Below are 115,343 nucleotides of genomic sequence, written 5' to 3'. Positions count from 1 at the left end.
CGATCGAACAATTTTGATTGATGATCCATGATTAACCCTCCGCCGAGCGACCCTTCTGAGGGAACAAGCCTCGGGGTTTCTTCTGAATAAATAGAATGATAAATACAAGCACCAGGATTTTAGCCAGAACGGCACCAGCCCAAGGCTCCATCACTTTGTTAGCGATACCAAGCGACATACCAGCGACGAGAGTTCCCCACAAGTTGCCGACACCACCAAACACCACGACCATAAATGAATCGATGATGTACGCCTGACCTAAATTTGGTCCCACGTTGGTGAGCTGACTAAGCGCGACACCGGCAATGCCTGCAATACCAGAACCGAGACCAAAGGTCATTGCGTCAACCCATTCCGATTTCACGCCCATTGCTCTCGCCATACTGCGGTTTTGCGAAACGGCGCGAACTTCAATGCCTAAACGGGTGTAACGTAATACTGCAAACAACAGAGCAAAGACGATCAAACAGAAGATGATGATGTAGAAACGGTTCAGGGTCAGACTTAGCAGCGGGTTAATTTCAATCACACCTTGCATCCAGTCCGGTGTTGATACCGAACGGTTCAGTGGAGAGAAAATCGTACGTACGGTCTGTTGCAAAACCAGACTGATACCAAATGTCGCTAGCAACGTTTCTAATGGTCGACCGTATAAGAAACGAATCACTCCTCGCTCTATTAATATGCCGACTGCTGCTGAAACTAAGAATGCCACAGGTATCGAAACAACGATCGACCAGCCAATGTGGTTTGGCATCAGCGTCTGGATAACGTATGTGGTGTAAGCGCCAAGCATGATCAGCTCACCATGCGCCATGTTAATGACGCCCATGACACCGAAAGTAATTGCCAGACCTATCGCAGCAAGCACCAGAACGGAACCTAAGCTCAGCCCAAAAAACAATGTTTCACCAAAATGTGCCAGACTGACGCGCTGCTCGATCAAATCGAGCGCTTTGTTCGTTGCACTGGTGAGTGCTTCATTTGGTTCTGTTGCTAAAAATTGGGTAAGTGCATTGCGCGCAGTGGGTTGATAGCTATCGCCCAGCGTTGCTATCGCAGTTTCTTGTATCGACGTATCGTCTGAGTGCTCTAACTGATAAATCGCTAGCGCCGTATCCAACACTTGTTGGACATCGGAATCTTCTTCACTAGTGCGAGCATTTTCCAGCAAAGCATAAGTGTGTTCATTCAAGTCACCCATCAACTGTGTGACCGCATTGATACGCGCACTGGGATCGGGATGACGAATATTCAGCGCTGCCAACTGGGCTTTGATCTCGCCACGAATCTGGTTATTAATGCCAATTTTCTTAACTGAGCGGCGTTTGACTAACTGTGGCTCTGCCGACTCTTGGGCAAAAAGAGGGGTGACTAAATACTGACTGCCCTTTTTCTCGAGAATTTTGACCAGTTGCTTGGACTCTTTATCAAGATAGATATCACCGCTGAATAGGAGCTCGAGAACTTGAATTGAACGCTCGTCGCCACTCTCTCCAATGTTGATAACAGCCTGGCTGATTTGATCATAGTCGCGTGTCGCAAGACGTTGTAGCTCACTCTCTAACCCTGTCGTTGAGGCTAGAGTTTGAGCAGATATAAATAGGCTAAAAAGAACAACGGTAACATGCGAAGCCGAGGAAAATATCCCATGGCAACATTGAGTTAGTCGCTGAAAAATGGATGCGTAAAACATCGTAGGCAAACCTCTGGTTAAACGAATATTCTTCTCGAGTGAACGGAAAAATAAACAAAAGACTCGAATAAGTGACAGTGCCACGTATGAGTTAAAGGCACTGTCACTAACGTTTAACGATTGAACTCTGCTATGAGAGCGTGATGGTCAACTTAGAAGTTTTGACCAGAACATTTGCCAGTTTTGGTGTTGTAGTTACCGCAAGATAACGGTTGACGCCAATCCGAGATGAGATCTTTTGAACCCGGTAGGAAATCTGACCATGCATCACCAGCCACTAATCCCGACGTTTTCCATACGGTTTCAAACTGACCATCGTCTTGGATTTCGCCGATAAGAACGGGTTTGGTGATATGATGGTTAGGCATCATTGCGGAGTAACCGCCAGTCAAATTAGGAACGGTCACGCCGACAAGCGCATCACCAACAACAGCTGGATCGGTTGTGCCTGCTTTCTTAACTGCCTCAACCCACATGTTGAAACCAATGTAATGCGCTTCCATTGGGTCGTTGGTTACGCGCTCATCGTTCTTGATAAACTTATGCCATTGTTCGATGAACTCATCATTCACGTCAGATTCCACGCTCATGAAGTAGTTCCATGCCGCCAAATGACCCACTAAAGCCGAGGTATCCATACCGGACAATTCTTCTTCACCTACAGAGAACGCCACTACTGGAATATCATCTGCAGAGATACCCTGGTTACCCAGCTCTTTGTAAAACGGTACGTTTGCGTCACCGTTGATGGTAGAAACCACTGCTGTTTTCTTACCTGTAGAACCGAATTTCTTTATATCCGAGACGTTTGACTGCCAATCCGAATGACCAAATGGTGTGTAGTTGATCATGATATCGGCTTCAGCCACGCCTTTTTCTTTTAAGTATGCTTCAAGAATTTTGTTGGTAGTGCGCGGGTAAACGTAGTCTGTTCCGGCTAAAACCCAACGCTCTACGCCTTGATCAAGTAGGTAGTCAACTGCTGGAATGGCTTGCTGGTTTGGCGCGGCACCCGTGTAGAATACGTTTTTCGACGACTCTTCACCCTCGTATTGAACTGGGTAGAACAATAGGCTATCGAGCTCTTCAAAAACAGGAAGGACAGACTTACGAGACACTGACGTCCAACAACCGAAAACCGCATCAACTTTGTCTTTGGAAATTAATTCACGTGCTTTTTCCGCAAACAAAGGCCAATCAGAAGCGGGGTCTACCACCACAGCTTCTAGTTTTTTACCCAGTAAGCCACCTTTTTTATTTTGTTCATCAATCAGCATCAACATCGTATCTTTGAGTGTTGTTTCACTGATTGCCATGGTGCCCGATAGAGAGTGAAGTACACCAACTTTAATAGTGTCTTCTGCCATTGCGTATCCACTCAGTAAAGATGCTGCCAATACCGAAGTCGCCAAGAAATTCCGTTTCATTTGTCTTCTTCCTTTCATTAATTTGTTGATAACAAATACTAATTCACGTCGCGATGGTGCTTATCCATTGGATTCGCCTGCTGACTAAATGAACGAAAATAAGTATCGGATAGAATATAAAATTTGAATATGCGCGGTTCGTGCATAAAAACTACGTATAATTACGCATAGGTAGAAAGATAAATGCGAGCTATAATTGCGCGCGTACAAAACGCACAGGAAGTGCATTTGATGGTTTGAGATACAGCATCGAGAAGGTTAAAAGTGCTGTATTCAGACAACGCTGTTAATTCTCAAGGATGAAGAGTTATCTCTATACAAAAAGTCCCAGTAAACCGACGTAAGTACAACAAGTTAGTTGGCAACGAGCTGCTCGAAGATTTCGCATTACGCTTTACCGCAAAGCGTGCACGAAAATGGTCTGCCAGCTGGATTGCCAACACCGCGCTCGGTATCGTTTCATTTCTGGTGCTTGAGGCACTAGGGGGGACGATTACACTAAATTACGGTGTAACAAATTCACTCTGGGCTATATTCGCTGTTGCTTTAGTCGTCATTTTTTCCGGTATTCCAATCTGTTATTACGCAGCAAAGCACGGTGTCGATATAGACTTACTTAGCCGCGGAGCCGGGTTTGGCTATATTGGCTCTACCATCGCCTCGCTCATATACGCCTCATTCACCTTCATCTTCTTTGCTCTCGAAGCGGCGATCATGTCAATGGCGATCGAACTGTTGTTTGATATCCCTTTGGCTATCGCTTACGTGATCAGCTCCGTCCTCGTTATTCCCCTTGTCGTACTTGGGATTACCAATATCGGGCGCTTTCAAATGTGGTCTCAACCTATTTGGCTGATGCTACAAATCATACCGTTGATCTACGTTTTTACTCATGAAGACGCCAAGATTGATGAATGGCTAAGTTACACAGGCGTAAACGATGTTAGTCCTGACTTCAACTGGCTACTTTTTGGCTCTGCTTCAGCAGTACTGCTTGCCGTTGTCGCTCAAATAGGTGAACAAGTCGATTTTCTTCGCTTCCTTCCCGCCAAAGAACGTTGCGGTAAATTAAAGTGGTGGAGCGCGATGTTGTTAGGCGGCCCCGGTTGGATGATCTTTGGCTCGATGAAGCTGGTTTTAGGCAGCTTTTTAGCCTGGTTAGCGATTAGCCATGGCGTGCTTCCTAACTTGGCGGGCGATCCCGCACACATGTATTTCACCGTGTTTAGCTATGCGTTGGACAACACCCAACTGGCGTTACTGGCCGCTGGCCTGTTCGTGATTATTTCTCAGTTAAAAATCAATGTGGCGAATGCTTACGCAGGTTCTCTCGCCTGGTCCAATTTTTTCTCTCGCCTCACCCATCATCATCCCGGCCGAGTGGTTTGGATGGTGTTCAACGTCTTGATCGCCCTACTTCTGATGGAGCTTGGCGTGTATCAGCTTATCGAACAGACCTTACAGGTCTACTCCGTGCTGGTATTGGCATGGATAGGGTCAATTGTCGCTGATTTGGTGATCAATAAACCTTTGGGGTTGAGCCCCAAAACCATCGAGTTCAAACGCTCTAAACTCTACGATATTAATCCGGTCGGTGTGGTGTCAATGTTGATAGCATCGGTCATCGGCATTACGGCGCATCTCGATTTCTACGGCGAGATAGCCAGAGCTTTTGCCTCTTACATCGCTTTCGCGTTACCGTTTTTGACAGTGCCACTCATCGCATTACTTACCAAAAGCCGTTACTACTTGGTTTGCAACGATACTCTCGCATCCAGCGCAGAAGAAGAACACCAGTGCTCAGTCTGCGAACATACTTTTGAACATGAAGATATGGCGCTATGCCCGGCGTACGGCGGTCACATCTGTTCGTTATGTTGTTCATTGGATGTACGCTGCCATGATAACTGCCGCCCTTCGGCAACGTTTAACGCACAATTAAAACACGCACTTTCACCTTATTTTTCATCGAAATGGGTTAATCGGCTCTCATCAACCATCGCTCATTTTGTCATTGTCATGCTGACGGTAAGCTTAGCGATGGGAAGCATCCTGGCTCTGGCTTATTCTCAAATCCCTCAGCTAGAGCAAATGCATATGGATTCCATCTCAAGTGGATTGATTAATGCCTTTGCCCTTTTGCTAATTCCAATTGGTATCATCAGTTGGTTGTTCGTCTTAGCTCGCACAAGCAACCGAACGGCAGTCAAAGAATTAAAGTCTCATACCGTGCTACTGACTAAAGAGGTCAGTGCGCACCACAAGACCTCTCAGGCATTGCAGCAAGCCAAGCGTTCAGCAGAAACGGCAAATAACGCCAAAAGCCGATATCTTGCGAGCCTGAGCCACGAGCTACGCACACCGCTCAATATTCTGCTTGGCTATGCGCAACTGTTGAGCTCAGACAATAAACTGGACAAACAAACGCGACAGTATGCTGAGGTTTTAAAACGTAACGGCAAACATCTGTCAGATATGATTGAAGGCTTGCTAGAGATCTCCAAAATAGAAGCCGGACGCTTAGAGCTTCATCGCGACGAATTTAGTCTCACCGCACTGCTGGAGCAGCTCGTCGATATGTTCTCAATGCAGGCGAAACGCAAAGGATTGGCGTTTGAGTTTGAAGCCTCGGGTTACTTGCCAACCTTTGTTGCAACCGACAAGCAGCGCTTACGTCAGATACTCATTAACCTGCTGGGTAACGCGATCAAATATACCGAAAAAGGCACCATTATCTTTAAAGTGAGCTATCGCAATCAGGTTGTGCATTTTACGGTGCAAGACACGGGCATTGGTTTGTCTGAGCACGATTTAGAGCTGATATTTAAACCATTCGAACGGGTTAAGAACCAAAAAACAGAAGCAATTCTTGGATCCGGGCTGGGACTAACCATCTCGAATGCATTAGCGGAGATCATGGGCGGTGAAATTTCCTGCACCAGTAAAGTCGACTACGGCAGTGCATTCGTATTAAAGCTGATGCTCCCAGAAGTGAAAGATGGACGTCCAGAACCGGAGTTATTAAGTGATGCCGTTATTGGCTACAACGGCGAACGTAAAACGATTATGGTCGTTGATGATATCGAAGATCAGCGCCAGCTTATGTCGAGCATTCTCACTCCCCTCGGCTTTAATGTTTTGTTAGCGGAAAATGCGCCACAAGCGCTTAAACTGGTGAAACTGCATCATGTCGATCTTTTTATGCTGGATATCTTCATGCCACAAGTAAATGGCTGGCAACTAGCAATCCAGCTGCGCAAGGAAGACTTCCGCCAACCAATCCTGATGTTATCCGCGAACATTCAAGAACTGGAAACCAATAACCAGCGACAACGTTACCATAATGACTATTTAACCAAGCCCGTTTCTGTACCCATGCTGCTTGCCAAGCTGAATCGTTTACTCGACATTGATTGGCTTTATGATGAAACCAACGGGCAAGCAATAAACATTGGGACTGAAAACGCGCAACCACAACACCAAACGCTGCCAAGTTTTGAGCAACTGGTTAAGCTCCGTGAATACGCCGAAATCGGCTTTATGTCCGGAGTAAGTAGTGAGCTAGAAAAGATTGAACAGGGCCTGACTGGAAATAGCGATTGGATCGAAAAGCTAAAACAACACCTGCAGGAATGTAATTTCAACAACATTATTCTGCAAATAAACGGAATGATTAATGAGCATTATAACAAGCAATAACATTACAGTGTTGGTCGTGGATGACTCACCTGAGTCTCTCAGCATGTTAAACGCCGCATTGAATCAGGCGGGACTGACAGTACTCGTCGCCCTCAACGGCGTTCAGGCTCTCACTATTGTTGAGAAAGTGCAGCCCGACGTAATATTGCTTGATGCCATCATGCCCGAGATGGATGGATTCGACACCTGTGTTCGGTTGAAAGAGCTTTTACCTTCGACGCCTATTATCTTTATGACGGGCTTAAATGGCTCGAAACATGTCATGCGTGGTTTCGAATCCGGTGGGACGGATTACATCACCAAACCTGTCGTTCCCGATGAAGTACTGGCTAGAATCAAAGTCCATAGCCAATCTGCCCGCCTGGCAAAGTCGGCCCAAGCTGCCTTAGATTATGCAGGACAATATATCTTTTGTGTCTCAAGTAACGGGAACCTGGAATGGGCGACGCCACATGCTCAGGAGTTGCTCTCCACACTGGGTGACGACTTTTCTGCCACATGGCAAAAGATCCAGCAGGATATTGCGATCTGGTTGATGCAGTCCCCTGCTGATACGCCACTCACATTAAAACAATTTTCGCCGCCATTAGAAGCCAGCTATGCGGGCGACTATAACCGTATCCATTCGCTGGTTCGTATTTCTACACCGAAACAAAACGGAACAGAAAAAGATCTTCAAGACCATTTGGGTTTAACTAAAAGAGAATCACAAGTGCTCTACTGGCTTTCATTTGGTAAGACCAACTGGGAAATCGCCCAGATTTTAGAGATGAGCCCTCGAACCGTGAACAAACACCTTGAACAGGTATATAAGAAGCTCGACGTCGATAACCGTACCTCAGCGGCAAGTGTATCAATCAGAATCTTAGAACGAGCCTAAGAAAGCTTAACAATCCTGCGCTTGAGCACTTTTACTAAGGCAGTAAAAGTGCCAACGTTATCCGGGGATTGACGGATTATTCGCTAAAACACTTCTTAATAAATTCCGCTGCAGCCATCGCCCCCTCTGGGGAAATAGTATGTTGTGTGTGATCTTCGTAACGAGCTTCCACTGTAAAACCTAAGTCCGTCAATTGCTCTTTCGCTTTCTCACTTTCTGACCATGGAATAACAGGATCACTTTTTCCGTGGACAAGAAACACGGGTGTCTCGCAATTTTTTTCATAAGGTTGAGGAGAAGATAGACGCCCAGAGAACGCGACAACCCCTGCCAGCGGATAGCGATTCCGCACTAACGCATCTAAAGACATAATCGATCCCTGCGAAAAGCCAACAAACACAATCTTGTCTCTGTCCGGCTCAATGCCTTGCTCTGAGAAAATCTGGCTAATCGTCTCATCAAAACTTTCTCTGGCTTGATAAATTCGTTGTGGGCGATTTTCAGCCGTCACTCCAATCAGGCTAAACCATTGAAATCCTTCGCCACCCTGATCAAAATGAAACGGTGCGTCAGGAGACAAAAATACGGTATCTGGCAGTACAGGCTTCCAGAAATCACCCAGCGCACTTAAATCTTTACCATTGCTTCCGACACCGTGAAGCAAAATCACCACTTGTTTCGACATAACGATTAATCCTTTATCCGGTTTTAACCCCCATACTAACCTAAGCCATTGCAATAATTAAATTGTGTTTAACACCATGGTTAACAACACAATTCGTATTTCTTAAACTTGTCGGCAGTTACTGCGCCAGGGTGACAAATACTTGAATTGCTATCTGCCCATCCACGTGCTCGACAAACGTTCGATTTATGCAACAATCTGTTGACTGAAAGTCAGTTTTATTCATATTTATCAATCATTCATACTCTTTCCTGAAATTAAAAGAATAAAAAGACAATAAATATCAACATGTACCGAAGGAGTATGAATGATATCACTGGCTGTTTTGCTGCGGTTGATCTTTCACATGCACATCAAGTTGTGGGAAAGATATTTCAACACCGTTCTCTTTAAACAGCTGATTGATCTTTTTGTTCACTAAATGCAGTGTCGGTAGCCGATCATCGATTGAATTGATATAAAACCTAAGCTCAAATTCCAAACTGCTGTCACCAAAAGTTAGAAAATAAACGCACGGCTGTGGATTACTCAGAACAAGCGGAGTCTCTTCTGCTGCCTTATACAATAAGTCCTCCACTAAATTTATATCCGATCCATACGCCACTCCAATAGGAATCACAACCCTTGTCACTGAATCAGTTAACGACCAGTTAATCAACTTATCGGTAATAAACACTTTGTTGGGGACAACAATTTCTTTATTGTCCCAATCGATGATGGTGGTTGAGCGCGTTTGAATTCTGCTGACTGTGCCAGAAAGTTCATTAATAGTGACCGTGTCCCCTATCCTTACCGGCCTTTCAAACAGCAATATCAGACCAGAAATAAAATTCGCAAAAATTTCCTGCAGACCAAACCCTAAGCCAACACCGATGGCCGCTACTAACCATTGCAAGCGCTCCCATTCGACACCTATCGTAGTAAATGCGATGACGATACCGATCATTAATATAATGTAGCGAAGTAACGTGGTAATGGTGTATCCCGTCCCCGGAGCAAGGTTCATCCTGCGTAAAACCAGTAACTCTAAAAGACCGGGAATATTGCGGATACTTACAAAGGAAATAACCAAAGTAAGCAGCGCATACATAACTGATTTCAAGGTGATATCGACCACTTCAGCCCCACTACCCGCCGACGGAGTTGCCTGCCATAACACAACATTATCCATCCAGTTGGTTAACTCTAGCTGACTCGACCATATCGTCGACAGAACGGTGACCAATAAGATCAGACTCAACCCCTTTAACAACGTCATTGACTGCTCGCTGATTACAGCCTTATCCAGTCCTTGTTCTTCAGAGTCAAAAGGTGTGGCATCTTCAGGTAAGCCCTCACTTTCGCGAGCAATTTTTTCTTCCCGCCGAGCAAGAAAACGCTGATAACTTAATTGCCTTTGCTCTAAAATCAACCAACGCTCACCCAATTGATAAACCAAAAATACGCCGATTAGCGCGAATACATTGAGTTGCTGAAGAATGAGGATCTTCCACGAACCAATGTACAAACCCAACACCGCCATGGTGATAACAACAAAGAAAGAGCCAAGGACGAAATAATAAACCACGAAGAAGCCGACCCCTGATTGAAAAAATGCAGGAAGGTGGGTATTAACATCGGCTAAATTTAATGCGCTCTTGTAAAGTACGAAAAGCAAAATAACCACGAACAAATAAAGAATACGTAGAATTTCAGCTTCATTTTCTTGAGAAACTAAACGGAAAAATTCGAACAAAACCAGAATGACAAGCAATGGAAACATGATCATTCTGATTCGGTGATGCACCGTGTGGCAAACATCCTTAGACCAGCGAAAATGCAACTCAAGCATCCCTTTCTTTCTGCTCAAATGATACAGAAAGCTCACACTCCATAGCAGGGTGAAACTCGCAATCATGATTTCATCAAACAGCACTGCTGGATGACGTGCCCAAATGAGCTCTAGAAACCAAACGCACGTGAAGAAAAATGCCGGCAGTATTGAGGCAGCGATAAATGTAATGGTTAAGACAATAATACTGTTTGAAAAACTGTCTTTTAACGGGTTACCAAACACCTTTTCTTGCCGCTGCGAGACAAGATCAAGCTTTAACCTCGACCACCAATTTAAGAAAAGCAATATCAGTGAGAGTCCGCCAAAATAGAGTAATGAGACGCGAAGTTTCGATAAATAGACATTTTGAGAAATGGAACGGAGTGGCGAGGCCACACCAAATAACTTTTTGCTGTCAAGGTTGAACATGTTTTCCCAAATCGGCGAGCTACTGTAGGTCCAAACTTGGCGTTCTTTAAGGAAGGCTCTGGCTTCTTCCAAAGCAACAGAGTAATCCCCAGACACAGCAATCAAAGTGTCAACTTGATTTGAGAGCGCCTTGTATAAAGAAATCAATTGCTGAAGTTTTTCTAAATCAACATATTGTGCTGAGCTAGCACTGACTCCACTTGGCAACCTAGCAGCCCTTTCGGCCTTAGTCATCTCGTAAAGTCGGATATTGACCTGCGAGCGATAATCTTGAAGCCGTTCAATATTGATTTGTTTAGGCAACTCTTGCAGCATTGTCCTGGTGTAAGATCCGAATGCCATCGTCTTACTCAGCCAATCCAGATTATTCTTTATTACCTCAATTTCTTCGGTAAGTGAGGCATACTCAAGGCTTATCCTTTCTAAATCAGAGGACATGTTTTCTACCTCTGATTTAACCTTATCAATCTCTAATTCAATATCATGCGAGTTGATAACGTAATTTTGGTCAAACTGGATTTCCGTCTCTATGAAACTTTTTCTGTCGAAAACTTGAGAGTCTGCCGTGTCACCTTCCCTGGTAAGAATATAGATGACAATCGACAAAAAAATCATAGCCATGAATGCAATGATGTATGAGTAGATTTCCTTTTTTCTAATCACAACCACCTCTCACCAATCGACAAGCAATTTCCTGATCAAATCTTAGTCAAATATTCAAAACTGAATTGCCTGCTATAAATCTAATCGGTGAATTCAAGGCATTATTTCAAGAGGTTATGATCTTTATCACTGCTTCGTTCAATAAATTCAGGCCTTCAGACACTCAATTTGTGTTTTATTAAGGATCCAGAAGGAAAATTATGGTTTGTAGGCGCTGCTTGTTTTCGTTACCTGACACACAATGTACTAAGGCAGATTCCTCTACCTTAGTACGCTAGGCTGATGAAGCGAGTTTTGAAGATAAGAATTAAGGATGCGTTAAAAATAATAACAACGCGCACAGATCCAGTGCTGGAGTTTAAAAACGGGGCCGATACATTTTGTATCGGCCCCGTTAAATATTTACATAGTCTGTTTAAAGAAGTGCAAACTAGAGCAAGAATGCGCCGTAGGCTAGACTTGCGCAAATCACATAAGTTGGGTGCACTTTGAATTTTTCCAGACACAGACCGGCAACGACAAATAGCAACGCAAAATGTCCCCAGCCAGCTTCGCCACCAGACATGATCAGTTTGTAGCTCAGCAATAGCATCAAGGTGAAGATGATCGGCAGTACCCATGCGCCTAACGCTTTTACTTTTGGCGAGTTACGGTATTTGTACAGTACACTCATCGCCAGCACCATGATGATAATGGTAGGTGCTACCGTCGCGAACACGGCGATACATGCGCCAATCGTTCCACCAACTTCATAACCGATGTAACCCGCCATTTTCGTCGCAATCGGACTTGGAAGCGCGTTACCTAAGGCGAGGACTTCGGCAAACTGACTGGCATTCATCCAACCATACTGGCCAACAACTTGTGCCTCGATTAGAGGAATGATTGCAGGACCACCGCCATAACCGACGATGTTAGGAATAAAAAATGCTAAGAAGATATCGATATAAAGTTGCATGCTTATCCCTTTTTATTTTCTGGTTTTAGATTTTGCTCAGCCGCACTAGGCTTTGGGTCTGGTTTCACCAATACTGCAAGTAGCACTGCCGCTACAACCAGCCCCGGATGAACACCCAATACCACAATAAACAAAACAGACAGCGCAATACCAATACCGGTTGCAATTGCACCAAGTGCTTTATATCCCTTGAGCAAGAAATCATAAGTCAGCTTGGCCATCATCCACGACACAACCGGTAAAACCCCTTGAGCCATACCCGCTACCCATGGCTTATCGCGGTACTCGTTGAGTAAACCTAAACCCGCAATCATGACGATAATCAGTGGGATAATAGTCATGAAAACTGCATTGATACAGCCTATCTTGCCACCCACTTTGTAGCCAATATAACCCGCCATTTTTGTCGCGATCGGGCCAGGAAGCGTGTTGCCGATGGCGAGCACGTTGGCAAACTCATCGTCACTCATCCATTTATAATTGTCGACCACTTCTTTATGAACCAAAGGGATCATCGTGGGGCCGCCGCCGAATCCAAACAAGCCAATGCGAAAGAATGCGCTGGCCAGGTCTCGTTGTGTCTTCATCGTTCTTTGTTACCTTGCTAATTATTTTATTGTTTCTTATAAACCGTTTGCTCTAACCACATCATACTCGAAGCAGTTACCCACTGATCTTGTGGACAGTCTATCATGGCCTCAATATCACTTAACTGGTGCTCTCTGTCATCGTATACACAAACAAATACCCGGTCACCGTCAAGCAACTGATGGTCTTCACCGTATGTTGTATAACACGGTGCGCCAATCGCAATAGTAATTTCACTGGGTTGATTCGCTTCAACGAACAAACTGTGTGTATTATGCATCGCACCATCATCGGCTTGGTGATTGATCGTCTCCACCAACCAATCCGTCAGGGACTGGTAGAAAACGTTATATTCCGTCACCGACACATCTTGACTGCACAAGTGCCATTGCCCATTGCGACTATGAAAGCCGCACAATCTGAGATGATCAAGCGGTGTCTGCTCAGAAAATGAGTCAACAGGAAGTTCTAGTTCGGCAATACCCTTACTAAAAGCCCCCCAGTTTTTCTTCTCAGCCAGCTTAGATACCGTTTTATTGCGGTATGTTGCGTCATTGATTAACGTCAGCGCAAAAGGGGTAAGAGCGGCAATCTGGCCTTGCTCTGTATAGGTAACGCTGCATTTAATCGCAACCTCAGGCTCCATCTGAACCTTGGCATCTTGCTCTTCAGGCAACACCAATTTAGATGAACTGAAAGGCATCTGCCCGAGATAAGAGTCGCTGAGCTGACGAACAAACATAGGAAACAGCGCTCGTGGGCGCTGTGCTTCCTGATGTACCTTTTTTTGTTGCTCGCTAAACGCAGAGATCTCTCCGGTCTGTGCCAGATAACCCGGAGAATTCCCTGCAATGCCGAGAACGACTGAATGAGTCAGTTCTTGTTTCGTTTCCATCCGCTTACTGCTCCTGCTGGGCAAGAATCATTTTTGTTAAACACTGCAGAGCAACCGCTACATCATCCTCTTGAACACTTTCCAGAGGATTATGGCTGATGCCTTTATCACAACGGACAAACAGCATTGCAACGTCTGTTAAGTGCACCATCGCAAGTGCATCATGCCCGGCACCACTTGGTAGAAATACTGGTTCAGATTCTGTTACTTGCTCAACAATATCACCCCACTGGCTTTGCAATGAAGCGTTACACGGCACGGCACTCGCTTGGTACAGTAGTTTATCCGAGAAGCTTACTTCACGGCGCTCAGCGATCGCGTTAAGTGACGTCAGTAGGTCGTCACAAGCACGCTCAAGATCTGACTGTTCCAGGCTTCTAACGTCTAAAGTAAAGTTCACCTCACCAGGAATAACATTCACAGATCCAGGTGCGACTTCACACTTACCGACTGTCGCTACGACATTGTTTTCGCTGCCATATTGCTCAATCGTACTGATCATTTCAGCCACAGCACACAAGGCATCCAAACGCATGTCCATTGGAACTGTACCTGCGTGACCTGCTAAGCCTTTTACCTGAAACTGGAAACGTTTCGCACCCGCGATACCTGTCACCACACCAACAGGTTGGTTCTGAGCTTCAAGTACCGGACCTTGCTCAATGTGTACTTCCAGGTAAGCCAACACGTCATCTGACGAACGGCTATCCTTGCCAACCTCTTGCGGAGATAGGCCAAATTCAACCATAGCCTGTGACATTGTCACGCCATCTTTGTCTTTCAGGGACAGCCAGTTTTGGTCAAATACACCCGCAACTGCACTCGAACCAATCAATGTACTGTTGAAACGGGTGCCCTCTTCATCGGCAAACGCGACAAGATCGACATGAAATGGCAACTCAACATTCTTGAGTTGCTCCAACGAGGAAATACCAACGAGTATCCCCAGGTTTCCGTCATATTTACCCGCATCTGCAACAGTATCGCTGTGAGAGCCGATAATTAGCGTTGGCATGGTAGGGTTGGAAGATACCTTCCTTCCCCACTGGTTCCCAACACTGTCCTGCCATGTTTCAAGCCCGGCTTGCTGCATCCATTCGCCGAGTTGATGGTGCGCCTGCTTATGCTCTGGCGATAAGTAAGTACGCTTTAATCCATCTTGCATCGAGGTAAACGTAGCCAGTTGATCGGCACGTTCCATAATGCGTTGGGCATCCAATTTGCTCATCCTTGATTCACCCTCCAATGGCGTTAAACATATTTTTCCATCGCGGCAATCACTGCTTGGCCCGGAATGATTTTGGCTTTATTGCGAATAAGGATGGCTTCCAGTGCAGCAAGCGTGGTTAATACCGCTTCTTGGCGTGCGTTGTAGCCCATGGTACCGATGCGCCAGATTTTGCCGTCCAACGGACCAAATGACGTACCAATCTCAATGCCAAAACTATTAAGTAGTTCCTGACGTACTTTGTTGCCGTCCACTTCTTTAGGAATGTAGACACCCACAACGTTGTTCATTTTGTACTTTTGGTTACCAAACAGTTCTAGGCCCATCGCTCGCAGACCGCATGCCATCGCATCACCCGCTTGTTTGTGGCGAGCAATCACGTTATCCGCGCCTTCTTCAAGGTAGACACGTGCACATTCACGCGCGGCGTAAAGCATACTGGTTGCTTCTGTGTGGTGGTTAAGACGCTCAGGACCCCAGTAATCCATGATCATCGACAAATCGAAGTAGTTAGAACGAATGATTTCTTCTTCACCAGCGGTGTGGTGATCTGCACGAATGCCTGCTTCGACGTGTTTACGACGGTTGATCAGGTCCGCACATTGATCGCTCAACGTAATTGGAGAACTACCAGAAGGACCGCCAAGACATTTTTGTAGGCCAGCCGAAACCGCATCAAGATTCCATTCGTCAACTTTAAGTTCATTACCAGCAATCGATGCAGTGGCATCACAGTAGAACAACACGCCATGACGTTTACAGATTTCACCAAACTCTGCCAGAGGCTGATTCATGGTTGTTGAAGTATCACCTTGTACCGTCGCCAGTAGTTTTGGCTGAAACTCTTTGATCGCTTTTTCAACCAGTTCCGGTGGACACACTTCACCCCATTCAACATCAATGGTTTTAACTGTTGCGCCAACACGATTCGCGATTTCACTCAACAGGTGGCCAAAACGACCAATAATTGGGATAAGTACTTTATCGCCCGGCTTAATGACTGACACAAGTACTGCTTCGATGCCTGAACGTGCCGTACCGTCAACCAGCATGGTTTGTTGGTTTTGTGTTTCGAATACACCGCGATATAGCGACTGAACTTGCGTCATGTAACCCGTCATAACCGGATCATACTGACCGATTAAAGCCTGTGAAATGGCTTGGTGCACACGTGGATAGGCATTAATTGGGCCAGGACCCATCAACAAACGTTGTGGTGGGTTCAAAGTTTCAAATAGCGTTTGAGTTGTCATTATCTCTCTCCTAAAAATATATCGCCATCGCTGCGAGGGTCACTCGTTGCGTCTGCCTGTCCTTGCTGATCTAGGGTTATAGCTCCCGCGTGTCCCATCAGCTCACTCAAGTTTTCAACCTGAGTCACTTGGTGGCCCATCTGCGTTAATGTTTGCCCGTATTCGCTGTACAAGTCTTCTTCAAGTCGTAAATTGTTTGTCGCATCACCCCAAGTTCTGCCCAGTAGCCATCGTGGCATAGACACCGCTTGTTGCAGAGACATGTTCTGGTAAATATGGCGGCTGAATAAACACGCCTGAGTTTGTGGTTGCCCTTCTCCGCCCATCGTTCCGTACACGATGCGTCGACCATCTTTAAGCTCAGCGTAAGCTGGGTTCAGTGTGTGGAACGGCTTTTTGCCAGGTACTAAAGCATTGTGATGTTCGGCATCCAGAGAAAAGCTTTTGCCTCTGACGTTCCACATAATCCCGGTTGAAGGAAGTACCACACCAGAGCCAAACTCCCAGTAAACACTCTGGATAAAACTCACCATTGTGCCATATTGGTCTGTTGCACCCATCCAGATGGTGTCACCCGGTTTTGCCTGATAAGGCCATGGCTGAGCTTCGGTTAATGAGATACGCTCTGCGCACTCTGCCACCACACTTTCATCTAAGTACTCTTGCAGTGGCTTAGTTAAATAGCGCTCATCGGTGACCACTTTGTCACGAATAATAAATGCCTGTTTCGTCGCCTCAACCAATAAGTGAACATGGTCCAGTTCCGAACTTGCTTGTGATGCTAAACGATCGTATATCGCTAAAATTAATAACGAAGCCAATCCTTGAGTCGGTGCACCCAGGTTATAAAGCTGACCTTTTGAGGTCTCAACGTTTAAAGGCGCTGAAACCCGTGCATCATGTTGGTGAAAGTCTTCAATCGATAGCGGGCTTCCCGCCTCTTGCAGTTCTTTCGCTGCCAGTTCTGCAATTTCACCTCGGTAGAAATCATCCAATCCTACCTCTGCCAATCTTTCTAGCGTCTTAGCCAGTGCCGGGTTAGCTACGGTTGCACCAAGTTTTAGCGTCTCACCGTTATCGAGAAACAAACGGCTGAATTCGGCTTCATCTTTTAAGCGCTCAAACGTTTTTACGCTCGCATCGACAAGACTTTGTGTTACTTCAATACCGTTTCGTGCCGCGTCGATAGAAGGTTGCAAAAGAGTACTTAACGGGAGTGTTCCACCATTAATTTCCAGCGCTTTTTGCCAACCAGCGATTGTGCCTGCCATGGTAATACACGCTTCACCACCTTTTTCAGGCAGTTCGGTACCCAGTGAGCGGTAGTAATCCGGATCGGTAGAGAGTGCTGCCGCGCCACACGCATCGATGGCAACTGGCGCTTCACCCGGTTTACTGATTAACCAAAAACCGTCACCGCCAATACTGTTCATATGCGGGTACTGCACTCCAATCATTGATGCAGCCGCGACCATTGCTTCAGAAGCCGTTCCGCCTTGTGCTAAGATTTGTTTTCCCACTTCAGTTGCTTTGTGATGTGGGGCGGTAAATGCGGTTTGAAACACCATTAAGACTCTCCTGTTATTAAAGTCGACGCTGTCGCAATCAGAGTGTATTCACTATTAGCAGAACCCAGTAATGACACACCACAAGGTCCATTCGTTAGACTGTTCATTGGGATATGAAGTTGAGGGAATCCACTTAAACCCGCGAGACTGGTTAGCCCCATAAGATCAGAGCGATATTCCGCTAAATCTGCGTCTGGAGTCGCGAGCTTAGGTGGTTTTCCTGGAGTGGTAGGTAATACCCATAACGTTTCCTTACCCGCCAGTTGCTCAGCTAGCCAGCTGGTAAACTTCGCTTGTTGTTCTTTCCCTTTACGATAATCTTGAGCCGAAATGGTACGCGCCCATACAACTCGTTCTTGTATTGCTGGTGCCAGCGTATGTTGCCACTCATCAAGCCACGCGCTGTGGCGAGCAATTATTTCGTAACCTTGTATGGTTCGGAATAATGCGCTTAAGTCGACAAGGTCATAGCCTGCGTCTTGCAGAGCATTGCTGTATTCAAGCTGAATATTTGCACTGTCAGCCCACTGCTTCAGTTCCTCTAGTCGTTCATTTCCCAGAGTTTTTGACAAGCTTTGATCCAAAATCAGGGTTTTCGCGACAGTTTGAGCCTGAGTTTCGGGGCCAAGACATGCATACACGTTTTCCAGCATTGATAAGTCTCGGCTGAATACACCTGCGGTATCGAAGCTTTCAGCCAGTGTGAAACTGCTTTCTAGTGACAACTGACCCAATGTTGGGCGTAAGCCGAAAAGGCCGCAGTAACTCGCTGGAACACGAACCGAACCACCAGTATCTGTTCCGATAGAAAAATCAACGTCACCTTTTGCTACCGCGACAGCGCTACCGCTTGAAGAACCACCAGGTAAACAGTCAGGCGCTAAAGGATTAACTGGCGTTCCATAGTGAACGTTAATACCATTCAGGCTGTAAGCTAGCTCATCCGTTTGAACTCGGCCTTTGCACTCTGCTCCTGCATTTAAAAGCGAGATGATGAGTGGCGAAGTACTTTCTGCTTTGCTGTGAGTTTCCAACCACTTAGGGTTTCCTGCACCAGTAACGAACCCTTCAACATCAAAGAGATCTTTAAACACAAAACTCAACCCATTCAGTGAGCCTGGCTGTAAGGCCGGAAGATAGTCTGGCCCTTGGGTACAATAAATACGTTGATCGATTTCCATTCTTCTCATTCCTTTGAAGTAAACAAGCAACCTGAGTTACTTGTTTACTTTGTCTTTAAGTTGGCGATTTAATTCAATTTAAAGCCACACGTAAAGTTCTTTATTGTTGCTTTGCTAGAGCTGCCTTTGATACCCAAAACAATTTATTTTGCATCAACTGTTTGTACACCACAGCTGAAATGAAACCACCGATAAACAACGCGTAGTTCGCTAATTCCGTGACAAAGAAGGTCGCAATAATGGCAGCAACACTTGCGATTACTAGCGCATAAACACTGTTCATGTTAACGCCGTTTTTGTACCAGTACTGACCTTGTGGTGATTCAGTGTAAAGCGATGGGACATCGATTTGTCCTTTCTTCACAATGAAGTAGTCAACGATGATGATGCCGTATAGTGGACCAATCATCGCAGCCAGAACGTCAACTGTGTAGTGAATCACTTCAGGGTTATTAAACAGGTTCCAAGGCGTCAGCAGGATTGAACCAAACGCTGCAATGAAACCACCCATTTTAAAGCTGATTTTCTGTGGTGACACATTCGAGAAGTCAAATGCTGGTGCAACAAAGTTAGCCACAATGTTGATACCAACTGTCGCGAAAATAAAGGTCAATGCACCCAGAACAGTAATCAAGCCAGAGTCAAGACGTTTAACTGTTTCAACCGGGTCAACAATCATCTCACCGAAAACTGGAATCGATGCTGATACAATCACCACACTGAACAGAGAGAACACAATAAAGTTCAGTGGCAGACCTAACAAGTTACCAAGCTTCAAGTCTTTGTAGCTTGTACAGTAACGAGAGAAGTCACTAAAGTTAAGTGTTGGGCCTGCAAAGTAACCTGCAACCAATGCTGTTGCGATGATCATTTGAATGATTGCGTCAGAACCTACCAGTGTTTCTTTACCAAGATTAAAGCTGATGTTCTCCCAGCCTGCCAGGTTGATCATGTATGCACAAAGCGCGAACATTGCAATGTAAATCGCCGGGCCAGACCAATCAATTACTTTACGAATCATGTCCATACCGAACATAAATACGATAGCTTGCAGTACCCACATCGAGCTAAAGCCAACCCAACCTAAGTAAGATAAACCCAGGAACGAGTCGTTTGCTAAACTCTCCATCGATGGGAAGAAGTACAGCAGCAAGATAATGAACGAACTTGACGCTAAGTAAGTTTGAATACCGTACCAAACGACGGCAATAATGCCTCGAATCACGGCTGGAATATTCGCACCAAACACACCAAACGACATACGAGCGACAACAGGGAACGGTACACCCGCTTTCTGTCCTGGTTTACCCATCAAGTTGGCAAATACTAATACAATTGAAATACCAGCCAGCAAGCTAATGAATACTTGGATACCATTTAGTCCAAGCGCAAATAAACTCGCGGCAAATACATAACCCCCTACACTATGCACGTCCGACATCCAAAAAGCGAAGATGCTATACCAGCCCCACTTCTGTTCCTTCTCTGGCGCCAGGTCCTCGTTGCTTAGCCTTGGGCTAACAGGTAATTCCTTTTTCATGTGTTTATCTCCGTTACTAATTGTATACAATCCCTAATACAATTAGCGTGCCAATTATGAAAAACCCTGTCACACAACGAATTAATGAAATTTGCCCTATAAAAACGCCCCTGCAGCGCACCAGATTTGAACATCGTGCATCTTTTTGGTGCTACAAGCAATGCATATATACTCAACTTACCTGTCTTTATGGTCAAGTAATTTGAATAGATAAACATTAAAGAGGCTAGAAATGGCAAACATTTAGATTAAGATTGTATACAATGATGCATGCACAGTTGTTTAGTGGTATACATATTGCTTTATTGAGTTGGATAAAAAATTTGGGTCGATTACCTATGTCAAACGATGAAAAGATTTATCAACAAATATTGAAAGCAATTGTTGAACACAAACTTGAACCCGGAGAGCGTCTTCCTGAAGACAAACTCTCAGAAGCTTTTGGTGTAAGCAGAACGGGCATTCGAAAAGTGTTGCAACGATTAGCGCTTGAACGATTTGTGGTTATTCAACCCAATAAAGGCGCACACGTGAACAGCCCTAGCAAGCAGGAAGCTGAAGAGGTACTGAATAGCCGCATTCTACTTGAGCCACTATTGATCAGTGACATTCTTCGTAACTGGGATGATAAGAAGTCTAATTATTTACGCTCCATTGTTACTCAGGAAGATAAAGCGACCCAACATGGTGATTTAGCCGAATCTATCCAGCTGACCGCTAAGTTTCACTATGAACTGGCCAAACAATCGGGTAATTCCGTATTGGCTGAGTTTGTTGAACAGCTTTGTTACCGCTCTTCACTGGTTATTGCTGCGTATGGCTCAAAACATAGCGTGAGCTGCGATTGTGGGTCTCACTCAGAACTTATCGATCTGCTCGACAACTTTCAGGATGAAAAAGCTCAGCAATGGATGGAGCATCACTTGGTGGTGATCAAATCGTCATTGGAGTTGGAATCGAAATCTAAAGAGCCGGTTAATTTTCATAAACTTTTTTGCGAAACGGACTAATACAAAATGAAAATCAATTTGATCAACCCTAATACTTGTCAGGGAATGACGGACAAAATCGCGATTAGCGCACAAACCGTTGCCTTACCTGGCACAGAAATCATCGCGTCGTCACCAGTTAACGGTCCGGAAAGCATTGAATGTGCATTTGACGAAACCCTTGCTGCTGCTGCGCTCCTTGATGTGATTCGCTCTGGCGAAGAGCAAGGTGTTGATGCACACATTATCGCCTGCTTCGGTGATCCGGCGCTTGACGCAGCACGTGAGATCGCGACTAAGCCGGTGATTGGTATTGCCGGTGCAGCGTTCCAGCTAGCGAGTTTAGTGTCTTACCGCTTTGGTGTTGTCACGACAATGAGCAGAACGTTGCCTGCCAGTGAACATCTTCTACAACGATACGGTTACCATCATTTATGCAGCGGTGTTCGAGCGACAGATATTCCGGTATTGGAACTTGAATCTCTAAGTATGGACACTTATCAGCTACTTGCTGAAGAATGCCGTAAAGCAATCAAAGAAGACGGTGCCGAAGCCATCGTACTCGGTTGTGCTGGCATGTCTGACTTAGCCAACGAGCTTGCAGAAGAACTGAATATACCTGTCGTTGATGGCGTTGCTGCAGCAGTGAAGCTTGCTGAGTCACTGCACCAACTCAACCTAGTGACATCGAAAAGTGGTCAATACGGCGCGCCTTTGGTGAAGCCAATCCACGGTATATTCAAGCACTGGTCTAAGTAATAAATAAACACAGCAGCCATCGGATGCTGAACGTGTGACGAGACAATGAGTTTGAAGTTTCTAATTTTTGCTCATCTCGTCATTCCAGCGAGCCTTGGCGAGACTAGGAATCTAATATCAGCCTGCTGCGATATTTTAAAGCTGTCCTAACATTGAGGCTCTCTTAAACTAGATTCTGAATCACGCTCCTGCGTCGCTGTTCAGAATGACGGAATGGTTTGAATATGTTGCTTTGTATTAAGCGGGCGATATTAAAAAGCCATCCCACACTTCACTAAATATTAGTAATATCAAGGTTTACTTTATGGAAGAAAATAACCCTCGCGACTATATCGGTTACGGAAGAGATAACGTTCCTCACGCCAACTGGCCAAATAACGCTAAAATTGCGGTGCAGTTTGTCCTGAACTATGAAGAAGGCGGAGAAAACTGTGTGCTCCACGGTGACGAGCATTCAGAAACATTCCTATCTGAAATCGCGGGTGCGGAAGCGTATAAAGACCGACACATGAGCATGGAGTCACTTTACGAATACGGCTCCCGTGTTGGTGTCTGGCGTATCTTAAACGAATTTAAACGTCGTGAGCTTCCACTAACTGTGTTTGGCGTTGCCACTGCACTGCAGCGTAACCCAGAAGTTACCAAAGCGATCGTTGAAGAAGGTCATGAAATTGCCTGTCACGGTCTTAAATGGCTGCACTACCAAAACACGCCAATTGACGTTGAACGTGAACACATGATTCAAGCGCTGGATATCATCGAAGAGCTGACAGGCACTCGCCCAATTGGTTGGTATACCGGACGTGACTCACCGAATACACGTGAACTTGTCGCCGAACAAGATGGTTTGCTGTACGACTCTGATTATTACGGTGATGACCTGCCTTTCTGGACACAAGTGTCAGATAAAAACAATGCAGACAGCACACGCCCACACCTTGTGGTTCCGTATACATTAGACACTAACGATATGCGTTTTTCCTCCCCTTACGGCTTTAGCCACGGTGACGAGTTTTTCGAATATCTGAAAGACCACTTCGACTGCCTGTACGAAGAAGGGGCTGAAACTCCGAAAATGATGTCGGTCGGTTTGCACTGTCGCGTGGTTGGTAAGCCTGGTCGTTTTAAAGCGTTAAAACGTTTCTTAGATTACATTCAATCTCATGACGCGGTTTGGGTAGCAACCCGTGAAGACATTGCAAGACACTGGATTGAGAACCATCCACCAGCATAAATGTTTACGCTTGGTAACGTCTAAGGGATGTAATTAGACGCAACACCTCACTCCCCCTTAAGCGACAACGCACCGAGAGCTTTAGTACCCTTCGGTGCGTTTTTCTTTATTCCGGTTTAATATTACAAATCGTCGTTTGCAACAAAACTCAGGTTGGTCACCGTCACTTCACCTTCAAGGCATCGTAACTGAAAACCTCTCACCTCCGCCGCAAAACTCAAGTCTGTGATGCAATACTCGCCATCTTGTAACAACAATTCACTTGAGCATCGGTCAATAACCGCCGTAATTTGAATGCTTTCGGTCTCTGGCATGTCCAAATTCACTTCGTGACAAAAAGCATTTTGATAGTTTTCCTCACCTTCTACGTCAATCGTTCTGTTGCTGGTAATCCGATAACCTTCCTCAAGACGCTGCAAAGTATAAACCAGGTACTCAGTCCCCAACGGCGCTAACGTAATTGCACTTCCTTTACTTAAGATCAATTCCCCACTGAGTACGCCAGCTTGATAATCTTGAGTGATGGATAAGCTATCTCCTGTACCTAGCGCTTTCTCTTGCACCGCAGTGGTGCTTTGCGGTTTAAGCCACTGTTTCGGTAAAGAAGATAACAAACGCAAGCCTGACTGGGTTTGCGATAGTTTTAAATCACGAGGAACACTCATTGCGCTTCGCCACGCTTGCGTAGGCACGTCGTTCGCATACAGCCAGTTACTCATCCATGCAATTGACGTACGACCGCCATCTGTGACATCAGACCAGGTTTGAGCAGCATAATAGTCTCTACCATAATCAAGCCAAAGAACGGTTTCTGCATCGTGGTGGTTGGTAAAGCGTTCACCATCAAATTGGCCGATAAAGTATTGCGTGCCCGAGCCACCTGCGTGACTGCAACGTTGCACACCGACGATTAATACCCAATAACAAATCTCGGAGCCTTCTAATTGGATTGGGAATAGATCCGGACACTCCCAAGGCATCTCATCATGCTTGCCTTCATTCAAACCAAAGTTGGCCGTTTTTTCCCATTGATTAAGATCTTTAGAACGATAAAAACCAACCTCCTGCCCTTCCGTCACGACCATCACCCAGTGCTGGCTTTGCTCATGCCAAATGACCTTTGGATCGCGGAAGTCTTTTAACCCCGGGTTAGGCAATATCGGATTATCGGCAAGTTTATTCCAACTAAAGCCACCATCTTTGCTGTAAGCAAGACTCTGCATTTGTTCACTGTCTCTGCCGTCATCATGAGCAATACACGCAGTGTAAAACGTCAGTACACCCGGCTGTGCTTCGTTATCAAACAGTCCACTGGTATTACGCCAATCCACTACAGCACTGCCTGAAAAACACATGCCTTTTTCATCTGGGACAAGCGCTGGTGGTAAGTGTTGCCAATTACGCAGGTCTGCACTCACTGCATGTCCCCAATGCATCGGTCCCCACTTATTCGCATAAGGATAGAACTGATAAAACAAGTGGTATTCATTATTGATGTAAACCAAGCCATTTGGATCGTTCATCCAACCAAATGGTGGCGTAAAGTGCATTGCTGGACGAAAAGTATCTTTTGCTAATTGTTGCATGTTATTTATTTCCGGGGTTTAACCTTTACTATTTAAATAAAACAGAATAACCATCCTAGTTATTCTTAAATTTATTTAAGGAATAAGTGCACGTTAAATTTATCCTTTAAATAAATTCAACGTGCAGAATAACGATCATCTTTAATATAAAAACAGGATGAGAAAATTCATTTAAATCATCTTTACGCTGCGATTTCAAAAGCTGCTTTTATTAGTTTTTGTGTATATTCCATTTGTGAATTTTCCAGCACATCAATCGTTAGGCCTTCTTCTACGACTTCTCCATGCCTCATAACCAGGACTCGATGACAAAGCGATTTCACCACTCGTAAATCATGACTAATGAATAAGTAAGAGATGCCCCGTTTTTGCTGCAGTTGCTTAAGTAACTGGACGATCTGGTTCTGAATGGTTAAATCCAGAGCCGATGTCGGCTCATCTAATAAAATCACTTTCGGATCAAGTACAAGCGCTCTTGCAATGGCGATCCTTTGACGCTGTCCACCTGAGAACTCATGTGGGTAGCGGTTGAGAATATTAGCCGGTAGCCCAGCGTCCAATAACGCTTTTTCCAATTTAAGCAGACGTTCACTTGGATCGGTGCATAAACCGTTGACAATCAACCCTTCTTCAAGAATTTGCTTTACCGATAGACGCGGGTTTAATGATGAAAACGGGTCCTGGAATACAACCTGAAGCTCTTTGCGTAGAACACGAAGTTGTTCATCGGTGATAGTATTCAGGCACTGCCCGTCATAGGTAACTTTTCCGTTAATATCCCCTGAATTGAGTAACTGAAACATCGCCATCGCGAGAGTCGTCTTGCCAGAACCACTCTCACCAACAATGCCCAATGTCTCACCGCGTTTGAGTGAAACGGAGATATCATCGACGGCTACCAGTGTTTTCTCAGGCTCACGACTAAACCAACCTTTCTTACCTAATTTAAACTCAACTCTCATCTTGTCAGCATGCAAAATGACAGGAGACGCCTGAGGAACAGGTGAAGCGACGCCTTTTGGCTCTGAGTCGATCAGCATTTTAGTATAAGGATGCTCCGCTTTGGTGAAGATATTCTCGGTTGCCCCATGCTCCACCACTTCACCACGCTTCATCACGTAGATGTAGTCTGCAAATTGGCGAACAATGGTTAAATCGTGAGTGATCAGTAATACACTCATGCCCGTTTTTTCTTGCAAGTTCTTAATTAGACGTAAGATATTGGCCTGAACCGTTACATCCAGTGCTGTCGTAGGTTCATCAGCAATAAGTAAGTCTGGGTTATTAGTCAATGCCATCGCGATCATGACCCTCTGACGCTGACCACCAGAAAGCTGATGAGGGTATTGATCGAAGCGTTCTTCCGGATGCGGAAGCTGTACCGCTTCAAAAAGCTCAATCGTTTTCTTTTTCGCTTCAGCTTTAGAGATTTTCTGGTGAATCAATATCGCTTCACTGACCTGTTCACCAAGTGTGTAAAGTGGGTTTAAAGAGGTCATTGGCTCCTGAAAGATCATCGAGATCTTATTACCTCGTAGCTTCAATAACTGGCGCTCGCTTGCAGTAGTAATATCGATATCGCGATAATTTACTTTGCTTTCCTCTCCAACTTGAGCGTGTTTAGGTAATAGCCCCATCAGTGAACGAGCTGAGACCGATTTACCGGAACCACTCTCACCCACCAGCGCGACCATTTCTCCCGCTTTAATATTGTAACTAACCCCATTCAGTGCTTGCACCAAACCATCTTCGGTTTTGAAGCTCACATTAAGGCCTGCCACTCTCGCTATGGTTTGTCTGTTAGCCGCTTGACTATCAGGTGTATTTCTATCTTGCATCATATTTCCTCAACATCAGCGGTTAATTAGAGTACGGGTCAACGGCATCACGCAGACCGTCACCAAGTGCGTTAAAACCTAATACAGCAACTAAGATGAAACCAACGGGATAAAGCAGCCATGGGTAAGAGCCTATGGTCTGGAATTGCCCGGCAGCATTGAGCAGTGAGCCCCAGCTAAACATAGGTGCTTTTACACCAACGGCTAAAAAGCTGAAGAAACTTTCGGTGAGTACGATGGTTGGCAACATAATTGTCGCAAGTACCACCACGTTACTGGTGACGTTAGGCAAGATATGACGCAGTACAATACGCATATCTTTTGCACCCACTGATTTCGCGGCGCGAATGTAGTCCAGGTTACGCATCGAGAGGGCTTGAGCTCGAACCTGACGGGCAACGAACGCCCACTGTAGTGACGACAGGATCACGATGAGCATAATAAATACGCTCAATGAATCGGCAGTTTTAGGCAACACAGCAATCAGCGCTAAATAAAGTGGAACGGCTGGAAATGCTAAAGCCAATTCCGCAATACGCTGTACAACGAAGTCAAAGCGGCCACCATAATAGCCAGACAGAATACCGACGACCGTACCGACAGAGACCACAACGAATACAACCGTAATCGCAAAGATCAAAGTAATACGACTACCGAAGAAACAACGAGCAAGCAAGTCACGTCCCAAGTTGTCTGAACCAAGTAGAAATAGTGGTGAGCCGTCTTCTAAACCTACCAAATGAGTATTGAAGCTCATCCCCAAAAACTCGTACTCCCAGCCCTGATTAAAGAAAACTAATTCAACACGGCTGTCTTTATTTTCTGTGATGACAGGTAAAAACGTAACTGGGTCAAGATCCACGACCTTCTCATAGACGAATGGACGTAAGTGAAAATTACCTTCAGAGTCGAAGAAGTGAATATTCGCCGGTGCATCATAAATATTTTCGCTAAAACGAACCGTTGGATCGTTAGACGAAAAGAACGGGGCAAAAATAGACGTCAGGCCAAGAAGAGTGAGCAGAACCAAACTCATCAATGCCATTTTATTTCGTTTGAAACGTATCCAAACTAAGCTCGAGTAACTTTGTGATTGTTTCATGAGTACTACCTACGATAAGCGAATTCTTGGATCTAAGATGGCTAGCAGTAAATCGGAGATTAAATTACCGATGATGAGCAAAGCCGCCACTAGCAACATGATGGTGCCGATAACATACGTATCCTGCTCTGCCATTGCAGAAATGATCAGAGGACCAATGGTTGGAATACCAAGCACCATCGCAGCCTCCATTTCCCCGGTAATCATGTAAGGCAATGCGACACCCTGATAAGAAATCAAACTATGTAAGGCATTCGGTACGGCGTGTTTATAAATAACTTTGCGTTCGCGTAACCCTTTTGCACGAGCCGTTTCGATATATTGCATTTTTAAAATATCAAGCAAGTTACCGCGCATTAGTCGAAGGTTGAATGCCATACCACCGAAGGCTGCAATAAAGATTACCGGCCAGATGTGAGCCAAGGTATCGAAAAACTTATTCCAGGACATCGGTTCAAATAGATATTCAGGAGAGTTCATCGCGCCTATCGAGCCAATGTCCCAAGCAAATATCATGAAATAAACGATAATAATAGCCATAACAAATCGAGGGACAGTCATCGCAATAAAGGACAATAACGTCGCCACTCTGTCCCCGATTCTGTTTTGGTTAGTCGCAGCAAATATCCCCGCAAACACACCTAATAGAGTCGCACCAATATGACACCCAAGGGCGATAAAAATCGTTCGTGGTAAACGTTCACCAACAACGTCCATAACGGGTTTGTTGTAAGCAAATGAGTAGCCAAAATCAAAGTGGAAAACGATATTTTTTAACCAGTTAGCGTACTGAGTAAGAACCGGTTCGTTTAAGCCATAACGCTCCCTGGCGGCATCCGCTAACTGCTGAGCCTGCTCCGGAGAAGCTCCGCCCATAGAAATCGCTTGGTTTTTAATTAAATCGCCGTAATCTCCATCTGGCAGTTGGATGATGACGAAAGTGATAGCACTAAGCACAAGCAGTAAACCGATAGTGCTAAGTATCCGTTTAGTAATAAATTCAATCATGTTACATCCCATATTCAGGCGGGAGATTGCTTCCCGCCTTGTCCTTATGTTACTTGTACTCAGGAACCGTGTGTGGCTGCAGTTCTTTTAGCTGCTGATCTTGTGGTACCCAAAAACGCTCACGCATTACGGCATCTTCAGCCCACTGATATGCTATTATTGGCGCATTAGGAACGTTCTTAATACGCTTATTGACGAGTAAAGCCCCCGGATAGGCGACCAAGCCAACGTGATAGACATTCTTGGTCATTTCATGGTTTAACTGGCCGATAAGATCCGCTTGTTTTGCAGCATCTCGTTCGATGAATATCTCATGCGCCAAGTTAACCATCTTCTCTTCAAATGGCTGAAGTACCTGCGGTTTATTTTCGGTGCCTCGGTGCCATATCGGACCGCTCTCCGCAATTGGTGCTAACCATTCCATACGTTGCATAGGAACGATTAATTCTTTGTCACTACGGTTTAAACGCCAGTCAAAATCACCCGAGTCACGCGATGAGTCACCCTGGACGCTATCGAGTATCCTTGGGATCAATTTGATGCCAATATCTTCCATCATGGAAACCAGGTTTTCATTGAAGACACCGTCTGCCGTGCCGTTGCCACTATTTATAACAATCTCAACGTCATCGCCGTTGTTCACCTCTTTAGGGAAGTTCACAACACCATTACCATCGGTATCAACCAGCCCTAACTCTGCTAAGTATTGCTTGGACAAGCTTGGGTTATATGGGTAATAAACAACATCATCTTCACGGTAAAACGCCGTTTCCGGATGCAAGCCACCGGCATATTCAGCCGTAAACGGACCTTTCACCAGCGCTTGACCTAAGCTCTTTCTGTCTATCGCATGAGAAATCGCTTTACGGAATTTTAGGTCTCGATTCAATTGTCGAATGGCCGCTTCTCGGTCATCGCTGACAGATAATGTCGGGTTCATGTTCATCTGAATCTGGAACGCCAGGTTACGCGGCCCAAACATGGCTCGGGTTGGTGAATTAGGCGCAGCAAGCTTGCGTAGCGTTTCAATGTATATCGGTGGGTTTTCCATATTGGAAAAATCCGCACTGCCTGACATGGTCTCTAGAGTTCGTGATTCCCAGGTAGAAAGCTTGTAACGCATTTCGTCGATATAAGGCAGTTGATTACCCGCTTCATCCACTTTCCAGTAGTAAGGGTTACGGCGCAGAACAATAATCTGATCGTCTTTGTAACTTACCGGCACCCATGGTCCCATCGTCACAGTAGGCACTTCATTAGCAGGTAACGCGTTGCTAAAATCTTCAAATGTGACGTTATCGTTATATTTCGGATGAAGTGGTTTGAGAATATGTGCAGGCCCCGGACAGAATGTCATAAAGGCCATGTTATAAAGTGCCTGATTTTGAAACGCTTTATCGAAATGCCAGCGAATGGTGTATTCGTCAACGATCTCTAGCTCAGCACCCTCACCTAACGCATTTTGCGAAGAGAAAGAAGGTACTCTTGGCTCTAAAACCGTATCTTCCCAGTAAAAGCGTACATCTTCCGAGGTAAATGGTTCTCCGTCTGACCATTTAGCTCCTTTAATCAGATGCATGGTTAACGCCTTACCATCTTCAGACCATTCCCAGCTTTGCGCCAGATTCGGAAGCACTTCTAATTCATCAGGTTTAATCTGATACATTGGACCGGTGCGAGTTAAACATTGCTGCACGACATAATTGATACCGCCCCACCCTTGAGAGTGTGCAGCCGACCAGTTCCAACCCTGTGGTCGGCCACCAATAACATGACGAAGAACGCCACCGTAAACACCAACGCCATCAGGCATAGATGCGGTTTTTAATACCATTGGGACGTCAGGTAAACGTTGTTCAACTGGCGGCAATTTTCCGGTTTTAACGTAATTATCGGTAAGCCATTGAGGCTCAGCGTAGTGGTCAAGTTTTTTGAACTCAACAATTTGCTCAGGTGAAAAATATTCAATAGATAAGCGATTTGGTATTTCCGCAGCTTTGGGAATTTTTGTCGCCCCTTCTGGCAGCGTTTCCGATAGTGCTGGAAAGCATATGCATACAATTGAGAGTCCTAATAAATGCTTCTTATAATTCATTATGCACAGTCCTTTAATATATAGATGGTAGAGTACGTGTTATTTCTTTTTTGTTTACTCAACTCAAATTATCCGACTCTTGAATAATCATCAAACCCAGTTCTGTCCTCACATCACCAATTCTTACTTTTCAAGAGTAATTAAACAAAATCCTTATACGCACGACATAGCAAACCTTACGCCTAACCAAAGCCAAGTAATTGAATCTAAACACTTGAGTTTAGCGACAGCTGCTAACCGTATTAACCTCGCTTTTTATTCTTACTTTTTCATACACACAATCATGAAAACCATACGTAGGTCACACTATCTTTTATCTGGAATAGTCAGATTTATTATCATTATTGATGAAGGTAACCTAGCCTCTTCCAGCAACTAGCTAATTGGAATGTGGTATAGAAAAATAATAGACCGATGTACACAGTTCGGTGCGGTTATATCCTGAAAATGTCTGATATCCAAAGTGGATGTTGATGCTTTAGCTAATTTATTGGAGATAGCCAGAAAGGAATAAGAAAGTTCGGTAATCAGTCCATTATAAATAAGAGCTTAATGCCTATATAAGCACCATAGTGAATAGGACAATGAGATAAAAATTCGTTGCAGTGTGACTTTAGCTTCAGATAGTGACGGCGAGGAGAACAAGCCATAGCTAATACCCTAGCAGGCATTAACTATGGCTGAAATTATTTATACCCAATCACATTTAGAAAGCATAGAACAGACGGATTCGAGCCCCGAAATCGTCATCTTCTTTGAAGTCCTCATCAGATTGTGTCTGAGTCAGCTTATTCGAAATACAGGTATAATATGAACCAAGCAGGATATTGAAATCTTGAACATCTAGTACATCATTGAATGCATAAGATGCGTAAACTGTAGAGACTTCAACATTACCATCCACCCAGCCAGAAAGCTCTTTGTTTTCGTATTCGTTGTCTGCGTAAACATAGCCAATACCGACATTATTCCAAAGCGCGTTTACGCCAGTACTAAAGTTGGTTTCATCGACTGCGTCTAGGTAAGCCACATTGACATTAACCGACCAACCATCGTTAGACCAGTTACCCGTGACGCCATAGCCAGTACGGTCAGAGATATCAACACCATTTGCCACAACAGCATTAGAAACTAAATTTGTTTCCATCGCGGCAGCAATGCGAAACTGGCCTAAATCGTAAGCGATAAGAGGACGAACTAAAAAAGAGTCTTTGCTTTTATCGATTTCATTGCCATGATACGTGCCATCAACACCATCCCTAAACAGGTTGGAGCGATCGCCCATCATAGAACCCAGTTCAACATAGAGGTTGCCAAACGTCTGGTGATACATCAATTGACCATCAGACCCACGACCACGCGCTTCTTTCAGTTGGTAAGTGTAGGCCCAGCCATCGGTGTAAAGGTCATTAGACGTATCACCCGAATATTCGAGGAATACATCCAAACCAACAGGGAACATATCTGAGCCCTCAAAACGACCGGCTTTGATCGCCCAACCATCTTTTTTGCCAAACTCAAAGTAAGCATCATCTAAAACCACATTGCCCGTACTTTCAAATAGTGGTTGTGCCTTAACACCGACAAAATAATCTTTATCTGTGTATTTTTCGCCAGCAAACTCAATCAGCACACGGCCATCCTGGTTAAATTCTTGGTCACCAGATGCGTTTGACTCACGGTCTCGGTAGTTAAAGTTTAATTCGACATTACCAGCAATTGAGAAGTTGCCTAATTCATTATCAATGATCTTAACACCAGCATTTGCTTGCAATGCAAAAGAAACACAGACAGCGCCCAGAGATAGTTTAAATGTTCTGTTCATAATTTACCTATATTTGTTTTTATTAAATCGAGGAATTTAAACAATATAAATCCCGCCCTTTCTTTAAAAAGACAATTGTTCCGTTACTGAATTAGCTTTAGTTACTGTTAATAATTTATTTCTAATAAAATAATTTATTAAACTCTACACCTAATAAAATTAATTAATAATAAATAATTAAACAGTATTTATATAGTGAAAGTTCACTATTAATTGGTTTAGATAAGGTACTCGATAGATTATAAGTTTGTTATCCTTCTCCTCAATATTATTTGATTAGGGGGAATTTACGATTTATTCACTTAGTTGCTAAGCAGTATTGGTCGTTTAAATCCATATCGCTCCATCGCCGTTTCAATTTTATTTTTATCGAAGCCATCATGAAGGCGATAGAATTTACGGTAAACAACCAAACTGGCTATCATTAATAACGTCGGTAGCCAAATCATCATGAATTCCAAACCTGCAATGGTTTCGCTACTTTGAACTTCATTAGGGATATAGCCAACGAATGACAACCCAACACCTACAATAAACCCACCGGCTGCACCTGCAAACTTAACCAACATGGTTTGTACTGAGAAGATCACACTCTCGCTTCGGTGACCTGTTTTATATTCTCCATAATCGACAACATCAGCCAACATTACGGTCTGAAGTGCATTTACAATGCCCACACCATAGGATTTAGCGGCAGCTCCCATGGCTATCAGAAGTACGCTACCAGGGACAAAGGCACGCATTAGATACAATAGAACACAAGATAATATCGCAAGACCACAAGCAATTAGCCAAAGGTTTTTACGAGGGAATAACTTTGCTATATAAGGGAAAGTAATGACACCGATAAATTCAGCAATCCCTGACACCATCATATAAGTAGAAAACAATTCAGCCTTATTCAAAGCATAAGTGAAGTAGTAGATTGCAAAGCCACCAAATATCATATTGGCAATTTGGAACGTCAATACTGAACTGATTAATACTTTGAGCTGGTCATTAGACTTTAAAATATCACCCACATCTTTTAAGTTAAATCTTTCCGTGGTTTTATCAACGGTCACACTCTCTTTAACATTTCTTGCGACTAAGAATGCACTCATAATAAACAGTACCGCAATTAATATCGCGAGGTTGGAGAAGCCTTCTCCCTGATCTCCATTACCTAACTTGCCAATGATAGTCAGACCATAAGTACCGGTTAAAAACCATGCAAGACTGGCAAACATACGTGGCCAAATGACGAGTTTCTCTCTTTCCTGACGAGAGCTCGACAGCGCAGGAATCATCGACCAATACGGAATATCCATAATCGTATAGGTCAAGCCCCACAAAATATAGGCAGCCGCTGCATAGATATAAAGCGGCGTGCCTTCAAAAGTATGCGTACGGAATAAAGCGATCAAAACGACAGCATTTAAAAGTGTACCAATGACGATCCAGGGACGAAACTTACCAAATCTTGAACGTGTGTTATCAACGACCATTCCCATCATTGGGTCAGTGACGGCATCAATGATTCTCGCCGCTAAAAAGATAGTACCGATAAAGCCTGCCGAGAGACCCGCAACATCGGTAAAGTAAAACATTAAAAAGATATAAATTGGTGCACAGGCAAAATCTTTACCTAATGCTGCAAGTCCGTAGGATGCTTTGGTTTTTATCGTTATTTGATTAGACATGTTACTACCCTGTTCTTTGTCTTCGGTATATTTGACTACCAATGACACGTCATTGATAGCCAAAACCGTTTTTAATTATTCGAAGTATCGAATCAATTTACCTTCTCAACTTTGATTAACATCGCTGTTTCCGGATCTAATAGCGGCATGCTTAAACCAACCTCTTTACACCACTCACCACTCAGTTCACAACCAGCTTCAGTCCAAGGTGGCTGGAACACGACAATGTCGTTGTAGTTGGCTGGTTTGTCTAAAACATAAATGCGGTAAGTCGCTTTATCATCCAGACCCAGTATACGCAGGTTGCCACTCAGCGAGTGCGTTGGCATATCAAGTTGAGCGACCATCACAACGGCTTCAGATTGATCTTCCGATACCACTGATAACACTTGATGTGAGCTGTCATCGGTTGGTGTTCGCCACATTTTTCCTGTGTGCAGTAGCGACCTTAATTGCTTGTGCAACGCAACATAATGAGCAAAGTTCGCTTTTTCATTGCTATCTTCTTTCACCGGATCAAGCTCTATTCCCATATGACCAAACAGTGCCGTCAATCCACGGAACTCAATGCTATGACGGCGGCGAGTACAATGACACTTATCAGAACCAATATGGCTACCCATCACCTCTGGCGGGAAGAAGTAACTCATTCCACGCTGGATCCCTTGTCTTTCTAAGGCATCATTATTATCCGAAGGCCAGAAACGGTCGGTGCGTTTCAAAATTTCGTAATCAATACGGCCACCGCCACCCGCGCAAGACTCAATACTGACATGAGGGAATTTGGCTCTTACCTTATCGACTAACTGGTAGTAACGCTCTGTTTGTTTGCGACCAGAAGCCACGCCATCATGCGCCGGCTGAACGATTTCTCGGTTCATATCCCACTTGATGTAGCGAATATTGTAGGTGCTTAAGAAATGATCCAATCGTTCATATAAGAAGTTGAATGCATCATCGTTTTGTAAATCAATAACATGTTGATGTCTGCCGGTTGGTTGATCATAACCGTCGACAGCCAGTAACCAATCAGGATGTTCGCGGAATAAATCTGAGTCTTTGTTTATCATTTCAGGCTCAAACCACAAACCAAACTCCATGCCCAACGCGTTAACGTGTTCGACAACTGGCTCGAGACCATTCGGGTATTTGCGCTCATCCAGGAACCAGTCCCCCAATGCCGCAGTATCATCGTCACGACCTCTGAACCATCCGTCATCGATGATAAAACGCTCCACTCCCATTTCTGCTGCCTGCGAAGCCATTTCCATGATGTATTCAGGATCGTGATCAAAATAGATCCCTTCCCATGTATTCAAATGCACCGGGCGTAACTTATTCTTAAAGTCTTCAGCGATGATCGAGTGCCTTACATGTGAATGGAATTGATGACTCATCTCGTTAAGCCCATTCTCGCTGTAACTCGCATACAACCATGGGGTAGAGATACTTTCCCCTTTTTCCAGCGCGACTTCTCCAGGGAAGTAAATGACTTCTGCCTGCATCATACGACGACCATCCGTTTTTACATCAGCACGTAATCGATGGTTGCCACTCCAAGCAAAATGGAATCCCCAAACATCGCCTTGTGTCTCACTGAAGTTAGACGTACCAGCGACCATTGCCGGGTAGTGTTCATGTGACGTTCTGCCGCGTCTATTCTCTTGCTGATAGCCGTTATGAAGCAGTGGCTGACGTTGTGTTTGAAATTCTCTAGCCCAACGACCGTGGAATGTCATCAGTTCATTGACTCTTACAGGTAATGGCATTGAGTTCGCAAAGCGATTAACCCAGTACTTCCCTGATTGAACGTTAGTGAGTGTGTGACGAGTCTTTACAACATCAAATTCATCTAAACAAATTTCCGTCAACAGTTGTAAGCCTGCCTGTTCGTCTTCACTTGCAAGCGTAACTTGGCCATCACTTTGTTGAATATTTTTAAGGAAGAATACTGGCGCCCAGTCCTGACCATCGCGATGCCCCTCCAATCCAGGGCTGCTGAATACGCCGCGACCAAGTTCAGGCAAAGTCGTCATTGCTACGTCTTTATCTAAGCGTCCATGTGGAACTGGACGGAGTAAAGCGGTGCGAGAGTTGTCTAAGCCGCCACTTAACTTCTTACCCCAGTGTAGAATTTCTGCAAAATCACCAACCTCAATAATAAGTTGGGACTCCGTTCCGCTTAACTCAATTAATTTTTTTTCTTTCATTACATCTTACTCGATATGTGGCAAACGATTAACTTGCAATCAAATTAAACGACTCTTCTTTTGTCATCAAATCGAAAAAAACACCCACATCACCAAACCTTACTTTTTAAGAGTCTTTATATAAAAAGCGAAACCAAAATTCATATGCAACACTCAATACAAAACCTCACAACCCTTTACACACTAACCCACAAAGCCAATCCAGATCACATTTCAAATAAACACCATCTGGTAGTCTTATCTCGAAAACTTACTTTATAGAACTCCCAAAACGTTACCTGGACAATTTTATATGCATCATTTGGAAGTATTTCAGTCTGAAAACGTCAACTATTTAGTCAACGATATGCGCTCAGCACCGCTACTTGATGTCGACACTGAGTTGAGTTTTGAGCAACGCCAACCTTTTTACATGGCTGACTACCATTGGCATCAGCAAGTCGAGATAAACGTGCTGCACAAAGGGACGCTCGAATACGGGATCAACAATGCCAGCGTGCAAATATCTGCGGGAGAGATGGCCGTGTTTTGGGCAGTGACACCGCATAGAGTAAGTAAAGTCAGTGATGATGCTCTGGTCGGGATCATTAATATTCCCTTGAGCGCTTTTCTAGGTTGGGTGCTACCACAAGAGTTTGTGCAACAAATTATGCATGGTGGGGTGATCACCGCGCACACCGATGGGATCGTCAGCCTTGCCGAAAGTAATCGTTGGCTCAACTGTTATCACAGTGAAAATAGCGTGAGAAATGGAATAGTCAGTGACGAGGTTTGTTTAATGCTGCGACGTCTCTGCTCGTTCGATTATAAAGTCGAAATGTTCAGCTTTTTGCGTAACGGCTCCTCACGCCACCCCAATGATACGGGTTACAAAAACGTGCAACTTATGCTCGATTACATTGCTAAAAACCACAACAAAGACATCAAGGTCGATGACATCGCAGCCCATGTGAAACTGCATCCGAAATACGCGATGGGACTGTTTAAAAATATGCTGAGTGTCTCGATAAAACAGTATTTAATTATTATGCGCATTAACCACGCGAAAGTGTTGCTGAGTAACACTCGAAACCCGATAAAGAATATCGCCAATGACAGCGGATTTAAGCATCCGGGCTCCTTTTTTGCCGCATTTAAAAACCACGCAGGTATCACGCCGCAACAATTCCGAGACCAAACCCAATCTGCTTAGCTCTCCTATTAGTGGTCGCTCTTTAAAGTGACCACTAATAAATATTATCGGGTTCGGTGCAGCTAAGAAAACAAATACTCAAAGGCATTTAAGCGCATGAGATAATCGCCATGCTGGAATGAGCGTTTTCAGCTAAGCGCGCGAAAAGCTAATAAAAGCTCGGAGCAAACGTATTTAAGTAACAGATCACTTTCATCATCGCAGGATAAGTCGAGGTGAAGTTTGGTCGTATTGCCCTTACCCGTGACTTCTACAAGCAGCTTTCTCTCGTCGCCTTCCAATGGAATGTTGAATAACCTCAACAGAGCTTCCGCTTGGTCAGCAGCGTTCTCAAACTCCAAATCGTGCTGATATTCAAGGAATACCTCTTCTCCTTTTACACAGCAAGTAAATCGGCCGGGTTGGAGATAGGTACCAAGCTGATATTCAAGGTCAGCCATGTGTTCTGCCACGGTAGAAAGACGATTGTTTAGTTTACTTAACATATTGTCACCTTTTCTTTCGCTCATCTCCGTACATTAAAGCTTATAAATTGGCGCTTAAGGTGGATTTTGCTCAAATCTTTAATGATTTCTTCAGCTTTAATGCAAACCCGCTCATTAGGATAGTTAAATCCACTAGTAATAAAAACCACACCAAACTATTCATCCATTGATTTGGATCAATACATCTCAAACCAAGTGATATGTGACCCAAGCGTCAGATTTTCGTCTTGCAAACCATTACACTATATGCACCCCCAACGATAACAAACCTGATAACCATGAAAAATATTATTTATGACACGCTAGTTAGCCTTGCCAGCCAAGAACCAGAACAACACGCTAAAATCCGTCAAGACTTATATGAGCAGCTCGATCTCCCTTTCGATAAGCAGCTTGTTTTGTACACATGTGCACTTGGCCCAGCAAGTTCGGGTAAGCTCGACAATCGCGAGGCGCTTAACAACACGGTAGAAAGCGTGGTTAAATTACTGGAAACGCCTGAACGCTAATTTCCTAGTATTTAACAAGGCCCGTCATCCCGCGGGCCTTTTTTGATCCCTTCCCTTTACGGCTAGAACCATTCAACAACCCACTGTATCACGCCGTTTACCTACCCAAATTAATCGAGCGAAGCCAAAGAATTTGTATCCGGTGTACAGCAATTCGATTAAACCTAGCTAAACTGAGTTTTAACAGAGAGAGAAAACTATGTTAGATAGCTGTCTTGAGTACCTGTGTGAACGTATGAATCAGTCAATAAACTCAGCTTTTGATTTGTCAGACAACTTAGTCATTGTGGCTTCCCCTTCTGATATTAATAAGCAAAGTAATGGCTCTAATGAAAATAAAGTGCTTATTTTTATTAGCGGTCTGGAAAGAGATCCCTTCTCTAAGGGAGGAAATATCGCCGCTTTCCAACCCACGTCTCGATCCGCAATACCGAACAAGCCTCTATTTTTAGCGGTTTCCGTGGTGGTTGCTGCAAACTTCTCTGCATCCAATTACACCGACGGCTTAAAAATATTGTCTCATTTACTGGCATTTTTTAATCGAAACCCGTTATTCAATCGACAGAACGCCCCCGATATGCCGGAGTTTATCGAACAAATTGCGATGGAAATGGCGACTCTCACTGAAGCCAATTTGAGCCATATGTGGAGCATGCTTGGTTCCCATTACCTGCCATCATGCGTTTATCAGGTGCGTGTTGCGATCCCAAACAGCGAAGCGGTATTGCTGCAATCTGGGCCGTTAAATTTCGTCAAATCTAACTTACAAAAACGGGAACAATAATGTCGAATTATGTCCCCTATATTGTTCTTTCGGTCAATCATGATTACTTTTCTAACAGTCGCATGAGCGTACCTATTGATGTGGTTCCGACAAACGATACTATTCAATGGCTAAAGCATAACTACATGTTTTTAAAGCCTACACTTGATGGATTATGTGTTGTTGCAGACATAGATATGCTGAAAGAGATCTCTGCACCTGACTCTCCTGCTTTATTGCAATTTAAAGTGTTCAGTAAAGACCCACTATTTCGTAATTATACCGATATTCCATTGTCCACGCCGATGTCGGTTGCACTATTCGAGATGCATTTAGGTAGTGAGTCGCCTCTTTCGGTGTCTCCCAAACAATGGTTGACCGCTGAAGATATTATCAGTGGTGATCAATACGCTGCTATTTCAGAATTTGAATTAAGTCAAAACCTTGTCGGAATAATAAACCTGACCATTAATGAAGCGTATTTTTATAATGAAAACAGACAAGTAATATTAAATTACAGCCACACTTACGCTTATTGGCAGTATTATTTTTTTACCGACAATGAGTCGAAGGAATATCAAATTATCGACTCCAACGGCGAACTCACGTTTAAAAACATTGGGATACAGCATCTCAATCATAAGCCTTGCCTAGTGTTCCGCTCCAATACCTCGCTACCCGTTGTACAACGTTCTGATTTGTCACTTCAACTCAAAGCAAACCATAAAATCATCTACCGTCGTCTAGCCTCCGCCAGCCCTGCACACATTGAAATTGAAACAATGGATAATCAACCTCAACGTCTATGTCATATTTTTTTGGCGTAGCGATAAAAACTGTTTTTAAATTGAAAACAGTGATTTACATTCCAAATAAATCTTAATGATACAAAAATCAGTTTGCACATCTAATATTAATTTAAATGCAGTGCATTTTGTTTACTACATTATTTATTAGTAACTGCCTCGCTATGACAGCAGTACTGGGTGAAGTATTACTCTGCTAATCGCGAGCATTTGGTAACCATTCAATTCTCACTTAAAGGATTTAACTATGGTTGTAATGAAAACACCGGGCGTTTACATAGTTGAGAAAAATGCCTTCCCCAATTCTGTTGTCGAGGTCGCTACTGCTGTGCCAGCGTTTATTGGCTATACAGAGAAAGCTGAAAATGGCGGAAAATCGCTGAGTAAAGTACCCTGGCGCATCACTTCGATGTCAGAGTTTCGCCAGTACTTCGGTGGCGCGCCGTTACCAACTTTTGAGATCAGTGAAGCTGGTGATGATGCGAGTGCCGCGGTCGCTTTTAGCCAACAAGGTACGGCTTATCAGATAAAGCAATCGAATACACGCTATACACTCTATCACAATATGCTGTTTTTCTTTCAAAATGGCGGTGGGCCTTGCTATATCGTATCGGTTGGAAGCTATAGTGACGACCTTGATCCAGGCGTTTTAAAAGGGGGAATTGATCCGCTGATTAAAGAGCCTGAGGCTACCATGCTCGTGATCCCTGAAAGTGTGCAACTGGCAGAAGAGGCGTGCATTAATGTCCAGCAAGCCATGCTCGGACATTGTGGTGGTAAAATGAAAAATCGAGTCGCGATACTCGATATCTGGGAAGGATTTAAAGATCGTCAGGATCCAAGTGGGGACTGTATCGAAAACTTCCGTTCCAAACTTGGTATTAATTATCTGGATTATTCCTCGGCTTACTACCCTTGGCTCAATACTTCCATCGTGCAGGACAGTGATGTTAACTTCCATAACATCAGCAACTTAGATAAGCTTTCTGAATTACTCACCAATGAAGTCAACGAGGCCTTTAAAGATCTTGATGGCCTTTCCGAAGATGAGCTCAACAGCGGCGGTAATAAACTTCGCGTTACGCGCAAACAGCAGATGCTTGATGAAATTGCTAAGCTCACGACAGATTTACCTGATCAAGAGCAGGTACTGCTTAATAAGGTGCTACAAACCATCAGCCCACTTTACCAAACCATCATGAAGGAAGTGAAGCACCAACAAAATATACTTCCTCCAGCGGCGGCAATGGCTGGTGTCTATACCATGGTCGATAATTCAAGAGGAGTATGGAAAGCACCAGCTAACGTCAGCCTAAACGCCGTTGTCTCTCCAACGGTTAATATCAGCGATGACGAACAAGAAGATCTCAACGTTACTACTCAGGGTAAATCCATTAACGCGATTCGACCATTTGTTGGTGAAGGCATCTTAGTTTGGGGTGGACGCACACTTGATGGTAACAGCCTTGACTGGCGATACATTAACGTTCGTCGAACCATGATTATGCTTGAAGAATCTATCAAACTTGCCTCAAAGGCTTATGTTTTTGAGCCGAATGTCTCCAGTACCTGGGTATCGATGGAAAGCATGATTGGTAACTTCCTATACGGCATTTGGAAACGTGGCGGTCTGGCGGGGGCATCCCCTGGCGAGGCATACAGCGTTAGCGTCGGGCTGGGTAAAACAATGACCGGCGACGATATTCTAGAAGGTATTTTGAGAATTACAGTGTTGGTAGCCATTAGTCGCCCGGCTGAATTCATTGAGATTACCTTCCAGCAAAAAATGCAAGAATCATAATTACTTAGTACTCAAAAGCGCAGAAGGCTTTTAGCCGTAGTCCTTCGTAACTTTATGAACGAATTGTAGAAAGGAGACTACCATGGCAGATGATGGTTCAGCTCAATCAGAAACCGTATGGCCGATGCCCAAATTCCATTTTGAAGTCAAATGGGATGGTGGTGCTGGTGCCGACGCAAGTATGGTCGCCGCATTCCAGGAAGTATCGGGTCTGGATACCGAAGCCCAACCAATTGAATACCGCGCAGGCAACAGCAAAGTGTTCTCGACGATCAAGATGCCGGGGCTAGTGAAAACCAGTAACGTCACTTTGAAAAAAGGCATTTTTAAGAGTGATAACAAGTTCTATGACTGGTTTAGTAAGATCCAAATGAACACTATTGCTCGAACCGCCGTCACCATCAACTTACTTGATCAAGATAGTGGTGTGGTGATGAGCTGGAAACTAAAAAATGCGTGGCCAACAAAAGTAACAGGCACCGACTTGAAATCCGACGGTAATGAGGTTGCCGTAGAAACCATAGAACTGGCACATGAAGGGTTAGAAATCACAACCTCATAGTGCAACTCATTGGCTTGGTTGTCGTGCTTGATGCGTTAACCAAGCCAGTTTGTGGCATACAAAGCGTTATTGGAGATCTGAGCTTATGGCAGATGAATGGCCCCTACCCGCGTTTTACTTCAGCGTAGTGATCGGTAACAACCAAGATGATTCTGCTTTTCAGGAAATCTCTGGTTTAGAAGCTCAAATAGATACCGAAGACTATCAGGAAGGCGGAAATAATCTGGTCTATCACCTACCTAAAGTGATCAAACACTCTAATCTGACGCTAAAGCGGGGTATCGCTGATTCCAGTTCGGCATTGGTGAAATGGTGTCAGGACACGCTTGAAGCGCAACTTTCCAAAGCAATCGTCCCAAAAACGGTCTCGGTCCGATTGCTTGATGAAAAAGGCTCTCCATGCCGGGTATGGGTGCTCTATAACGCCTACCCCGTTAAATGGCGAGTTGAAGGGTTCAACTCGACGAAAAATGACGTTGCGATTGAAGAAGTTGAGATCTGTTACAGCAGAGCAAGCCGCACAAAATAGCCGTTCAAGAGGTGACTAACGTATGCCTATAGAAATCAAACAAATGTCGATTCGTTCCAATGTCACGACTGAAGAAAAAGAATCATCGAAACAAAAAAAGGAGCACCAATGTGACGGCGCGGATAAAGGCGCAGGAGCTCTCTCCGAGGTTTCTTCTCAACACACGGCGCAATTCCAAACCATAAAATGGATGCACCGTAAACTCCAGCAAGAAAACAGAGAGCGCTAGGCATGGTCGATAAGCTAAAAATTGAGTCGATTGCAGCTTCCGGTAATACCGCAACCACCTTTAATGCCATGCTTAATCCAAATTCCATCAAGCAGGATTATGGCATTGGCTATACCGATGACCCTTGTAAACACCGACAATCTCAGGGCGATATAGCGCCGACAGTGCAGTTTCAGGGATACCAAAGTGAGAAACTCAGTTTTGAATTAATGATCGATGCCACGGGTGTGGTTGAGTATAAAAAAGGAAAGTCCGTTCAAGACCAGCTGACTCTGCTTCGGAAAGTGATCTACGACTATAACGGAAAGCAGCACGAACCGAACCCAGTAAAAATCAGTTGGGGGACGGCGCTTAGCTTTCGTGGACGCCTCACGTCCATGTCTGTCTCTTACGTACTTTTTGATTCAAGTGGTGTTCCTTTACGCGCAACCGCTACCCTAGACTTTACTCAATTTCTCACTGAGCAAGAGAAAGAAGCACTTGCCAAAAAGTCCTCCCCCGATCTGACACATCATGTCGTTTTTAAAGCGGGTGACACCTTACCGGGACTTTGCCATCAAATTTACAAAGACAGCTCCTACTATTCCAAAGTGGCGGCATACAACCAATTACCTAGCGTGCGAAATATAGCACCTGGTACCAAGCTCTATTTTCCACCTCTGAGCTAAAAGTGAGGCGACATGGCAGCATCTCCCACCGAGACCAATCGTGACATTGTCACGTTAAGCATCAAATCAAATGGCAATGTCATTGAGAGTTCAATTGGCATTATCTCGGTCAATGTTTTTTATCAGGTAAACCATATTGCCTATGCAGAGCTTGAGATCCGTGATGGAGACATCGCTGATCAAACTTTTGAAGTCAGCTCAGGAAACACATTTAAGCCAGGGTCAACGATCACTATCGATGCTGGCTACGGAACGGAAGACGAAACCATCTTCGAAGGCGTGGTGACCAATCATGCTATTCGCATCAGCGAAAACAACCAAACCACGCTCAATGTGACATGCAAAGATCAAGCGGTTGCCATGACGATAGCGAGAAAAAGCCAATGCTATTTGAAGCAAAAAGACAGCGACATCATTAATTCTCTTATTAGCAACTACTCGAGTATTACGGCTGACAGCATAGACAGTACTCCTGTCGAACATGACGAACTGGTTCAGTTTAACTGCAGTGACTGGGACTTTATGCTGACTCGCGCAGAGGCAAATGGCTTGGTGGTAGCAAACCAGCAAAACAAACTGTCGGTAAAAGAGCCCTCTGTTAGTGATTCCGCGGCACTTGTCGTTACCTACGGTACTGATCTGATCAATTTCTGCGCAGAAGTCGACGCACGTTATCAATTTAGTAGTGTAACCAGTACCGCCTGGGACCCAAGTACACAGGCAATGCTATCGCAACAATCTGCAGCGACCGAGATTAGTAATCAGGGGAATTTATCAGCCAGCGAACTGGCAAACGTGCTAGGTATTAGTGAATATCGAATGCAAACCTCAGCCAGTTACACCCAGGACAGCCTGACCAACTGGGCAAAAGGACAACGTGCGAAGTCGATGCTTGCCAAAGTACGTGGCACTGTCACGTTTCAAGGTAATGCAAAGGCGCAAATTAATAGTCTTATCGAGTTAGCAGGCGTTGGCGATCGATTCAACGGCTCTCACTATATCGGCGCGGTACATCACAGAATCGAGCAAGGTCAGTGGCTAACGACCGTTGACTTAGGGCTTGCTCCGGTATGGTCTGCAGAGCATCGTGACCTCGGTGCCCCACCCGCCTCGGGATGGCTTCCTCCCGTGGACGGTTTACAGATCGGTATAGTAACTCAGCTCAATGAAGACCCAGAAACCCAATATCGAATCAAAGTAAAAGTACCCGCATTAGGTGACACCAATAACGAGGTTTGGGCAAGGCTTTCCAGTTACTACGCGACTAACGAAAGTGGCAACTTTTTTATTCCGGAAATCGACGATGAGGTCGTGCTCGGTTACCTAAACCAAGATCCCGGCCAGCCAATCATTCTCGGCAGTTTGTACAGCAGTAAAAAATCGATGCCTTATGAACTCACCCAAGAGAACTACACCAAAGCGATAGTGACTAAAAACAAACTCAAAATAGAGTTCGACGATGACAAAAAGGTCATCACCATCACTACGCCCGGTGAAAATTCGATCACCATTAGTGACGATGAAAAGTCCATTACGCTCGCCGATCAAAACAGCAATACCGTCACTTTAGACGACAGCGGAATCACGTTGGATTCCCCTAAAGACATAACCATATCGGCGGGCGGAAACATTTCGCTGAAATCAACCGGTGATACCAGTATCGAAGCGACGGGAGACACCAACATAAAGGGAATGAACGTTTCAGCAGACGCCACCACTTCGTTAACCGCCAAAGGCTCTGCCAGTGCAGAACTGTCTGCTTCAGGGAATACAACCATTAAAGGCGCAATCGTCAATATCAATTAGCAACTGATTTAAAGAGGACATCAACATGCCACCAGCAGCAAGAATTACCGATATGCACGTATGTCCAATGGCGACGCCAGGCGTTCCTCCCGTTCCCCATGTCGGAGGTCCGGTGATTGGGCCTGGCGTACCCACGGTGTTGATCGGGAAAATACCCGCTTCGGTCGTTGGTGATTCATGCACATGTGTTGGCCCCCCATCCACCATAATAAAAGGTTCGGCGACCGTGATGATTGGCGGAAAACCAGCAGCGCGAATTGGTGACAGCACGAACCACGGTGGCAATGTTGCGATGGGTTGCTTCACAGTGATCATTGGCGGTTAGTTTTCAATGTAAAGGGACTGGACTATGGACAGAGACAATGGATTCTTGGGGACTGGTTGGGCGTTTCCTCCCACCTTTACCTCCGACAACTGCTCGGTCGAACTGTGCAGTAACGAAAAAGACATCAAACAGAGTCTTGCGATCCTCCTCTCTACCTCACCCGGCGAACGCCTGATGCACCCTGAGTTTGGGTGCCGAATTAACCGTTTTGTTTTTGCTGAACTAACAAAAACAACATTGACTGAAATGGAATACGAGATTCGGCAGTCGATATTGCTGTTTGAATCACGTATTGACCTGGATTCGTTAACGCTGACGCCCGTTCCGCTAAACGGGAAAATAATGATTGAGCTTGATTATCAGATAGTCACCACCAACACGCGAGACAACATGGTGTATCCGTTTTATCTGCAAGAAGGCACTCTGGTTAGCCCTGATCTTCTGCCTGATCTCGGTTCGGGAGATGCTTTATGACGCAACAAAACGAACGAGGTAACGTTGCACTTAGCCCTCACTTCTTTCAGCCCTACGAGCTCAGCTTCGAACAGCTCATCCTATGGGCGAAAAAGTTTGCCGAGCTTGTCCCTTATATGGATGAGAACAAGCAGGTAAAAGGGAATTGGAGTGCGATGTTTGAACAAAATGAATTGGTGGTTTGCGCTGCAATACTAAGCATGGATGAAGCTGCATTAAAACGTCAGTTCAAACAAGCACAATGTCTGGATGAAGATCAAACGCTAGAATTTATTCTTCACCTTTTTACTGTGTTAAACAGCTGGTACCGACACTTACCGAGCACACCAGAAATAAGCTATGAGTTAAAACTTCGCCTGCTCAACCGCTATCAGGCTCAACTTAATGCCCCATTACAACAACTATTTAATTGCACGCCCAAAAACCTCATCAATAAATACGAGCATCTCGACCCTTTGTGGAAACTATCTGATTCATCCCAGAGCGAAAAACAAGCGGCTCAATTAACCAACATCAAAGAGGAAGCACAACATTGTCTGTCTAAGATTCTGGTGTTAATTGAGTCCTTAAAGCAAGACTGCCGTGATACGTTCACGCAATCTCTGCATCATGGTGAACACCCTCCACAGCTTGCTCTGTTTCTCAGTTTCTTAAAACTGTTTAAGCGCGCTCAAAACAAGATCAATCAGTTTACTCACAAGCATCTTTTGTTTTATTACCAAGACGTTTTGAACCAGTATCCGCAAAGTGCAGAAGAAGCACCTGTGTTCCTCAAATTGTCTCAAGGTAAAGCGAGCAAGACGCCCGTGATCATCAACAAAGGGCAAGCCTTCACTCCCGGCAATACAGCAACGTTTGAGCCGATAGAATTTCGCACCAACTACGCCATGTCAGTGACCAATGCGGAAGTGAAAAAGGCGTTCGGTTTTACACTTCGACGTGATCCTCTGATTTCTCCAGAGAAAGAGCTCGGTTTTAATTCTGGTATTAGTCGTCAGAAAATTGAGCTAAATCCGATGCAGACAGGTGCTCAAAGTGATAATACCCAAGCGTTCAAGATGTTTGGTAGCCACCAGATTGATGATGACAGCCTTGAGAAGCATCTTGGACTGGTGATTTCAGATCCAATACTCTCTTTGGCTGAAGGTCATCGAGAGCTCACTTTACAATTTCAACTTCAAGAAGTGGGCAATGGCATTGTGTATCAAAGATTATCTCAGCTCTATATCGAACATGATCAGGAACGCTCCATAACGCAAGAATCCAGTAAGTTGAGAGATGCGTTTGAAGCCGTTGTTAATGAAATCGTTTTATTGCAAGTGCCAGTGATTGGAAGTTGGCTGTACGAAATACAAAGCAAAGCGCTTGTCGACAAAGTTAACGACGATAGGATTTTACAGTTGGCAGACAAAGAGCCGACTCAACAACTTCGCGCCGTGTATCGTGGTGTATTACTCGCGCTGCTAGAGGAAGTCGCGTCAAAACCCACCCAAGATCTCCACGCCATGGAGCAAAAAGAGCGATTTTTCCGGGTGCTTGGCCAGTTAGTGTCACGTTACGCATTAAATCACGTTGAGTGGCTATCAAACGAAGACATAAACAAGATCAAGTCACTGACTGAGCAGCTGATTGACGAGCATGTTCTCGATGAGTCGGTCAACGCGACGGTAAACTTACTGCTCGGTTATTCGCGTATTCAGACCTTTTACCAATTATTTGAAGAGATATTTGATGTCGCCATTTCCACTGAAGAAGGATGGCAGCTCGTCGATTGTGCTCAGATCATTCCGATTGAAAACGACAGCGACTTTACCATGGGGTTTGGTCTGCATATCCGGCTTGAACCGGGTTTCCCCGCGACAAAAGTGCCTACCCCAGCCATTCACAACTCGAAATGGAATTTTACTGCGCCAGCATTAAAGCTGTGTTTAAAAGCGCAGAGTAATTGCTTCCCCTACACTATCTTCCGCGATTTTGAATTCGCTCAGCTTTTGATGGAATGCCGTGTAAAAGGAGCAACACAAGTACAGCTGTTTAATCAGGATGGTCAGACCGATCCAAGCCGGCCCTTCTTGCCACTGGGAGCCCAACCCAAAGATGGCTCCTATTTGGTTGTCGCAAGCAAAGAATTCGCCATCAAGCACCTTAAACAGCTCAGTTATCACCTCGACTGGTCTGGATTACCACAGGGAAGTGATGGGTTCCGTGACCACTACAATGAGTATCCTTTCCCTTATCGAAACCATAGTTTCAAAGTGGTAACTGAAGTACTAAATAACGGGCGCTGGGATACAACAGATGATGGCCCACAAAGTTTGTTTTCACCGCAAGACGGCGCATTAGATCGCGAGAATATTTTAACGTTTGGCAATATCAGTAACAGCTATACGCCAACAACTCAAACGTGGCCCCAGACACCATACAGCCCTCAGTCAAATATTCGTAATGGTCTGTTTAAGATCACCCTGGTGACACCAATGGATGCTTTTGGGCACGATCAATATGGATTGCTTTTGAGCAAGACACTGACAGCGAATGCGAAATCGAAAAAACAGCAATCTTTGCCAAAAGCGCCATATACCCCGATGTTAAACCGTCTGTCGATTAACTACGTAGCCAGACACAAAATCGGGCTGGGTGATATGACGACGAAAACCCAGTGTCGAATGATCCACCTCCACCCATTTGGTGAAGTGGAAATCTATCCACGAAACGAAAAACACAAGTTCGCTTATCCTCGCATCCTGGCTCACTACAAAGAAGACAGTCACTTGTTTATCGGCTTAACGGCGTCAGAGCTCTCAGGCTACCTCAATCTATATTTTCTGCTTGGTGATAAAGCAAAGATGTTGACGCCTTATCCGTCTACGGAATATCAGTGGTATTACCTTGTGGGCGAACAATGGGTCGAACTTCCGGCAAAACACATCATTCATGACACAACGCACCGATTTTTGACGTCCGGCATCATCACGTTGGATATTCCGGATGCCATCAATACCGAGCACAATATTATGCCGTCGGATTTATATTGGCTTAGAGTCAGTACAAACCAAGGCATTGATCAATATCCAAAATGTTACCAAATTGCAACGCACGTCATTCAAGTGGAAGGCGGACGAAATGCAGAACCGCAAACACCACCCTTTGCGTTCTGGCAGTGTCTGAATAAGCCTGCGAATCTGGGTGCCATTACGCAACTCACTCCGATACAACAATTAAAACCAGATGAGAATTTTGATCATTGGGTCACGAGAACCAGTGAGCATCTACGACATAAAGGAAAAGCAATAACCCCATGGGACTATGAGCGCCTGGTGTTGGAACAGTTTCCTGATATCGACGCCGTAAACTGTTTCGCAGCTAAACAATTTGACTCTAACTCGCACAAACCCGGACATATTTTGCTCACGGTAATTCCGGTGCACAACGACTGCAATCACACCCCGTGTCAGCAGCGTTACATCGATTCAACCACTCTTATCGCAATACGTGATTACCTCAGTACGATTGCCCGCGCCCACACTCAAATTGATGTCCGCAACCCCGGATATGAAACGCTACAAGTTCGCTGTTCTGTAACGTTCACTGAAGGTACTCACCATGGATTAGCGTTACGTCAGTTGGAGTACGCCATCATGCAGACGCTTTGCCCCTGGAACAGCGAAGGTATGAACATGGGTTTGGGATGGCAGTTATCGCTGTCAAAATTAGCCGCATTCATCGGTAAACAAAAACAGGTGACCAGCGTCAGTGGTCTGTCAGTACTTAAAATAAGCCATCATTCAACCAGCAAGTATCACTTACAAGACAGCGCACGAACTGAAGAACCCATTGGCGCAGAACTTCCATGGTATTTACTGGTGCCATCTCAGCACCATTTCATCACCATTGCGCCCAAGCATCAGCAAGCGGCACCGGTTCCTGCCGGTGTAGGAGACCTTGTTATCGGCGAAGAGTTCATCATCAACACTCAGCCCCAATCATCACATAACGGTGAAGAGACGCCTGTTCAGCATCATAAGGGGACGGATTAACTATGCCAAAACGCAATAGAAGTACACTCAAAAACTTTTTTCAACCCGGCAATATGCCCTCTGCGGAGCATTTCGCGGACTTGATCGACTCCTGCGTCAATCAGGTTGAGGATGGATTTGAGAAACCGCCTGCAACTGGCTTGCAATTGACCGCTTTAGATCAGGAGCACTTGCTGAGTTTTTATCAGCAAAGTGATCGCAATACTGCCCTTTGGCACGTAGGTTTAGCAGCGAAGACCACCAACTTGCATTTTAAGGCTAACCCACTCGCCAATGTTACGGATTCAGATGAGGATGACGCTCCCGAAACCAATTTGACGCTCACTCCGAGTGGTAATGTCGGGATAAAAACCGAAACGCCAGAACACGAGCTCGATGTAAAAGGCACCGTTTCTTCACAAGGCCGACGCGGAACAGAAACGGTCGACGCTCTGATTCCTGCTGACGGAAAATGGCACGACATCACGGAAACATTAGAGGGTTGCCAAATGCTTGAAGTGGTCGCGGGTATCGGCATCCGACACACTGGCCGATATGCGATGCTCCACGCGATCGCCATTAATACATGCGCGCCGAATCACTGGTGGTGGCAATGGCGCAGAAAAAATCCAATAAAGGCGCAACACGCATTCTTTCGCTCTCCTGCGGACAAGTTAAAACTGAGGTGGCTGCATGAAACTGAAAAAGGCACGAAGCGACCTTATCGACTGCAAATTCGAACCAACACCAGTTATGGAGATAACCGATATATCCGCTATCACATCACGAAATTATGGGATGACGACTACATGACCAATTGCGAGATTGTTCAAGAGGATAAACAGGCCTGATTATGTCGGTGACCATATCGAAGCAAGAACATCAAAACGACCCGGATAAGTTTGAACGCTTGTTCCAGCTTGGTATTACCTATATCCAACAATTAGGTGGCAAAGTTTGGACAGACTACAACACCCACGACCCTGGCGTCACCATTCTGGAACAAGTCTGTTTTGCACTTACCGATATTATCTATCGCAGTGATTTTGCCGTATGCGATCTCTTGGCGGACGATTACGGTCGCATTGATTACCCGTATTACGGGTTGGCTCGCCCCGATGAAGTGTTATCTGCTCCGCCTCAAATACCGAGCGAGTATCAGGACTTTATTGTCAGAACAACGCCGCAACTGGAGCAAGTTTGGTTTCAAAGCTCAGAACAATACCCACACTTGGGCCTTTATCAGATTTCCGGGTTATTACAACGTTTCTTTAGACGCCAGCAACACGCTTTGCAAACCAAGGACGAGGATTCCAATCCGGAAAAAAAAGACCCTACCATACAAAGTATTCTTCAAACCTACCATCAGATAAGAGGATTAGGTGAAGACATCGAAGAAGTAAATGTTATTGGAGAAACTTGCATTCATCTGGCAGCCACTATCGAGATAAGTAATGATGGAGTCGATGCAAATCAGATAGCCGCTAACATCTATTATCAGTGCGCGCATTGGTTGAGACAAAGAACCAACGGAGACTTAAGTGAGCTTGAAGATCTGATTTTAAGCAGTGCCAGCATTCAACAAGTTAAAGGTATCAGGTTCGAAGCCGAAACACACCCAGATGAACCCATCGTGGTAATATCAGAGATTCCTGAGTACGCCAGTTTAATCATGCCAGAAGCCGATTCAGATATTCGCCTTGAGATTGTACAAAACCAGCATGTCATCGCTCTTGACGTTGCCGATGTGGTCATTCAAATTGAGCAACAATTGCAGCAGCAAACCATACAGCGTCAGCATTTAACGACCGCAATGCCACTTCCATCCGGTCATCACCGCGATCTCAGTAGCTACGACTCCATCCAAACCTTATTCCCGCGAAACTATCAATTGGCCACAAAAACCAATACTGGCTACGATCCAAAATCCCAAGCACAACGTCATCAATTGCGCAGTTACCTGTTGCTGTTTGATCAATTGATGGCCAATTTTTGTGAGGATCTGACAAAGCTGCCCGAGTTGTTTTCTACTTCATTGAGTCAACCAACCAGCTACCATGTCCACACGCTGACGCCTCAAGAATTCAACGATATCAACACCCATTACCCTGCCGACGCAAAGTCGAAACTGCAAGCGCTGCAATCCGAGTTTGATAATTTTCCGGAGCGTAAAGGTCGAATCTACGATTACCTGATCGCACTTTATGGCGAACAGTACCCCGATACGCTTCATCGTGCGTTTAACCCATATTGTAGAGAGCAAGATATTGATTGGCTGTTGCTAGAACACAAACAGCGATTTATTCGCAACATCGCAACCATTAGTAATCAGCGCGGTTTGGGTAATAACTTGCTTAACCCGAGTCACACCGGCGGATATCAACAAAGGTTATCGATTCTGCTCGGCATGAACGCCTTGAATAATGAAGATGAGGGGACAAACCTCAATATCAGTCGCTACCTTTTGAATATCGTCACTGACGAAGACTATCTAAGCAGCGATATGGGACAAAAAGCGGTTTTCGAACTTAAAGAAACCGTATTACCCAATCTCGAAACGCTACCGGAAAGCCAAGAGAAAATATCACTTTCTACTCAGCAAAAACGTCAAATTCGCGCTTCGGTCTACGCATTAGATGCTCAAACGCTACCTGAATCGCTGTTGCAATTTGGCATCGATAATCAACGCTACCGGATACTCAAACGCTCAAGAACGGGTGACTACCGACTCTTCTTTGACATAGGAACAAACGAAGAGAAACGTTGGCTATACATAGGGCGTTACAACCACAAACAAAAGCTGATACGTTTTTGCCATTGGTTGCAAGCGTGGCTGGTCGAAATCAATCAGCAGACAGAAACGCTGCACGTAGTGGAGCCAATCACACTCCGCCATCCCGAGAGCGACATTGAATCGCTGGCCAATCAGGTCTGCGTAGCTATGCCGGGATTCACCGCCCGTCACCGCAGTCCTTTGTTCCGACAACAAGTAGCACAACTGATCAGAACGAATACTCCGGCTCATCTCTGTGTTCACTTAATGTGGCTAGATTTCAATGCCTTTTCTGAGTTTGAAAATCTGTATCACGCGTGGAGAAAACAAAAAGCGTCAACCATCCAGCTATCTAGTCGCGAGCAGAATCAACACTGCGACGAGATGGCGAAGAACCTATTAACGTTCCTGCAAAAACCAGATGCCGCGCAGGAGGCGCTAATCTTATGATCAAAGCAGGCAAAATAGCGCCTAAACCTGAGACTCAAACCCACTTGTTCAAACAAGTAGAGCTTGCTATCGAGTTTGATAACGCGGTCGATGCAGAACAGTTTGAAGCGGAGGCGTATCAATGGCTAATAAACGATCTTCTGCCTTCTATGGATGAACTTCTTAACCAGATTTGCTCACCGGATATCGTTATTTGCATTGATAAAATTGAGCTCGATACTGGCGATATTGCGAGTACAAACCTACGCCCTGCCCTGCAAACGCAGATCTTAAGGCAGCTATACCAAGAGCTTTACCGAAAGACGAGCTTGGATGCTTCGGCCAAGATGCGAAAGTCGAACATTCACATGTCGCAGATCCAAGTCAGTGAAAGTATCGAGAATGGCGCTAACCAACATGAACTTGATGACTATCGCTGGCAACAAGCGTGGCATTTTATCGAAACAGGACAACTCTCCTGGCCGTTTAAATATCAACAGCAACTGTCCGAAACCGGTGTAATAGAGGCTCTGCTCAACGCTCCAGACCGCATAAACAATGCTCTCGAGTTCTCGGATAACTCTGAAACCCTCTGTTTAAGATTGGCAATGCAGCTTCCTGAACAATCATTAGCGCAACTCTTACCGCTATTAAGCCATAAAAACCGTCTCGCGGTAATGATTGCGTTACTGGAAACAGGTGGCATTCACCATGATTCAAGCCTGAAAACCCAGCTATCTCATAACTGGAACCACTATATTGATACCGCGATTTCGAACCGTAACTTGGCTGCATTGCTACCGCATTGGCATCGACTCATGGAACGATACGCATCGAGTATTCTTTTTGCGTTGAGTAAACACAGCAAAGACCCACGTTTACCCCTGCTTTTGATCCATTCACTCGACGAAAATAGACGTTTCTCTTTACTAGAACGTTTAGAGCCATTGCATTATCCATTTTTAGCCCAACTCTTATCTCGCCCTCAGCTATGGCTGCTTGCGAAAAATTCAGCCCCTGCAACCACTTCAAAAGCCGTTTATTCTGCGGTATCAAACCAACAAGTGACGCTGCAACTGTGGCACTTCACTTTCCATTACGTGCTGGTCGAGCGTGGCAGCCACTTCAATAAACAGCAGTATATGAAAAGCGTGATCGTAAAAATGGCCGCCATGTATAACCTCAACGCATCGACGTTGCTTGCTGATCTTCGTAACAGGCTCCAGATGACCGATATCGATAGTGCGCTAAGACAGCAAATGATGAAATTACTGGATGCTATAGAGCCCGACATTTTCCGCGTTAACGCAGACAAAACATCACCTAGCGATACAGATAAAGCGGCATACGAAACCCAAACCTTATGGAATACATTTACTCAAGACCACACGCGAGTTTCAACCAACACAAGTAAATCAGACTCGCTAAATGCCCTCTTACTGATCCTCCAACATGGAGATGAAAAAAGCCTGCTCCGCGCATTACCTGACGAACGTCGCTTTATCAAAGGATTATTGCTTTGGATCGGCCAACTCGCCGCCGTACGCCAGCATTGGAGCGAACACTATTCCGATGCCACTCTATTTCGATTCATCGACATTATTGAACCACGAGCAAACGAAGTGGTTCACGACATCATTTCCAACCGTCATCATCTAGAGAGGACGATCATAACGGAAACTGAGTCAAAGCCAGTTGAAGACCATGCTCTACGCAGCAGCTTGTGGCAATTTACCCTCAGCTATTTGCTGGTTGAGCGTGGCAGTGAGTTTAATAAACGCAGTTACTTGTTGTCCCTCACTCATCAAATTGCTTCGCACAGAAATATACACCATCTCGACTTGATTCAATCGCTGCTGTCTTCGTTAAATACTCAAACTAATTACCGGCTCGTGCAGTCGTTACGTTCTCTTTTACCCGCATTAAAGAGTACCAATCACAATTTGTCTTTAGAGACTCCACAAGAAGCAGATACTCCTCTTCAGGCTTACCAACACTGGTTAAACAGCGTTATTTCGAGCCACATAAATGTTCCTGTTGAAGTGATTCAGGCTCTGGCAGACGGGAAGCCCGAACAGTGGCAACGGCTATTGAAAACTGCGCGTTCTTCTCTTGATGCTAAATCACTTTCGCCCGTGATTATTGAGTTGAGCCAGTCAGGCACGATACAAAAACGCTGGATTCAACACTTTGACGAGAAAACGCTCTTAAAGCTGCTCACTCTGGTGAATAAAGACTTATCAACCGTTGCGTTTGATGTTCTCTCTATCCGCTCATGGATAGCTGATTCAATTCATGAGTTGACTGATCATTCAAAAACCAGTATCAGGTCAACGATTGATAGACTGATTTGGCAATGGATATGGGAAGCTTCGCTAACTCAGACAGGGCTATCCTTCTCAGCAGAAACGGCACTGCGTTCCATTCTTCGAACACTGAGCAATCACTTTCAAACAGAAGTCGCCCAACTTGCCCATACAATGCTAAGCAAAAGTAAACGCGATTCTAAGCTACTCAATGGCTCGAGAATAACGAACGGCAGCATTCAAGCTGTGCTTGAACAGGTGTTAATGGCACGAACATCTGGAACCGATATTTCTTCGTCTCAACATTTCCGTGGACATTCAGCATCGAGCACACAAAATGACACAATCGCGCACATTACGAATTGGGATTTTCTGCAATCGAGTCAATTTGATGAAACCAAGTTAGAACTGGCACTGAATCTCGATCATCACGCACTATGGACGCGTCTGTCTGCGGAGCTACTCAATCCAGAAAAGCTCGCGAGTTGGATAGACGGACTGACCGACCACTATCACTTTCAAGTATTCGCGAAACAATACATCGATTTCGTGCCCGTCATGGTTAGCCTATATCAGGCGTTTTCTGTGTTGATGGGAAATACACAAAAATGGAAACAGGTATTTTGGCGTGTCATCTATCACCGTTTGTTACTTCAGGGAATAACAGCAAGTGCAGTTCAATTGCTGCATGTAGTGCTCAACGACCTCACTGCTGATCCAGTCATTATGGATAAACTCGAAGACGATGATAAAAGTAACAAGACAAAACAGTTAGTAGAGAAGCTAAACTTATCCCGCCAATCAACACTATTCCCGCTGTTAAAAGAGATAAGTCGCAACATCTCAACTTTGAAGTTAACAGCCCCAGATCCACCAGCCGGTCTCGACCGTTCACAACCGCAAGTTCAACGTCTCTATAACTCAATAGAAAACGGAGCAGAACCAAGCCGTTCAGAGAGGAAAAGCAAGCCGTTATTGTGGAAAGATCCAAATGAAGAAGAGAACAAAAAATCAGAGCCCATAAGCATCAATAATGCAGGCTTAGTGCTCGCGTCCACTTATATCCCGACTTTGTTTCAACGACTCAACCTCACGGATGGCAAAGTTTTCGCCAGTGAGAAAGCTAAATACCAAGCGCTGTTTTGCCTGCAGTATTTGGTTGAAGGTCGAAGCGAAGCACCTGAGTACTTGCTGCCACTAAATAAGATTTTATGTGGCATACCGATAAGTACTCCTATCCCCAGCCAAGTGGATTTACCAAGTGAGGCTATTTCGATAATTGATGGTCTGCTCAATGCAATTATTAGTCACTGGAACTCGCTTGGTTCAACTTCGATAGAAGGCTTGAGAACAACTTTTATACAACGTGAAGGCCAACTATTAGACGAAGAAAAACAGTGGCAACTTAGCGTAATTCCCGGTGCATTTGACATGCTGTTAGACCAAATTCCCTGGAGCTTCCAAACCATCAAATTCCCATGGATGGACAAACCTCTGTTTGTCACGTGGCGGTGAGGATAACTTATCATGAATGATTTCTTCCTGAACCTGATTCATAGTCATCATCTAATTAACCACGGCCGCACTGTGCTGCGCTGGCTACTAGTCGCCACAATAGTCTGGGTGTCCTTTTTATCAGTGTCGGCACAAGCTCCATCGGCATCGACTTCCGCCTACAGTTGCAGCGGCCAATTGCCAACCAAAGATTCCCGTTATAACGGGCGTATCATTCAGCAGCAATTGAAGGTGATTTACCAGCCTGACGCGACTTATCAGGCGGCATTAAAGTCCAATGGAAGACGGTTAACCGACGGCATTTTTGGCCCAGTGACTCGCCAGTGGCTGATTAATTTTTGTAATGATTTCAACGTGTCGGATACCGTAAGTGAAACCTCCGGCAGCAGTTCAGATTTTGTTGACACAACGCTGAAAGATCTGGCACGTGCGGCAGAAATTAGTGCCGTATTCCCGAACTGGAGAGACAGTGTCGACTCAGGAGAACTGCTAACTTTGAGTTCATCACAACTGGCTGAGCTCTTAGCGCCAGATCTGATTCCCGGCTCTACCGGTTCTTCATCGTCAGGCTCTCAAGCCAATATACCAAGCTATTACTACCAACTGACTGATAATGACCTCAACAGACAAGCGACGCTCACTGCACTCACCGCCTTAGGAAAGCAGCAGTTCTCACAAAGAAACGAACTCTATAACCAGTTAGTGACGCTTATTGACCAGCTTGATGTCACGTTCAACCCGGCACTGGACCTTAATAGCTTTATTCAATCTCAGAGTATTGACCAAGCGACACAAAGTAATAGTGAAACCGAAAGTACCACCACATCCCAAACCAGCAAAAATAGTGACGCTACAGACTCTGGATCAAGTTCCGATACAACGACAGGCTCCGGTTCTAGTTCTAGTTCTAGTTCTAGTACAACGTCCAGTTCTGCGCCTAGTTCAAGCTCCAATACTGATTCAACGGCTTCTTCTGCCTCAGATTCAAATAGCAGCTCTACAGAAAGTTCAACAACATCTGACGGAGAAAGCAACAGTGACACCAGCCAACAAACGGCTGATACTGATGACGGAAAGAGTGTGACAGAAAGCAGCACCACTGCGACAACGAAAACCACAGCCCCTTTGATAACCTGGCAACTAGATAGTGATGCCCTTGCAACCGCACTACAAAAGCAGAACATCTACGTCGTACCTGCAAGTCTGCAAAAACTACTTGAGCCTATTGCTAATCAGGTTTTCGCCAGCGAGTATTTGATGCAAGCGGCAATGACGCTTGAAGGTATAGATACTTCGTCGAGCGACGCAGAGAATGTACTCAAAGTAGCCTATAAATCAGGGCTTGCTCCTGATACGAGTACACCAGTGGTCTGGGAAGCACCGGCGGGTTGTGGTTGTCAGGACAGTCGCGACTCCATTTTTAACGATGCAACTTTCTATGGCTTTTTTCCATACTGGTATCAATCCGAAGAACAGCAAGTCATCAATTTTAGTCAGCTTGACCGCATCGGCTTTTTTGGTGCAGTGGCAAAGCCAAGCAACAGTGGTAGTTTGTTAGTATTGCCGCCGAATTGGAAGCCAGAGCCAGATAATACTCAGTTTATTCGATTGGCTCATCGCTATCGCAGCGAGGTCGACCTTGTTGTGACAACGCCAAGAGACTTAACTTTAGTGTCCCTAATCGAGCTTTTGGATAAGCCATTAATCGATCAATTGGTAGACGCCATTGATCAACCGCTCGACAGCAGCTTCATTAATCGAATGAAGCCAATCATGACCTTAGGTATCGAACCAGTCCCTAGCATTGGCGATGGTATTACACTGGATATCGACTTATCGGTGCTTAAAACATCTCAGAGTCAGCAAATATTTATTACCTTTGTACGCGAACTCAAATTTGCTTTACTCAAGCAAGAAGGATCTGACATTGCCAGCAGTAGCGATGTGGTAGCAAGTCCACATGATCGCTATTTTCTCAACGTTGTTATACCTGCCAATCAGGTTCTTAGTGAAGACTCTTCCAGTTTCTATCAATTTGATAACCTCAATGCTCTTGGCCAAGTGACAAATTTAATGATCATACGCCCTCAGGTTGATACCGCTGACACAACTGGAACAAGTGGTCAAAGCAATTCATCTCAAGAGGCCATCGCACAACAAGAACTGACTCAAATACAGGAATTCCATCACTGGTTGAGCAACCAAAGCGATCAGCTCGCGGTTGAAAAACTGTTTAAACAGATTGTTCCTATGCTCATTACTGAATTTAACCGTAACTCAGAAATCGAGCTAACACAGCTACTTCACCTTTCAAGCTGGAGCTTTATCGGTGCGGCTTACCAGCCTATCCCACTGAATGACCTAAGCCAGCAATTGGTGGACGATACCTTTTATCCAAAAACTTCGTCACTACCATCCATGTTCGCTGCATTACAAGAGCAGATTCTGGTTGTGATGGACTGGATCTGTCCAAACCGATGGTTATTACGCACGATACTGTTTGTTGTCTTTATTGGCATTACCGCCGTACTCATCATCAGCAACTGGTATTACGAACTCAGAAAATATCTCGTTCAACTGCCATTCGTCCTGCTATGTATCGGCTCTCTGGCTGCATTAATGTTGGTGTTTGTCGCAGACCCATACTTTAAAGCCTATCAGGTTCCGATATTACTTGGATTTATGGCGTTAATTATATGGATATTGTTGGTGGTCAGATGGCTGACAATGGAGGGGGATAAGCCTTAGGGGGTATGTAATAGGTGGACTATATAATATATTCACCGTATCAAGGCACAAAACAGTCTTTAAGAAAAAATAGTGCCTATAAGCATACCTTTCCCGATACTAAATTAACTTATATGAATCACATTAATTCAACATGTTAGATAGTTAATATTTGATCAAACTTAATCTGTATTAATCTCATCAGCAGTTATTTGAATAAATCCCGAAGGATCATCGGGTGCAGTTATATCAAGATAGTAATAGTGATGCCCTCCACCGATCGCATCATACGCAGGAAAGCCCTCTCCTAAGTTATCTCTGTAGGCTGATTTATTATTTCCTTGTATTTTCGGAATGGTGGCAGCATGAAAATGCGGCACAATTCTGAAATTATCTCGCTCCCCAAGTTGTGTTGTTGGGCTCCAATTATGGTAGCGTGTGACAATAGCTTGATCATCTCGGTCATGCTCTACATGTACTGCGTCTATTTGATCATTCACAGCATACACAGTGTAGTGTCCAAGTCTTGGGGCTCCGCCAGTTCGGAGTTCCTTCTCTACTTTCTTTTTACCCTTACTTCCAATTCTTGCCAGCGCTTCATTTTTTGCCTGTTCTCTAGTTATAGCTACATGATTCTCTGTAGCAGTAGAATTGAACCTAAAAAACGATACTTTCTTATTATCGACCACATGTTCTGTGTCACGTTGTAATTGCACAACATGCGGACTAAATTTTGTCTCTACTCCAAACTTATTATTTTTTTTCACTTGTATGATTTTGTCGGTGTCGTTCTGTAGTTTTCGTTGTGCAACAACTTCTGGCCTATTGTCTACAAGTCCCCTTCTATGACCTTGTCTATTATTTCCAAATGTAGAGTCTGTAGTCCACTTGCGACTATATTTGTCAACTTCCTTAATTTGCTCATACATAATTCATCGCCTCTAAACTAAAAATATAGTATTTACGCTTTATAAAGTGCCCTATTCCCCATCTCTGTCGCTTCATTTTCCAAAGATGGGTTATCGTTTACTGCCATTCCTCCAACAGAAGTCGTTGGCTTAACGCGACCTTCCATTTGCTGTACGACGTGTCCCAATTCGTGGGGTAAGTGTTTTTCCTGTCCGGATGCAAGGTGGATATCGCTGCCCTGCACATACGCGTGAGCCTGAACGGCTGCCGGCTTGCTGGAGTTATAGTGCACTTTTACGTGGTCAAGGCTCTTTCCACTCAGGCTTTCCATACCAGACTTTAAGTTGTCCGGCAGACCTGTGTGGTTCGGTTGACGCTGGATTGCATTAGATTCACGGTTATCTTCCAATACTTGTGCGCTTGCTTGACCGGATTTGCGTTGGACAGATTCTTTGGACTGGGAAGTAGACTGTTTTTTAAGCTCAGAAAACACTTTGGTTATCCTCAAACGTTGCTCTAGCTTACATTGAGTCTAGGATCGAACGTGCATTATGCAATAAAGCGCAAACACCAATTTAGACCAGTTTGTTGTCTTTTTTGAACTCATTCCGAATGCCCGAGATTATATCTTGTTGATATACCTTTCGTTCATCTCGGCGTATTGCCGTTAAAGCGCATTGCCGAAGGACATTAATAATTTGCCCACCAGCCATCTGGTAATCGCTGGATATGCTGTTTAAGTCGACGTCATCAGCAAGATCACATACATTGTGGAAGGCATTTTTCCACAGCTGCAAGCGCTCCTCTGGACCGGGGATGGTGAAATGCACCATATTTTGGAATCGACGAGTAAAGGCCTCGTCCATATTGCTTTTCAAATTGGTCGCAACAATCACCGTTCCGGGAAAGTCTTCAATCTTTTGCAATAAATATCCCGTGAGCTGGTTAGCGTGGCGATCATTTGAAGAACTGGCTTCAGTCCGTTTGCCAAACAGAGCATCACCCTCATCAAAAAACAGTATCCACTCTTTGTAACTGGCAGCGTCGAAAACTCGCGATAAATTTTTCTCGGTTTCCCCTATGTACTTTGAAACCACCATAGACAAATCGACCCGATACACGTCTCTGCCAGTAGACTTACCAAGCAATGCAGCCGTCAGTGTTTTGCCTGTACCGGGTGGCCCAGAAAACACAGCTCGATAGCCGGGTTTTACTTTTTTCGCCAATTGCCAGTCTTGCATCAGGGTATTTCCGTGGGCGAGCCAGGCGCGGATCTCATCAATCTGGCTCATTACATTGTGCTCCAACACCAATTCCGACCATTCTAGCGGCGTATCTAACGGATGTGCGGGAAAGCTCGTACTTAACTCTGGCCGATGCTGCTCACCCGTAATGAAATAATTTAGCCAATGGTCATTCAAACGGTAGACACCCGCTAAACTTGGGATTCCTGACTCAACGGAAAGCAGCTCTGTGACTTGCTCTGCCATCAGCTTATGTTGGGAAGAGAGGATAGACATCGTATGGACGCGCCATTCAGGGTTATTGGCGCTGATCAGAAAGTTCAGCGTTTGGCCCGTAGGTACAAAGCCGCTGAATGTTCGATCAGCGACGCCACCAAACTCAGTGAACGGACGATCAATCATGCCGTTAAGACCAAAAAAGAAATCCAGTGCATCAGGACGGATTGAAGGCGCCATTGCCAGCGCCAATGCGAGTCGTTCAAATACATTTAGCTCCCAGTCAATGAGCATGTCAGCATATAAACTACTACCGGGCGCTGTATCAGGCGGAGGAATATCAATCCAGTGCTCCTCATGTCCTTCTTGTTTTAGGTAGCTACAAATGACTTGGCTAATAACATTCGTTAACCAATCTACTTCCCGATACAGCGCTAATATATTTGCTGTTGTACTGTTTGGGATATCACCATAGTAATCACTATCGATTAACGCCATTTAGCCATCTCCGCCATACACAACTTATTGCTCATTTAACCTGTCTGTAAAAGTATAGGCAAAGCTTGTTTATTCGTAGCGACTAACAGCACTTGTGAAAAGCGACGACAAATAAACTGTTATCAATATTATCAATAACGACTAACTGTATCTAAACTTCAAAGAACGTTTCGCAACTAGCTTAGACGGAGGTTTCAACATGGCCAGACAAAAATCTTTCCCTACTCAACAAGATGGACGGTTTTATCTCACTGAGGGCGGAACGGAGACCGAACTGATGTACAAGTACGGTTTTGAATTACCCCAGTTTGCCATGTACCCCCTGCTCGACAACCCTGCCGCGGTAGAAAAGATGAAAGAAATGTTTCGAAGCTATCTGGACGTCGCGGCTAAACATAACGTTTGTGCACTTATGGGTGGGCTCGACTACCGCGCCAGTCCTGACTGGGGAGCGCTATTGGGCTACTCTGCACAAAGTCTCGCTGACGCCAATATTCAATGTATTGAGTTTCTGCGCGAGGTCGCGAAAGGGTACGCCACAGATATTCCGGAAGTTCTGTTCCAAGGTTTAATAGGACCACGAGGCGACGCCTATTCTACCAATCACAAGATCACGGAGAATGAAGCCGAGGACTATCACTCTGTTCAGTTAGAGACATTGAAAAAAGCGGATGTCGATTTAGCGTTGGCCATCACCTTCAATAACATCCCTGAATCTATCGGTGTTGCTCGCGCTGCACAGAAGATCGGTGTGCCTCTCGCCATTTCACTGACATTAGACAGCAGTTCGAAACTCAACTCTGGCCCCAGCTTAGCCGAAGCGATAAAAACGATCGATAAAGAAACGGACAACGCAGTCGAATTCTATTTGATCAACTGCTCTCACCCCGTGGAGTATGAACCTGCTATTGAGAATAGTGACTGGATTCATCGAATCAGAGGCGTTCGACCAAACGCGTCCAAAATGGAAAAACTCTCTCTGTGTAAGCTTGGGCACCTTGAAGACGGCGATCCGGTAGAGTTGGGCGAGCAATGTGGACACCTGGCTAAGCGATACCCGCACATGGACATTTGGGGTGGTTGTTGCGGAACCTGGGATAACCACTTAGACGAGATAGCAAAACAGGTCATCTCGGCTAAAACCAAGAAAAATTAGCGTACTTTTCGGTTTTCGACTTAAACACAGCCCTCTAATAAAGCGGGCTTTGTTTTTGTTCACAAAAAAACGCAATCATTCTAGCCAAAGACTATCACGTTACTCCAAAAGTGATGAACCAAACCTATGGATAGCCCATGCAATATTGTCGCTAGCTCACAAAAATTTTTCATTTCGCAAGCATCACAACGGTGGCGATCTCATTACCCAACGTGGTACAGTCGATGCCCCTATTATTCTCGCTCACTATTCTGTGGGCTGGATTTATCGTAAAACGCTTAAAGATTGCTCAATCAGGAGGAGCTTAATAACCTTGGCGACAGTATAGATTGGTACAGGGCCTGCCGCAGGGTAACTCGCTGCTGACCGACTACCGAATCACTGTCCTCTTGTCGACGCCAAACTTTGTCGACTTAAGCGATTTTCACAATCGTTAATAACAACAAAAAATAAAAATACAATAATTTTCAAGACAATAACGTATCCCTCGCTTTCAACTACTTGTTATTTTAAAGAGAGATTACACCCAAATGAACAACGTAACTGGTATAAATGAATTAAACCAGCTCAGTTCTGACAGAGAGAAAATGGTTGATATTGTCTTAATCGGAGGAGGTATCATGAGCGGGACGCTTGGTACATTCATCCAACAATTAGAGCCCAACTGGACAATAGAAATGTTTGAGCGTCTTGATGACATCGCTCAAGAAAGTTCCAACGCATGGAATAACGCCGGAACAGGGCATGCTTCTCTGGCGGAGTCTAATTACACGCCTGAGGGGCCAAATGGCCAGGTCACGATAGGTAAAGCTGTTGATATTTATGAACAGTTCCAACTGTCTCGTCAGTTTTGGTCCTATCTGGTAAAGGATGGCACAATTAGTAAGCCGGGTAGCTTTATCAAAAGTGCTCCCCATATGAGTTTCGTCACTGGCGAAAACAATGTAGAGTTTCTGCGTAAACGCTTTAAATTACTTCGAACGATTCCTCTTTTTGATGGCATGGTTTATTCCGAAGATGAACAACAGATCAGCTCTTGGGCTCCATTATTGATGGAAAACCGCGACCCAAGCCAGCCTGTTGCGGCCACGCGATCCCGGTTTGGCACCGATGTGAACTTTGGCGCCCTGACACATCACATGATTGATTCCTTAGGAAAAAATCAGAACTTCAAACTCAACTTGCGCCACGAAGTCCGTTCACTGAAACACCAGGCTGATGGTACCTGGAAAATAAAAGTGAAAGATCTCAGTAATAACAAAACGCGTACCGTACATAGCAAATATGTATTTATAGGCGCTGGAGGAGCATCCCTTACGCTCCTGCAAAAATCAGGAATTAAAGAAGCCAAAAGCTATGGTGGCTTTCCTGTCGGTGGTCAATTCTTAGTGACCGAAAAACCGGACATTGTTAGTGCCCATAAAGCAAAGGTATATGGCAAAGCGCCCGTCGGTGCCCCGCCCATGTCAGTGCCACATATGGATACCCGAGTCATAGACGGAAAAGAAGTGGTTCTATTTGGCCCCTTTGCAACCTTCTCGAGTAAGTTTCTGAAAAGCGGGTCCTTATTAGACTTATTTAAATCTGTACGCCCATCAAACTTACTGCCAATGACACAAGTTGGGCTGAAGAGCTTCGATCTTATTAAATACCTCATCGGCCAGTTAACACAAAGTAATGAAGACAGAATGAATGCGCTGCGCGAATTTTTTCCGTCGGCAGAGATCAGTGATTGGTCTTTAGTACAAGCAGGTCAGCGCGTACAGATCATAAAGCATGTGCCTGGTAAAGGAGGTGAATTGCACCTCGGTTCTGAACTCGTTCATGCAGAAGATGGTAGCCTCACCGCCTTGTTGGGCGCATCACCCGGTGCATCTGTTTCGACTTCGATAATGCTTCAATTACTTGAACGTTGTTTCAGTAACGAGATGGCTTCAGATAAGTGGCAGGATAAGATTAAAGAAATGATTCCGTCATATGGGTTGTCATTAATCGAACACCCTCAATTGAACCAAGAGATTTTACGTAAAACCAGTGAAACACTACACTTAGAGCAGGATTTAATTGAGGTGCGTTCAAGTAAAGAAAGTATAGTGGAGCAAAACGAACCCGTTTTTGCCTACAGGGCTTAACGTCCTACGGTTTTCACCGTTATATTCCCTATCCTGTACACCTTGCATAACTAAAATACCGCCCTTTGGAGGCGGTATTTTAGTTGTTCAAATATAAAAGCATGCTGAACACCAAAGCTTCATTAGTTCAACAGCATTACCGCAGTGTAAACTACAGGGAAGGCCGCTTCAGCCTGCAGCGATAATAAATTACGCCAAGTTTCGATTCATACTTTTGAGATAACTTTTGTTGGCCTTTTTTCGCGACGAGAATTCGGGCAAATGGTAATCCAGCCACCCAAATCCACCTTGAATGGATACAAAAAAGCCCGCTATAAAGCGGGCCTTTTTGTTTGTTCATTAAGAACTAAATTTGGTGGGTCCGGGCGAACTCGAATCGCCGACCCCTACCATGTCAAGGTAGTACTCTAACCAACTGAGCTACGGACCCAAATTTTGTGTTCCTACTTACCATTCAAATCAGAATGGTGCGTCCGAGTGGACTCGAACCACCGACCCCCGCCATGTCAAGGCGGTACTCTAACCAGCTGAGCTACGGACGCATTTCTCTGGAACGAGAAGGATATTAGCCATAAGCCATCTGGGGTGCAAGCATAAATTCACTAACTTTGAATCGTTTGGCGAAAATGTAAACTCAACAGCCGTTTTTAGGTGTATTTATAAGCGAAACACACCCAGTACGGGTATAAAAATGTGATCTAGATAACTTTAGATTTTTTGGCTAATTATCATAAGGTACTTCATTTAGCATCCAGAACTGCAAGGTATAGGAAACATCCGGGCAAGAACCGAACAGAATTTGATATTTGGGTTCAAAAGGTTCACCGATATAGGTCGTGCGAATCAGCTCCCCGGTTTTTATATCAACTTGAGTACTGACTCGGCCTTTGAAGTTCTGAAAGATAACAAACTGCTCACTGTGATAGACCATTTGATCTCGGTAAAACAAAAAGTGGTCTGGAGGCGTATCTGTGAGCTGACATTCCAACGGTTTTAAATTTGGTAAAGCATTGGCATTTGAAGCAAACAGCAACATAGCAAAAATCCATCCGTATCGCATAGCACTCACCTACTTTGTTTCCCTTTTCAAAGTATAGGACTTGTATTCAAATTTCCTCTTAATGCCTGACCCCAAGATACAAAAAAGGCTTTGACTTAAAAAAGCCAAAGCCTAAGCCAAGCTAAATTTTACTTATCGTTTTCTTGATGACTAATCGTCTATTGTTAATCGTCTGGCGCATCAAACACCACATTGTAGTTCTCGGTGTAAGTACAGTTTGGCTGACGGCTACAGGTGAAAAAGCGTCGGCCTGTAAATTCTCCTTGACTGGCTGTCTTGATGATCATTGGACTGCTGCACTTTTTACAAAAACGCACCTCTTTATCCGGCTCGATCAAATCGATGTGGGCCGCAAGTAAACGACGTAATCGCCCTACTTGATAGCTGTGTTTTATCGATGTACCAATTAACGGTAAATTGGCTGTTTTACAGACGTGAATCAGCAGCTTTTGTCGCGCAGCCTTGCCTTTATGAAGTGGCTTTCCATCATCCAACTCTAGGATCACTCGTGGTTCCAAAGTTCTCGGATCGCAAATTACATAGTCAAAATAGCTTCTGGAAATACGGTTACTCGCCACAAAAAGCTGCCTTTTGTTTTTAATGTCTTTCGGCGCAACCAAGCTGGACATATTAACTTTGGTAAATACAACAGCGTGATCGCCAACAGCGGCTCTTAACGCATTGAAAAACGCAGGTTCTTGCCCTCTTAACAAAGCGCCTTTTGAGCGATATGGATAGTCTCGGATGTCATCATGCTTGAGAACATACTTTTGAATAATGAAGAAAAAAACAACCAGAAGAACAACGATGATAAAGATGTTGGTCATAGATAAAACGAGCCGAAAACAACAAGTTGCTCAAGCCTAAATCGAAACGTTGACCATAGCAACAAAAGGGCACAATTTTACAATAATGGTGAGATTCAGGGTAGGAAATGAGCTTAACAGAGGCCTCTATTAAGCTCTAAGATCTAACTGTTGGCATCCGGTTGATGCTCTGGCATTGCATCAATGAAAGCTGGAAGTTGGTAACAGGCGTCAACAATCGAGTTGATTATCGGATACGCAGCCAAATCAACACCAAAGCGCAACGCATTATACACTTGCGGTACCAAGCAAATATCAACGATAGACGGCGAATCGGTCAGGCTGAACTTACAATCACCATACGTTTTTCGATGGACTGCAAGTTTCTCCTCCAATGAAGAAAACCCTTTGTTAATCCAGTGATGAATCCAGGCAACTTTACGCTCTGCATCACACGCCAACTCCCCTTCCAAATACTGCAAGACGCGCAAATTATTCAAAGGGTGAATCTCCATGGCAATATCCTGTGCCATGGAAAGCGCTTGATACCGTAAAGGCGAACGCTTTGGGATGACAGCAACATCCGGATAATTTTCATCGAGATACTGAATAATAGCCAGCGACTGGTTTAATCGAAGCTCACCATCCACCAGCACCGGCACCAGCTCAGAGGCATTCAGTTTGTGGTACTCCTCGCTGTGTTGCTCTCCTCCCTCACGCACCAAGTGCACCGATTTTGATTCATACTGGATCTCTTTAAGATTCAGACAAATGCGCACACGATAAGCCGCGGAGGATCGCCAATATCCATAAAGCGTGATCTGTTCGCTCATTCATTTTCCCTGCATTAATGCTTCAAGTACTGGCTAACTTGTTGATCAATCGAACCAAAGATATTGTTGCCATCTGCATCAAACATCTCAAGTTTGATTGCATCACCAAACGACATAAAGTTCGTCGACGGTTTACCATCGCGTATGGTTTCAATCATGCGCACTTCAGCAATACAAGAGTAACCGACGCCACCTTCTTCAATCGATGTGCCATGTTCAGTGCCTTGTTTGTTAGACACGGTACCAGAGCCGATGATCGCTCCAGCGGACAGCGGACGCGTTTTAGTAGCATGGACAATGAGATCCGCGAAGTCGAATGTCATGTCCACCCCTGCATTCGGGCAACCAAATGGCTTGTGGTTGTAGGTCGAAACCAGCGGTAAATGCACTTTGTTTTCGTACCATGCATCACCGAGTTCATCTGGAGTCACCGCGACAGGAGAAAATGCGGATGACGGCTTAGACTGGAAGAAGCCAAACCCTTTTGCTAACTCTGCCGGAATCAAACCGCGTAGCGATACGTCGTTAACCAGCATGATCAACCTAATCGACTCTTGAGCCTCTGCTATGCTCGCCCCCATTGGCACATCACCGGTGACAACCGCAACTTCGCCCTCAAAGTCGATCCCCCACTCGTCACTAGCAAACTCGATATTGTCACAAGGACCAATAAACGCGTCTGAACCACCTTGATACATCAATGGATCTGACCAAAAGCTCTCTGGCATTTCTGCCCCACGCGCTTTACGAACCAGTTCCACGTGGTTTACATACGCGCTGCCATCTGCCCACTGATAGGCTCGAGGCAAAGGAGATTCACAATAGTGTGCTTCAAACTCTTCGAATCCCGCGACGGTTCCGTTGTTAAGCGCTGTGTATAGTTCTTCGAGCTGCGACGCCACCGCTTCCCAGTTGTCCAGCGCAATTTGCATCGTTGGTGCTAGATTCCTTGGATGGAACACTTCTGTCGCTGGTACGCAGCGCGTTAGATCTTTACTCACGACCATCAACAGGCCGTCACGAGTACCATTTTTCTTGGTTGCTAATTTCATCCTTGCCTCTTATTTTTCTTGCCAGCTGTAGACGTATTCTTTGTTTTCTACCTTTTCCAGTTCATCCGAGAACTGAAGCGCGTGGCGCGTATCTATCATCACCGCCACTTCGTCGGTAAACTTCTTCTTGTACTCCTGACCCGCTTTAAATGCTTTCGGGTGAGGGCCGTGCGTAAAGCCAGCCGGGTGGAATGTCACCATGCCCGCTTCAATATTGTCACGGCTAAAGAAGTCGCCTGCGTGGTAGAACAAGACTTCGTCATAGTCATCATTGTTGTGGTAGAACGGTACTTTAAGCGCGCCAGGATCACTCTCAATCGGACGAGGAACAAAGGTACACACCACAAATCCTGCTCCTACAAATGTAGTATGCGCGGACGGTGGTAAGTGGTAACGGTGCGACATAAGTGGACGAATATCACGCCAGTTCACTTTCACCACAGCTAAGTCACCATGCCAACCAATTGCATCTAAAGGATTAAACGGATAGGTGATCACACTCACTTTATCGTGACGCTTCACCTGTACCTGTGTGCGGTTCTCAGAATATTGCGCTCGGAACTCATCGTTTATCGACGGTGTTTCCAGTACGGCAGGATCAAACACAGCGTGATTTCCCACCATGCCCTTTTCTGGCAAGGTATAAGCCGCATCGGTGTTTTCTATCATCAGAATAAACATCGGCTCGCTTGGCTCTAAGCGCCAGCTCGTTGAGCGCGGGATCATGACATAATCCCCTTCACTCACTTTTAAGTGCCCGTAGTCACAGTAAAGATCGGCAGTCCCCTGATGGATAAACAGCAGCTCATCGCCGTCTGCATTTCGTACCAGAAAATCCATCTTTTCATCCATACGCCAAACACGGATTTTGCAGTTAGCGTTATGCAGTAAATGCGGCACCGCCCAAGGCGTTATGTGGCTGGCTTTCTCTACGAGATTGAAATCAAACGCTCGTGGGCGAAGCTCCCCTTCCCACTCAGACCAACCTGTTGGTGCGTGTTGATGATGAAAATGTGCCGCAGGGCCAAAGAATCCACTTCGACCTGCTTCACGTTCATAAATTGCCTCTTCCGGGAAATCAGCATGTGCTTGCTTTGAGCACACTCCCTCCCGATGAGGGAATGTGATCCATTTATGCATCGTTCAGTACTCCTCGGCGAATTTGGTCTTCTTCAATCGATTCAAATAGCGCTTTGAAGTTACCTTCACCAAAACCTTCGTTACCTTTGCGCTGAATGATCTCGAAGAACACCGGACCAATCACGGTTTGCGTAAAGATTTGCAGCAAGATACCGTCTTTCGTTGGTGCACCATCAATAAGGATTTGCAGCTCACGGAGTTTACTGACGTCTTCTCCATGACCTTCAACCCGTTGATCAACCTTCTCGTAATAAGTATCAGGTGTTGGCATAAAGTCCATGCCACGGTCGCGTAACGTTTGAACGGTTTGGTAGATGTCATCCGTTGTCAGAGCGATATGCTGAATGCCTTCGCCATTGTATTCACGGATAAACTCTTCGATTTGCGATTTATCGTCAGACGATTCATTGATAGGAATTCGGATCTTGCCACAAGGTGCCGTCATCGCACGGCTGACAAGGCCTGTGAGTTTACCTTCAATGTCGAAGTAACGAATTTCTCGGAAGTTACCGATGCGCTCATAAAAACCAGACCACACATCCATGTTGCCCTGTTTAACGTTATGGGTCAGGTGATCGATCTCGTAAAGACCCACATCAGATTTCGCCAGACGCTCTTCTGCATCATCGTAAAAACGGAAGTCGACATCATAAATACTCTGCTTACCGTATCGGTCAACAAAGTAGAGCAAGCTCTCGCCAATACCATAAATAGCTGGGATGCTGAGTTCCATCGGCCCAATTTCGGTTTTGTATTCTGTTCCGCCGTTTTGTATTGCGTGCTCAAGCGCCGCCGTGGCATCTTTCACTCGGAATGCCATTCCACACACTGATGGGCCATGTACCTTCGCGAACCCTTCAGCTTGACTATGAGGCTGCGCATTGACGATAAAACTGATGTCACCCTGACGATATAACCATGCTTCTTTCGAGCGGTGCTTGGCAATCTCTGCGAAGCCTAGCGATACAAACAGTGCTTTGAGTTGTTCGATGCCTTTACTGTCTGCAGCCGTATATTCCACAAACTCAAATCCGTCTGTACCTAATGGGTTGTATGCGTCCACCATGACTTTCTCCTTGCGTCATTAATTTGTTTACAGCGTTTCTAAACTATTTTTCTAACTTGGCGCAGGCGGATGAAAATTGGAATACATCAACCAAAATCTCTGTTTTCAGGTTTTCAAAGTGTAAATGTAAAATATTTGTTACGACAAATTTTTTAGTCATGAACACTATTCAAACTAACAAATAACCCCTTTAGTTTCATAAAATTAGCTATTAAAAACTGAATGTACACACCGCACACAAATGTAAACAACTTGTTACCATGGTAATTATTATTGGCAGTATGGTTAGGTTTTAATCAAATCATTCACTTACCTAGAAGCGGCTTTTAGGCATGTACTGCTTCATGAATTAAATTCACAATGCGATCAGCCTCTCAGCCACCTGGTTATAATCCTGTCAAGCACCCAACTTTATTGATTCATCTCAGTATCCCTTACTCTCCGGTGTGTAATATCAGCGACTCTGTTCCGTTTAGAGGACATTTTCTGACTTCCCCGTTTATGCCCTCGCCCCTACAAAGATGAGACACTCAAATGACACACATTAATCAACAACGTCTGGTTGAACACTTCTGCCAATTGGTTCGCATTGATAGTGAATCAAAGAATGAAAAACAAATCGCGGAAACTCTGACTGAGCAACTGGGTGAATTAGGCTTTACGGTTCACAAACTTCCTGTTCCAGAGCATATTTCAAATGGCTTCAACGTATATGCTCGTCTTGAAGGCAAAAAAGAAGGCTCTATCCTGATGAGTTGCCACATGGATACAGTCACGCCAGGTATCGGTATTGAACCGATCATTGAAGACGGTATTATTCGCTCGAAAGGCAATACGATCCTTGGTGGTGACGACAAATCCGGTATCGCCGCAATTATGGAAGCTGTACGTTGCATTCAAGCGGAAAATCTAGCGCACAAAACGTTAGAACTTGCTTTCACTGTGCATGAAGAAGGTGGTCTGTTTGGCTCTGAGTACTTCGACATGACACATGTAACGTCAAAAGAGGCAATCGTACTTGATACAGGTGGCCCAATTGGAACGATCGTGACAGCGGCTCCGGGCCAGCAAAAGATCGTTGCGACAATCAAAGGCCGCCCGGCACACGCAGGTCTGGCGCCAGAAGAAGGCATCAGCGCAATCATGGTTGCGGCAGATGCAATCAATCAGATGAAACTCCTTCGTATCGACGAAGAAACGACGGCTAACATCGGTATGGTAAACGGTGGTCAGGCGACCAACATTGTTATGCCTGAGCTAAAAATTGTGGCCGAAGCGCGCTCGCTAAATGGCGATAAACTGGACGCACAAGTCAACCACATGATCTCGACCTTTGAGTCTGTTGCAGAACAACACGGCGCAGAAGTCGAAATCGAATCTAAACGTGCATACGATGCGTTTGTCATTGAAGAAGACAATGCACATATTGCTGATATCAAAGCGGCATTCGCGGATATGGGCATCGAAGCGTTTACCAAAGGCACGGGTGGCGGTAGCGATGCGAACAACTTCAACAAGAAAGGCCTGACTACCGTTAACCTTTCTACTGGGATGGCAAAAGTGCATACCACGGAAGAGTACATCGCCGTTGACGATATGGTGAAAATCACTCAGTTCATCAAGCACTACCTCGTGAAATAACGTCACGCAAGTGTCGCTTACCTAATGTAAAGGCCCTCGAACTAGTTGGTAATTCCGCTCGCTTTAAGGTTAGATAGATTGGATGTGCTCTATTTGTATTCATCGTCGTCATTACAGCGAGCCTTGGTGAGACCAGGAATCTAATATCAGCGTGCTGAGAAATTTTCATCATGACTCTAGCAAAAAGAGCGTGGAGTGTAGATTCTGAATCACGCTCGTGCCTCGCTGTTCAGAATGACTCGTTAATCTGACCGAGTTAGTAGAGGGCTTTCTATTCGCTATTCTTCAACACATTCTGGACGTACCTCTCCACCCCACGCTAAAATGCGCTACTTTAGATAACTTCGTAAAACTCCATGACCGACGCTGATATCGAGCTTCAACACATTTGGCTGGAAGTTCAGACAGAACGCTGGCACAACATCCCTCGTTTCCTGTTTAGTTTTTACTGCTACAAACACAACCTCGTTAGCAAAACGAATAAGCCGTGTTGGGAAACCGCGCGTAATGAATTACCTGCATCAAGCTCAGTTCAAGCTCGAAAAAACAGTGTGATTGACCCGCTGGTTCCTGAAGACGCAGTCGTTGGTTTGCTTAAAACGCTATACAAAGATGGAGAAATGTCTTTCGACGCTATGGCGAAAACATTAGACACGTTTTTGCACTATGTGGTGGTGAGCAAGCAAGAGCACACAAAGCTCAAGCCAAATATGCCGGCGAGCTGGTATCAGGGGCATGAAAAGCCGTTAATGGCTCGTTTTGATCTTGCAGGTATTTTAATCAAGAGCCGCTGACATTTTTAAATTAGCGATCTTAGAGACTTAATCACCAATTCATTGTTTGTAAATGAATGGAGCCAAATAAAAAGCCGAAGTGAATCAAGAGTGACCCATTTCGGCTTATTAAATATTAAGGCTTTAGATTAAAGCTCGGTCATAAAAGTGCCAGCTGGTTGGATCGGCAGGTACTTCTCATAAAAGTTGTCGTAAGCCGCTTCAGGGTTTAAATCACTAAACACATCTGGGTACATGATTTTGGCATAAAACTGGATCAACGCGCCGTCGATGATCGTGCGGCAAGCACCGTGGTAAGCTGCATACATACGGTTGTTTTTCACCGCAGAAATTGAAGACCAACCAATACGATTTTTAAAGCCCGCTAATCGCTCTTTTGCCAATGCTTCGTCAACACCTTCGCCCATGATCATCGAATCATCCGCACTGCCAGACTCGTATCCAGTCATTACGATAACATCAGGATTTACTGCAATGATCTGTTCTGGGTTCAGTTTGCCCCACCACTCAACAAACGGCGCAGAAATGTTGTCGCCACCAGCCATTGTCGCAATAGCGCCCCACATGTTTTTACCGAATGTGTAGCCAACCTCATTGACACCAGATGCGCCGTATTCGGTGTAGACTTTCGGTTTATCCAGATTTGCTTTGGCTAAACGATCGCTGATCATCTCAACGTTCTGTTTGTATCCATTCGCGATGGTTTCTGCTCGCTCTTGCTGGCCAGTGATTTCACCAATCAGCTTAGTCGTCTGAACGTGACGCTCTACCGTTTGAGCGTTGTAGTCCACCACGATAACGGCAATACCAGCGCTCTTCATGCGCTCAACGTCTGACTCCAGTGCTTTGAACTGCCAATCAGCTAGCATTACTACATCTGGACTCAGGCTTATTACCTTCTCAACGGAAAACGCATTAGTATCAACACGGCCAATCTCAGGAATATTATCCAATGACGGTCGATGCGCCACATACGCCTGCCAACTTGCTGAACGTGCCTGCCAAATGTACTTTGACATGCCTACAACGTTGTCATACGCCGCTTCGGTACCGATCGCCATGTAATCTTCTGGGTAGAATCCGACTACCACTCTTTTCGCCGGCGAATCAAACGTAACCTCACGCCCTAGTACATCTGTAACGGTAGTTTGTTCGGCAAAAGACAACGTGCTAACGCAGACAGCAGCAAGCGCGAATAAGTGTTTCAACATCAAGAAGGTTCCTTTTTATTCCATGAGTCAGGCAGAGACACTTCCACCCTCGTGGAGTATATTAATTCTTTTGCTAACGATAATGCAACTAACTATCATTAGTGCTAATATCGACACCTTCTCACGAGCTCTGTAGGCCCCTCTACTGGTCGTAAAATAAATAATAATTAGGTAGTAAGTCGTGCAATCTGTAGTTTTAGAACAACTCATTCAACAACAACGTAAGAGTGAAAAACGTCGAATCTTGGTGATCGGAGCTTTTGGCTTACTCATCCTGACGACCTTCATCCTTGATATCATGACAGGCCCCTCTTTACTGGATGCAACCAAAGTACTCCACTCTCTGTTTGAGTTCATCGGCTTGCCCTATCAGGTTGCGCCATCCACCCAGATCATTGTGACTGAGTTGCGACTTCCAATCGCGATAATGGCGATTGTTGTTGGGGGCGCGCTTGGTATGGGCGGCGCAGAGATGCAAACTTTACTCAATAATACAATGGCCAGCCCGTACACCTTGGGTATGGCTGCGGCGGCGGGTTTTGGCGCTGCGATTACTCTATATATGGGGTCCTTCGGCTTAAGTAGCTATTACGCGGTACCGATGGGCGCATTCTTATGCTGTATGCTTTCAGCGTGTTTTCTTTTCTCGTTAGCCTCGGCGCGTCATATCAGCTCGGGACAACTCATTCTGGCGGGTATTGCCCTGCTGTTCTTATTCCAGTCACTATTATCTCTGGTGCAGTTTGTCTCCTCTCCAGAACTTAGCCAGCAGATCCTGTTTTGGCTGTTTGGTAGCTTAACGAAAGCAACCTGGAATACAGTCGCGATTACCTCTGCAGTTGTCTTCGTCGGCGGGATATTATTACTTAAAGATGCATGGAAGCTGACCGCCCTACGACTGGGTGAAGAGCGAGCGAAAAGCGTCGGCGTGAACATCACTCGCTTACGCATGAAAACACTGTTTATCGTTGCTGTCATCACGGCTACTGTCACCAGTTTCGTCGGGATCATCGGATTTGTAGGCATCGTCGCGCCAAACATGGCCAAATCTATGGTGGGAGAAGATCAGCGCTTCTTCTTACCGCTCTCCTTCTTAATTGGTGCGTTCTTGCTTTCTGGTGCTTCTGTACTGTCAAAGATCATCGTTCCAGGTGCATTATTTCCGATCGGTATCGTTACGGCGATCATCGGAGTACCTTTCTTTTTCTGGTTGATTTTGGCGAAGCGAGGTTAATGATGCTGGTAGCAAATAATGTAAATATTCAGATTGAGTCACTTACCCTTGCCAAGAACTTCAATTTCACATTGGAACCGGGTCAGGTAACCGCCGTTCTTGGTCCAAATGGCGCGGGTAAAAGTACGCTACTCAAAGCCATTTTTGGAGATGTGAATCTGGCCAGTGGTTCCATTTCTCATTACGGTGACGAGCTAGATAGCAAGTCTCTCTCCTCATGGCGTGCCAAGTTTGGTTACATGCCACAGGACATCGGCTTACAGGTTAGTTTGACCGTTCTTGAGGTTGTACTGATGGGACGTTTAGACAGTTTAAGCCTGCGCATCGATGACAAATTACTTGGTGAAGGCTTACAAATACTAAACAGTATTGGTATGGCGCATTTAGCGAACCGGAACGTAAGCTCTTTAAGTGGTGGTCAGCGTCAAATGATTTTGTTCGCGCAAGCCATCATGCGTAACCCACAAATTATGCTGCTTGATGAACCCGTCAGCGCGCTTGATCTTCATCACCAACATGTGTTGCTTGATCATCTCGTGACTCAAACCCGTGCCGAGAACTACGTGAGCATCATGGTATTGCATGATCTCAACCTCGCCGCGCAGTACGCCGATAATCTATTGGTAATAAAACAGGGGGAATTGGTCAGCGTAGGCTCGCCCAAAAACGTCTTAACCACAGAGTTAGTCAAAGACATCTATCAAGTCGAAGCGAATGTTCATCACGATAACGACGGCGTACCATTCGTCAGAACGATGAAGGCCAGTTAGACAAAGAAATGCGACTAGTTGGAATGGATTGATTGGTTGCTAGAGAACGACTTGTCTAGCAACCACCTTAAGCGATAAAGTTTTTTATTTCCTACTATGTGCGATGCATTATCAATCCGTCTGTTCGGCAACGCCTATTGTATTTGGTGCTTTTCTAAGAAAGGCGTCAGTTTCTCGATAAGTTTGGGTTGAGCACGCTCAGCTTCTTGTAATCCTAGTTGAGCACCTGCTTGCATTAATGCCGGCGATTTTTCTACAAGTTTTTGTCCTACAGGTGTCGCGTAAAACTCAATCAATAATTCGATTTCTTGTTGGCTGAAAGCTTGAGAATAAAGCGCACCCATCTCAACGATGATGTTTTGGCGATTGATATCATTGATGAACCAATCTCTATAAATGTTAACGAGTTCCTCTTTTTCAGTTGCATTCAACTGAAGGTTATTCGCTAATTGTTCGATGACTGGTGTCATTGCTTCAAAGCCACCGGAAAGCTGTTTCTCAACTTTCATCACCTCTAGTAAGCGATCGACGACTTCTTGTTTATCAGCTGCCATACCACTAATTGGGCTAGCCACAAGTAAAGCTACCACTATAAACTTGCGTAAATTTTTCATTTTAACTCTCTAGTTTTTTAACACTCTGTTAAGGGAGAAGAAAAGGCAGATAAAGTGCCATCTGTTGCGAATCTGCTTTAAACACTGTTAGCTATTTTATTCACCCATAAGACCGATGGCATACTCACGAAGAACTCTGGCATTGTCTGCATAAGCCGCATTGCCACAAACAATGTTTTCATAACTAATCTCTGGTGATGAATAGAATGGATGCGTTTCATCCGCATAAGCCATGATGGTACCTTTGCCACCACAAATATAACCATATGAATACTTTGTAATTTTACTCGCTAAGCTTAAGGGGAGTCGTTTTGAAAGATCAAATGGCATTCCACCGGTTTGATTCGATAGCGTTTCCATATCATGGCTTGCCCACGCCAAATGACCTAACTCATGTTCTAACACATGATCTTTACATGTAAGTCCAATTGTAAAAAACTGAGGATACACTGATGGATGAGTTTCACCACACCAATCGGTTGTAAATTGCGAGATGTTTTTTTTGAAAACCAGACCATAAAAACCCGTTTTACTGCCATTGACCCGCTCAACTTCTTTAGAGTAGTAATACGCTAAAAAATCGTGCACTACGCTAAATTCTTCCGCTTCTTCCCCAAGAATTTTGGGAGCATAGATAATTTTGTCCAACGTCCGCTTTATAGGAATACATGAGTTTTTCAAAGCGCTATTCGAAAACGTTATCCATCGTTGAATGTGATCTTCGATGACAAATGACTCGTAATCTTTTTGAACTGAATCTGAGATAAAGAATGTAATTGGTGTTTCTAGAGTACGTGACATTTGACATTCTGGTAGGTCAAGAGTACTACTCTGAGAGTCCCAACATATTCCGAAAATGAGTAACACTGAAGCTAGTATTTGTTTCATCTCACTACGACTCCTTTCTGACTAACAACCCACATTTTTCAGACATCACCAAGCCTGCATTTTCTGTCAAATATGATGTCGTCTTTTTTTGAGCACTTCAAAGGATAATCAGTAAGTTAGCGATCGACACTACGAATTTAGCTATACAATATTGCTTTATTCTGGGCTTTCGATTTGAAGCAGCCATTTTGGTTACTTTTGTTAGCGCAGTTCGCACCTTCACCTAAAATGGTGCTAGCGAATTCCCTCATCATGCACCAAAACCACAACAATGTGTTAAACACTGATATTCAACAATTAATGTTAGATATAACAATATTTAGACATAAGATGGATCCACTCTGAATATAATTAGTCTATTTTGTCCATGTAGAAAGATTTAACTGGTTGTCATAAGGTGGTTTTCTGATACTTTGCTATTGAAAACCTCCTCTTAGCGTAACGTTAAACTTCAGTCGGAGATATGAAATTGGCGAGAACAGTTATTATCATCACCATGCTTATGCATGGCGTGTTTGTCATTGCATTAAAAAATGTGTGGTTCCATGGTAGCGAGCGTCACATCATAATGTTCACTGCTCTATGGTTTTGTGGTTCGGTCATCTCTCTCGTCAGGTTGCGTGAAGCGAGTAAAGCTCAGAGTATTACTTCACTTTTTGATAAAATCGGAAGTGCTGTTTTGTATGTCATCACCTTGATTCCTCTCGGTGTGGGTGGTTTCTTCATTTTTCACTCTCTTGCTTCGAATGGTTTAGATTTTTGGTAAACGCTAGCGGCAGAGTTGGAGAAATACGTCAGCTCTAACTATCTAAGTATATTGAGCTGACGGATGGAAAGAGGTAGTGGACAAATAAAGATAAGGCGAAACCTTAACTCTCACATTCCAAATCTCATCTATTTATTTTCCGCAACATTTATGGTGATCACACCAGCTTCAAGCGCCATATCGACCACCTTTTGAAATTCGGAAGGGTGAAGCATGACATACCCCGTCAAAGCGTACCCATCATGTTTGGAGGTTGGATCTCTTTCACCGCTACCACTTATGCGGATCTCACCGGCGACTAACTCTGCCTTTCCTAACATGACAACACATTCGTCTTCTTCAACTTTATCCGTTGAAGAATATTCTCTAACAATTCCTACCTTCATGTTTATTCACTCATATAAGGGAGTTTATTGAATAGTAGTAACGCCCTGAAAGTTCGTCAAAAGAGAAAGTGATGTTGTAGGCTTGAAGCAAAAATGGAGTATGCGCTGGAAACAACTAAGTAGAATCTGTCAGCTCTGATTGCAGAGTAAATAAAGAACTGACAGATTGAAAGATTTAGGTGAGCTACATTGTTTATTTGGCTACTTAAGCGCTCGCCACGCCTTTCGCTGCTCTTTATCCATATACGACCAGGCAATAAAACGGCTGATTTTTTGTCCCTGGCTCATCTCTACCACACGAATGGCTTTTACGCCCAATTTCTCAAGCTGCTTGCGCATAGGGCGAACATTCTCTTTTTTCGAAAGCAGCGTAGTAAACCAGAGCACTTGGGCGCTGAAGGCTTGGCTTTCGTTAGCCATTTTACGGATAAACGCCGCTTCCCCGCCTTCGCACCAAAGCTCTGCGTTTTGACCACCAAAGTTAAGCGTTGGTTTTGCCGTGTTTTCGCGCGCTGGTTTCACGCCTTTCTTACGTTGGTTTGCTCTAAGGTTGTCCACTTTACGTTGACTTCCCATCGCGGCTTCTTCTGCCGAACGGTGAAATGGTGGATTACAAGTTGTGACATCGTAACGCTCATTCGGCTGAATTACCCCGCGATAGATGTTTGCTTGACTCATCTGACGAACCAGTTCGATTCTGCCATTTAGTGACACATTGCCATCGACGATTGCTTGAGCCGATTCAATTGACTTAGGATCAACGTCGCTTCCGGTATAGTGCCATCCGTATTCTGTCACTCCAACAATTGGGTAAATACAGTTTGCACCAACGCCAATGTCCAACGCTCGCACATCGTGATGCGGGTATTTACCTTTCACTTCCCCATCGAGTAACTCAGCGACACGGTGAATGTAATCCGCACGTCCTGGAATTGGTGGACAAAGGTAGTGTTCAGGGATATCCCAGAATTCAATATCGTAATGCGTGGCTAACAAGGCTTTATTGAGCATTTTTACCGCTTTTGGATCAGAGAAGTTTATCGAGTCTTCCCCGTTCGGATTTTTAATAACAAAAGCTTTTATCCCAGGCTCACTTGCCGTCAATTTTTTAAAGTCATAACGGCCACGATGCTGGTTACGTTCGTGTAATCCACTTTTCGCTACTTTAATGAAGTCCACATCGCTGTTCGTTGCCACTGGCGATTTTGCTTTAGCAGAGTTTTTTTGCTTCACGCGCTTTTCGCCTTTTGCATCGCCTCTACTCTGCTTTGGCTTGGCATTTTTTTTAGATTTTTCTGGCTTAGCGGTGTGGTTATTGTTCTTCATTCAAATTCGCTTTTAAATCGAGGTAAATCATAAACAGACGGGCATCAAACTCTAACTGGTGATACTCGGGCTCCATATAACAGCACAGTTGGTAAAACGCTTTATCGTGGTTTTTCTCTCGCGTATGAGCCAGCTCATGAACCACCAGCATTCTCAGTAGTGGCTCCGGAGCTTCTTTAAAAACACTCGCGATACGAATCTCGTTCTTCGATTTGAGCTTGCCACCATGATTACGACTGATCATGCTGTGCAGCCCTAGCGCATTATTAATCAAGTGAATTTTCTTATCGTAGACCACTTTACTGATCGGTGCTGCTTTCTTCATGTAACTATTTTTTATCGCTATGGAGTACTCATACAGCGCCTTTTCACTTTTAATTTGATGACGTTCTGGATAGCGCTTTTCAAACCAAGGAACCAGTTTACCGCTGTCGACCAGCGAGCTAACTTGCTCAACAATGTGTGGAGGGTAACCCTGAATGTATCGAAGTGACGGATGCATGGTATAAAGTCTGCTATGACAAGGGAAAGGCGCTAAATATACCTGAGATAATCAGCACTTTCACCCTCGCTTTGACAATAGATTTCGCCTTTCAATTGTCGATAAAGGCCGTTAAACTTCGCATCCCAAAGATAATGGAGAGAAATTCAATGAAACGTGTCGTTCTTTACGTCAAAGATAAATGCCCCCACTGCAAAGATGCTCAACGTTATCTGGACTCGAAAAACATCACTTATCGCCTTTGCAACGCAAAAATGCAACGTGGCCGTAAAGAGCTGGATGCGCTGGGTGCCCGCTCACTTCCAGTCCTGAAAATTGGCGACCAATTGATGATTGGCTGGAATCCCAAAAACTTTGAAAAGATGTATAAAGGTGACTAGCGTCTGACTACAAATAACGTTTAACGAAATCAATAAACGTTCTGTCTGCAATCGATAAATAACCGTCTTTCCGCCATGCTAGCGCCAGATCGAGCGTAACTGGCGGATTAAACGGAATCCCCACCACATCTTTTTCATGCTGAGTGACCAGTTCGAGTAACGCCGTAATCGCAAACTCCTGCTTTACGATGCTGAGGATCAACGGCAATAAGTTGGTTTCAAATGACGACTTCATAGTAAAGCCGTGCTCCTCGCTGACCTGGTCTAAAAACTCACGATGGAAATAGCCGCGCTGGAACATCACCAATTCGTGTTCAAAAAACTCATTAAAGGTGAGTGACTCACGCTGAGCTAATTCGTGCTCTGGCGCGACAACGGCAACCATCTGGCTGGTAAACAGATGATCGGTCTCGAGATCGTTGGGTACATTGTCACAACTAATCACACCGATATCTAACCGTCCATCAAGCAACATACTTCTAATCGAATGCGTGCCCGCTTCCACCAGCGTTAATTTCAAATCCGGGAACCGGCTTTTAAACGCCATAACGATACGTGGGAAAAAGTAGCTTCCCATCATAGAAGGCGTACCCAAACGCACCTCACCTTTAGCCAACCCTTTAAGTTCGTTAATCGCGAGCTGTGCATCGTGCAATTGCTGAATGACCCGCTTCGCGTGCACCAGTAAGGTTTCGCCCTCTTGAGTTAGGCTAATCTTCTTATCTTCTCGCCGAAACAGCGTGACTCCCAGAGACTGCTCGAATTTTTTAATAGAGATACTCAAGGCAGGCTGAGCAATGTTCAGCACCTTCGCGGCATGGGTGATGTTGCCTTGCTCTGCGACAGCAAGGAAATGTTTCAGTTGCTTCGATTCCACTAGATCAAAAATATATGGTATCCATATTTTTAATATATTTTTTTAATTTACGATTAGCTGATAGATTGATCACAGTTTCTTTATATTGCGCTCTCGCATCAGGCAGGACACATGGTCATCTTCGGCACGCCAGAATACAAACGAATCACGCTCGCTCTTGCGCTGGGTTCATTCTTGGTCTTCTCTAACTTATATCAGTTGCAGCCTATGTTGCCGACCTTTGCTCAGTTGTTTGCCATTTCTGAAACGCAGGTGAACTGGTTGTTTGCCTCCTCCACGCTGGCGCTCTCTTTCAGCCTGGTACCGATGGCAGTATTGTCTGAAACCATTGGGCGAAAACCGGTCATGATGGCTGGCTTATTCGCTATCCCAGTTCTGTCTGCACTGATGCTACTTGGTGATTCATTCCTGTTTTTGGTTATCTGCCGAGCCCTTATTGGTGTTGCATTGGCCGCTTTTGCTGCCGTAGCGGTTGCCTATATGGCAGAAGAACTCGATAAGCACGCGTTCTCCATGGCGATAGGTACCTATATTGCAGCCAACTCATTAGGTGGCATTGTGGGGCGTATTAGTGGCGGCTTATTGGCTGACAACTTCAGTGTGGATGTAGCGATTGAAGCCATAATGGTAGTGACCCTGTTAGGCGTAATTTGCGTACATTATTTGCTGCCAAAACAACGTAACTTCACCCCTTCTTCGAGTGGATTGAGACAACAAAACCGCGCCATCTTAGGTCACTTCAAAAACCAGCGTATATGGTTCGCCATGTTGATTGGTGGCCTTAATTTCGCACTATTCGTTAACCTGTATTCAGTAATGGGTTTCAGATTGGTTAGTGAGCCGCACAACATTCCGGTCGGCTTGGCATCACTTATCTTCGTTTGTTATTTAGGTGGTACGTTCTCATCCCGTTGTGCAGGACACTGGAGTAAACGTTACTCATCTATTTTGGGTATGTTCTTAGGTGCTATTCTCAGCATGAGCGGCATGTGGATCGCGGCGGTTGAAAGTGTGGCTGCCATGCTGTTTGGCTTGCTTCTGATTAGCTTTGGAGCCTTCTTCACCCACACTTTGGCTTACGGTTGGGTTGGCCAAAAAGCGACAACCGCGAAAGCGACCGCAACGGCTCTATACCTGGTGCATTACTATGTGGGCGGCAGTCTTGGTGGATTCTTACTGCTTTACTGCTGGCAACATGGCGGATGGTCAACAGTACTTGTCGGCGGTAGCGTGGTCTATCTAGCGATGTTTAGCGCGATAGCTTATCTCAAACGCATCACACAGACACACGACACAAAGGAAAGTGAAGAAGTAGCCAGCTTGAGAAGAAGTTAATTAGGGTCAACAGCCCCTAGTATATCTGCTATGCTTGCGCCACTTTCAAAATGATTTAAAAATCGTATGTCAACGCGCTCAACACCAACAAACCAAACTACAGATGTAAACGCGATCACCCAACAAGTGGATCAATGGCTGAATGACGTCGTTATCGGACTGAATTTATGCCCGTTTGCAGCCAAACCGCAACGTAATAAACAAATTAAAATCTTCGTGAGTGAGGCGTCTCAAGAAGAAGCCTTGCTGGAAGATATTTTGTTGCAGTTAATTGAACTCAGTAATACAGAACCAGAAAAGCTGGAAACGACCTTAGTCGTTGTTCCAAATATGCTCGACGATTTCTGGGACTACAACTTGTTTATTGATTGGGTTGAAGGCTTAATCAAGCAGCAAGATTGGGAAGGTATTTTCCAGGTGGCTACGTTCCATCCAGATTACTGTTTTGGTGGTGCAGAGCCAGAAGACGACGAGAACCTGACGAACCGCTCGCCTTATCCTATCTTCCATCTTATTCGTGAAGAGAGCATGGAAAAGGTGTTGAAACACTACCCTGATCCTGAGTCAATCCCAGATACCAACATCGCGCGTGTTTCTGCCCTTTCAGAGGAAGAGCGCAAAACGTTGTTCCCGCATTTATTTCGATAAGTTACGGCTTATAACGTTCAGAGCGGCACCCTACTTCACTCCAAGCGGCAGATTTAATAGTCAGTTAGACTCTTGTCTCTTGGGGAATAAAGAGCGGTTTGTTATCATGACCGCTTCAATCGATTCAATGGATATCAGAATGCAACTGTCAAAGCTAACCCAAGAGATTTTTGATCACTTATACCGTGACATAACCGAGTTCCGTAGCACGTTCGATCTTCCAGTCGCAGACGAAGCGAGTCTGGATACGCAAGCGGATACGCTACACACATCTTTGGCGATCGAAGAGCTGACTGAGCTGGCAGAAGCAGATTGTAAAACAGAACAAGCAGACGCAATCGTAGACAGCGTTTACGTTCTTATGGGTCGTCTTGTACACCTTGGTAACAGCAAAGTGGAAGACAATCTGGCGATCAGTTACCTGATTGACCTGCTACTGAACGTTGCGGTAAACCGTGGTATCGACTTTATTCCTTGCTGGGACGAAGTGCACTCAAGCAACATGAGCAAAGTGTGCCGCAACGAAAAAGAATACACAGAAACAGAAGCATTCTACGCAGAACAAGGCATCAAACTGATGGCGGTACATCAGGGTGAGTACATCATCGCCAAATGTGCAGAAGACTTTGTATCTGAAGGCAAAACAGTACGTAAAGGCAAAGTTCTAAAATCGGTTTACTACCGTCCGGCGGACCTTAAGCCACTGACGCAATAAACAGCGACAAAAAATCACATCGAAAAAACGACCCGCGTGGGTCGTTTTTTATTGCTTGAAAGCTAAGAGAGAGTAGGAAAACCTATTCGAAAAGCAGATACGGTTTCTCTTCAACCATCACCCTTCTTACCTGAGTGTTAAAAACCTCTCCCAGCCCCTCTTCTGTTAATACATCCTCAGCTTTGCCTGAAGAGTGCAGTACACCGTTACTGAGCAACAGCACCTTATCCGCATGCCTTAGTGTTCGGTTTAAATCATGGTTCGCAACCAACACACCAACACCTTGAGCCGCGACTTCAGCAATCAGCTGATAGAGCAGCCCCTCTTGGGCGATATCTAACGGAGCAGCAGGTTCATCCAAAATAAGTAGCTGCGAATACGGGTTGATACTGCGCCAAACCTGCAAACAAACACCGGCCAGTCTCACACGCTGCCATTCACCACCAGAAAGCGTCTGAATGCTACGGTGTAACTTATCCTGTAACTGAACAAGCTCAATTACTGCGTTTAACGCGTCGCGCACTTTGATGTCACTGATCTTCACCCCACTAGGTAAAGACAGCGCGAGATACTGAAATACATCGACGTTAAATACTGGTCTGGATTGCTGACATAAATACCCTCTCAGGTAAGCCTGCTCAGACAACGGCATAGTGAGTAAATCCCCGCTATTAACACTCACTTCACCACTCACAGAATCGTGGCTGGTAAGCGTGCCGGAAATCGCGGCTAACAAGGTACTTTTCCCCGAGCCATTTGGGCCCACGACATGCACGATCTCCCCTGCGTCACATTCAAACGACAATGGTAATAGTCGGTTTCCTACCGCAATATGCTTAACGTGCATCATGACTCTTCACCAGCATCCAAATGAAAATAGGCGCACCAATCGATGTGGTCATTACGCCCAGTGGCAGTTCAGCAGAGTCGAGTAATAATCTCGCACCGATATCCGCAAACACCAACAACGCTGCACCCGCTATCGCAGACAGCGGCAACAAATAGCGATTCTCGGTACCAAATGCTAAACGCAGCAGATGAGGCACAACTAATCCAACAAAGCTGATGATCCCTCCAAGAGCGACCGAACCACCAACAAGGATTGAAATCGCTAATATCAATTTCCAGCGCATTTGATGAACATCGATGCCGAGCTGAGTGGCGTGGATTTCACCTAACATCAGCTTATCGAGCGGCTTGCCTTTACAGCACAGCCAAATCAAAACAGGCAACATCACTAATGTTACGGAATGCTGATACCAACTCGCCCCACCAATGCTACCCATCAGCCAATACATTAATTGGCGAAGGCTGAGATCATCGCTGAAATAGAATGCCCAGGTTACAATTGCACTGGAGAATATCCCCAACGCCACACCAACCAGCAACAAACGCGCGGTTGTCAGGTGCATCACTCTTGCAATAGAAACCAAGATTAAGGTAAACAACATCGAACCTGCGATGGCGGCCAGCATAAAGATCAGCGGCGTCGGCAAGGTTGGAATCGCAAACATCACCAATACCATGGCAAGGCTAGCGCCACCGGAAATACCAAGCACACCCGGTTCAGCGAGAACGTTGCCTAACAGCACTTGAAGTGTTGCACCAGAGACAGCAAGCGCAGCGCCAATAATGGCGGCAGACAGCAATCTTGGTAAGCGTAAATCCACTAATAACTTGTGCTCGAATGCGGAAAGCGATTGAAAAGGAGAAAGGAAAATCTCTCCGGCCATCAGGTGAATGGCAGAGAGTAATATGAGCACGGCGGACATAATCAAAAGATTGCGCTGCCAGCGACGCTCCTTGTTCAGGATAAGTTGTTGAAAATCCATAATAGCCGATAAAAACAAACGAGGCCTAACCTTACAGTTAAGCCTCGGTAAATTGCAACGACTTCGAAGCGTTACACCTAATATTTCGCGTTATGCGTCTGAAAGCTTTGCTTTAATCGTATACCAATTCGCCGTCTTCAAAGCGGGTTTTCACTTCACAAACCATTAAAGCTGCGCGCTGACCAATGGCAACCTTGCGGTTTGGAAAGACGATTGCTTCGTTATCATTCTTAGCCATCAATGGTTTATCACCGTCGTGACCGAACACTTCACCATGAACAAACGACGTAAAGTTTTCAACATTGTCGTCAAACATGAAGTCGAAGTCATCGTGTAATCGCACAATAGTACGGCTAACACGATATTTAATACATGGCTTAGGCAAATGCTCAGCTTTAGTACCTGAAACTAAATTGCGCAGCGCTAAATCAAACGCCGTCAGCTTATCTAAATCATTCTCACCAATTCGAGCAACACGTCCAAGCTCCATTGTCAGAGCTTGCGCGCTAAAGTTTTCTGCACTGTACCAGCTGAATGTACTCGCCGGAGAGTTTGATAATAGAACCGCTTCAATGTGGCCACTATCCAAAAACTCCATTAGAGCTTGGCTTCGAACCGGATGGCGTGTCTTAGGACTCACAGCAAACGTGTAGTGTTTAGAACCACGAATTGCACAGTGTAAGTCAAGATGCCAGCGCGTTTCTGGGTCAGTACCTTTAAAGAAGTCACAGACGTGCAACTTCAGTAAATCTGCAATAGCCAACTCCTTGGTTGGCGTATGACCTTTATCATCGAATAAGCGGTTGAGGTTTTCCTCAAGAAAACGCGTATGCGCCAAGGTAGACTCAGGGTGAGCGATGATGAATAGACAACGGGCATCAACCTGCATAAAACCGGATTCAATGTCTTTAATCATTGAATCGACCAGTTCCATCGGTGCCGTTTCGTCGCCGTGAATACCTGTTGAGATAATGATGTTTTTCGTCTCCTGAGTGTAGTTCTCAGGGACCACTTCTAGCACACCACGCTGATAGAGTTTTAGTGTCACTCCATTAGATAGCGCCAGCTCTGCTGGTTCTACATCAATATGCATATCTAACGTATCAGCTAAAAACGATTGGCGAAAGAAAGACTTCGTCATGCGTTACTCCTTAATTGCACGGCGGGTATGTTAATAAATTGTACAAAGAATTTTTGTTGCTGCGATCCCACTTATGAGTAGAAATCGACATTTTCAACGAAAATCCAATACCGTTTCGAGCCATACACTCAAACCAAGCAACAAACCGCTTATTTGTTAATCAATTACAAATTGTTATACCCAAGTAACCTAGTGCAAATCGCATCTCAAGTCACTTGGGTATAAGGCTGTGAACTTTAACACAGCCCTGATTAAGATCATTATGATTTCACGATATTTTTCGCGTCGAGCTCATGCACCATCACAATACTATGCTGTCTGGGCTCGTTGATTAAGCAGATGCTCAAACTCATCGACCTTCTGCTGAACCAAAGCAACACTCTGCTGCCAAAAATCAGGTTTCGTTAGATCCATCGACAAGTGCTTATCAACGACTTCTTCAGCGTTCATATTGCCTGTATCGCGAAGCAAGTTAATGTAATCGGTGTAAAAGTTTTCGCCCTTTGATTCACGCTGAGCATAAATACCTTTGCTGAATAGGAAACCAAACAGGTATGGGTAGTTGTAAAAGCTCACACCTGAGATTGAGAAGTGTAATTTGCTCGCCCAGAAATACGGATCGGCTTCGCTCATCACATCACCATACCAATCTTTCCAGGTTTCAGACATCAACTCACAAAACTCTTGCGCAGTCAGTTCACCGTTTTGGCGACGTTCATAGAATGCTTTTTCAAATTCGTAACGAACAGGAATATTTACCATCAGCGCAAGTGCAGAAGAGAGCTCTTCCCATAGCATTTCCAGCTTTTCGTCGACACTTTCAGCTTTTGAAATCAAATGATCACGAACGATGTTTTCCGCAAAAATTGAAGCGGTTTCCGCCAGCGTCATTGGGTAATAGGTCTGACAAAGCGGTAAATCACGGATAACCCAGTTATGGAATGCATGACCTAATTCATGTGCTAGCGTCATCAAGTCGGAGCGACTGCCACTCCAGGTCATAAACACCAATGGAGTGCGCGTTGCGGGTAACTTAGTGCAGTAAGCGCCTAAGCGCTTATTTGCGTTTGGCTTCGCGTCTATCCAGCCATTCTTGACCATCATTCGCACAAACTCTGACATGTCAGGGTTAACCGTTTCAAATGCTTCACAAATCACATCTATCGCTTCGTCAAAATCGTAGACTTTAGCGTCACCACTAAGGGCTGGCATAGCAGCAAGGTGATTCCACGGTTTCATCTCATCTAAACCATGCACCTGAGCCATCAGTAAACCCGCTTTTTGGCCGATACCGCGGCTTTGTTTTGCTACAGCCATCATCGCATCCAGTGTTTCCGCTTGAATGCGGCTGCCATGCAAACTTGGATCGAGGAAATGGACTTCACGCTTTGTCGAGCGCTTTTTGTTTTCAGTCAGACGCCAACCAGCAAGCGCATTGAGAATGGCAGCAAAGGACTCTTGATGTGTGGCCATCGCAGTCTGTACACCGCGCCACGCCGCTTCTTGTCGGTTAAATTCAGATCCATAAAGAATGCTGGCTGCCTGAGAGAAGCCAAGCTCTTCACTGCTTCCATCATCGTAATTCAAGGTCACTTTCAGAGAACCAGTCAAGTTGTCGTACAGCTTACCCCATGCAGACTTGCCATCCACACTCATCGCCGCCAACAGTTTTTCTTCTTCTGTACTTAGACGAGTATCAGCCAGGTTTCTCAAGTTCTCGATGGTGAACGCCTGACCACTCACATCGGTATTTTTATGGTTCAAAACACCCGCAATAAAATCATCATCCGCGTGTGTTAGCGTTAACTCAAAAGCACTGAATGCTTGCGATAACTCAGAAAAAATACGCGTCATACGCCCTAACAACGCTTTTGCTTCCGCGTTGCTTGAATCAACAGATGAATAGCAATTAGCGAAATTAAAAATCGTACGTGCTAAGCGATTTGCTGCCTCGTTGGTTAAAATGGCGTTTTGCATCACTTCAACATTCTGGCAATCCAATGACTGCTTATTGAGAAGTTCAATACATTGCTCTACCAAAGCAATGTCATCTTGAATTCGCTCATCAGCGAGATCCTGATATGCGATGGATAAGTCCCAACTTGGAGTGGTCATTTATCTTTCCTTTTTATGTAATCTGGCCAAACCTTCCCTATTTGAATTGTTTTAGGGAATAAAATTGGCCTCTTCCGTGACTTTTACTCTCTATGCTCAATCAAAGGTACACCTATCGAACGAACGGAGGCGTAGATTTGGTCATCAATAGTGATTGTTATATGTGTGATTGACGCATTGCTGATCGCTAACGTCGAATACCAACGAGGGTTGCGCCAGTCAACGTCTAATATATGAGCGAGAATCATTCTAATAACGCCACCATGCGTGACAATCAGCAGGTTGTCATTGATATCATTGATAATTTGAGACCAGGCACTAATTACACGCTGTGAAAATACGTTAAGGCTCTCAGCATTGGGTAAGGTGTGTTGTGACGGAGATTGCCAGAAAGATTCAAGCTTTTTCCATTTGTCGCTCAACATATCGAACGGTACACCATCATAGTTACCAAAATTCATTTCTTGAAGCTCAGGACTTTCGCTCAGAGGCAGCATTTGTTGCTCGGCAATGATTTGCGCCACATCACGACAGCGCGAAAGCGGCGAAGTAATAATACCGCTGACGTCACGCCCCTGCTGTTTCCAAGCCTGAGCGATGGCTTGCTGATCGGACTCTTTCACCTTTAAATCCGACTGACCGTGCAACCCAGGTGCGGCATCCACTTTACCGTGACGCATGAGATAGATATTAAGCGTTTCCATTATATTGAGCCCTATGCTTTGAGTACCAGTGGTAAGCCAGCAGCAACAAATGAAACTCGCTGGCACACTTGCGCAAGTTGTTGGTTCATTCGTCCGGCATTATCGACGAAATAGCGGCTAATCGCGCCAAGTGGAACGATGCCCATCCCGACTTCATTAGAGACAAAGATCAACGTCGCTTGTGAGTGAGACACCGCTTCTACTAGTTTATGAACTTCTGCTTCTAACTTTTCATTTGAGCAACCGTCACCCAGTTCGAAAATCCAGTTGTTCAGCCACAGTGTCAGACAATCAATCAAAACGACGTCATCGTGATTAAAGCTTAATAGCAAATCAGCAAGATGCAGCGGACATTCGTGTTCCTGCCACCCTTCTCCGCGTTGCTTTTGATGGTGACGAATGCGATCACGCATCTCATCATCAAACGGTAAGGCCGTCGCGACGTAATGCAAGCAAGCGTGTTGAGCGTCAGCAGCCTGTCTCGCGGTTTGTTCTGCTAACTTGGATTTTCCGGAGCGTGCTCCACCTAATATTAGTTGCTTCATGATGTGTGATAAAAGGCAATAAGAGTGAGATAAACCAGTAACTCAGATAACTGTTGCGCAGCCCCTAAGCAATCGCCGGTAAATCCGCCGATTCTTTTAGTCAGCCATCGTTTAAAACCATAGCGAAATACCGCTAAGACCAGCACAATAACTGCGGCCGGAGTAACGCCAAGAAACAAAGTAACAAGGCCACCGGTGAACAGTAGGATCGCCACTTCTAATGACGACTGTTTGTTGGCAAGGGGCTTGCTTTTGGAAGTGTCGCTGTCACTGACATACGGCATGTCGTAGATAAGCGTAGCCGCCAAAGCACGGCTGGCGGTGTATGCAACGACAATCATTAGCAAAAATTGTGGCTCCTGAGCCAGCTCGCCCCAAAAGACAAACTTCGCCAACAGTGCCATAACCAAAGTTGCAGCGCCATAAGTACCAATACGGCTGTCTTTCATGATAGACAGTCGTCGCTCGACGGTCATTCCACCGCCGATACCATCCGCCATGTCGGTTAAACCATCTTCATGAAATACCCCTGTCAGCAGCAGACTAAATACCATGGTTAAAACGATCGAGACGGAAGCAGGAAAAACCAAACTCAACAGCCAAAAACTCGCTGCGCACAGCACACCCAATACAACACCAACCAACGCGAAGTAGCGCCCGGCTTGGTTCATGCGAGCTTCACTGTATGGCAAATTTGCAGGAACAGGTAAACGGCTAAAGAAACTCACCGCTAACAGGAACAGCTCCCATTGATAACGCCAGTTACCTGTCTTTGCTTCATGAGGTGCTTCTGACACTAAACTGTTACTCCAGCGCTCTCAAAGCTCGCCATGTTGTTGTAAAACTGAGCTGCCGCTTTCACTAAAGGTAAAGCCAGCGCTGCCCCCGTTCCTTCACCTAAACGCAAACCAAGGTCCAATAGAGGCTCTGCTTGTAAATACTCCAGAACAAACTTATGCCCGGCTTCCTCAGAGCAATGAGCAAACAACATGAAATCGCGCGTCTCTTCATCAAGCAGTGTGGCTATGTATGCCGCAACTGAAACAATAAAGCCATCGACTAATACTGGCGTTTTCAGGCGTTTTGCTTCTAAAAATGCCCCCACCATTTGCACAATTTCAAACCCACCCACTTGGGCTAACACTTCTCTCGGACTAAGGTCATGGCAACGCGCCACACCGTGGGCAACGGCTTTTATTTTGTGGTTCAACTGTTGTTGATTGATGCCGGTACCCAATCCAACACAGTGATCCACTTCCAGTGGGCTGAGTGCGGTTAACAATGCCGATGCTGAACTTGTGTTGCCTATTCCCATCTCTCCGAACATAAGCAGGTTGGAACCCGACAAAATGGCTTGTTCTGCCACTTTTGCGCCATATTCCAAACCAAGCGCCACTTGTTCTAAAGACATCGCGGTTTGTTTGGAAAAGTTCGCAGTGCCATTACCCAAGCGTTTCTCTATTAAGTTCGGATGCGATTTAAAGTCCGGTACCAGCGTATCTATTGGTGACAACATGCCACAATCGATCACTTTGAATTGAATTTGGTTAAGCTCGCAAAAACAGTTGATTGCCGCGCCTCCAGCGAGAAAGTTCGCGACCATTTGCTGTGTGACGGCGCTAGGTGCAATGCTTACGCCCTCTTCGGCTACACCATGGTCACCAGCGAATACCAGCATGGTTGGCTGACGAATTGTGATTTGTTCTACCGCTGCACTTTGATCTTGGCTTTGTATTAATGCCAGTTCCAGAGCGACTTTTTCAAGCAGCCCCAACGATCCAACTGGTTTGGTTTTGTTATCAATACGCGCTTGAATATCAGCGGCGAAAGTGCGGTCCATGAGTTTGGTTCCTTTTATTTATTGGGGACGAGCAATTGAGAAAGTTTTCTCTAAAGTGGCGTATTCACTCCCGCCTAAACGAGAAAGTGGATCAACGGCTAATGCATCCACTTTTAATCTGTCGCCTTGAGTAGTTATCACTTTCTCATCGACATAAATGTGTTCTATTTCGGCAAAAATTAAGCTCTGAGGGGTTTCACCCATCTCAATGACTTCATGCAATTTACAACCGAACGCAATGGGTGCGTCTTTTAATCTAGGAAGTTCAAAGCCACCGAACTCAACCGTTTCCAGATTTGTCAGCGCTAATTCTGACTGTCCGTGATCTAAACCAGCAGATGAATCCGTAATCTTTTGCGCCAGTGCGCTCGAAGCGATGTGAATGACCAGCTTTCCTGTCTCTAATACATTGCGAGTCGTATCCTTAACCTCGCCAGTTGGCTTTTTACCAACAGATAGCATTAGCAAGGGAGGACGGCTGGAAACGGCGGTGAAATATGAAAATGGAGCCAGGTTGAAATTCTCTTCACCAGAGTCCGTTAACACCCAAGCAATCGGGCGAGGAATGACCGTCTGAGTCATTAGGTGATACACCTGCGTCGGAGCAAGTGTGCTTACGTCTACATTCATTTTTCTTCCTTGATTCGCGTGTGCCGAAATAATATCGCAAATTCAAACGATAAAGAGAAACAGTGTACCTTTCTCTAAAGGTAATTCACCTACTTTCTCCTAAATACGAAAACTTTTCGCCAAATAATGTCGATTCGCTCGGTAAAGCCGTGAAGCCGTGTTTACAAGCAACCAACTTATTTCAAAAACGATGTGTGTTGTTACACTCAAGCCACGTAAAATCTAGGTATAAGTCATTGAAATCGGCTACTATTAACTCACGCTGCTACCATAGAGGAGAAGAGGCATGAGTAATAATACCTGTGTAATCATTGCTGGAGCCTCTGGCTTAGTTGGCAGCAAAGTGATTACTCAATTGGTGTCCCAACCGGGTATCCACACATTATATTCACTTTCCAGACGCCCTCTTACCGATATCTCAGACCCTGAGCAAAAAATCGTTCCGATGATAGATGCTGATCTTTCTATCCTAAATTGGGATGAGCAACACCTGACGCCAGAAATCGGCTTTATCTGTTTAGGAACGACGCTCAAGCAAGCTGGCAGCAAAGAGAACTTGCGCAAGGTTGATGTAGACCTGGTGACAAACGTTGCCAGGCAAATGAAAATGATCGGCGTGAAACGAATCGCTGTGGTTTCTAGCCTTGGCGCGAACAGTAAATCCCCTTCGCATTACTTGGCTTGCAAAGGTCAGATGGAAGCCAACATCGAAGAAATGGGATTTGAAGAAGTGGTCTTCGTCCGTCCAGGTCCGCTTGTTGGTCAGCGCACAAAACCAAGAAAAGACGAGAAAATCGTTCAATGGATTTTTAGAGTGATTCGTCCGTTCATGTTGGGGAAACTCTCTAACTTTATTCCAATCGATGCGGAAGTGGTCGCCAAGGCTATGATTTATCAGATTTTCAGCTATCAAGAAGACTCAATAACTTATTTGCAACGCAGAGAAATGCTCGATTTGCTGAAACATTACGACTAAATACACCAACAATATAAGAGAACCAAGCAGATTGTTGTTCATTAGAAAACATTCCAGCATATTCTATTTGGATATATCTAATACCCGTTAATCATTTTAAAAGTTATATATTGAAAGCTATCTTACTGCCCCCTTTATCACCTCGTATACAACACTCAGCATATTGAACTGAGAACTAAGGTAAGAGTATGAATTTTGCAGTAATTGCCTCTCTAGCAGTCTTTGTGGGCATATTATTCTTTCTTTTTAACCAGCAACAGAAACAAAACACCCTTTCTCGTCTCGTTTTAATTGGCCTTGTCACTGGTTCACTTTTTGGCCTTGCCCTTCAACTGATCCATGGTGAAGGCAGCAACGTCATTTCTGAAACCCTTTCTTGGGTTGCTATCGTTGGTAGTGGCTATGTTGGCCTGCTGAAAATGGTGATCATGCCACTTGTGTTGGTATCGATGATCTCAGCAGTTGTGAAGCTGGAAAAAGGCGGCTCACTGGGTAAGATTTCTGGTCTGACAATTTCAGTCCTGCTTATCACCACAGCGATCTCAGCATTAATTGGTATTTTCGTCACATCAGCGTTTGGCCTGTCGGCAGAAGGCCTGACAGAAGGTGCTCGCGAGACGGCTCGCATAGCGGTATTGGAAAGCCGTGCTGGTTCGGTAAGCGATCTGACCATTCCACAAATGCTGGTTAGCTTTATTCCAACTAACCCATTTGCAGACCTAACAGGCGCACGTTCTACGTCTATTATCGCGGTTGTTATCTTCGGTGTTCTAACGGGTATTGCAGCACGCAAAGTAATGGCCGAAAAAGCAGAATTGGAATCACCGATTCGCACTTTCGTTGAAGCGGCGCAGTCTATCGTAATGCGCTTAGTTAAGATGATCATGGCGCTAACCCCATACGGCATCGCGGCATTGATGACCAAAGTGGTTGCGACATCAAGTGCAGCGGACATTCTGAATCTGCTTGGCTTCATCGTTGCGTCATACGTTGCGATTGCATTGATGTTTGTTGTGCACGGTATCCTTGTTTCTTTTGTTGGCGTTAGCCCAGCAGAATACTTCAAGAAAATTTGGCCGGTACTGACGTTTGCCTTTACTTCACGTAGCTCAGCGGCAACGATTCCTCTGAACGTAGAAGCGCAAATCACTAAGTTAAACGTGCCACCAGCGATTGCTAACCTTTCAGCATCATTTGGTGCAACGATTGGTCAAAATGGTTGTGCAGGTATTTACCCAGCAATGCTTGCGGTAATGGTTGCGCCAACAATGGGTATTAACCCACTAGAGTTCAACTTTATCCTGTCACTGATTGCGATTATCACGATCAGCTCGTTCGGTATCGCGGGCGTTGGCGGCGGCGCAACCTTTGCTGCGCTAATCGTGCTTCCTGCTATGGGCTTGCCAGTAACTATCGCTGCACTGCTTATCTCTATCGAACCACTCATCGATATGGCGCGTACTGCACTTAACGTTTCAGGTTCAATGACGGCAGGTACCATCACTAGCCGCCTGTTGAAATCTACTCATACTGAAGCTGACGCAAAGCCAGAAGAGGCAAAAGCCTAATCGGCCAACTGCGCTAAAAGCCGTTCAGTAAAAATAAATAAGCCGATGGGTAACCAACCATCGGCTTTTTTGTATTTAAAATTTACGTTGCGAGTTCAGGTAACGGATTTATTTAATAAGAAACACGCCACTATCATCGCTTAGCGCAAGAGCCGGAACTTCCCAGAACTAATTAGCAAATCACCAAGCGTTGTGAAGCCGCCTTAAACGTTTGATATGTACGTTCTAAACTAACCCCAAAAGCTACCAAACTCGTCTGTGTCGAGGACATTGATAAACTGTTCCAGTGTGTTGACGACAAAATCAGGCTCATACTCATGCCACTTTAAATCAGATTTCATCCAATAGATTTTCCAGTTATTTGTGGTTTTGACATAAGTGGCCTTTGCAATTGGATGCTCATTAATGACCGATGAATCTTTCCAATTTGGTCTCACTTCAAAAACTTCCACGCTCTGACCCGAAACCCGATAGCTTATATCCAGCCTCGTTCTTATTTTTGGCTCTGGACGACGGGTTTCTATATATGAACCAATAATTTTCTCGTAGCGTTTTTGTTCGAATTCAGAAAATGCCATAACGACCTCAAATCTAGCTAAGTTCAGCCAGTTTATGAATTATTGAGTGGCAAGTACATAACATACGCCTTGTTAAGTAGTGAGCAACGCTACCACGAACCCCAACCATACCACCGTAAACACAAAATCCAGCGATAGCATCCCCCCACCAGCTCGTTCATGTGCATTTTTAGGATAACGTGCGACATAGTGCCGAGTTGTGAACAAATTGGTATCTAAAAACGTGGGTTTTCGCCAGTAAACTGTACCTACTTGTCCTTATTAACTCTTTGCGAAAATGCCGACGAGTAGGGAAATTAACGCTATTGGCATCAGAGTGATGAAAACAATAAAACCGGAACCTAGTGGACCATTGAAAAGCACAATAAGAGAAAATGGTAAAATGAGAACTAAGCTCAACGTTGTATAAGACTGGAAAATGGCTCTAGACATGATTGACAGGCTGGTGCCTGAAGGAGCTAGCGCATGCATCAACGCGGAAAATACGGTTATCCCTGAGAGAATCAGTAATCCGCCTAACGCATCTTCAACGTTTTTTGCATCTGGGTAGACAATTATTAAGCTAAGACACAGGTGAACAATTCCGATGATAATAAAGCTCTTTCGTTGTGCTAACTTTTCCTTCCCTGATTTTTTATCATCAGTCATTCATGTCACCTAAACCTTTAAATTAAAGTTATAAATCTAGAAATTATAGTCACTGGATAAACACTCGACTTGAAAGCAGCTCATGCCCACGCATTTTTTCGTCAGGCTCTAAATGGCTCCTAAAGCAGTTACTAAAAATCAAGCTGACACTCTCCTATCGGCTTTTTCATATTCACAACTTTACCTTGCATCTTTCGTTGCGAGTTAAGGCATTGAATGGTCTAATACTCTTATCGGTTCCGTAAACGGTAAGCAGAATGCACCAAGATAATCAGCCCACTTTTTTCTTCTTTGACTACGAAACTTGGGGAACAAACCCTGCAAAAGATCGTCCGAGTCAATTCGCTGGTGTTCGCACAGATGAAAATTTCAATATCATCGGCGAGCCTTTAGTTATGTATTGCCAGCCACCTGCTGATTACCTTCCTTCTCCTGAAGCTGCTTTAATTACTGGGATTACCCCACAAAAGGCGGTGCAGGAAGGTCTGCCTGAGCCTGAGTTTATTGCCAAAATTCATGCCGAGTTATCCAAACCCAATACCACCAGTTTGGGTTACAACAGTATTCGTTTTGATGATGAAGTGACGCGTTACACCTGTTACCGCAACTTTATTGACCCATATGCGTGGAGTTGGCAGAACGGCAATTCGCGCTGGGATTTACTTGATGTGCTGCGCGCTTGTCATGCCCTTCGACCAGAAGGCGTTGAGTGGCCAGAAAATGAAGAAGGCTTTCCTAGCTTCAAACTCGAGCACCTGTCTGTTGCCAACGGTATTGAACACAGCAATGCACACGATGCCATGGCTGACGTTATCGCAACGATCGAGATGGCGAAGAAAGTTAAAGCCGCTCAGCCTAAATTGTTTGATTACTTCTTCTCAATGCGTCAAAAGCGTAAGCTGAATGAATTGGTTGATATCGTCAATATGACGCCTTTGATGCACGTTTCTGGCATGTTAGGACGCGAGTGTCAGTACACAAGCTGGATTGTGCCTGTTGCCTGGCATCCAACGAACAACAACGCGGTTATCACGATTGATTTAGCCAAAGATCCGCAACCAATCCTAGAGCTGTCTGCGGAAGAGCTGCACGAAAGGTTGTACACCAAGCGAGAAGACCTCGGTGATTTACTGCCTGTACCAGTTAAACTTGTTCACTTGAATAAGTGCCCTATTCTGGCACCAGCGAAAACACTGACGGCTGAAAACGCGGAGTCTATCGGCATTGAGCGTCAACAATGCTTGAACAATCTGGCTCTGTTGCGTCAGCACCCAGAGATCCGTGAAAAGCTGATCAGCCTGTTTTCTGTTGAGCGCACATTTGAAAAAAGTGATGATGTGGATACTCAACTGTACGATGGCTTTTTCTCTCCGGCGGATCGCGCAGCGATGGATATTATTCGCGAGACCGACCCGAACAACCTGGCGGCGCTTGATATTGAGTTCGATGACAAACGCATAAAACCCCTGTTGTTCCGTTACCGTGCGCGTAATTTCCCAGCTACGCTCGATGAACAGGAACAAAGACGTTGGGCACTTCACTGCCGCGAAGTGTTTGAAAACCAAATCGAAGAGTATATGCTGAATTTAGAAAACTTAGTTCACGAACATGAAAGTGACGAAAAGAAAATCGCACTATTAAAATCCGTTTATCGTTACGTAGAGACGCTAGCCTCTTAATTTGTTACTTAATCAAGGGCACCGTCAGGTGCACTTGTCGTTTTTATATGCTGCCCAAATGATAAAAGATCGATTATTACAACTGACTCAATTGCTCGTTTCCCTCTGTCTCATTATGGGAGCACTTGGGATCGGAGTGACTATTCAAAGGTTTACAGACACTTCTGTTCCAGGGAGTGTTATCGGTATGATCCTGTTATTCCTCGCTATGGCAACCGGGATTGTCAAAGTAGAGTGGGTAAAAACTGGCGCAACGCTGTTTATTCGCTACATGATCTTGTTATTCGTTCCAGTTAGTGTTGGCCTGATGGATCATTTCGACATGCTTTTTGCCAATGCACTTCCCATTCTTGCAAGTGCGGTCGGCGGCACATTGATTGTGCTGGTAAGTCTCGCATGGCTGCTGGATTACCTGCTAAAGGAGAAACACTAATATGTGGATTTTACTCACTATTGTTGTTTTCCTTATTGCTCGTAAGATCGCGATTAAAGCGAATCACCCAATTGTTAACCCACTGCTTATCTCTATTGCGGTCATCATCCCCTTGTTGACCTACCTGAACGTGCCTTTTGACACTTACTATGCCGACAACGAAGTGTTTAGTTTCCTGCTACAACCTGCCGTTGTGGCACTAGCTTACCCGCTATATGAGCAGCTTCCTCAAATCAGAGCAAACTGGCGCATCATTACCTTGGCTTGTGTTCTCGGCAGTGTGATGTCGATGACGACCGCGACTTTAATAGCCGTCGCTTTTCACACCGAGTTGAGTTTGATCGCGAGCTTGGTTGGTAAATCAGTGACCACCCCTATTGCGATGGAAATCTCCAGCCACCTTGGTGGTGAAGCGGCTGTTGCGGCGATTTTGGTACTTCTGGTTGGCTTGTTGGGTGCGATTGTGGCTTACCCTATCTACAACCTGATTGGGATTAAGCATCCTATTGCCCGAGGTTTAACCATGGGTACGGTGTCCCACGCACTGGGGACTGCGACGTGTGTCGAGAAACAACCAGCAGACGCGGCGTTCTCGTCTTTGGCGTTAGTACTTTGCGGCATTATTACGTCGGTTCTGGCTCCGAGCTTTTTTGCTCTGACTGTCTGGCTGTATCAATAAGCAACGGTTTTGGCCTGCCTATCATCTGGGCAGGTCTTTCCCCGATTCTCTCTCCTATTCTACCTCTACAGATTGAAATCCGTTCGCAACCTGACCTCTTAGAAATGTAATGGGAGCGACACTCAATGCCTCATCACTTGTGATATGTGTATGAGTTAATATATTTAAGAGATCGACGTAACATTCAGCGCCTGTGCAATCGAATACATGTGTGACTTCACTCTAACTATGTAACGTTAATTACAATTGCATTATTTTGCGTGATCTAAAGCACAGAACATTTTCCCACTTTACATAGAATAACTGTCCATGCAATAACAAGGATTCAACATGAAAAGTCGCATTGAACAAGCGCTAGCAAGCGCACCTGAAGCACTTTCAAACCAACTTGCTCCTATCGTCTTAGCCGACGATTTTGATGCTACTCTTTCAGCACAGCAGTTTGAGCAGTTACTGTCTGCTACCGCTCTATCTGACAAAGCGCTGCGTGTTGCTCTGCTTCCTTTTGCCGCGGCTTATTCTTACGCGCCTATTTCTGAGTTTTATGTTGGTGCCATTGTTCGCGGGCTTTCTGGCCGTCTCTACTTCGGCGCAAACATGGAGTTCCTTGGTGTTCAGCTTGGTCAAACTGTTCACGCAGAACAATCTGCAATCAGTCACGCCTGGATGAAGGGTGAACGCGGTGTTAAAGACATCACGATTAACTTTAGCCCTTGTGGTCACTGTCGTCAGTTTATGAACGAGCTGTCTACAGCGAAAGAGCTAAAAGTCCAATTGCCAGAGCGTGAAGAAAAATCGCTACATGAATATCTACCCGAAGCATTTGGACCCGCCGATTTGGGTATCAAATCTGGCCTAATGGCTGAAGTTAAGCATCAGTTCGAATGTGAAGATAACGATGTGCTGATTCAAAAAGCCGTCGATGCAATGAACATGAGCCATGCCCCTTACACCAATAATCTGAGCGGTTTGGCGTTAGAGCTTGCTGATGGACGCGTTTTCCAAGGTGCTTACGCTGAGAATGCGGCGTTTAACCCGAGCCTTCCTCCTCTTCAAGTTGCTTTGATTCAGGTGTTACTGGCAGGTGGAACCTTTGATAACATCAAAGCGGCAGCGTTAGTGGAGAATTCAGAAGGTAAAATCAGTCATCTTGCTGATACTCAGTCAACGTTAGAAGCGTTGAATCCCGACATTCCACTAAGTTTCGTTAACGTGTAATCACATAATGATGTCGATGAAAGCTCTACAAAATGTAGAGCTTTTTTATTACTAAAAAACCCTACGCAAACGTTTGCTTTAAGATAAAAATTCAGTATGATCCCCTGCAAATTCTGTCTCATCACTTTATTTTGTAAGGGAACGATATGTTCGGTACTGCAACCAGCGCAAATGCTACTCGTGTGTTACTTTTAGGCTCTGGCGAACTTGGTAAAGAAGTCGCGATTGAATGTCAACGTCTGGGTCTGGAAGTCATCGCTTGTGACCGTTATGCGAATGCACCAGCCATGCAAGTCGCTCACCGCAGCTACGTGCTTGATATGCTGGATGGTCAAGCATTAGAAGAAATCATCAATAAAGAGCAACCGGCTTACGTTGTTCCTGAAATTGAAGCTATTGCGACCGATAAGCTAGTAGAGCTTGAAGCGAAAGGTCTGAATGTCGTTCCAACGGCTAAGGCAACTAAGCTTACAATGAACCGTGAAGGTATTCGTCGTTTAGCCGCAGAAGAGCTTCAACTGACAACTTCCCCTTACCAATTCGCAGACAACTACGATGACTTTAAAGCCGCAGTCGAGTTTACGGGTATCCCTTGTGTGGTTAAACCAGTGATGAGCTCATCTGGTAAAGGCCAGAGTGTCATCAAAACAGAAGCTGACATTGAAAAAGCGTGGAACTACGCGCAAGAAGGCGGTCGTACAGGCGCTGGTCGCGTGATTGTTGAAGGCTTTATTGATTTTGATTACGAGATCACTTTGCTTACTGTTCGCGCTGTGGATGGCGTACACTTCTGTGCACCAATTGGCCACCGCCAGGAAGATGGTGACTACCGCGAGTCTTGGCAGCCTCAAGCAATGTCAGAAAACGCAGTAAAAGCAGCACAGTACGCAGCGGAAAAAGTCGTCAATGCTTTAGGCGGCTACGGTATTTTTGGTGTTGAGTTGTTTGTGAAAGGCGACACTGTGATCTTCAACGAGGTCTCTCCTCGCCCACATGACACGGGATTGGTTACCCTGATCTCTCAGGAAATGTCTGAGTTTGCACTTCACGTTCGTGCGTTTACCGGCATGCCAATCAACAACATTGTTCAATACGGTCCTTCTGCATCAGCCGTTATTCTTGGTCAGGGAACTTCTACAAACATTCGTTTTGAAAACCTGTCTGAAGCTCTGGCACAGCCACAAACGCAAGTTCGTCTGTTTGGCAAACCAGAAATCGACGGTCGTCGTCGTTTAGGCGTGGTTATGACTCGCCGAAACAGTATAGAAGAATCCGTTCAAGATGCGGTAGAAAGTGCATCGAAAGTAAATATCATTTACTAAGTTCATTCTGACGTTCTGACATAACAAATAGCGCAGCTATATCAGCTTAATACCGTTCGTTTAACAGCGAACGGTATTATCATCCGTCATTCTGGACAGCGACGAAGGAGCGTGATTCAGAATCTTCTATCCGAGCACTCTGTCACCAAAATTATTCCTATATTGTTTTAGCTTGCTGATAATAGATTCCTAGTCTCGCTATGGCTCGCTGGAATGACCCGATTATGGCCGTTAAGCGATTAGCATTAGCTAAAACAGCGCTGCGCAATTGCCCTAACATCAATATCTAAGGCGCTTCAATCAAGTACACTTCTTCAGAGAAACGGCTCAGTCCCTGCTTCGCAATTTTTGGGTGATCATCATCCGCTTCATCCACGTTGAGACAAGTCACTTTGTAACCATCGAACAACTGTTCAATCTCGTTAACCGGTACGCTAAATGGAGGACCCGCCTTCTCTTGCTGAGAGTAATCCAGTGTCACAAGCAGAATACGACCACCCGGCTTAAGAAGCTGTTTTAAACGCTCTGCGTACTCTTCTCGCATCTCTTGTGGCAATGCAACCAAAGCCGCTCGGTCGTAGACGATATCGACTTGAGAAACCGGTGCGGTAAAAAAGTCACCTGTGTAAATAGAGAGTTCATCAAACTGATACAGCTCATGCATTCCGTTTATCGGCGTGACCATTGGGGTATAAAAATGCTCAGCAAAGAAAGCACGTACCGCAATTTGACTTAATTCAACACCAATAACTTCATCATGTTTGGTCGCCAACCATGCAAGGTCTTCCGACTTACCACAAAGTGGAACCAATACGGTGTCTTCACGCTTAGGATTGGTATGGTGCCAATGCTGAGTCAATAATGGATTGACATCTTCCAGATGGAATCCGATTTTGTTGCTGGCCCACTTATTGTGCCAAAACTCTGGGTCTCTCATTTTATTTTCTACTTGTCGGCTGATTTTCATTTTGTGGAGTAAGACTAATGATTTTTTCGAATTTGTCTATGCCGTTCATCTTTCGTTAATCCCCAAATGCTACGATGCATTTACTCTCTGAAGAAGGATACTGACGTTTAATTAACAGAATAATGAAAATATAAATCGTGATCTAACGCATAATTCCACTACAAACATAAGAGTTAACCTTGGAATGTTTCAAAAGATCCCCATTTATTAGTAACAACCTAATTTGCAAATCTTAGCGACTTTTTAGTTCCCATTTTCTAAGTGCAAGCAAGTTAAGGAGAGTGAATGAGCTTATTTTTACGTACAACAGCATTGATGCTTTTGGTACTAAGCCGGGCACCAGCATTCGCCGCGATGCCTATTGCGCCAATCAGTAGTGAACAGAATCGTTCAGCAAGTCAAAACGAGGTTTGCTCAAAACTATTCAAACACAGCCTAAGCGGCTTATATGGTATCCGCTCCATCGACTCAAACCCAACTCAGCCATACGCTGATTTTGATATCCTTTACACCAAAGCACACCAAGCTCAATTCGAACTTGAGACCATCTGTAAAAGTACCGCCCTTCTTAACGACGCCCAGCCTTACTTTGCTGGCGTAAAATCCAAACAACGAGCAGAAGAGAAAATCGCTCACGAACTCGATGGTCAGGTTGAACGCATCACGGATCTGGCACGTGCGACCATTGTTGCGGAAGATGTGGCAAGTTTGGTCTCAATCTACGAAACACTAGAGCGCGAAACGACGATTGTTAAAGTGAAAAACCGATTTAAAAAGCCGGGTCCATCGGGTTACCGAGATTTGAACTTACTGGTTCGTTTACCAAAAACCAACCTTGTCGCAGAAGTCCAGCTACACTTGAAAGCCATTGCAGATGTAAAGAATGGCCCTGAGCATGACCTTTATGAAAGAATCCAAAAACTTGAACGTCAGGCAATGGCAGAAAAACGCCCGCAGACTGAATTTGAAATGGCGGCGATTAGAAATATGCGCAGTCAAGCGAAGAACTTGTACCAGCGTGCATGGCAGCCGTATTTGACCACACACTTAGAAGCAGCATAATTAGAAAATAATAAACCACCGCAATGCGGTGGTTTTCTTTTGCGTGTCTACACTAAAATGCACGCACAACAAAAGATCACGAGCAAGCGTGATCTATTGGGTTTGTTTACTGTTCTTTTTTGAGATTTTCTACGCGAGCTTTCAACTTCTGACCCGGACGGAAAGTCACTACACGTCGAGCAGTAATTGGAATGTCTTCACCAGTTTTCGGGTTACGACCAGGTCGTTCATTTTTGTCTCGAAGATCAAAATTTCCAAAACCTGACAGTTTTACCTGTTCGCCACTTTCTAGTGCCTTGCGAATTTCTTCAAAGAACACTTCCACCGTTTCCTTGGCGTCCCGTTTACTAAATCCCAATTTATCAAACAGGTTTTCTGCCAATTCGGCTTTTGTGAGCGCCATAAAACTTTCCTCAAAGCTATGTTAAACAATGCTACCCTACGTGTAGCGCCAGAGCAGTTTTACCCTACCAATTCAACAACATATCGGGGTTACATCAGGAAGTGTATGACAAGCTTATGATTTTCGCCAACTTTTTTCTTTACGAATAAATGGATTATAGGGATGTAATTTATTGTTAAACACCAACATTTTGACATTTTTTATTTAGAGAGTTCTTAAATACAAAACTCACACAGTCAATTAAACTAGTTTTAGTTATAAATTCGATATAATAAACCATTTTATAAATTTGTCAGGTATAGGCTATTTTACAAACATCTGACATAAAACTTGTCGTTATTTCAGTTATTTGTAAGTAACTAGGTACATAAATGCCCTATGAAGTAGTAAGACCACTGACCACTGTTTTCCTTCCATAAAGCTTGATTCAACCCAAGATTCTCACCGTTTTACAATGACTCACGAACCAAAGGTTGATAGTGTGAACCTAGATTCACTTCATAACGAAATCATCACAATTCTTACCATTATTTAAAGTACGGTCATGATTAATCAAGTCATCAATATTCTTTTTCCTGTATTTGCTCTTGTCGGCGTCGGCTATTTAGTCGGCCGACATATTAAGCCAGATTTCCGCCCAATCAATCGAATCAACATTGATGTCTTTACTCCAGCGCTAGTGTTCTCTTCTCTGGTTAGCATGCCACTGGACGATGCTCAAGGTCCCCTACTTTTCGCCGCTGTTATTGCGGTCTTGGTCCCAGGGATACTGATGATACCGATCTGTAAAATAAGTGGGCTGACCTTTAAAGCATGGGCACCGCCGCACATGTTTCGTAACAGCGGTAATCTCGCCATACCTCTGTTTACTTATACATTTGGTGATATTGCCCTTTCTTCGGCGGTGTTACTGTTTGTGGTATCGGCTTGTCTACATATAAGTGTGGGAATGATGCTATTAAGTAATGGCAATCCGCTTAAACAGATCATAAAAATGCCTGTATTTTCATCAGCTTTACTTGCTTTAGGCCTTAACTTATCAGGGGTCGGGGCTTGGGCCCCCCTATATGAGGCTACAGCGCTATTAGGTCAGGCTGCGGTGCCAGTTATGCTGCTTTCACTGGGCGCACAGATGTGTAACTTACGTCTGGATGGTCTCAAAGTTGGCGTAATATGTACGGTACAATCGCTTACGACAGGTGCAGTCGCTTTCGCTTTAATCTACTGGTTTATCCCTCTGCCAACCATGCAGTTACAAATGATGGTACTTTTCACCATGCTACCGCCTGCAGTGATGAACTATTTATTTGCAGAGCGACTGAACATAGAGCCGATGAATGTGGCTTCGATGGTGTTATTTGGCAACTTTTTTAGCATATTAACCCTACCTATCCTGCTCACTTACACTTTATCGCTCTCTTAATACCGGAGTGTAACCCTAACGATAATGTAATTTTGCGGGAAGCGTCAGATGCTGTGCTTCGCGATCTGGTGAATCAACCAGCGCTGTGACTTGCTCAAATAAGGTTTGCGCGATAAGTTCACAGTCCTGCTCTATTGAGTCAATTTTTATCGGCAAGCAATCTAAAATAGCAGAGTTATCAAAGGTGGCTATTTTTATATTCTCATTCAGCAACCTATGTTCCGTCAGATAACGTAAAACACCTTCCAGAATGGAATAAGAGGCAACAAATATTCGTGTCGGCAGGCGGCTAATCTCTTGGTGAACTTCCTGTATCATGACATATCCAGACTCTGGCTGATAATTCTTATGCTTCACTAGCTTTTGATCTAGCTCTACGTCCGCTGCCAGCAAAGCAGCCTGATAACCAGAGTACCGGTCTTTACTCGGTGAAAGCTCTAATTGCCCACCCAAATACGCGCACTCACTAGCTTGTTGGCAAAGTTTTTCGACAACCTGTTGCGTTGCACTAAAAGCGTCCGTTTTGATTGTGGTTAACGAAGTGGACTCAAAAATACGGTCAAACAGAATGACTGGGGTCTGTTGGGTGACTTCCAGATAAAATGCGTCTTCAGTCATCGCCGTCGCGACCATGAGTACATCCACTTGCCGCTCCAACAGGCTCTTCACTGCCGCTTGTTCTTGTTCTGGATCATCTTCTGAAGAGGCAATCAAAAGCTGGTAACCATGGCTACGTGCTAACTTCTCCAACAATTTTGCAGTGGTAGCAAAGCCCATGTTGGCTAAATCAGGAATCACCAGTCCTAGCGTATAGGTACGGTTTGCCTTTAGCGCACGAGCGTATAAGCTTGGCGCATAATTGTGCTCATCGACCACAGCCTGGACGCGTTTTACCGTTTCCTCATTAATACGATGTTTCTTTGCGTGACCATTGAGGACAAAGCTAACTGTGGATTTAGAGACGCCAGCAAGCTCAGCAATATCTGCCAACTTCAGTTTTTTCTTTTTCACCTAACCCTTCCGTGATGAGTGACTTGTGATTAACCCAAAACACCAGCAATAACGTACGTAGCGCTAAACATATCCAGTCGTTACTTCGGTTAATTTATCTCGTGAACAGGTTTACAACATCGGACGCCATCATACCGATGAAAGCGTTGAAAGCCATCCCTTTTGACCTCATGGATGTCAGTGAGTAATCCCTTCCTATGGCGTAGATCACAATCAGCGGTATTTCTGCTTCTGATAAGGTTATTTCTATTGATTAGCTAAATCGTTTTAGCTAAAAATACTCTCAGTCAATCTAAGCAGTTTTAAGGTATAAGTTATGAGCACAATTTGGGTGACTGGTGATGCGGTCGTTGACTTGATTCCGGATTCCGATTCCACGTATTTGAAATGTCCTGGTGGCGCGCCTGCCAATGTAGCAGTAGCAATCGCTCGTTTGGGTGGCAACAGCGCATTTTTTGGCCGTGTCGGGCTCGATCCGTTGGGTCGCTTTATGAAAGAAACCCTGGATCAGGAAGCAGTGAATACAGATTTTATGCTGCTTGATGAGGCTCAACGCACATCGACCGTTATTGTTGACTTGGATGACTCAGGTGAACGCAGCTTTACCTTTATGGTCAAACCAAGTGCCGATCAGTTCTTGCTTCCTACCGATATCCCTTCCTTTTTAAAGGGAGACTGGCTGCATGTATGTTCGATAGCGCTAGCGAATGAGCCAAGCCGAAGCAGTACACTAAAAGCAATGCGAGACATTAAACAAGCAGGTGGCTTTGTTAGCTTTGATCCTAACCTTCGGGAAGAGGTATGGGCAGAGCCAGAGCAACTTAAACCTGTCGTGCGCCAGGCAGTAGAACTGGCAGATGTCGTTAAGTTTTCAGACGACGAGCTGCTTTTCTTAACCGATACGGACTCTTTAGAACAAGGCTTAGACGCGATTAAGCATTTCAATAATACGCTCGTCTTGATCACTCAAGGAGCAAAAGGCGCACTAACGGTATTTGAAGGGGAGCAAGAATTGATTGCAGGTCAAGCGGTGAAACCTGTAGATACAACTGGCGCAGGTGACGCATTTGTCGGTGGTTTACTGGCGAAACTGGCGCAACAATCAGACTGGGCAAATAAAGAAACCATTCACGCCGCAGTAAACTGGGCAAATGGGTGTGGTGCGCTCGCCACAACTCAAAAAGGGGCAATGACGGCCTTGCCGACTCAGCAAGCCCTACTCAATTACATTTAATATCCATCCAGAATGCAAAATCCCCGCATATAGCGGGGATATTTTTTAAGTGGGTTTTATCGTTGCTGAAATGGCGCTTTCGCTACTCTGAGCCGGTGTAATGTAGCCTCAGCTGCCTGGCCTTGGAGCGATATTCTGGTTGCATTTTGATCGGTGAACACTCGTGATGTCATCACCGCAGAACCACCGTTTACAAATACTTCTAACGAAGAGGTGTCAGCGAGAATACGTAATTCAATGCGTTCACTATCTAGTGGCAACTCACGAATAGTATCTTGTGCTCGATTCAACGTTTGAGAACGGTCCATGATTAAACAGCGATTTCTTTCTTCTGCTCGTAATACGATCTTCTGCGTCGAGTTCTCAAACAGATTAAGTTCATCGCCCCACTCTAACGTAACCGTTAAATCAAAGGACTTAGTACCAACATTCAGCCCATTTGCATCAAGGTTGATCTCAGAAGAAGACTCAATCAGAGATTCCATCTCAGCAATAGGCCATTGGTATAGGGTGCCATCCCGATACGTCAGCTCTCTCATTGCGGTAAGTTGGTGCACCCAGCCATTACCCGTGCTTGGCTGGTCAACTTCATCAGGCAGGCCCATCCAGCCGCACATCACTCGCCTACCATCTGGTGTTTGCATACTTTGGGGGGCGTAAAAATCGAAGCCAAAGTCTAAGTGTTGAAACTCACCCATTTTCAGCCCATTGCCTTCAACCCAATTGGCTTTCACAATGCCGTTGTGATGAGGAATGGTGTTGTGTGCGGAAAAAGATGGTATGCCTTGCGGCCCAATCACCACAAACATTTGTTCATCCAGAGTAAACAGGTCCGGACATTCCCACATGTATCCAAAATCGCCTAACTCTTCACCATACAGTCCGTTAAAGTGCCATTGATATAAATCGTCTGACTGGTAAATGGCCAGTCGTCCTTTTAACTCTTCCGTTTGTGCGCCCAGCAACATAAGCCACGTGCCATTATGACGAACAACTTTAGGGTCTCGAATATGAGGGGTGACATGTGGCGGTAACGAATCAATGACAGGACCATATTTGGTAAAGTTCACACCATCACGGGAAGTCGCTAAACACTGAGTCGTTTGACGGTCTCGCTCTTGCCCTATACGAGTGTTACCCGTGTAAAACAACATCAACTCTTCACCCTGGCTCAGCGCATGCCCAGAGAATACACCGTGGCTGTCACACCAAAGAGAAGGCGTCAAAGCAACCGAGTGCCACTTCCAATTAACCATATCCTGGCTGGTTAAGTGCACCCAGTGTTTATCTTTGTGTTCACAACTGTATGGGTACCACTGATAAAAAAGGTGGTACTCACCATTATGATAAATAAACCCATTTGGGTCGTTAAGTAAACCCTGAGGTGGGGAGATATGCCAAGACGGACGATATTCGCACTCAACGGGTTCTTGTAAAGCAGAAAAATGTTTAGATTGCTGTGCAGAAATAGCCTCTCCCACTTCGAGTAACGCTTCAGTGCTTAATCCAGTTGGACGGGAGAATATTAACTGAGTCTCCCCCTGAACCTCTTCCCGATTTTCGATCAGAGCAGAGTCCTGGACCAAATCAATATCCCGGACTTCTATCATAAGATCTTTTTTTGTAAGCAGTGTACGAGAGATATTTTCAATACCTCCACAAAGAGAAAGAATTGGTGTTATGGACATCAGTTTACCTAAACATTTAAAAATTGGGAACGATTGCAAAATACCATAGCGCTGGTTAGTTTCCTAGTTTGTCCAAACTTTCAAGCACTCATAGTTGAGGTAGATCTAGTTTTAAAGCGATTTAGTCTTCCATCCAACCCAATTAACGCCGACTATTTCGCTTAAAAATTGGAACGTTCCCTTTAGTTCGTGTTCCATGATTGTCAGTTCTTTGACTTCAAGTATAAAAAAACCCTGCCAAGTTGGTAGGGTTTTTAGACTTTCTTGTTAGCGAAGTATCACGATACGCTTAGTCGCGCAGAGTCGCACCAAACTTCTCAGATACGTGAGCAACGATAGCATCTACCGCACCCGCGATGTCTGCATCTTCTAACGTTCGCTCTACAGATTGTAGAGTCAGCGCGATTGCAAGGCTCTTCTTGCCTTCTTCAACGCCTTTACCTACGTACACGTCGAATAGCTTCGCATCTTTCAGGAACTCGCCGCCCTGCTCTAGACAAGCATTAACAATGTCACCGGATGCAATGGCGTCATCAACCACTACCGCGATATCGCGACGGTTTGATGGGAACTTAGAAAGCTGAACCGCTTCTGGAATCACTTTCGAGTTGATTGCAGACCATTCGATTTCAAATACGATAGTACGGCCATTTAGACCAAACTTACGCTCAAGCTCTGGGTGAACCGTACCGATTACACCGACTTCTTTGCCATCTACGATGATTGCCGCAGACTGACCTGGGTGAAGTGCTGGGTGCTTCACTGCTGCGAAAGAGTACGCTTTTTCGTTCGCAGATAGCTCAAGGATCGCTTCCAGATCACCTTTAAGATCGAAGAAGTCAACCGTGTTTGTTTCGATATCCCAGTGCTCTTCACCACGAGTACCAGCGATAACACCTGCTAGCATTGGCTCTTGGCGCATACCGTTTTCAGCAGATTCACATGGGATGAAACGCAGGCCATATTCGAATAGACGAACGCGTGGCTGCTGACGCTTCTGGTTGTGAACAACCGTGTTCAACAGACCTTGGATAAGACCAAGACGCATTGCTGACATGTCTGCTGAGATTGGGTTTGGAAGCACTAGTGGCTCAACACCCGGTACAATCAGACTTTGTTGCTCAGGCTCAACGAAGCTGTAAGTGATCGCTTCGTGGTAACCACGGTCAACAAGAAGGTCACGAACGCGTTTAAGTGGAAGATCCGCTTCAACGTGGTTGTGCATCTTAAGCGCTGCTGCTGGATGCTGATTAGGAATGTTGTTGTAGCCGTAGATACGACCCACTTCTTCAATCAGATCCTGCTCGATAGCGATATCGAAACGCCATGTTGGTGCTACTGCAACCCAGCCTTCTTCTGTAGCTTCTACTGTCAAACCAAGACGCTCCAGGATTTCTACAACATCGCTATCTGCAATGTGGTGACCCAGTAGGTTGTCCAGCTTAGTGCGACGTAGCGCAACTTTGTTTGGCTTAGGTAGGTCAGCTTCAGATTCTACTGAAACAACAGGCGCAACTTCACCGCCACAAATCTCAACAAGAAGCTGAGTTGCACGCTCCATTGAGCTTACTTGCAGTGCGTAATCCACACCACGCTCAAAGCGCATAGAAGAATCTGTGTGTAGACCGTAGCTACGAGCGCGACCGCGGATGTGGTCAGGTGCAAAGAAAGCACACTCAAGTAGAACGTCTTTAGTTTCTGATGTTACACCAGAGTCTTCACCACCAAAGATACCAGCGATAGCTAGTGCTTTGTTGTGGTCCGCGACAACTAGAGTGTCTGCGTTTAGTTCTGCTTCGTTACCGTCAAGAAGTGTTAGCTTCTCACCTTGCTCAGCCAGACGAACAACAATGCCGCCTTCGATCTTAGCCAGGTCGAACGCGTGCATTGGTTGGCCTTGCTCAAGCAGTACGTAGTTCGTGATGTCTACCACTGGGTCGATAGAGCGGATACCACAACGACGCAGTTTTTCTTGCATCCAAAGTGGTGTTTCAGCTTGAACGTTTACGTTCTTAACAATACGACCCATGTAACGTGGACACGCTGCTGGCGCTTTAACGTTGATGGAAACTGTGTCTTCGATTGCAGCAGCAACCGCTTCTACTGCTGGCTCAGTAACGTCAGCACGGTTAAGTACGCCAACTTCACGAGCCATACCGCGGATACTGAAACAGTCCGCGCGGTTTGCTGTTAAGTCTACGTCTACTGTTACGTCGTTTAGACCCAGGAATTCGCGGAAGTCGGTACCGATCACTGCGTCTTCTGCTAGCTCCATGATGCCGTCTGATTCAACGTCGATGCCTAGTTCAGTGAATGAACAAAGCATGCCGTGAGATGGCTGACCACGTAATTTTGCCTTCTTGATTTTGAAATCACCAGGAAGCACTGCGCCTACCGTTGCAACCGCAACTTTTAGGCCTTGACGACAGTTAGGCGCGCCACAAACGATGTCTAAAAGCTCTTCTTCGCCAACATCGATTTTAGTTACGCGTAGTTTGTCTGCATCTGGGTGTTGGCCACATTCAACAACGTGACCAACTTTAACGCCAGTAAATGAACCTGCAACAGGAAGAACGTCGTCTACCTCAAGGCCGGCCATTGTAATTTGGTGAGTTAGCTCGTCAGTAGTAACCGCAGGGTTTACCCACTCACGAAGCCATGATTCGCTGAATTTCATGTTAATGAACCCTCTGGATTACTTG

97 protein-coding genes and 2 tRNA genes (1 of these 99 running past the window's edge) are annotated in these 115,343 nt (G+C 45.0%); 43 read left to right on the top strand and 56 right to left on the bottom strand.

Features of this window, described 5'->3' with window-relative positions:
* The 3 genes from urtC to urtA all read right to left on the bottom strand — a co-directional run.
* Positions 1 to 29: the beginning of an urea ABC transporter permease subunit UrtC gene (urtC, locus tag RXX31_RS06555; RefSeq protein WP_014231738.1), read on the bottom strand. 1,057 nt of this gene lie to the left of the window's left edge; only the first 29 of its 1,086 coding nucleotides appear in the window; its start codon is at positions 27 to 29; the stop codon falls past the left edge of the window.
* Between the two features lie 2 nt (positions 30 to 31).
* Positions 32 to 1,696, bottom strand: coding sequence for an urea ABC transporter permease subunit UrtB (gene urtB / locus RXX31_RS06550; RefSeq protein ID WP_317588274.1), 1,665 nt, complete (start codon positions 1,694 to 1,696; stop codon positions 32 to 34).
* A gap of 152 nt (positions 1,697 to 1,848) precedes the next feature.
* Positions 1,849 to 3,123 carry an urea ABC transporter substrate-binding protein gene (gene urtA, locus RXX31_RS06545; protein ID WP_317588273.1) on the bottom strand — a complete coding sequence of 425 codons (1,275 nt, stop codon included), beginning with the start codon at positions 3,121 to 3,123 and terminating at the stop codon, positions 1,849 to 1,851.
* Between the two features lie 468 nt (positions 3,124 to 3,591).
* Between urtA and RXX31_RS06540 the strand changes: the two genes are divergently transcribed.
* Positions 3,592 to 6,822: an ATP-binding protein gene (locus RXX31_RS06540; RefSeq protein ID WP_317588272.1), complete on the top strand. Its 3,231-nt coding sequence runs from the start codon at positions 3,592 to 3,594 to the stop codon at positions 6,820 to 6,822.
* Entirely contained in the window at positions 6,800 to 7,702 is a 903-nt protein-coding gene (locus RXX31_RS06535) for a response regulator (RefSeq protein ID WP_317588271.1), read from the top strand. Before RXX31_RS06540 ends, RXX31_RS06535 begins: the two co-directional genes overlap by 23 nt.
* A 76-nt stretch (positions 7,703 to 7,778) precedes the next feature.
* Here the strand turns inward: RXX31_RS06535 and RXX31_RS06530 are convergent, their stop codons facing one another.
* The 10 genes from RXX31_RS06530 to RXX31_RS06485 form a co-directional block, all read right to left on the bottom strand.
* Positions 7,779 to 8,387, bottom strand: coding sequence for an alpha/beta hydrolase (locus tag RXX31_RS06530; RefSeq protein ID WP_317588270.1), 609 nt, complete (start codon positions 8,385 to 8,387; stop codon positions 7,779 to 7,781).
* Between the two features lie 313 nt (positions 8,388 to 8,700).
* Positions 8,701 to 11,292, bottom strand: a complete 2,592-nt coding sequence (locus RXX31_RS06525) for a mechanosensitive ion channel domain-containing protein (protein ID WP_317588269.1) — start codon at positions 11,290 to 11,292, stop codon at positions 8,701 to 8,703.
* Positions 11,293 to 11,722: 430 nt separating this feature from the next.
* Positions 11,723 to 12,250 (bottom strand): chromate transporter, encoded by a 528-nt coding sequence (locus RXX31_RS06520; RefSeq protein ID WP_264906005.1) that lies wholly within the window; start codon positions 12,248 to 12,250, stop codon positions 11,723 to 11,725.
* 2 nt (positions 12,251 to 12,252) lie between these two features.
* Complete coding sequence (locus tag RXX31_RS06515; protein ID WP_264906004.1) at positions 12,253 to 12,837, bottom strand: chromate transporter; 585 nt, start codon at positions 12,835 to 12,837, stop codon at positions 12,253 to 12,255.
* A 26-nt stretch (positions 12,838 to 12,863) separates the two neighbouring features.
* Positions 12,864 to 13,733 (bottom strand): DUF5718 family protein, encoded by an 870-nt coding sequence (locus RXX31_RS06510; protein WP_317588268.1) that lies wholly within the window; start codon positions 13,731 to 13,733, stop codon positions 12,864 to 12,866.
* 4 nt (positions 13,734 to 13,737) lie between these two features.
* The gene (locus RXX31_RS06505) at positions 13,738 to 14,961 is read right to left on the bottom strand and encodes an allantoate amidohydrolase (protein WP_317588267.1); all 1,224 of its coding nucleotides are present in this window, start codon (positions 14,959 to 14,961) and stop codon (positions 13,738 to 13,740) included.
* 23 nt (positions 14,962 to 14,984) lie between these two features.
* On the bottom strand, positions 14,985 to 16,214 hold the full coding sequence (locus tag RXX31_RS06500; RefSeq protein ID WP_317588266.1) for an alanine--glyoxylate aminotransferase family protein: 1,230 nt from the start codon (positions 16,212 to 16,214) through the stop codon (positions 14,985 to 14,987).
* Positions 16,214 to 17,779 (bottom strand): gamma-glutamyltransferase family protein, encoded by a 1,566-nt coding sequence (locus tag RXX31_RS06495; protein ID WP_317588599.1) that lies wholly within the window; start codon positions 17,777 to 17,779, stop codon positions 16,214 to 16,216. The genes RXX31_RS06500 and RXX31_RS06495 overlap by 1 nt, the downstream gene beginning before the upstream one ends.
* A gap of 2 nt (positions 17,780 to 17,781) precedes the next feature.
* Positions 17,782 to 18,963 carry an amidase gene (locus tag RXX31_RS06490; RefSeq protein ID WP_317588265.1) on the bottom strand — a complete coding sequence of 394 codons (1,182 nt, stop codon included), beginning with the start codon at positions 18,961 to 18,963 and terminating at the stop codon, positions 17,782 to 17,784.
* A gap of 100 nt (positions 18,964 to 19,063) precedes the next feature.
* Positions 19,064 to 20,503 carry an NCS1 family nucleobase:cation symporter-1 gene (locus RXX31_RS06485; RefSeq protein ID WP_317588264.1) on the bottom strand — a complete coding sequence of 480 codons (1,440 nt, stop codon included), beginning with the start codon at positions 20,501 to 20,503 and terminating at the stop codon, positions 19,064 to 19,066.
* Between the two features lie 338 nt (positions 20,504 to 20,841).
* On the opposite strand from RXX31_RS06485, the gene RXX31_RS06480 reads away from it, so the two are divergent.
* The 3 genes from RXX31_RS06480 to puuE all read left to right on the top strand — a co-directional run bounded on the left by RXX31_RS06480 (position 20,842) and on the right by puuE (position 23,485).
* Positions 20,842 to 21,513: a GntR family transcriptional regulator gene (locus tag RXX31_RS06480; protein ID WP_317588263.1), complete on the top strand. Its 672-nt coding sequence runs from the start codon at positions 20,842 to 20,844 to the stop codon at positions 21,511 to 21,513.
* Positions 21,514 to 21,519: 6 nt separating this feature from the next.
* The gene (locus RXX31_RS06475; protein ID WP_317588262.1) at positions 21,520 to 22,251 is read left to right on the top strand and encodes an aspartate/glutamate racemase family protein; all 732 of its coding nucleotides are present in this window, start codon (positions 21,520 to 21,522) and stop codon (positions 22,249 to 22,251) included.
* Positions 22,252 to 22,555: 304 nt separating this feature from the next.
* Positions 22,556 to 23,485: an allantoinase PuuE gene (gene puuE / locus RXX31_RS06470; RefSeq protein ID WP_317588261.1), complete on the top strand. Its 930-nt coding sequence runs from the start codon at positions 22,556 to 22,558 to the stop codon at positions 23,483 to 23,485.
* A gap of 122 nt (positions 23,486 to 23,607) precedes the next feature.
* Here puuE and RXX31_RS06465 read toward each other — a convergent pair whose 3' ends face one another.
* From RXX31_RS06465 to RXX31_RS06430, 8 genes are all read right to left on the bottom strand, one after another.
* The gene (locus tag RXX31_RS06465) at positions 23,608 to 25,071 is read right to left on the bottom strand and encodes a glycoside hydrolase family 32 protein (protein WP_317588260.1); all 1,464 of its coding nucleotides are present in this window, start codon (positions 25,069 to 25,071) and stop codon (positions 23,608 to 23,610) included.
* Between the two features lie 182 nt (positions 25,072 to 25,253).
* The gene (locus RXX31_RS06460; protein WP_317588259.1) at positions 25,254 to 26,909 is read right to left on the bottom strand and encodes an ABC transporter ATP-binding protein; all 1,656 of its coding nucleotides are present in this window, start codon (positions 26,907 to 26,909) and stop codon (positions 25,254 to 25,256) included.
* Positions 26,910 to 26,931: 22 nt separating this feature from the next.
* Entirely contained in the window at positions 26,932 to 28,011 is a 1,080-nt protein-coding gene (locus RXX31_RS06455; RefSeq protein WP_317588258.1) for an ABC transporter permease, read from the bottom strand.
* Between the two features lie 9 nt (positions 28,012 to 28,020).
* Positions 28,021 to 29,019 (bottom strand): ABC transporter permease, encoded by a 999-nt coding sequence (locus tag RXX31_RS06450; protein WP_317588257.1) that lies wholly within the window; start codon positions 29,017 to 29,019, stop codon positions 28,021 to 28,023.
* Positions 29,020 to 29,068: 49 nt separating this feature from the next.
* The gene (locus RXX31_RS06445; protein WP_317588256.1) at positions 29,069 to 31,114 is read right to left on the bottom strand and encodes an ABC transporter substrate-binding protein; all 2,046 of its coding nucleotides are present in this window, start codon (positions 31,112 to 31,114) and stop codon (positions 29,069 to 29,071) included.
* A 706-nt stretch (positions 31,115 to 31,820) separates the two neighbouring features.
* On the bottom strand, positions 31,821 to 32,939 hold the full coding sequence (locus RXX31_RS06440; protein WP_317588255.1) for a carbohydrate porin: 1,119 nt from the start codon (positions 32,937 to 32,939) through the stop codon (positions 31,821 to 31,823).
* A 302-nt stretch (positions 32,940 to 33,241) separates the two neighbouring features.
* Entirely contained in the window at positions 33,242 to 34,621 is a 1,380-nt protein-coding gene (gene melB, locus RXX31_RS06435; protein WP_317588254.1) for a melibiose:sodium transporter MelB, read from the bottom strand.
* A 92-nt stretch (positions 34,622 to 34,713) separates the two neighbouring features.
* Entirely contained in the window at positions 34,714 to 36,831 is a 2,118-nt protein-coding gene (locus RXX31_RS06430) for an alpha-galactosidase (protein ID WP_317588253.1), read from the bottom strand.
* Between the two features lie 292 nt (positions 36,832 to 37,123).
* On the opposite strand from RXX31_RS06430, the gene RXX31_RS06425 reads away from it, so the two are divergent.
* Positions 37,124 to 38,023 carry a helix-turn-helix domain-containing protein gene (locus RXX31_RS06425; RefSeq protein ID WP_317588252.1) on the top strand — a complete coding sequence of 300 codons (900 nt, stop codon included), beginning with the start codon at positions 37,124 to 37,126 and terminating at the stop codon, positions 38,021 to 38,023.
* A gap of 128 nt (positions 38,024 to 38,151) precedes the next feature.
* On the opposite strand, the gene RXX31_RS06420 is transcribed toward RXX31_RS06425, so the two are convergent.
* Positions 38,152 to 38,508 carry a hypothetical protein gene (locus RXX31_RS06420; RefSeq protein ID WP_317588251.1) on the bottom strand — a complete coding sequence of 119 codons (357 nt, stop codon included), beginning with the start codon at positions 38,506 to 38,508 and terminating at the stop codon, positions 38,152 to 38,154.
* A 278-nt stretch (positions 38,509 to 38,786) separates the two neighbouring features.
* Between RXX31_RS06420 and RXX31_RS06415 the strand changes: the two genes are divergently transcribed.
* From RXX31_RS06415 to RXX31_RS06340, 16 genes are all read left to right on the top strand, one after another.
* Positions 38,787 to 39,017, top strand: a complete 231-nt coding sequence (locus RXX31_RS06415; protein ID WP_317588250.1) for a PAS factor family protein — start codon at positions 38,787 to 38,789, stop codon at positions 39,015 to 39,017.
* A 199-nt stretch (positions 39,018 to 39,216) separates the two neighbouring features.
* Entirely contained in the window at positions 39,217 to 39,801 is a 585-nt protein-coding gene (locus RXX31_RS06410; RefSeq protein ID WP_317588249.1) for a DUF4255 domain-containing protein, read from the top strand.
* The gene (locus RXX31_RS06405) at positions 39,801 to 40,607 is read left to right on the top strand and encodes a hypothetical protein (protein WP_317588248.1); all 807 of its coding nucleotides are present in this window, start codon (positions 39,801 to 39,803) and stop codon (positions 40,605 to 40,607) included. Before RXX31_RS06410 ends, RXX31_RS06405 begins: the two co-directional genes overlap by 1 nt.
* A 226-nt stretch (positions 40,608 to 40,833) precedes the next feature.
* Complete coding sequence (locus tag RXX31_RS06400; protein WP_317588247.1) at positions 40,834 to 42,387, top strand: phage tail sheath family protein; 1,554 nt, start codon at positions 40,834 to 40,836, stop codon at positions 42,385 to 42,387.
* An 82-nt stretch (positions 42,388 to 42,469) separates the two neighbouring features.
* A complete protein-coding gene (locus tag RXX31_RS06395) occupies positions 42,470 to 42,949 on the top strand; it encodes a phage tail protein (protein ID WP_014231707.1) in 480 nt (159 codons plus the stop codon).
* A gap of 85 nt (positions 42,950 to 43,034) precedes the next feature.
* Complete coding sequence (locus tag RXX31_RS06390) at positions 43,035 to 43,478, top strand: phage tail protein (protein WP_014231706.1); 444 nt, start codon at positions 43,035 to 43,037, stop codon at positions 43,476 to 43,478.
* A 22-nt stretch (positions 43,479 to 43,500) separates the two neighbouring features.
* The gene (locus RXX31_RS06385) at positions 43,501 to 43,707 is read left to right on the top strand and encodes a DUF5908 family protein (protein ID WP_268669251.1); all 207 of its coding nucleotides are present in this window, start codon (positions 43,501 to 43,503) and stop codon (positions 43,705 to 43,707) included.
* 2 nt (positions 43,708 to 43,709) lie between these two features.
* On the top strand, positions 43,710 to 44,375 hold the full coding sequence (locus RXX31_RS06380) for a peptidoglycan-binding protein (RefSeq protein ID WP_317588246.1): 666 nt from the start codon (positions 43,710 to 43,712) through the stop codon (positions 44,373 to 44,375).
* A 12-nt stretch (positions 44,376 to 44,387) separates the two neighbouring features.
* A complete protein-coding gene (vgrG, locus tag RXX31_RS06375) occupies positions 44,388 to 46,181 on the top strand; it encodes a type VI secretion system tip protein VgrG (protein WP_317588245.1) in 1,794 nt (597 codons plus the stop codon).
* Positions 46,182 to 46,206: 25 nt separating this feature from the next.
* Positions 46,207 to 46,506 carry a PAAR domain-containing protein gene (locus RXX31_RS06370; RefSeq protein WP_014231703.1) on the top strand — a complete coding sequence of 100 codons (300 nt, stop codon included), beginning with the start codon at positions 46,207 to 46,209 and terminating at the stop codon, positions 46,504 to 46,506.
* A gap of 24 nt (positions 46,507 to 46,530) precedes the next feature.
* A complete protein-coding gene (locus RXX31_RS06365) occupies positions 46,531 to 46,980 on the top strand; it encodes a GPW/gp25 family protein (protein ID WP_020333193.1) in 450 nt (149 codons plus the stop codon).
* On the top strand, positions 46,977 to 51,017 hold the full coding sequence (locus tag RXX31_RS06360) for a hypothetical protein (protein ID WP_317588244.1): 4,041 nt from the start codon (positions 46,977 to 46,979) through the stop codon (positions 51,015 to 51,017). Before RXX31_RS06365 ends, RXX31_RS06360 begins: the two co-directional genes overlap by 4 nt.
* A gap of 2 nt (positions 51,018 to 51,019) precedes the next feature.
* A complete protein-coding gene (locus tag RXX31_RS06355) occupies positions 51,020 to 51,847 on the top strand; it encodes a hypothetical protein (RefSeq protein WP_020333191.1) in 828 nt (275 codons plus the stop codon).
* A gap of 2 nt (positions 51,848 to 51,849) precedes the next feature.
* Positions 51,850 to 54,219, top strand: a complete 2,370-nt coding sequence (locus RXX31_RS06350; RefSeq protein ID WP_317588243.1) for a hypothetical protein — start codon at positions 51,850 to 51,852, stop codon at positions 54,217 to 54,219.
* On the top strand, positions 54,216 to 58,019 hold the full coding sequence (locus RXX31_RS06345) for a contractile injection system tape measure protein (RefSeq protein WP_317588242.1): 3,804 nt from the start codon (positions 54,216 to 54,218) through the stop codon (positions 58,017 to 58,019). Before RXX31_RS06350 ends, RXX31_RS06345 begins: the two co-directional genes overlap by 4 nt.
* Before the next feature lie 12 nt (positions 58,020 to 58,031).
* A complete protein-coding gene (locus RXX31_RS06340) occupies positions 58,032 to 60,767 on the top strand; it encodes a hypothetical protein (RefSeq protein ID WP_317588241.1) in 2,736 nt (911 codons plus the stop codon).
* Positions 60,768 to 60,928: 161 nt separating this feature from the next.
* Here the strand turns inward: RXX31_RS06340 and RXX31_RS06335 are convergent, their stop codons facing one another.
* The 3 genes from RXX31_RS06335 to RXX31_RS06325 all read right to left on the bottom strand — a co-directional run bounded on the left by RXX31_RS06335 (position 60,929) and on the right by RXX31_RS06325 (position 63,613).
* Positions 60,929 to 61,675 carry a hypothetical protein gene (locus tag RXX31_RS06335; RefSeq protein ID WP_317588240.1) on the bottom strand — a complete coding sequence of 249 codons (747 nt, stop codon included), beginning with the start codon at positions 61,673 to 61,675 and terminating at the stop codon, positions 60,929 to 60,931.
* A gap of 32 nt (positions 61,676 to 61,707) precedes the next feature.
* Complete coding sequence (locus RXX31_RS06330) at positions 61,708 to 62,148, bottom strand: DUF4157 domain-containing protein (protein ID WP_317588239.1); 441 nt, start codon at positions 62,146 to 62,148, stop codon at positions 61,708 to 61,710.
* 82 nt (positions 62,149 to 62,230) lie between these two features.
* Positions 62,231 to 63,613 carry an ATP-binding protein gene (locus RXX31_RS06325; protein ID WP_317588238.1) on the bottom strand — a complete coding sequence of 461 codons (1,383 nt, stop codon included), beginning with the start codon at positions 63,611 to 63,613 and terminating at the stop codon, positions 62,231 to 62,233.
* Between the two features lie 199 nt (positions 63,614 to 63,812).
* Between RXX31_RS06325 and RXX31_RS06320 the strand changes: the two genes are divergently transcribed.
* Positions 63,813 to 64,769 (top strand): homocysteine S-methyltransferase family protein, encoded by a 957-nt coding sequence (locus RXX31_RS06320; RefSeq protein WP_317588237.1) that lies wholly within the window; start codon positions 63,813 to 63,815, stop codon positions 64,767 to 64,769.
* A 530-nt stretch (positions 64,770 to 65,299) separates the two neighbouring features.
* The gene (gene mqo / locus RXX31_RS06315; protein ID WP_317588236.1) at positions 65,300 to 66,901 is read left to right on the top strand and encodes a malate dehydrogenase (quinone); all 1,602 of its coding nucleotides are present in this window, start codon (positions 65,300 to 65,302) and stop codon (positions 66,899 to 66,901) included.
* 353 nt (positions 66,902 to 67,254) lie between these two features.
* On the opposite strand, the gene RXX31_RS06310 is transcribed toward mqo, so the two are convergent.
* The 8 genes from RXX31_RS06310 to hppD form a co-directional block, all read right to left on the bottom strand.
* Positions 67,255 to 67,331, bottom strand: a tRNA-Val gene (locus RXX31_RS06310).
* 35 nt (positions 67,332 to 67,366) lie between these two features.
* Positions 67,367 to 67,443: transfer RNA gene (locus RXX31_RS06305), tRNA-Val, on the bottom strand.
* 179 nt (positions 67,444 to 67,622) lie between these two features.
* Positions 67,623 to 67,961 (bottom strand): hypothetical protein, encoded by a 339-nt coding sequence (locus RXX31_RS06300; protein ID WP_317588235.1) that lies wholly within the window; start codon positions 67,959 to 67,961, stop codon positions 67,623 to 67,625.
* 164 nt (positions 67,962 to 68,125) lie between these two features.
* Positions 68,126 to 68,788, bottom strand: a complete 663-nt coding sequence (locus tag RXX31_RS06295) for a DUF2726 domain-containing protein (protein ID WP_317588234.1) — start codon at positions 68,786 to 68,788, stop codon at positions 68,126 to 68,128.
* 143 nt (positions 68,789 to 68,931) lie between these two features.
* Complete coding sequence (gene maiA, locus RXX31_RS06290; protein WP_317588233.1) at positions 68,932 to 69,600, bottom strand: maleylacetoacetate isomerase; 669 nt, start codon at positions 69,598 to 69,600, stop codon at positions 68,932 to 68,934.
* 14 nt (positions 69,601 to 69,614) lie between these two features.
* The gene (locus RXX31_RS06285; protein ID WP_317588232.1) at positions 69,615 to 70,652 is read right to left on the bottom strand and encodes a fumarylacetoacetate hydrolase family protein; all 1,038 of its coding nucleotides are present in this window, start codon (positions 70,650 to 70,652) and stop codon (positions 69,615 to 69,617) included.
* Positions 70,653 to 70,661: 9 nt separating this feature from the next.
* A complete protein-coding gene (locus RXX31_RS06280; RefSeq protein ID WP_014231671.1) occupies positions 70,662 to 71,792 on the bottom strand; it encodes a homogentisate 1,2-dioxygenase in 1,131 nt (376 codons plus the stop codon).
* Positions 71,785 to 72,858 (bottom strand): 4-hydroxyphenylpyruvate dioxygenase, encoded by a 1,074-nt coding sequence (hppD, locus tag RXX31_RS06275; RefSeq protein WP_317588231.1) that lies wholly within the window; start codon positions 72,856 to 72,858, stop codon positions 71,785 to 71,787. Before hppD ends, RXX31_RS06280 begins: the two co-directional genes overlap by 8 nt.
* A gap of 534 nt (positions 72,859 to 73,392) precedes the next feature.
* Between hppD and RXX31_RS06270 the strand changes: the two genes are divergently transcribed.
* On the top strand, positions 73,393 to 74,499 hold the full coding sequence (locus RXX31_RS06270) for a M20/M25/M40 family metallo-hydrolase (RefSeq protein WP_317588230.1): 1,107 nt from the start codon (positions 73,393 to 73,395) through the stop codon (positions 74,497 to 74,499).
* Positions 74,500 to 74,855: 356 nt separating this feature from the next.
* Positions 74,856 to 75,293: a hypothetical protein gene (locus RXX31_RS06265; protein ID WP_317588229.1), complete on the top strand. Its 438-nt coding sequence runs from the start codon at positions 74,856 to 74,858 to the stop codon at positions 75,291 to 75,293.
* A 128-nt stretch (positions 75,294 to 75,421) separates the two neighbouring features.
* On the opposite strand, the gene RXX31_RS06260 is transcribed toward RXX31_RS06265, so the two are convergent.
* The gene (locus RXX31_RS06260; protein WP_317588228.1) at positions 75,422 to 76,504 is read right to left on the bottom strand and encodes an ABC transporter substrate-binding protein; all 1,083 of its coding nucleotides are present in this window, start codon (positions 76,502 to 76,504) and stop codon (positions 75,422 to 75,424) included.
* Between the two features lie 181 nt (positions 76,505 to 76,685).
* On the opposite strand from RXX31_RS06260, the gene RXX31_RS06255 reads away from it, so the two are divergent.
* Positions 76,686 to 77,738, top strand: a complete 1,053-nt coding sequence (locus tag RXX31_RS06255) for an iron ABC transporter permease (protein ID WP_317588227.1) — start codon at positions 76,686 to 76,688, stop codon at positions 77,736 to 77,738.
* Positions 77,738 to 78,508, top strand: coding sequence for an ABC transporter ATP-binding protein (locus tag RXX31_RS06250; RefSeq protein ID WP_317588226.1), 771 nt, complete (start codon positions 77,738 to 77,740; stop codon positions 78,506 to 78,508). The genes RXX31_RS06255 and RXX31_RS06250 overlap by 1 nt, the downstream gene beginning before the upstream one ends.
* Positions 78,509 to 78,642: 134 nt before the next feature.
* Here the strand turns inward: RXX31_RS06250 and RXX31_RS06245 are convergent, their stop codons facing one another.
* Together RXX31_RS06245 and RXX31_RS06240 are read right to left on the bottom strand one after the other, a co-directional pair.
* Entirely contained in the window at positions 78,643 to 79,122 is a 480-nt protein-coding gene (locus tag RXX31_RS06245; RefSeq protein WP_317588225.1) for a DUF2059 domain-containing protein, read from the bottom strand.
* A 96-nt stretch (positions 79,123 to 79,218) separates the two neighbouring features.
* Positions 79,219 to 79,923 (bottom strand): hypothetical protein, encoded by a 705-nt coding sequence (locus RXX31_RS06240; RefSeq protein WP_317588224.1) that lies wholly within the window; start codon positions 79,921 to 79,923, stop codon positions 79,219 to 79,221.
* 550 nt (positions 79,924 to 80,473) lie between these two features.
* On the opposite strand from RXX31_RS06240, the gene RXX31_RS06235 reads away from it, so the two are divergent.
* Positions 80,474 to 80,776, top strand: a complete 303-nt coding sequence (locus tag RXX31_RS06235; RefSeq protein ID WP_317588223.1) for a hypothetical protein — start codon at positions 80,474 to 80,476, stop codon at positions 80,774 to 80,776.
* Between the two features lie 128 nt (positions 80,777 to 80,904).
* On the opposite strand, the gene RXX31_RS06230 is transcribed toward RXX31_RS06235, so the two are convergent.
* The 3 genes from RXX31_RS06230 to RXX31_RS06220 all read right to left on the bottom strand — a co-directional run bounded on the left by RXX31_RS06230 (position 80,905) and on the right by RXX31_RS06220 (position 82,990).
* Positions 80,905 to 81,162 (bottom strand): hypothetical protein, encoded by a 258-nt coding sequence (locus tag RXX31_RS06230; protein ID WP_317588222.1) that lies wholly within the window; start codon positions 81,160 to 81,162, stop codon positions 80,905 to 80,907.
* A gap of 201 nt (positions 81,163 to 81,363) precedes the next feature.
* Complete coding sequence (rlmF, locus tag RXX31_RS06225) at positions 81,364 to 82,488, bottom strand: 23S rRNA (adenine(1618)-N(6))-methyltransferase RlmF (RefSeq protein ID WP_317588221.1); 1,125 nt, start codon at positions 82,486 to 82,488, stop codon at positions 81,364 to 81,366.
* A complete protein-coding gene (locus tag RXX31_RS06220) occupies positions 82,475 to 82,990 on the bottom strand; it encodes a M48 family metallopeptidase (protein WP_317588220.1) in 516 nt (171 codons plus the stop codon). The genes rlmF and RXX31_RS06220 overlap by 14 nt, the downstream gene beginning before the upstream one ends.
* 149 nt (positions 82,991 to 83,139) lie before the next feature.
* Here RXX31_RS06220 and RXX31_RS06215 point away from each other — a divergent pair, with 149 nt between their 5' ends.
* Positions 83,140 to 83,370, top strand: a complete 231-nt coding sequence (locus RXX31_RS06215) for a glutaredoxin family protein (protein ID WP_014231652.1) — start codon at positions 83,140 to 83,142, stop codon at positions 83,368 to 83,370.
* A gap of 7 nt (positions 83,371 to 83,377) precedes the next feature.
* Here the strand turns inward: RXX31_RS06215 and RXX31_RS06210 are convergent, their stop codons facing one another.
* Complete coding sequence (locus RXX31_RS06210; protein ID WP_317588219.1) at positions 83,378 to 84,247, bottom strand: LysR family transcriptional regulator; 870 nt, start codon at positions 84,245 to 84,247, stop codon at positions 83,378 to 83,380.
* Positions 84,248 to 84,358: 111 nt separating this feature from the next.
* Between RXX31_RS06210 and RXX31_RS06205 the strand changes: the two genes are divergently transcribed.
* The 3 genes from RXX31_RS06205 to RXX31_RS06195 all read left to right on the top strand — a co-directional run bounded on the left by RXX31_RS06205 (position 84,359) and on the right by RXX31_RS06195 (position 86,945).
* Positions 84,359 to 85,582 (top strand): MFS transporter, encoded by a 1,224-nt coding sequence (locus RXX31_RS06205; protein WP_317588218.1) that lies wholly within the window; start codon positions 84,359 to 84,361, stop codon positions 85,580 to 85,582.
* 66 nt (positions 85,583 to 85,648) lie between these two features.
* Positions 85,649 to 86,230, top strand: a complete 582-nt coding sequence (locus tag RXX31_RS06200) for a DUF1415 domain-containing protein (RefSeq protein ID WP_317588217.1) — start codon at positions 85,649 to 85,651, stop codon at positions 86,228 to 86,230.
* Positions 86,231 to 86,369: 139 nt separating this feature from the next.
* Positions 86,370 to 86,945, top strand: a complete 576-nt coding sequence (locus RXX31_RS06195) for a nucleoside triphosphate pyrophosphohydrolase family protein (protein ID WP_237315450.1) — start codon at positions 86,370 to 86,372, stop codon at positions 86,943 to 86,945.
* 82 nt (positions 86,946 to 87,027) lie between these two features.
* Here RXX31_RS06195 and btuD read toward each other — a convergent pair whose 3' ends face one another.
* From btuD to RXX31_RS06150, 9 genes are all read right to left on the bottom strand, one after another.
* A complete protein-coding gene (gene btuD / locus RXX31_RS06190; protein WP_317588216.1) occupies positions 87,028 to 87,795 on the bottom strand; it encodes a vitamin B12 ABC transporter ATP-binding protein BtuD in 768 nt (255 codons plus the stop codon).
* Entirely contained in the window at positions 87,782 to 88,777 is a 996-nt protein-coding gene (btuC, locus tag RXX31_RS06185; RefSeq protein ID WP_317588215.1) for a vitamin B12 ABC transporter permease BtuC, read from the bottom strand. Before btuC ends, btuD begins: the two co-directional genes overlap by 14 nt.
* Positions 88,778 to 88,889: 112 nt before the next feature.
* Entirely contained in the window at positions 88,890 to 89,918 is a 1,029-nt protein-coding gene (locus tag RXX31_RS06180; protein WP_317588214.1) for a succinylglutamate desuccinylase, read from the bottom strand.
* Positions 89,919 to 90,227: 309 nt separating this feature from the next.
* Positions 90,228 to 92,033, bottom strand: coding sequence for a M3 family oligoendopeptidase (locus RXX31_RS06175; RefSeq protein ID WP_317588213.1), 1,806 nt, complete (start codon positions 92,031 to 92,033; stop codon positions 90,228 to 90,230).
* An 83-nt stretch (positions 92,034 to 92,116) separates the two neighbouring features.
* Positions 92,117 to 92,737, bottom strand: a complete 621-nt coding sequence (gene cobC, locus RXX31_RS06170) for an alpha-ribazole phosphatase (RefSeq protein ID WP_317588212.1) — start codon at positions 92,735 to 92,737, stop codon at positions 92,117 to 92,119.
* Between the two features lie 11 nt (positions 92,738 to 92,748).
* Positions 92,749 to 93,282, bottom strand: a complete 534-nt coding sequence (gene cobU / locus RXX31_RS06165; RefSeq protein ID WP_317588211.1) for a bifunctional adenosylcobinamide kinase/adenosylcobinamide-phosphate guanylyltransferase — start codon at positions 93,280 to 93,282, stop codon at positions 92,749 to 92,751.
* Positions 93,279 to 94,079, bottom strand: a complete 801-nt coding sequence (locus tag RXX31_RS06160; RefSeq protein ID WP_317588210.1) for an adenosylcobinamide-GDP ribazoletransferase — start codon at positions 94,077 to 94,079, stop codon at positions 93,279 to 93,281. Before RXX31_RS06160 ends, cobU begins: the two co-directional genes overlap by 4 nt.
* Positions 94,079 to 95,122 (bottom strand): nicotinate-nucleotide--dimethylbenzimidazole phosphoribosyltransferase, encoded by a 1,044-nt coding sequence (cobT, locus tag RXX31_RS06155; protein ID WP_317588209.1) that lies wholly within the window; start codon positions 95,120 to 95,122, stop codon positions 94,079 to 94,081. Before cobT ends, RXX31_RS06160 begins: the two co-directional genes overlap by 1 nt.
* Positions 95,123 to 95,140: 18 nt before the next feature.
* The gene (locus RXX31_RS06150; protein WP_317588208.1) at positions 95,141 to 95,752 is read right to left on the bottom strand and encodes a flavin reductase family protein; all 612 of its coding nucleotides are present in this window, start codon (positions 95,750 to 95,752) and stop codon (positions 95,141 to 95,143) included.
* Between the two features lie 286 nt (positions 95,753 to 96,038).
* Between RXX31_RS06150 and RXX31_RS06145 the strand changes: the two genes are divergently transcribed.
* Complete coding sequence (locus RXX31_RS06145) at positions 96,039 to 96,728, top strand: NAD(P)H-binding protein (protein ID WP_317588207.1); 690 nt, start codon at positions 96,039 to 96,041, stop codon at positions 96,726 to 96,728.
* A gap of 188 nt (positions 96,729 to 96,916) precedes the next feature.
* On the top strand, positions 96,917 to 98,296 hold the full coding sequence (locus RXX31_RS06140) for an L-cystine transporter (protein ID WP_065302263.1): 1,380 nt from the start codon (positions 96,917 to 96,919) through the stop codon (positions 98,294 to 98,296).
* Positions 98,297 to 98,526: 230 nt separating this feature from the next.
* On the opposite strand, the gene RXX31_RS06135 is transcribed toward RXX31_RS06140, so the two are convergent.
* A complete protein-coding gene (locus RXX31_RS06135) occupies positions 98,527 to 98,874 on the bottom strand; it encodes a DUF3024 domain-containing protein (protein ID WP_317588206.1) in 348 nt (115 codons plus the stop codon).
* Positions 98,875 to 99,135: 261 nt separating this feature from the next.
* A complete protein-coding gene (locus RXX31_RS06130; protein WP_317588205.1) occupies positions 99,136 to 99,522 on the bottom strand; it encodes a hypothetical protein in 387 nt (128 codons plus the stop codon).
* Between the two features lie 257 nt (positions 99,523 to 99,779).
* On the opposite strand from RXX31_RS06130, the gene sbcB reads away from it, so the two are divergent.
* The 5 genes from sbcB (at position 99,780) to purT (ending at position 104,853) form a co-directional block, all read left to right on the top strand.
* A complete protein-coding gene (sbcB, locus tag RXX31_RS06125) occupies positions 99,780 to 101,201 on the top strand; it encodes an exodeoxyribonuclease I (protein WP_317588204.1) in 1,422 nt (473 codons plus the stop codon).
* A 58-nt stretch (positions 101,202 to 101,259) separates the two neighbouring features.
* Positions 101,260 to 101,634: a CidA/LrgA family protein gene (locus RXX31_RS06120; protein ID WP_317588203.1), complete on the top strand. Its 375-nt coding sequence runs from the start codon at positions 101,260 to 101,262 to the stop codon at positions 101,632 to 101,634.
* Between the two features lies 1 nt (position 101,635).
* Positions 101,636 to 102,313, top strand: coding sequence for an LrgB family protein (locus tag RXX31_RS06115; RefSeq protein ID WP_317588202.1), 678 nt, complete (start codon positions 101,636 to 101,638; stop codon positions 102,311 to 102,313).
* A 330-nt stretch (positions 102,314 to 102,643) separates the two neighbouring features.
* The gene (gene cdd, locus RXX31_RS06110) at positions 102,644 to 103,531 is read left to right on the top strand and encodes a cytidine deaminase (RefSeq protein WP_317588201.1); all 888 of its coding nucleotides are present in this window, start codon (positions 102,644 to 102,646) and stop codon (positions 103,529 to 103,531) included.
* Between the two features lie 146 nt (positions 103,532 to 103,677).
* Complete coding sequence (gene purT, locus RXX31_RS06105) at positions 103,678 to 104,853, top strand: formate-dependent phosphoribosylglycinamide formyltransferase (RefSeq protein WP_317588200.1); 1,176 nt, start codon at positions 103,678 to 103,680, stop codon at positions 104,851 to 104,853.
* A gap of 286 nt (positions 104,854 to 105,139) precedes the next feature.
* On the opposite strand, the gene RXX31_RS06100 is transcribed toward purT, so the two are convergent.
* On the bottom strand, positions 105,140 to 105,790 hold the full coding sequence (locus RXX31_RS06100; RefSeq protein ID WP_317588199.1) for a thiopurine S-methyltransferase: 651 nt from the start codon (positions 105,788 to 105,790) through the stop codon (positions 105,140 to 105,142).
* 315 nt (positions 105,791 to 106,105) lie between these two features.
* On the opposite strand from RXX31_RS06100, the gene RXX31_RS06095 reads away from it, so the two are divergent.
* The gene (locus RXX31_RS06095; protein WP_317588198.1) at positions 106,106 to 106,882 is read left to right on the top strand and encodes a phosphoribosylglycinamide formyltransferase; all 777 of its coding nucleotides are present in this window, start codon (positions 106,106 to 106,108) and stop codon (positions 106,880 to 106,882) included.
* 106 nt (positions 106,883 to 106,988) lie between these two features.
* Here the strand turns inward: RXX31_RS06095 and ihfA are convergent, their stop codons facing one another.
* Entirely contained in the window at positions 106,989 to 107,285 is a 297-nt protein-coding gene (ihfA, locus tag RXX31_RS06090) for an integration host factor subunit alpha (protein WP_005462650.1), read from the bottom strand.
* A 544-nt stretch (positions 107,286 to 107,829) separates the two neighbouring features.
* On the opposite strand from ihfA, the gene RXX31_RS06085 reads away from it, so the two are divergent.
* Positions 107,830 to 108,708: an AEC family transporter gene (locus RXX31_RS06085; RefSeq protein ID WP_317588197.1), complete on the top strand. Its 879-nt coding sequence runs from the start codon at positions 107,830 to 107,832 to the stop codon at positions 108,706 to 108,708.
* Positions 108,709 to 108,723: 15 nt separating this feature from the next.
* On the opposite strand, the gene RXX31_RS06080 is transcribed toward RXX31_RS06085, so the two are convergent.
* Positions 108,724 to 109,719, bottom strand: coding sequence for a LacI family DNA-binding transcriptional regulator (locus RXX31_RS06080; protein WP_317588196.1), 996 nt, complete (start codon positions 109,717 to 109,719; stop codon positions 108,724 to 108,726).
* A 316-nt stretch (positions 109,720 to 110,035) separates the two neighbouring features.
* Here RXX31_RS06080 and RXX31_RS06075 point away from each other — a divergent pair, with 316 nt between their 5' ends.
* Entirely contained in the window at positions 110,036 to 110,953 is a 918-nt protein-coding gene (locus RXX31_RS06075; protein ID WP_317588195.1) for an aminoimidazole riboside kinase, read from the top strand.
* Between the two features lie 56 nt (positions 110,954 to 111,009).
* Here the strand turns inward: RXX31_RS06075 and RXX31_RS06070 are convergent, their stop codons facing one another.
* Both RXX31_RS06070 and pheT read right to left on the bottom strand, forming a co-directional pair.
* Entirely contained in the window at positions 111,010 to 112,641 is a 1,632-nt protein-coding gene (locus RXX31_RS06070) for a glycoside hydrolase family 32 protein (protein ID WP_317588194.1), read from the bottom strand.
* A 289-nt stretch (positions 112,642 to 112,930) separates the two neighbouring features.
* Complete coding sequence (gene pheT, locus RXX31_RS06065; protein ID WP_317588193.1) at positions 112,931 to 115,318, bottom strand: phenylalanine--tRNA ligase subunit beta; 2,388 nt, start codon at positions 115,316 to 115,318, stop codon at positions 112,931 to 112,933.
* Between the last annotated feature and the right edge of the window lie 25 nt (positions 115,319 to 115,343).

The organism is Vibrio sp. EA2 (assembly GCF_033042495.1).
GTDB lineage: Bacteria > Pseudomonadota > Gammaproteobacteria > Enterobacterales > Vibrionaceae > Vibrio.
Note: the sequence above shows the minus strand (reverse complement) of the source record. Positions and strands in the feature narration are given on the sequence as shown.

What these genes read in the sequence shown, in the direction of transcription:
- urtB (WP_317588274.1), bottom strand. Translation starts at nt 1,696, where the DNA reads ATGTTTTACGCATCCATTTTTCAGCGACTAACTCAATGTTGCCATGGG.
- urtA (WP_317588273.1), bottom strand. Translation starts at nt 3,123, where the DNA reads ATGAAACGGAATTTCTTGGCGACTTCGGTATTGGCAGCATCTTTACTG.
- RXX31_RS06535 (WP_317588271.1), top strand. Translation starts at nt 6,800, where the DNA reads ATGAGCATTATAACAAGCAATAACATTACAGTGTTGGTCGTGGATGAC.
- RXX31_RS06530 (WP_317588270.1), bottom strand. Translation starts at nt 8,387, where the DNA reads ATGTCGAAACAAGTGGTGATTTTGCTTCACGGTGTCGGAAGCAATGGT.
- RXX31_RS06520 (WP_264906005.1), bottom strand. Translation starts at nt 12,250, where the DNA reads ATGCAACTTTATATCGATATCTTCTTAGCATTTTTTATTCCTAACATC.
- RXX31_RS06515 (WP_264906004.1), bottom strand. Translation starts at nt 12,837, where the DNA reads ATGAAGACACAACGAGACCTGGCCAGCGCATTCTTTCGCATTGGCTTG.
- RXX31_RS06510 (WP_317588268.1), bottom strand. Translation starts at nt 13,733, where the DNA reads ATGGAAACGAAACAAGAACTGACTCATTCAGTCGTTCTCGGCATTGCA.
- RXX31_RS06505 (WP_317588267.1), bottom strand. Translation starts at nt 14,961, where the DNA reads ATGAGCAAATTGGATGCCCAACGCATTATGGAACGTGCCGATCAACTG.
- RXX31_RS06500 (WP_317588266.1), bottom strand. Translation starts at nt 16,214, where the DNA reads ATGACAACTCAAACGCTATTTGAAACTTTGAACCCACCACAACGTTTG.
- RXX31_RS06490 (WP_317588265.1), bottom strand. Translation starts at nt 18,963, where the DNA reads ATGGAAATCGATCAACGTATTTATTGTACCCAAGGGCCAGACTATCTT.
- RXX31_RS06485 (WP_317588264.1), bottom strand. Translation starts at nt 20,503, where the DNA reads ATGAAAAAGGAATTACCTGTTAGCCCAAGGCTAAGCAACGAGGACCTG.
- RXX31_RS06480 (WP_317588263.1), top strand. Translation starts at nt 20,842, where the DNA reads ATGTCAAACGATGAAAAGATTTATCAACAAATATTGAAAGCAATTGTT.
- RXX31_RS06475 (WP_317588262.1), top strand. Translation starts at nt 21,520, where the DNA reads ATGAAAATCAATTTGATCAACCCTAATACTTGTCAGGGAATGACGGAC.
- puuE (WP_317588261.1), top strand. Translation starts at nt 22,556, where the DNA reads ATGGAAGAAAATAACCCTCGCGACTATATCGGTTACGGAAGAGATAAC.
- RXX31_RS06465 (WP_317588260.1), bottom strand. Translation starts at nt 25,071, where the DNA reads ATGCAACAATTAGCAAAAGATACTTTTCGTCCAGCAATGCACTTTACG.
- RXX31_RS06460 (WP_317588259.1), bottom strand. Translation starts at nt 26,909, where the DNA reads ATGCAAGATAGAAATACACCTGATAGTCAAGCGGCTAACAGACAAACC.
- RXX31_RS06455 (WP_317588258.1), bottom strand. Translation starts at nt 28,011, where the DNA reads ATGAAACAATCACAAAGTTACTCGAGCTTAGTTTGGATACGTTTCAAA.
- RXX31_RS06450 (WP_317588257.1), bottom strand. Translation starts at nt 29,019, where the DNA reads ATGATTGAATTTATTACTAAACGGATACTTAGCACTATCGGTTTACTG.
- RXX31_RS06445 (WP_317588256.1), bottom strand. Translation starts at nt 31,114, where the DNA reads ATGAATTATAAGAAGCATTTATTAGGACTCTCAATTGTATGCATATGC.
- RXX31_RS06440 (WP_317588255.1), bottom strand. Translation starts at nt 32,939, where the DNA reads ATGAACAGAACATTTAAACTATCTCTGGGCGCTGTCTGTGTTTCTTTT.
- melB (WP_317588254.1), bottom strand. Translation starts at nt 34,621, where the DNA reads ATGTCTAATCAAATAACGATAAAAACCAAAGCATCCTACGGACTTGCA.
- RXX31_RS06430 (WP_317588253.1), bottom strand. Translation starts at nt 36,831, where the DNA reads ATGAAAGAAAAAAAATTAATTGAGTTAAGCGGAACGGAGTCCCAACTT.
- RXX31_RS06425 (WP_317588252.1), top strand. Translation starts at nt 37,124, where the DNA reads ATGCATCATTTGGAAGTATTTCAGTCTGAAAACGTCAACTATTTAGTC.
- RXX31_RS06420 (WP_317588251.1), bottom strand. Translation starts at nt 38,508, where the DNA reads ATGTTAAGTAAACTAAACAATCGTCTTTCTACCGTGGCAGAACACATG.
- RXX31_RS06415 (WP_317588250.1), top strand. Translation starts at nt 38,787, where the DNA reads ATGAAAAATATTATTTATGACACGCTAGTTAGCCTTGCCAGCCAAGAA.
- RXX31_RS06410 (WP_317588249.1), top strand. Translation starts at nt 39,217, where the DNA reads ATGTTAGATAGCTGTCTTGAGTACCTGTGTGAACGTATGAATCAGTCA.
- RXX31_RS06405 (WP_317588248.1), top strand. Translation starts at nt 39,801, where the DNA reads ATGTCGAATTATGTCCCCTATATTGTTCTTTCGGTCAATCATGATTAC.
- RXX31_RS06400 (WP_317588247.1), top strand. Translation starts at nt 40,834, where the DNA reads ATGGTTGTAATGAAAACACCGGGCGTTTACATAGTTGAGAAAAATGCC.
- RXX31_RS06395 (WP_014231707.1), top strand. Translation starts at nt 42,470, where the DNA reads ATGGCAGATGATGGTTCAGCTCAATCAGAAACCGTATGGCCGATGCCC.
- RXX31_RS06390 (WP_014231706.1), top strand. Translation starts at nt 43,035, where the DNA reads ATGGCAGATGAATGGCCCCTACCCGCGTTTTACTTCAGCGTAGTGATC.
- RXX31_RS06385 (WP_268669251.1), top strand. Translation starts at nt 43,501, where the DNA reads ATGCCTATAGAAATCAAACAAATGTCGATTCGTTCCAATGTCACGACT.
- RXX31_RS06380 (WP_317588246.1), top strand. Translation starts at nt 43,710, where the DNA reads ATGGTCGATAAGCTAAAAATTGAGTCGATTGCAGCTTCCGGTAATACC.
- vgrG (WP_317588245.1), top strand. Translation starts at nt 44,388, where the DNA reads ATGGCAGCATCTCCCACCGAGACCAATCGTGACATTGTCACGTTAAGC.
- RXX31_RS06370 (WP_014231703.1), top strand. Translation starts at nt 46,207, where the DNA reads ATGCCACCAGCAGCAAGAATTACCGATATGCACGTATGTCCAATGGCG.
- RXX31_RS06365 (WP_020333193.1), top strand. Translation starts at nt 46,531, where the DNA reads ATGGACAGAGACAATGGATTCTTGGGGACTGGTTGGGCGTTTCCTCCC.
- RXX31_RS06360 (WP_317588244.1), top strand. Translation starts at nt 46,977, where the DNA reads ATGACGCAACAAAACGAACGAGGTAACGTTGCACTTAGCCCTCACTTC.
- RXX31_RS06355 (WP_020333191.1), top strand. Translation starts at nt 51,020, where the DNA reads ATGCCAAAACGCAATAGAAGTACACTCAAAAACTTTTTTCAACCCGGC.
- RXX31_RS06350 (WP_317588243.1), top strand. Translation starts at nt 51,850, where the DNA reads ATGTCGGTGACCATATCGAAGCAAGAACATCAAAACGACCCGGATAAG.
- RXX31_RS06345 (WP_317588242.1), top strand. Translation starts at nt 54,216, where the DNA reads ATGATCAAAGCAGGCAAAATAGCGCCTAAACCTGAGACTCAAACCCAC.
- RXX31_RS06340 (WP_317588241.1), top strand. Translation starts at nt 58,032, where the DNA reads ATGAATGATTTCTTCCTGAACCTGATTCATAGTCATCATCTAATTAAC.
- RXX31_RS06335 (WP_317588240.1), bottom strand. Translation starts at nt 61,675, where the DNA reads ATGTATGAGCAAATTAAGGAAGTTGACAAATATAGTCGCAAGTGGACT.
- RXX31_RS06325 (WP_317588238.1), bottom strand. Translation starts at nt 63,613, where the DNA reads ATGGCGTTAATCGATAGTGATTACTATGGTGATATCCCAAACAGTACA.
- RXX31_RS06320 (WP_317588237.1), top strand. Translation starts at nt 63,813, where the DNA reads ATGGCCAGACAAAAATCTTTCCCTACTCAACAAGATGGACGGTTTTAT.
- mqo (WP_317588236.1), top strand. Translation starts at nt 65,300, where the DNA reads ATGAACAACGTAACTGGTATAAATGAATTAAACCAGCTCAGTTCTGAC.
- RXX31_RS06300 (WP_317588235.1), bottom strand. Translation starts at nt 67,961, where the DNA reads ATGCGATACGGATGGATTTTTGCTATGTTGCTGTTTGCTTCAAATGCC.
- RXX31_RS06295 (WP_317588234.1), bottom strand. Translation starts at nt 68,788, where the DNA reads ATGACCAACATCTTTATCATCGTTGTTCTTCTGGTTGTTTTTTTCTTC.
- maiA (WP_317588233.1), bottom strand. Translation starts at nt 69,600, where the DNA reads ATGAGCGAACAGATCACGCTTTATGGATATTGGCGATCCTCCGCGGCT.
- RXX31_RS06285 (WP_317588232.1), bottom strand. Translation starts at nt 70,652, where the DNA reads ATGAAATTAGCAACCAAGAAAAATGGTACTCGTGACGGCCTGTTGATG.
- RXX31_RS06280 (WP_014231671.1), bottom strand. Translation starts at nt 71,792, where the DNA reads ATGCATAAATGGATCACATTCCCTCATCGGGAGGGAGTGTGCTCAAAG.
- hppD (WP_317588231.1), bottom strand. Translation starts at nt 72,858, where the DNA reads ATGGTGGACGCATACAACCCATTAGGTACAGACGGATTTGAGTTTGTG.
- RXX31_RS06270 (WP_317588230.1), top strand. Translation starts at nt 73,393, where the DNA reads ATGACACACATTAATCAACAACGTCTGGTTGAACACTTCTGCCAATTG.
- RXX31_RS06265 (WP_317588229.1), top strand. Translation starts at nt 74,856, where the DNA reads ATGACCGACGCTGATATCGAGCTTCAACACATTTGGCTGGAAGTTCAG.
- RXX31_RS06260 (WP_317588228.1), bottom strand. Translation starts at nt 76,504, where the DNA reads ATGTTGAAACACTTATTCGCGCTTGCTGCTGTCTGCGTTAGCACGTTG.
- RXX31_RS06250 (WP_317588226.1), top strand. Translation starts at nt 77,738, where the DNA reads ATGATGCTGGTAGCAAATAATGTAAATATTCAGATTGAGTCACTTACC.
- RXX31_RS06245 (WP_317588225.1), bottom strand. Translation starts at nt 79,122, where the DNA reads ATGAAAAATTTACGCAAGTTTATAGTGGTAGCTTTACTTGTGGCTAGC.
- RXX31_RS06240 (WP_317588224.1), bottom strand. Translation starts at nt 79,923, where the DNA reads ATGTCACGTACTCTAGAAACACCAATTACATTCTTTATCTCAGATTCA.
- RXX31_RS06235 (WP_317588223.1), top strand. Translation starts at nt 80,474, where the DNA reads ATGAAATTGGCGAGAACAGTTATTATCATCACCATGCTTATGCATGGC.
- RXX31_RS06230 (WP_317588222.1), bottom strand. Translation starts at nt 81,162, where the DNA reads ATGAAGGTAGGAATTGTTAGAGAATATTCTTCAACGGATAAAGTTGAA.
- rlmF (WP_317588221.1), bottom strand. Translation starts at nt 82,488, where the DNA reads ATGAAGAACAATAACCACACCGCTAAGCCAGAAAAATCTAAAAAAAAT.
- RXX31_RS06220 (WP_317588220.1), bottom strand. Translation starts at nt 82,990, where the DNA reads ATGCATCCGTCACTTCGATACATTCAGGGTTACCCTCCACACATTGTT.
- RXX31_RS06215 (WP_014231652.1), top strand. Translation starts at nt 83,140, where the DNA reads ATGAAACGTGTCGTTCTTTACGTCAAAGATAAATGCCCCCACTGCAAA.
- RXX31_RS06205 (WP_317588218.1), top strand. Translation starts at nt 84,359, where the DNA reads ATGGTCATCTTCGGCACGCCAGAATACAAACGAATCACGCTCGCTCTT.
- RXX31_RS06200 (WP_317588217.1), top strand. Translation starts at nt 85,649, where the DNA reads ATGTCAACGCGCTCAACACCAACAAACCAAACTACAGATGTAAACGCG.
- RXX31_RS06195 (WP_237315450.1), top strand. Translation starts at nt 86,370, where the DNA reads ATGCAACTGTCAAAGCTAACCCAAGAGATTTTTGATCACTTATACCGT.
- btuD (WP_317588216.1), bottom strand. Translation starts at nt 87,795, where the DNA reads ATGATGCACGTTAAGCATATTGCGGTAGGAAACCGACTATTACCATTG.
- btuC (WP_317588215.1), bottom strand. Translation starts at nt 88,777, where the DNA reads ATGGATTTTCAACAACTTATCCTGAACAAGGAGCGTCGCTGGCAGCGC.
- RXX31_RS06180 (WP_317588214.1), bottom strand. Translation starts at nt 89,918, where the DNA reads ATGACGAAGTCTTTCTTTCGCCAATCGTTTTTAGCTGATACGTTAGAT.
- RXX31_RS06175 (WP_317588213.1), bottom strand. Translation starts at nt 92,033, where the DNA reads ATGACCACTCCAAGTTGGGACTTATCCATCGCATATCAGGATCTCGCT.
- cobC (WP_317588212.1), bottom strand. Translation starts at nt 92,737, where the DNA reads ATGGAAACGCTTAATATCTATCTCATGCGTCACGGTAAAGTGGATGCC.
- cobU (WP_317588211.1), bottom strand. Translation starts at nt 93,282, where the DNA reads ATGAAGCAACTAATATTAGGTGGAGCACGCTCCGGAAAATCCAAGTTA.
- cobT (WP_317588209.1), bottom strand. Translation starts at nt 95,122, where the DNA reads ATGGACCGCACTTTCGCCGCTGATATTCAAGCGCGTATTGATAACAAA.
- RXX31_RS06150 (WP_317588208.1), bottom strand. Translation starts at nt 95,752, where the DNA reads ATGAATGTAGACGTAAGCACACTTGCTCCGACGCAGGTGTATCACCTA.
- RXX31_RS06145 (WP_317588207.1), top strand. Translation starts at nt 96,039, where the DNA reads ATGAGTAATAATACCTGTGTAATCATTGCTGGAGCCTCTGGCTTAGTT.
- RXX31_RS06140 (WP_065302263.1), top strand. Translation starts at nt 96,917, where the DNA reads ATGAATTTTGCAGTAATTGCCTCTCTAGCAGTCTTTGTGGGCATATTA.
- RXX31_RS06135 (WP_317588206.1), bottom strand. Translation starts at nt 98,874, where the DNA reads ATGGCATTTTCTGAATTCGAACAAAAACGCTACGAGAAAATTATTGGT.
- RXX31_RS06130 (WP_317588205.1), bottom strand. Translation starts at nt 99,522, where the DNA reads ATGACTGATGATAAAAAATCAGGGAAGGAAAAGTTAGCACAACGAAAG.
- sbcB (WP_317588204.1), top strand. Translation starts at nt 99,780, where the DNA reads ATGCACCAAGATAATCAGCCCACTTTTTTCTTCTTTGACTACGAAACT.
- RXX31_RS06120 (WP_317588203.1), top strand. Translation starts at nt 101,260, where the DNA reads ATGATAAAAGATCGATTATTACAACTGACTCAATTGCTCGTTTCCCTC.
- RXX31_RS06115 (WP_317588202.1), top strand. Translation starts at nt 101,636, where the DNA reads ATGTGGATTTTACTCACTATTGTTGTTTTCCTTATTGCTCGTAAGATC.
- cdd (WP_317588201.1), top strand. Translation starts at nt 102,644, where the DNA reads ATGAAAAGTCGCATTGAACAAGCGCTAGCAAGCGCACCTGAAGCACTT.
- purT (WP_317588200.1), top strand. Translation starts at nt 103,678, where the DNA reads ATGTTCGGTACTGCAACCAGCGCAAATGCTACTCGTGTGTTACTTTTA.
- RXX31_RS06100 (WP_317588199.1), bottom strand. Translation starts at nt 105,790, where the DNA reads ATGAGAGACCCAGAGTTTTGGCACAATAAGTGGGCCAGCAACAAAATC.
- RXX31_RS06095 (WP_317588198.1), top strand. Translation starts at nt 106,106, where the DNA reads ATGAGCTTATTTTTACGTACAACAGCATTGATGCTTTTGGTACTAAGC.
- ihfA (WP_005462650.1), bottom strand. Translation starts at nt 107,285, where the DNA reads ATGGCGCTCACAAAAGCCGAATTGGCAGAAAACCTGTTTGATAAATTG.
- RXX31_RS06085 (WP_317588197.1), top strand. Translation starts at nt 107,830, where the DNA reads ATGATTAATCAAGTCATCAATATTCTTTTTCCTGTATTTGCTCTTGTC.
- RXX31_RS06075 (WP_317588195.1), top strand. Translation starts at nt 110,036, where the DNA reads ATGAGCACAATTTGGGTGACTGGTGATGCGGTCGTTGACTTGATTCCG.
- RXX31_RS06070 (WP_317588194.1), bottom strand. Translation starts at nt 112,641, where the DNA reads ATGTCCATAACACCAATTCTTTCTCTTTGTGGAGGTATTGAAAATATC.
- pheT (WP_317588193.1), bottom strand. Translation starts at nt 115,318, where the DNA reads ATGAAATTCAGCGAATCATGGCTTCGTGAGTGGGTAAACCCTGCGGTT.